Genomic DNA, 86471 nt, shown 5'->3' on the forward strand with positions numbered 1-86471 from the left:
AGAAATCGTAATCGAAGCTGCGAACAATACGGCGGACCACAAATATGTATCGGGTGTTCAACTGAACGGCGAATCCGTCTCGAAGCTCTATCTTACGCATGAAGAGCTCGCGAATGGCGGCGTAATCGCCTTCGAGATGAGCAACCAAGCACCTGCGGAAGTTAGCGATCTAGATAAGCTTCCTTATGCCATGTCGAAAAAATAAGAATATCACTGTCCTGGAATAGGACGATGATGCTGAATAAGCCCTGCGTACCCATTTGTCATGGTACGAGGGCTTATTTCGATTCAAGCGGCTGATGACGCTGCGTGTACCATCTCCGAATGCTGCTGACGATGACGAGCATCAAAGGCTGCCCCACCCCCATCAGCACAGCCAGAATAGGCCACACACGCAAGTCAAACGACTCGCGGAAGAACAGGTTCGGATAAATGACCAAAGATAACGGAAGAATGATGGATACCAATGGATAGGTAAGCATCCCCGCATGTTTGATTCGCAAGAGCTGTGCAAGCCCGATCATCCCGGCATAGAAATACATCATCAGCTTGAAATAGACTGCGATGAGCCAAATGGCGGCCATCAGCACCTCAATGCGAGTGATGACACGTCCCACATTAATATGCTTCGCCAGCGTATAGCTGGGGAACAACTGCCTGGCGATCAATTCGGGATCGAGCACCAGTACGCTCGCCATAATGATGCCGAACAGAATCAAGCCACCGATGATGTTACCCATCCACAGACCTAACCGATTCGATGATCCGTCCGAACGTTTCATTGAAGCCGGATACAGCATTAAGACGAATACGACGGGACACGTAGAATAACACACATTGAATACCGCGCCCTGCACCAAAGTCCTGCCTCCCGTATCGATAATCGGGAGGATCCGTTCGATCTCCATGCTGGGCGTCGAGAATAAGATAAGCACCACGAAGAAGAGGATGAACAACGGGAACAGCACTTCTGCCGTATAGCTGAACGTTCGAAGGCCCAGCCTCCCTCCCATCGCAATGACGACGCTCAGCAGCAGATTAATCGCATACGGCGGTGTCCCTACAAGAATTTCTCGGGTGAGAAAATCACTCGCATAATACATCAAGCCGGTCACGCCAATCAGCAATGCATTGAGGACATAGGCCCAAGAGAAGATCGAGCCAAGCCACGGGCCAAGCAGCTTCTGGTTCATCTGAATGAAGTTCAGATTCGGATAGCGTCTGCCGAGCATGCTGTACAGATACATGATCCCAAAGCTAAAGAGCAGCCCCATCAGCGAAGCAATCCATGCATCATGCCCAGCAATGGCGGTCAGCGGGCTAGGAACGACCAGAATGGCGCTGCCTACCGTAAAGAACACCATAAGGATCATCAATTGTCGATCGTTAATGCTGTTCGCTCGATGATCGCGACTCATCACTTCTCTCCTTTCCACTCCACTTGTGAACCCAAGATACGATCCACAGCAGCAAGGGCACGATTAAGCCTATGATCGCAATGAAAACAGGCCATACCCGCATATCCAGTATCATTAACTTATGGGATGTTGCCGTTGTTGCATACGATAGAGGGATCATGAGGGACAAGATCGGATACGTTAATATTTTCGGATTTCTAATACGCAGTAATTGAGCGATTTCCTGCATGCCTACATAGACATACAGTACCAGCTTGTAGAACAATGCAATCAACCAGATGGCAGCCATGAACACTTCAATGCGAGTTAAGAAATGCCCCACCGATATTTTACGAGCAAGGAAGTAGCTGGGATAGTTCTTTCGTGCCGTAACATCCGGACCCAAGACGAGCAGACAAGTTGCAATCAATAGAATGAGAAGAAGACTCCCCAGGATGCAGCCTGTCACATATGCTCGATACCCCTTAGGAGATTCTATGGCCGACGGGAATAATATCAGCAGGAATATGCGCGGCAGCGCGGAGAAGCTTAAATAAATAAACGTGCTCCGCAAAATCGAACTCATGTCGGATTCGAAGATCGGCAGAATATACTCCAGTTCCATATTCGGAATCGAAAGGCCAACCATGATGACATAAATAAAGATCACGATGGGGAACAGCACCTCCGTCGAATAGGCAATGGTCCGTAATCCGTGCCTCAACGCCATCGCTACGATCAATATGAACAGCAGCTGAACAACCGACTTAGGCGTCCCTACCAGCACCGATGTGGCGATGAACTCACCTAGGAAGCTGAGGAGCAGCACGGCACCTCCGCCTAGCGCCGTAATGACATAGACCCAAGATACGATGGAGCCGGCCCACTTGCCAAGCAGCTTCCGATTAAGTTCAACCCAAGTTAGATTCGTACAGTTTCTTACTGCCGCAAGATGTACCATGTTAATCAGGTAGCCTAGAAATAAACCTAACAGAGCAGATATCCAAGCATCCTGTCTTGACAGCATCGCAATCCCCGATGGGATGACGAGTGTACCGCTTCCCACGGTGAAGAAGGTTACCATGATCATCCATTGGTACGGTTGAAGCTTCACTCTTGTCTCCATAAGCGTCCTTCCATTCAAGTTGCTGGGCCAAATATGATATCGCTAAGCGGACGGAACATCCATTCCAATACGGTATACGGGTTCGGATAATTGATTTTGAGCACCGTCATGACGCTTAAACCCACGCCAACGCCCAATACGATGCCGTAAATCCACGCTTCCCGCCTCATGTTCCTGCGCAGCAAGGGCAGAATCTCCAGGATTCCCAAACCGGATCCCGCCGCTACGATCAAGATTGCAGTCAGCCACCTCATACACCGTCACTCCTTTTTCATGTCCCAAATAAATGTATTGTTTTCTGTCTCGGTGCCTTTAATCTTCAGTGTCGTCTTGACCTCAACGCCAACCGTCGGAAAGATGGTTACCCAATCCTTCTTCACGCGATTCCAATAGTGCTGCTGCTGACGGTGGAAGACTTGACCAAAGCCGAATATATCGGATTTATATTTTTTCTGCACATTCCGCACACTGTCCAGGAGTAACTCATTCACACCCCGCTCGGCTTCGTCTTCGATCTTCTGAATCTCCGACACGCGCAGCAGATTAATCCCGCACTGCACTTCACCAATGGTGCCCTCCAGATCCAGATGAATGGTGATATGCGGCTTACCTTGAATGAGCTTCGCCCGCATCTTCACGCGGTTATAATCCGTCTTGATGGAGACAACACCGTCGCCTTCCGGTCCGCACTTCACTTGGCCAAGGGAATGCTTCACGCGTTTGCGGAGATAGTTGGCGGCTCGGCTCTCATCCTCATTGAGCCATCCGATCAGCTTGTCGCCCTGGAATACGCCGAGCCCTGAATATTTCAGGGACTGTGCGGCAAGATTCGCTTCATTCGCAAGTCCTGCCTTCAACGGCAAATTCGGAGATACTTCAATGCCTGGAAGAACAGCATTGTACGAGCCATGGCTCGTCAGATTCGAGACCAGCTCATCGAGGTGAATTCCCTCCGCAGGAGACCATTGCTTCCCAGAGTTCTCCAGGGAATTGTACAACTTATTCGCAGGAATCCGCTCCAGCTGCGTTGGATATTGCAGAATATCGCTTGCCTCATCATTCTTCGCCACAATGACATAGAAATCAGGCCGCAGATCATTGTCGCGCATGAAGAAATCGAGCACATTCGAGATGCCCTCCCTAGCCAGCTCTTCCCCAATGACCATGATGCGCAAATGTGCCATGTACAGATAGCGCGGAACCCGTGTCGTCAGCCTGCGCAGACATTCGAGAATCGACCTCCCCTCTTCCCGGTAAATACCAACAGCGGAACCGGTACTTCCTTTCTGCGCCATCGCTTCCGGATTAATGACTTCGACGGATAAGGTGTATCGATTGCCTCTCTTATCGAGACCAATCCCCATCGTTAGCGATAATTCATTCAGTTCCCTGCGGCTCCAACACCCCGTCATGGAACTGCATAACAGCAGCAGACACAATACCAGAGCGACCCGCCGGATCATCCACCTTCACCTCCATTTCCTTCTGGATTAGGCTTCAGCTTCGACTCTACGAACCATGGGCGATCCATCACCTGCTGACGTTTCTTATTCCGCAGCGGGAATAGATTCGCTCGTGTCAGCATGGCCCACCATGGTACACGGACGAACGTATCTCGCTGATCCCCAGCGTTGAATGGCGCGATCGGGGACATGTACGGGATGTTGAAGGAACTTAAGTGACAGAGGTGAAGCACCAGACCAATAAAACCGACCAACATGCCGAAGATCCCGAAAGTCGCGGCTAACGCCATAAAAATGAAGCGAATCAACCGGATCGAATAGCTGAACTCGATGCTCGGGGAGATAAAGCCGCTAATGGCGGTAATCGCCACGATAATGACCATCGCCGGCGAGATAATGCCCGCATCGACCGCCGCTTGTCCTAGGACGAGCGCGCCCACGATAGAAATCGCCGATCCGATGGCTCTCGGCATGCGGATTCCCGCTTCACGCAGCAGTTCGAAGGTTAGCTCCATCATTGTCGCTTCGACAAAGGCCGGAAACGGAACGCCTTCACGTTGCGCGGCAATGCTGATCAGCAGCACCGTCGGGATCATTTCCTGATGATAGGTCGTTAACGCGATATAGAATGCCGGAGCCAGCAGCGAGATGAATACAGCGACGAAGCGCAGCATCCGCACGAAGCCGAAGTCCGTGCTATGATAATAATCTTCAGGTGACTGCAGGAACTGGGTGAACAGCGCCGGGACGAGCAGCACGAACGGTGTACCGTCGACCAGAATTGCGATCCGGCCTTCCAGCAGCGCAGCTGCCACGATATCTGGACGCTCCGTATTGTTCACCATCGGGAATACCGTCCAAGTCGTATCCTGAATGAACTCTTCAATATAGTTACCTTCCAGCACACCGTCGATATCGATCTGGTCTATCCGATGACGAACCTCATCGACGATCTCTTCCGGCGCTAACCCCTTTATGAACATAATAGCAACGTCGGTCTTCGTCATCCGGCCGATTTCTTTCGTCTCGAGCCATAGGTTCGGATTCTTCACCCGACGGCGAATGAGTGCCGTATTCGTCCGAATCACTTCGGTGAAGGCGTCCTGCGGTCCCCGAATAACCGACTGGGACACCGGCTCACTGACATTCCGATGTTCCCAGCCTATCGTACTGACCGACAGCGCATGTTGATATCCGTCAATCATGACCACCGTGTTCCCGGACAGCATTTGAGAGATCATTTTCGACCAATCCGACTCCGTGCTAACCCCACCAACGGTAATGGCAAAAGAATTCCGCAGCTCTTCCACACTTGCTCCTTCGAAGCGGATATTGATCGCTACCCGTTGGTTCACATGGTCAACGATCGAATCTAGCAGCTGATGAACTGCGAGTGAATCGACAAGACCGTCCAAATATACGATGGCGACAAGGACATCATGATTCGGTCCAAGCCCCATTTCGCGGATGACCAAATCGGTGCTGCTGCCGAATGTACGCTTCATCCGTTCGACGTTCTGCGATAAGGATGATGTAATCAGATCTTCGGTTTGCGATTTCGACTGTTCGTTATCCGTTGGTTCTTGCTGATCGCTCATCTGCACCATTCTCCTCCAACGCTTCATGTCGCTTTTGTCATAGCTTGTTAGGTTATTTTGTTCCATCATTTCCAGTCTTATACTTTCATACTTTTCAACAGATTTCATGATATACAGCAAGAAGCCCTGGTGCTCAAGGCTCCAGGGCTTCTTAGGATTGGATTTTCGCTCAGGTTAGCAAATGTATTTAACAACCATTTCATGCGCTCGCGGTTGCTGCACAGGACGAATAACATATTAATGGTCGGTTTTGGTAAATAAAAACGCTTGCATAAACACAAATTAAGGGTATACTTGTATACAAGTATACTTGATAGTAAAAAGAAGGTGAAATTATGACGGATTCTAAGGAATTTATCTATCCCGAAAAATGGCTTTCAAAAGCTTCGACGGGCGATCGTGTTGCAAGCGAACTTCGGATGCGCATTATTTCAGGTAAGATCGAAAGCGGTACCATTTTGTCCGAAAATAAATTGGCCGCCGACTTCTCCGTAAGCCGATCTCCTGTTCGCGATGCCTTAAAAGTACTGGCTTCTGAAAATATTATTCGCTTGGAAAGAATGGGTGCCGTTGTCATTGGCTTAACCGAAAAAGAAATCAAAGAAATATATGATGTCCGATTACTCATAGAAACGTTTGTCTTTGAGCGGCTCGCGAACCTGGATACGAATGAGTTGGTCAAAGAATTGAATAAAATTATGGAAATGATGAAAATCGCCATTAAATATGAAGACGCGGATGAGTTTTCTTATCAAGATGTTTTATTCCATGAGACGATTATCCGTTCTATTCACCATTCCTACGTCCTCATGATTTGGCATAATTTAAAGCCTGTCATGGAAAGCTTCATTCTATTATCGATGCGTACACGCTTTAAGGAAAAGTACGAAGACTTGGCGCGGATTATCAATAATCATGAACTTTATATCCAAGCCATCGAAGCCAAAGATCGGGCGCTCATGATTAAGTCCCTACATCAGAACTTTGATGATGTCCAAGGAAAAGTCGATGACCTCTGGATGTCGCAGCAAATGTTATCTAAAGGAGTAGAACCAGACCATGAGTAGCTATATGTTAGGCGTAGATATCGGCACAACAAGTACCAAAGCGGTATTATTCACCGATCAAGGCGAAGTCATTCAAACGGAGAATATCGGTTATCCGCTTCACACACCGGATATCTCCACAGCGGAACAAGATCCGGAACAGATTTTTCAAGCCGTATTGCAAACGATTTCAAATATTACAACACATCAACCCGATAAACAACCGTCGTTTATTTCATTTAGCAGCGCCATGCACAGCGTCATTGCCATGGATGAGAATGATCATCCGCTGACACCATGCATCACCTGGGCGGATAACCGCAGTGAAGCATGGGCGCATTACATTAAAAATAAACGGAATGGCCATGAAGTGTATAGACGGACAGGAACGCCCATTCACCCCATGTCGCCGTTAAGCAAAATCACATGGATCGTGAATGACCGTCCTGAGATTGCTGCGAAAGCCACAAAGTATATCGGAATCAAAGAATATATCTTCAAAAAATTGTTCGATCAGTATGTCGTCGATCATTCCCTCGCTTCATCGATGGGGATGATGAATCTGAATTCACTGGAATGGGATGCGGAAGCTCTAGAGATCGCTGGCATAACCGCTGCTCAATTATCTAAGCTCGTACCAACCACCCAAATCTATCGCGGCTGCAATCCAGCTCTAGCTCAACAGATGGGGATCGATCCACAAACCCCCTTTGTCATTGGGGCGAGTGACGGCGTGCTCTCTAATCTAGGCGTAAATGCCATCGGAAAAGGCGAGATTGCAGTCACCATTGGGACAAGCGGGGCCATTCGCACCGTCATCGACAAGCCGCAAACGGATAAAAAAGGAAGAATATTCTGTTATGCATTAACGGATAAGCATTGGGTTATTGGCGGACCGGTCAACAATGGAGGGATGGTCCTTCGCTGGATTCGCGATGAACTTGCCTCCTCCGAAGTTGAGACGGCAAAAAGACTAGGAATTGATCCCTACGATGTATTAACGAAAATCGCTGAACGTGTGAGACCAGGGGCAGACGGATTGCTGTTCCACCCCTATCTCGCAGGAGAACGTGCCCCACTATGGAATCCGAACGTACGCGGCTCCTTCTTCGGCTTAACCTTATCACATAAAAAAGAGCATATGATTCGGGCTGCCTTAGAAGGCGTTATTTATAATCTATATACCGTGTTCCTTGCATTAACAGAATGCATGGACGGTCCTGTGACTCGGATTCAAGCAACGGGAGGCTTCGCAAGATCTGATGTGTGGCGGCAAATGATGTCCGATATTTTCGAATCTGAAGTCGTAGTTCCCAAAAGTTATGAAAGCTCTTGTCTAGGGGCATGTATATTAGGACTCTATGCCACAGGGAAAATCGACTCTTTTGATATCGTTAATAAAATGATTGGCAGTACCTACAAACACACACCAAAAGAAGCAGCAGCAAAAGAGTATAGACAATTACTGCCGATTTTTATCAGCCTATCCAGAGTATTAGAAGACGATTACACGCGAATCACCAATTATCAAAGAAACTTAATCAAAGACAACTAAGAATAAACAATAAGGGGATATAACGATGCCATTAGTCATTGTAGCAATTGGGATTCTAGCATTACTTGGATTAATCATGGTCTTGAAATTAAATACCTTCATTTCTTTAATCATTGTATCGTTCGGAGTCGCTCTAGCCCTTGGCATGCCGATGGGAGATATCGTTAAGACCATTGAAGCGGGCTTAGGTGGAACACTGGGCCATTTAGCACTCATATTCGGTCTTGGGGCCATGTTAGGCAAGCTGCTCTCCGATTCCGGGGGCGCACAGCGTATTGCTATGACGCTTGTGAACAAATTCGGTGAGAAGAACATTCAGTGGGCTGTCGTGACTGCCTCGTTTATTATCGGTGTTGCCTTATTTTTTGAAGTTGGATTAGTATTATTAATCCCAATTATATTCGCCATTTCAAGAGAATTGAAGGTTTCGATCTTGTATCTCGGGATTCCAATGGCCGCAGCTTTATCCGTAACGCACGGATTTTTACCTCCTCATCCGGGACCGACCGCGATTGCTGGTGAACTTGGCGCAAACCTTGGCCACGTACTGCTGTATGGCTTTATTATTGCCATCCCAACGGTCATTTTGGCCGGACCTGTATTTACGAAGATTTCCAAAAAGCTCATGCCGAACGCATTCACAAAAACCGGGAATATTAGCTCGTTAGGCGAACAGAAAGAATTTAAACTTGAGGACACACCTGGTTTTGGCATCAGTGTATTTACCGCTCTACTGCCTGTTATCTTAATGTCAATCGCTACGATCATTACTTTGCTGCAAAAAACAATAGGATTTAACGATAACGGATTACTCGCAGCGATCCGGTTCATCGGGGATGCGGATGTGGCCATGCTGATTTCGTTATTAGTGGCCATTTATACGATGGGATTGGCAAGAAAGATTCCAATCAAAACCGTCATGGAGTCATGTACAACAGCGATTTCTCATATCGGTATGATGCTCTTAATCATCGGTGGAGGCGGAGCCTTCAAACAAGTGTTGATTAATGGCGGCGTTGGCGACTATGTAGCCCAAATCTTCCAAGGTACTTCCTTATCGCCGATTTTGTTGGCTTGGATCATCGCTGCCATCTTACGTATTTCCTTAGGTTCTGCTACGGTTGCTGCGTTAACAACGACCGGTTTAGTACTTCCAATGTTAGGGGCATCTGACGTTAATCTAGCTCTCGTCGTCCTTGCAACCGGAGCTGGCAGTCTCATTGCTTCACACGTAAACGATGCCGGTTTCTGGATGTTCAAAGAATATTTCGGGTTAAGCATGAAAGAGACATTTGCGACATGGACTTTGCTTGAGACAATTATTTCCGTATCCGGACTAGGATTTATTTTATTGCTAAGCTTATTTGTATAACTCTCTCCAGGCAGTAGAAATTCAGCTTCGGCCAAGTTTCTACTGCCCATTATTTTAAGAAATAAGGTGCAAACATATGTTGAACACAATTGGCGTCATTGGTTTGGGAGTCATGGGCAGTAATATCGCTTTGAACATGGCGAGTAAAGGGGAATACGTTGCTGTCTATAACTACACAAGAGATTTAACCGATAAACTGGTCGAAAAAATGGATGCTTTAACGATCAATCCCTATTACGAAATACAAGATTTTGTACAATCCCTAGAAAAGCCAAGAAAAATCTTTCTTATGGTGACGGCTGGCAAGCCAATCGATTCCATCATTGCTTCATTATTACCTTTTCTCGAGTCCGGCGACATCATTATGGACGGCGGCAATTCCCATTATCAAGATACGGAACGCAGATACGATGAATTACGCCCCAAGGGAATCGGTTATTTGGGGATCGGCATATCCGGTGGAGAAGTTGGTGCTCTTCTAGGGCCTTCGATTATGCCAGGCGGGGATCGAGACGTATACGATAAAGTCGCGCCCATTCTTACAAAAATAGCGGCTCAAGTGAATGGCGATCCTTGCTGCGTTTATATCGGTCCGAGAGGAGCAGGACATTTTGTAAAAATGGTCCACAATGGGATCGAATACGCGGATATGCAGTTAATCGCTGAAGCTTACGCCTTTTTAAGAGAAAGGTTAGGGCTGTCGGTGAGTGAAGTCGCTGATATTTTCGAAACATGGAATCAAGGGGAACTCAAAAGCTATTTAATCGAAATTACAGCAGAAATTCTAAGAAAACAGGATGCCTTAACGGGCTTGCCGCTAATCGATGTGATTCTGGATAAAGCAGGTCAAAAAGGCACGGGCAAATGGACGAGTATCCAAGCGATTGATAATGGGATCCCGACTTCTATTATTACAGAATCTTTGTATGCACGGTATATCTCATCATTAAAAGAAGAACGTGTGATTGCGGAGAGTATCTTAGCAAGTCCTAACATGGATCAGATGCATTTAGATAAAACCTTGTGGATTAACTACGTTAAACAAGCATTATATATGGGTAAAGTTTGTGCGTACGCGCAAGGGTTTACGCAATACAAAATGACTTCTGAACTTTACGGGTGGGATTTGCCTTTGAAGGATATTGCGCTCATTTTCCGCGGCGGATGCATCATTCGTGCAGAATTTTTAAATGTTATCAGTGAAGCTTATGAGGCACAAACAGATCTTGCCAATTTATTAATTTCGCCATACTTCGCCGAGAAGGTAACGGCATACCAAGAAGCATTGCGTGAAATCGTCTGCGAGGGGATGCGTTCCGGCGTTGCGCTGCCATGTTTAAGCGCATCACTAACTTATTTCGATAGTTATCGAACCGGCATGTCGAATGCGAACCTTCTGCAAGCGCAGCGTGATTATTTCGGTGCTCATACGTATGAACGAAACGATCAGCCAGGCGTCTATCACACAGACTGGCAATGATTCTCTCATTGCAGCCAAAAAATGCGGCCTCCGTCCTTTGGAATTTAGGACGAAGGCCGCTTTTTCTTGTCTTCTTATTCGTTAACCAAGCGTTTTCTGAACTTCGGTTGTCGCCTCCTGCACAATAACCGATCCGTCTTCGAGGCGCATCCATGTCTTGAATTCGCGACTGCCTTCCTCAAGCTGGATCACGCGCGCACCTTTCAAGAACCCTTCCCGGCTGTAGCTGTTATATCCTGTCTTACGGCCGTAGCAGAGCTGAATCCGGTGCAATGTGCTAATATAATCATTCGTATGATCATGGCCGACGAAGGTGCCCATGACATCCCCCATCTCTACCATCGCAGCGAACAATCCGGTATTGATTCGAGGGCAGCAGACCTGTTCGAACCGATCACCCACCGTGTCGCCTTGCTCCCATGCCGTAACGTATTCTTGCAGCGGAATGTGGAAGAATGCAAGGGCTGGTAGTGGCGTACCCCCGTTCTTTGCGGTATAGGCCCGGGATTCCTGCTCATACCAAGCAATCTGGCTCCGATCGATCCAGCCGTATCCATCGACATGAGCGACGGTCGATACGCTCCCGGAATCCAAATGGTAGAGCAGCGCTGCAGGAGTACCTTGCGCATTCAAGACTTCCAGACAATAATTGCCGACGCCGGCGATCGATGCAGGACCTGGAACAGCGAGGCAGTTCGGATTCTTCATGGCATGCGCCATCAGTTGTTCCCGTGTAATGTTGACTTCGGTATCATGATTCCCGAACACGACTGTCCATGGCACTTGACGCTCTTCGACGACTTGGACAGCCATCTGGAACGATTCTAGCTGGTGATCTCCACAGTGGTGCGCTTCAATGACATCGCCTGTAAAGACGACCAGATCTGGCTGCTCCGCATCGACGATTTGGCCGATCAACGCACAGGTCTGCTCATCCTTTGCGTCACGCCGCTGAATATGAATGTCTGTAAATTGAACGATTTTGAATGTACGATCCTCACGAAATTGTAATGTTGTCATTTCCCCATATCTCCTCTGTCCTCATATTGTGATCATGCGTCTAAGCGCTTGTCCATTCCACCAAAAGACTTGTGAGCCGTATTAGATCGTTCAAAAAGTCGGCATTTCAGCTTTTTGAACAACCTCTATTAGAGGGAATCTCCTACGGTCTCAAGTCCATATATACCTTCCATCCCTGCAAGAGTCACAACCACCTCCTCATATCGATTCTCGCGCTTAAGCTTCAGATGAAGTCTGACGATCAGTACACCCTCGTGCTCCGCTGCTTCCCCTTCTTCTTTCTCTACGACCAGCTTATTCATCTGAATTCCCCGATCACTCAAGTAATCCACAACTTGATTCAGACTCGACGAGCCGCGAGCCATTTTCAAGACCAATTGCCTTGTCGCCTTGGCCCGCGAGAAACGCTTCTCCATCTTATTCAAGAAGAACAAGCTGACGACGACGAGCAGCGTTAGAATCCCTGCTCCGTAATAGAACCCCGCGCCAGCTGACAACCCGATTGCTGCCACCACCCATAGCGAAGCTGCTGTTGTAAGTCCCGAGATCGTCAGCCCCGTCCGTAATATTGTCCCTGCACCAAGAAATCCGATCCCGCTGATGACTTGGGCAGCCAGTCGTGCGGGATCGAGACGAACATTCGGATCGACCGAGAATGCTGCGAAGCCATACATCGACAATAATGCGATTGCAGCAGAACCGAGACAGACTAGAATATGCGTTCGAAAACCCGCCGAATGGCCGCCAAGCTCCCGTTCCAATCCGATCAAGCCGCCAAGTAATAAGGCCAGCAATAATCGTATGGTCATCTCTAGATTGCTAATGTGCCAAATCATTGGATCATATGTTGTGTTCACCCGGCATCTCCCTCTTAACCATCATCATGCTAACGCATTCAACACACGGCAATCCTCCGCAGGCATGAAAAGCTCTACATTCGCACCTTCCCCAAATCGCCGCGTGTCATGATCATGCAGTCGATCCACAATCACTTGCATGGCCTGCACACGAATAAAATACCGCATCACATTGCCAAGAATCATACTTCGTTCAACCTTTCCTTCACCAAGCCGTATCCATGATCCGTCGAAGGGAATGTCTTCTTCCTTCGGTGCAGACATGATACGAATCGATTCTGGACGCACTGCATACAGCTCCCCGGATGGCATCCGCTCGAGCAGATCCTTCCTGAGCTCCTCCTTGCGCCATACGTTATAGCTGCCAATGAACTTCGCGACGAACTCCGTCGCCGGCGCCGTATAGATCTCAGCTGGACTGCCCTGCTGCTCCATCACGCCGTTATTCATAACGACGATGCGATCTGAGATGGTCAGCGCCTCTTCTTGGTCATGCGTCACGAAGATCGTCGTCATCTTCAGCTTGCGCTGGATATCGCGAATTTGGTGCCTCAGATGCCTGCGGATCTTGGCATCGAGCGCGCTCAGCGGCTCATCCAGCAGCAGCACCTTCGGTCGTTTCACAAGTGCGCGAGCGAGGGCAACCCGCTGCTGCTGACCGCCGGATAATTGCGCGGGGTATTGATTTTCTTTGCCGCGCAAATCGATTAATTCAATCATCTCTTCCACGAGAGGGGTATAGTCACGCTTCGTCATCTTCTCCATTTTGAGCCCAAAGGCAATGTTCTCGAAGACGGACATATTCGGAAATAACGCATACGATTGGAATACCATCCCGACCTGTCGCTCCTTTGGCGATAACGGGGTAATATTGCGTCCGCCCACCATGATCGCGCCCGAGTCGATCGGGATCAGACCCGCAATGGCGCGGAGCAGCGTACTTTTACCGCAGCCGGAAGGACCCAGCATCGTGAGGAACTCGCCCTCCTCAATCGTAAAATCAATATCCTTCAGTACGATCTGCCCTTCATACGTCTTACGCACCGCTTCAATATGAATATAGCTCATTGATCCTCTCCCCCCGGTTTCGGATGTGCGAGATAACCTTTTGGCTTCCGCTTGCCCAGCTTGAGCACGATGCCTGAGATCAAGAAAATAAACAAGAAATACGTCACGACAACCGCACTCGCCGAAGGACCGGACACCTTCATCGCGTTATACAAATATTGCTGAACGGTCTCGAACTCGCCGCCGACGAGCATCCGCCCCATGACGAACTCCCCGAATACCATCGAGAAGGATAAGAGGCAGGCAACGAGCGTCCCCGACCATATATTTGGAAGAATAATCCGCAGGAACGCATTCATCCTCCCTGATCCTAGCACTTCTGCCGCCTCCATCAAATCCTTCGCATGAATCGTCCGCAGGCTGCTTCGCACGCTCTGATAGATGAACGGCTGAATGAGAATAAAATAGACCGCGATCAGAATCCATATCGTACCGGTTAACGGGACCGGACCGCCGGAATAGAGCTTGATCAGTCCAATCGCTGCCACAACGGGCGGAAAAGCAAACGGCAGCAGCACGGAAATCTGAAGCAGTTTCTCCCACTTCGGAAAATACACGGCAAGGACGAAAATCACCGGCACCATTACCGCAAGACCTAAGGTAACGGTCAGCACGCCAACGAGCAGCGTTCGCAATACAGCGAACAGAAATCTCGGATCGCTGAAGATCTGCCCATACCACGACAGCGTATAACTCGTCGGCAAAATGCTAGATTGCCAATCCTTCGCAATAGAGAAGAGAAACGTCGCCACGATCGGCAGAAATAGATAGAGTAAAAGTACAGCAATGATGATCGTAGGTCCTGCTTCCTTCCTGCGAACCGCCGGCTTCGAAGAGTCTCTCATAAGCCTCTCCTCCTCGAATACCGTGTCATCCACTCATTGAGGAACATCGCGAGCAGCATGATGATCGCGAGAATAACCGCCAGCGCACTGCCGAGCTGAAAGTTCGGGAAGATATCACCCGATACAAGAGCAGCGATTCGAATCGACAGCAGATTGAAATTACTGCCGGTCAAGGCATACGCCGTCGCATACGCGCCTAACGCATTCGCAATCAGAATACTGAATGTCCCTAGAATGCTAGGAAGCATCATCGGGATCCCGATGTGCCGCCAGAACCGCCATGCGGATGCGCCGAGCAGCGCCGACGCTTCCTTCCACTCCTCGCGAATGCCGTGGAAGATCGGATAGACGAGCAGAATCGCGAGCGGGATTTGGTAGTAGATGTATAGCAAGAGAAGCCCGTTCTCAGTATAGAGATCGAACTTCGAGAGTGATTCCAATCCCAGCTTCTGAAATAGCAGGGTAAATGCCCCGTTATTGCCAAGCATGATCATATAAGCGAAGGCAAGCGGCACCCCGACGAAGTTCGTTATCATGTTGGATACCATGAGCATCCGATCGCGAAACCCTTCAGAGAGTCGGGTAATAGCATACCCGCACACCAAAGCAATGATGATCCCGACAACGCTCGAGATGAGCGCCACCTTCAAGCTATTCCATATCGCCTGCAAATAGATATCGCTCGTGAAGGTTCTTATGTATTGGCCAAGGGAGAACCCTTGGCCGCTATCATCTTGGAAACTCATCACGAGCATGCCGGCAATCGGCAGCAATTCGAACGCGGCAATCCAAATCAATAACGGAAGACAGACGAGCAGCATTATTTTATTTTGGATTGGACCTGTTCTAGCCATAATTGCGGCAGCTCCTTAATCGATTTCTCCCAAGCCTTGAAATCGCTGATCGGTTTGGCGTTCGCATATTCATCGCTGCTAATCAATTTGGAGGCGACGTCATCCGGCAGCTTCACGCTGGAACGGATCGGACGCGCATAGCCTTTGGCTAGATTAATCTGACCTTCATCGCTAAAAATATATGCCCGCGCCAGCATCGCCGCATTCGGATTTTTCGCATTTTTATTAATGACGGAGGCATAACCGCTCGTGACGCTGCCCTCTTTTGGAATATGAATCTCAAATTTGCTCGGGTCGATCTGGTCTCGATACCCCAAAGAGTTGAAATCCCATAACGTAACCACTTGGATCTCGCCCTTCTGAATGTTCGGCACGGTTGCATCCACCTTGGAGATACGATCCTTCGATGCCAGATCCGCAAAGTAATCGAGCCCTGGCTTCAAGTTGGTCACATCTCCGCCGAACGCCATCGCTGCGGCGAGCACGACATGCTGTGCTTGCGCTGCTTTGCCCACATCACCGAGCGCAACCTTGTAATTGCCTTCCTTCAGATCGGCCCAGCTCGTCGGGCATTTATCGACCAATGTCTTGTTGCAGAGGAAGGAGATGGTCCCGGTATACCCCACCATCCAGTCTCCGTCATCATCCTTCGCCCATGCCGGGACTTCATCCCAGAATTCCGTTTTGTATTTGAGCGTCAGTCCTTTTTCTTCCGCGACCGGACCAAAGGCAATGCCAACGTCGCCAATATCGGGTGGATTTCCTTTCTCCGTCTCGAATTTGGCTAACTCTTCCGCGCTGGACATGTCGGTATCCGTGTGCTCAATTTTGTATTTGCTGAGCAAGTCGTCCCATGTCCCTTTCCAGTTCGCCCAAGAGTCCGGCATCCCTACGCTGGCTAACTTCCCTTCCTTCTGCGCGAGCGGTACCAGCTCTTGCAGCGTTAGCGTCTTGCCTTCGTTTCCGTTCGAACCCGAATCATCCCCCGTCTTCGTACCTGATGAACAAGCTGCGAGTAAAGTCATGCTCGTTAGCGCCGCTGCAAGTGCAAGAATACTGAAGAACCTGATGCCTCTCCAAGACTTCATACGTCCACCTCTCCCCATATCGCTAGGATTACATCTATACAACCCAATTCCGTGAATCCCGGAATCAGAGCGGTAACTAGATCAGGTGCTGCGACTCTCGTATGCAAAGACATACTTCACTATAAGCGTGCTTGTTCTTCAATATTCATGAATTTCATATAAAACAGGTATTATTATTTATTTATGTTGTTTCTTGTTGTTTATGTTTGTTTCTTTATGATGTTATCGTAAATTTGCGCTAGGATCAACAACATTTCTATCACTTCGGTCAAAAAAAAGAGAAGTGAAGGATCACCTTCACCTCTTTTTCCCGCTGCAGCAGTGAGATTATGCCTTGGACGACAGCAGCAAACCTAATTCATAACCTTTAACCACCGCGCCAATGCGCGTCTTGACGCCGAATTTTCCCGTAATCGATGCAATGTGGTATTCCACGGTTCGCTTGCTCATCGCAAGCCGATTCGCGATTTCCTGATTATTCATTTCTTGCGCAATGAGCTCAAGCACTTCCCGTTCCGTAGCGGTCAGTTGATCTTGCCTTATGCCTGTTCGCATTTTTTCAGATATCATAATATACCCTAATACACTTTGCCGGATCGCGTTGATAATCTCTGGGTAAGTCGCTTGCTTGGACAAATAAGCATGAACGCCAACATCGTATGCTTTCTGATAAAATTCCTCATAAGTGTAGCCGGACAACATAATAATTTTTAGCGATATGCCGAACCTCTCCTTACACCGCTTAGCGACTTCAAATCCATCCATATGCGGCATCGAAATATCCATGACGATGACACTTGGCTCAAGCTTCTCTACCTCATGCATGATCTCTCGAGGGTCCGTGAACGCCCCTATGACAAGCAGATCTTCTTCCTCGTTGATCCTGTTTTTTAACCCTTCCATCACTAAGGGATGGTCATCGAGCAAGATCACTTTAATTTTATCCAACATGGTCATGCGCCTCCATCAATAAGGGTACACCAATATGAACTGATACGCCTGCTCCAATCTCGGAATGAATATCCAAGTCTCCACCCAAATACGCGACTTGATGATGGATCGATACCAACCCGAAGTGATGCTGACCCTTGTTATGCCTGCCTAATTCTGCAACGTCAAAGCCTGTACCGTCATCCTCCACCCGGACATGAAGTACATTTCTAAAGGTCCATATATCGAGCGTCAATGTTGTGGCATGGGCATGCTTCACGGTATTGTTAATCAATTCGCGAATGATTCGAAATACATTGGTTTTCACGATAGTTGGCAGCACCAGATCAGGAGAAAGCTTGTATTGAAATTTGATGTCGAGCTCGGCTCGATCTCGCATGGATCGAATCAACCACTGCACGGCTTCCTTCAAATCGGTCTTATCCACGATATGCGGATGAAGTTGATCGCAGAGGAGGCGAATTTCGCGCTGTGAATCATACACGCATTGCAGCCACAACTTCACCTTTGGCCGATGAACTACACTCGATTCATGCAGCTCCTCCAGATCCCGAGATAGAAATATAAGATTCTGCAAGATGTGGTCGTGCAAAAAGTAAGAAGTCTGGATCCGTTCAGATTGATGCGCTTCTAAGAGTACATAATCCGTCTTCAGGTTCTCTGTACTCGATCGATAATGCTGCTGCAAATCGGAGAGAACTTGCGCATTCCGTAACAACTGGGACACATCCCGAGTTACTTTCTCTAGAAACTGAAGCTCTTCTGCAGAGATCGACGTATGATTACTCTTCTGCCCAAGACATACATAGTCTCCTTCCGCGATACGCAGCACCTTGCTGAATGAATATCTCTGCTGCAGCCTATCCTCGCTCCCATCCTCGGCTTGGAGGACTTCTTCCGTCCCCTGATAGACTCCCGTGCAATAGGCCAGCCTGTGATGACCATCGCTCCACATGATGCACAAGCCATCTACGTTGATCACGTCTTGAATCATCTCCGCAAATGCCACCATCAGCTCTCGATTATTCTGCTTCTCGGTTAGTTGAATGGAGAGTTTAAGCTTCTCCTTCTCCAGCCATTCTTGCCTGCCATGGATCTTATGGTGAGCCCACTTCAGCGCCCACTGATAACCTCCCGTGTAGACGAGTATGAAGCTAATAAAGACAAGAGGCGACCATCCAAAGGCTGTAGCGCATAAATAAACAACGAACACGCCTGCAATAAATAAGGTGTGGATATAAATCCGCGGAATATACAACCTCATATCCGCCATTCGCTGCTTGATTAAGATATACATCATCGTCGCAGAGAATGGAACCAACCCAATCAGCCCATATTCGGGTGCCAGCAGGTAACGTAATGCCAGCAGGTCAGGGATTGCGTACAAGAACAGAAACGGTAAGAAGCTGATAAAAATGCCCGTAATCAAGATCAACAAATAATTCTGGCGAGTTCGATCCAAGCGTTTCCAATGAACTCTTCCAACGACGAGTATAACTCCAATGCTTAGCAGCAATTGGACGAGAACGACATCCCGAATCCAACCAGGAATCTGACCCCGTAAGATCATCGATAACGTATACAGTGTAAAGCATGCCAGCATGACCCTAGACGTTGCAAAAAGCTTGTGAACTACTGGACTTATCGTAAATATGAGTTGAACAAACAGCTCAAGGAGCAGATAAGAAATCCAGATCGAACATGCGGCCAAGAAGACATTCGATAGGAGAAGTTCCGTCGAATAGATCGTTAGAATAATCCAAGCAAGCACCATATTCAGAGTAAAAAACTTGCGGATCAGATGCGACTCAGGCTTCCTAAAATACGCAAAACATCCGATACCAACAAGCAGCAACTCAACGCCGATGGCGAAGTACTGTTTATACCGATCTTGCGAATCGATCTTCCCGCTGACCTCTTGCCCCTGATGCAGGAACGTAAAGGTCCTCACCTGATTCAAATCGGCTATCATTGCCGCTGACCTACTCTTTAATGACTTCCCATCCAAGGCAACCAGCTCGTCGCCCAAGATGATCCCTAGTTCCTCGGCTTTTCCGCCGGGCTCGATCCTTGACACTCGCCACTTGTCCTCTTCATGCTCCAGACCAACGCCAATATAAGGATAATGGAACGATTGCCAATGTACATAGCACGCGGCGAATAAAAAGAAAAGAAGCGCGAGAAATACGAAAATATGATGTTTTATGTTTACCTTTTTCATTCAGATCACCTGCGTATAGATTACTATGTTTTCCCACCTAAAGAAAACTGTGGATTATACGCCGACGAGTTTGAACGTAATGATGCCCCAAACGACATTAACGAAAATATGGAATAATATCGCACCATAAATATTTTTGCGGAGCTTCACCAGAATTTCCTCTGGAATAAAGATCGAGAATGGAATGAATGCCCAATTCTGTGGCGCTTGCCACATATGATAAATCTGGAACAATACCGCAATGATGAGCCAATCGAATTTAAGAGATCCTACTTTTCGCAAAAGATAACCTCGGAAATAGATTTCTTCGCCCACAAAATTCCCGAATAACCCGATCACCAGCAAGTACCAAGGAAAATCATAATAACCCTGCTTCCAAATATGCCACTCTCCCATGTGAAAGAACGGGAGACCGTTTAGAAACTCATGCAAGGGCGGAAAAATAAATTTCATATACGGCAGGGAGATCAACGTAAAGACGATGGTGATAATGGGGAACACAATCAGTAGCCCGCGTAAATCAAGCCTCGTAAAGCCGAGATACCGCAGAGATTCCTTAAAGGTGAGTTTGTCGACAAACTTCAGCATCGCGAACGGGAAAAAGGTATGCCATACCGCCGCCATAATCGCCAATATGACAAATTGCGTGTAATGGCTGGATAGACCCGTAAGCGCCATGAACGGCTCTCTGAGGAAGTAAACAAAAAAGTAGGTTAGAACTCCCGGCAGTAGAGCAAGCATTAAATAAAAGGAAATCTGCTTCTTCCCTTTGGCTTCGTATTTCCGTAGAAAGGCTACATACTCGGGATCCTGTAGATTAAAAAAGTTCTTAGCCTTCTGGTAAAATGCATGCATAGATTATTCGCTCCAATCTATTAAAGTAAGTCATTGCACATCAAAAATAACATACGCAGTAGATTGGTGAATCTGTATGTTTCGCATGATTTCGGTGGAACGACGCAGCATCTTTTGCGTGATCCCGCAAAAGATAACATGCTTCTAAATAAAAAAGAGCATCGACCTCTTCGGTCGATGCTCCTCCATGTCTTACTTCGATAGTATGTTCTTCACGCGACCCACTTGTCCACTGGTAAGCCGTACCTTAATCCCATGCGGATGCTGTGGGGAATTGGTTAGTATGTCCTTCACCGTGCCTGCTGTCAAAGCACCTGTCCGCTGATCTTGTTTCAACACGATTTCCACTTCGAGACCCGGGCGAATATTCGCGCGTAGCTGTCCACTCACTGCTGTCACTTCCTTCTTAAACGCTTGGCTTGATGATAGCAATCACTTGCTTGCCGCTGACTTGAATCCCGCGCTCGAGCTGGCCAGAATCGGACAAATCGCGAACCATGTCCTCCGCAACCCGCTTCGCCGGGTCTGTCTGCTTGCGATCCACGAGCACGGTTAACTGTACACTGTTTCCTGCACGGAGCAGCCGTTCTGCTTGACGTTTCTTCGTATCGTAGTCATGCTCCTCGATCGCCGCCGTCACGCGAATTTCTTTGACTTTGACAGGGGCTGACGCCTTACGCTCTTGCTGCTTCGCCTTATTCTTCTCCTGCTTATGTACGTTCTTCGCCACGAGCTTGCATGGCGGCGGGCTCGACATGAGCGAGAGACAGACGAGATCAACCTTCAAGTCTCTTGCCATCCGAAGCGCTTCGGCGGTTGCCACGATGCCAAGATCCTCGCCATTAACACCCGTGAGCTGCACTTCCGATGCTTTGATTTGCTCATTTGTAATCATGTTCTATCCTCCCAACTCCTCATTCTGTTATAGCATACCCTGTGGCAATAAATATACGATTGGAATGACAATGACCGCAACCAGCAAAATCAAACAGAATACACTCTCGCCAAAAGACCCCGTATCGATCGCCATAAACCTCGGCAGAATCCGGAATTTCTTCTTCCACGGCCATAGCAGCGCCACACCCTGTTCATTCAATAAGTCGATAAGGGGGTGAGAGGCATACGCTAAGAGACAGGTCCAATAGAAAAAGTCTGGCAGCGGCGATAAAAGAAATCCGAGCGCAATGAGCATTAAGATCGAATGCGTCAATGTGCGATGCTTCACGCCAAGGAATTGCAGCAAGTAAGATAAGGGCAAGAAGACTTTGGCCATTGTCGATCCTTTCTTGTCGATGTCCGCAAGCGGCCCGGCAAGGCAGCCAATTAGCAGCGCGACACCTGACTCCCACGAGACGAGGGGCTGCCCAAAATAAATCATAACCCCTTCAGCGGCCAGCACGCCGGCAAGGCTGTGTGTTTTCTGAAGCATAAATCGATCCTCCGCTTTTTCTACTATGATGTATTGTATTCTCCTGACGGAGTACTTCATTATAGCAAACATATGATCGCACGGCGAGACTATATTGGAAAAAGTGATGCAAGTCGAATAATTCATAGAAATGATTAACATCAAATGGTAAAATATGACGGAGAGAGGTGAGGATATGCGGTACCTAACATGTGTTCTTATCTTGATGCTTATATTAACAGGCTGTGCATCAGACCCCGGTAAGCGTACACCTGTTAACAAGGAGGCGCTCGCCACCATCACATTAACACCTGTCGACTTGTTCAGCGGCAGCGCAGCGAAATTCAAGCCATTCCTAGGCAACATGTCCGGCGCATTCAAATTACGCTACGATGGGAAAAGACCAAAAGCAAGCCTGGATATCGATGTATGGAAAGACGGTAAGAAAGCGGCTTCCTCCGGGTCTATCGGGGATTTGTTCTTTAGTCCGAGTAATGAAGAAAACCGTGAAGTGGACATTATCATCTCAATTGACACAGATACGAGTTTTGATGCGTCACAAAAAAGCGTGAATAAAATTAAAGTCAGTATCCAGCATGACGCGGGATATACCGCCACGACATTTACAACGCCGTGGGATAGTAAGTTATCTGCTCGTGGATTGATCGATTATGCCGAACCACGGACATTTTCTACTAATGGGCCCATTCATGTATGGGGGATGCAAGCTACGAGCAACAATATGATACGAACGGCAGATTTCTCGCCTGAATCTTTACAACGACTCGAAGCAGCACTCATCTTCACATTGCGGTTCGAGGATCAATAGCAGCAAGGGGAACATGAACGGACACAATGTCCGCGATGTTCCCCTTGTTGCGTCTTATGAGCGTTAAGCCGTCATCCGGCGCTTCAATGCTTCGATCTCATTCTCCGTCACACCAATCGTACGCAGGTATGCTTCCGTCCCATCGTATTTCGAATCCAGATGGTTTAGCGTATCGAACATCGCTTGCGGCTCAATGCCGATTAGCACCTCATATTGCTCTACGGTTAGCGCGGCTGGGCGATGTGCCCGCAGCGCTGGCATGATAGACTCTAGCCGAGCTGCAGTCAAGGCGTAGTCTGCGGCGATGATATCCTTCGGTACGCCGACAAGTGCTAGAAGCAGCGCAGAAATGACCCCTGTACGGTCCTTACCTGCCGTGCAATGATAGAGTACGGCACCTCCATCTACCGAGGCGATGATCTGTATGACCCTACGTATCGCTTCCTGGGATTCGTCGATCATCCCGATATACATCTCGGCTAGACTCTTCGGCAGATGCTCGATGCTGATCCCCATATTCCCTGTGACGAGCGATACACTGTCGTATTTGATTTCGCTGCCGTCCGCGAAGACGTTCGGCGCCTGAGCCAACTCTTGCTCAAACCGAAGATCAATGATATGGCGTACATCGAGTTCTCGAAGCGTCTGCTTATCCTCGGCCGTTAGTTGATGCAAGCTGTCCGCCCGCAGCACACGATGCCAAGCCGTCTCTTGTCCATTCTGCGTCCTGTAGCCACCAATGTCGCGAACATTCGCCGCACCGCTTAACTCAATATATCGTTGCTTCTCTGTCACGTGTTGCATAACATTCATCTCCGTTTCCACATACGATTATTTAGATGTATTATACATCATTTTGCAGGTCGAACCAAAAAAGCGGCCATGCGCCGAAGTTCCCCTCGAGAGCATGACCGCTTATTTTATTGGTCGTTGAATTATTGCGCGTTGAATGTGTCTGTCAATACAGGTACGATCTGCGACTTACGGGATACAACACCTTTAAGGACAGCCTTGTTATCCGACAATGTGACATTGTAGGCTTTCTCAACAATATGAGCCGAGGAGCCGAGCGCAAGACCAACGGAATCATTGTTCAAGATATCTGTTACCACAAGTAGGAATAAATCCAATCCTTTATCCGCGATGATTGTGTTCAGTGCTGCTTCCAGCTCGACTTGGCGGCTAAGAACATCGTTCACGTCTACCGCGTTCACTTGTGCGATTTCAACCTTCGCACTACCCATTTGGAATTCTTTCGCATCCAGAGAGATCAGTTGCGCGATCGTCTTGTCGCTAAGGTCTGCACCGGCTTTCAACATCTCAAGACCGTAGCTGTCTGCGTCTACACCAGCGATTTCAGCAAGCTCGCGCGCTGCTGCCACGTCTTGCGCCGTGCACGTTGGAGATTTGAACAGCAAAGAGTCCGAAATAATCGCGGACAACATCAATCCAGCGATTTTCTTGTCGATGGCAATACCGTTCTCTTTGTACATTTTATTGAGAATCGTCGCTGTGCAGCCTACTGGCTCAGCACGGTAGTAGAGCGGACCGCTTGTCTCGAAGTTCGCGATACGGTGATGGTCGATGACCTCGATCACGCGCACTTTCTCGATGTCGTTCGCACTTTGTTGGCGTTCGTTATGGTCGACGAGAATAACTTCCTTCGCTTCATCCGCCACATTTTCCACTAGACGAGGAGCTTCCACTCCGAAATGCTTCAGTGCATATGCTGTCTCGCCATTCACTTCGCCAAGACGTACAGGCTCAACGTTCGCGCCTAGCTTCGTCTTAAGGTCAGCATAAGCAATTGCAGAGCAAATCGTATCCGTATCAGGATTTTTGTGTCCGAAAATCAATACTTTTTCCATCATCGTACTCCTTATTGATCGAATTTTATTATGTTCAAAGTATAACGTACCACTTCCATTACAATCAAGATTATAACGTGAATCATCTTATATTCCAATCCCTTTAATAGGAATAATTTGTGAGATTGATAGGATTGAGGTAATCATGCAAAAGAGCCGATTGGCTCGGCTCTTTTGTTGTGATTATTATTATGATTGCGGTGGATTCACCGGATCAGGAATAGGAGTCGAGTTCGGATTAGTTGGCATCACGAACTTAAAACCATTGGAAGAAGTGGATAAGTTGTTTATTGACACGACTTTTCCGTTCGCAACCGACAACACGTAAGCCTGGTACTCGACGCCATAGACAAGTTTGTTGCCAAAAGCATCGTTATCCGCCATCGTTAGTGTAGCGGAGTTGCCTCCAGGATTGACGATTTTATAGTTGGCTGGACTGACTTGGTTCGCCACGGATAAGTTCCAGTTGCTGTTCACTGGTACCAGCATCACTTCATAGTACGCAATGTTGCTCTCGTTGGCTGCGCGATCATAGGTTACTCGAACCGATTGTCCGTCTGCTTCAACGTTGCTGTATACTTTGCCTACTGCCGGAACCGACTGATCAACTAGCGTGAAATCTTTGGAAGAAGCAGACAGCACGTTAATCGCGCCAATTCTACTATCCGCCGTCGTAAGCACGTATACGCGGTAAGGTACCCCTTTGATCAATTGGTTGCCTCTCACATCTCGCGTTTGATCCGATATCAATTGTCTGATGTTCGAGTTCTGCTTCGTAACTCTTGTATAATTCGATGCATTCACATCATTGGCTGCCGATAAGTTGAAGCTGCTGGCCAAATCTACCGGCACGAACATGATGCGATATTCCGCCACGTTCGTCTCATTGGACGATTTCGTGAAGGTCACTTCAATGTCGCTGCCACCGCTTTGATTGTTCACGACATTGCCTGTCACGTTCGATGCGCCGTCAATCGTTACGTTCGTTGCAAGCGTAATTTCCGAAGAGAACGGAGATAATGCATAGCTACCAGTATAACTGCCTCGCCCTACAGCCAGCACGAAGATCCGATATGAAACGCCGTTACGAATGGCTGCGCCATCTACATCACGCGCATTACGATCAAGCGTCAAGCTATAGTTGCCGCCTGTCTTGCTTACGTACGTATAGTTTGAACTCGAAATAGAGCTTGCGCGAGACAGTGTGAAGTTCGACGCACTGCCGGACTTCACAACCATCACGCGATAGTGATCAATGTTGGATTCATCGTTCGAACGGTTGAATACCACCTGCAGATCGCGTCCATCGTTGTAGTCCGCTACGTCAGCACCTACGACATACGTTGGCGCGGTAATATTGTAATTATCCGCTAGGCGAATCGTCGAAGATGCATTCGATAATGTGTTATCGCCGTAGTTCCCTACAGCTAATACGAACACTTGGTAATTGACGCCGTTGCGGATCAACGCGCCGTCCACGTCACGCGCATTGGAAGCCAGGTTCGTACTGATGTTGCGTCCTGTTTTGCTAACGGACGTGTAATAGGAGCTCGATACTCGATTCGCATCGGATAAGCTGAATCGGCTTGCATCCGAAGATTTGACGACCATGATCCGGTAGTGGTTGATATTGGATTCGTCTGTCGCACGCGTGAACGATACAGACATGTCGCGGCCATCGTTATAGTCGCTAACGTCGCTCGCACTAACATTTGTTGCGCCCGCTCCGACGTTATTCGATAGGCGAATCGTCGATGATGACGAAGATAATGCATTGTTATAAGCGTTCTTATCGCTCGAGATTGCCATGACGTAGACGCGGTAGTCTTCGCCATTGCCGATGTAAGAACCGTTCACTTCTTTTGCGTTGGACGGCAGCGTCGTGACGATATTGTAGCCTGTCTTCGCAACGTCATAGTATCTGCCGGAAGCGACGGCATTCGCCTCGGATTGCGTGAAGTTCAGCCCATCGCGAACACGTACGACGAAAATGCGGTAATGGCTGATTTTTGACTCGTTCGCCGATTTGTTGAAGCTTACTTGCAGGTCGCGACCGTCATTATAGTTGTTCACGTCGGCAACGCTTGTAATGACTGGTGAACCCACGGTGCTGCCCAGCGTAATCGATGTCGATGCTGTCGACAAGCGATTCGCAGTCTTCGAATTGCTGCCTTCCGCTAGTACGTACACGGTGTACGGCACGCCGTCTTTAATATATTCGCCGGATGTATCGCGCGCATTGGAGCTGAGTGTCGTCGATACGTTCTTCCCGGATTTATCTACCAAGGTAGAATTTTGCGAGGATACGGCATTCGCAGCGGTCAGATCAAATTTGTATGCGTCTTTGGTCTTCACCACGAGAACGCGATAGTTCGCAATGTTTGCCTCGTTGTCCGGCTTCGTGAAGCTAACATAGAGATCGCGTCCATCGCCATAATCGCTCACATCGCTTGCTTTCACGTTCGTCACGGACGATACCGGCGTACTTGCCGTTACCGTAACCTTCTGAGAGCCGCTGGAGAGCGCGTATTGATTGCTCTTGCTCACCGTGAGCACATAAGCAACATACGATTGATTCGCACGGATTAAATCACCATCCACATCTAGCGTCTGCGAAGTGAGAGAGATATATTGGTCCCCGCCAGTACCCAGCACTGTCGTATAATTTCTCGAGGATACGGATTGTGCCGTCGATGTCGTGAAATAGTTGGATTTCTCCGACTTCACGAGCATTACGCGGTAATGATCCACGTTCGACTCTTTGGAAACCTTGGAGAAGCTCACTTCGATATCGCGTCCGTCCCCATTCTGTCCATTAATACGTGCAGAGACATACGGCACTGCGCTTACGCCGCCGGTTGATGTCTTAATATTTACCGCTTTGGACGATGGATTCCAATCCACCTCTTCGCCCATCGCTTCACTCACGAATCGAACCGGAACCATCGTACGGTTCTTAACGCTCTGCGCCGGAACATCTAATGCAACCGTCTGTCCATTGACAGTCGCCGTCTTTGATCCTAACTTCAGCACGACAGTCGTGTCGTCGCGTTTGGCCGTTACGACTTTCGTTCGCTCATTCCATTCGACGCTCGCACTCAATCCTTCGAAAATCGCCCGCAGCGGCAGCAGCGTTCTGCCCCCGATCGTGACAGGCGGTTGATCTGTATACAACTGATTCCCATCGATATAAATGCTAATAGAGTTCGAAGGCGCTGCTAAGACGTTCGCTCCTGGCGTGAACGAAGCAACCAACGCACCTGCTAGTACTACAGACAATAACTTTCTCACTTTCTCATCCTCCCAATCCCATTTCAAAACGACATGTCGAAACATGGTCTAAGATGTTTGACGCAGAACCCCCTGTAAAAGTTCCACTATTTTCATGAAAATTATTTGTCATTTTTATAAAGATTACCATTAGGCGGGAACCAGATCATGGTAAATTCGGACATAAATCATTTTGTTCCTGTGCTCTCCAACTTCCCGAATTAGCATGTTTTAAATGGGGGAGCCTCTTTTTACAGTACCAACGAAATAACAAGAAAAAGCCAAGAGGTGCACACGTGATGCATCCTACTTGGCTACAATTTTTATTTGAGATAAATTTTTGCTCATCCACTCGCAAGCTATCCTGGATTATCGCAACAACTTGCACCTCTATGTCCGCCATTCACGAGCTATCCTGGATATTTGTAGTAACTTTGCGTAGTTCGACTCAAAAAGCGAGGATTCTAGCCTACTATCCTGCATAAATCCACTTTCGTGCGCCGAATGTCCGATATTAAACCTGCTATCTTGGATGAAATCCAACATAGACGCGAACGCGAACTACAACCCATCCCCCGATCCTCACCGTAAGCGACACCCCCAGCCACTACGCGCCCACTATCGAATCTCGAACGCCACCATCACCGCCGCATGATCCGATGGATAACGAACCTCATGCGTATTGATCTTCTGCGCCGCTTGCGGCTGCAGCTTCGTGCCATGCGCATAGATGTAGTCGATGCGGTCGCCGATGCATCCGCCCTGTTCTTCCGCCGGCCAAGTGACGCATGGGTCGGCCATCGGATCCGGGTGCACCTTGCGATAGGTATCGCGATATCCCGCTTCCGCCAGCGCAATCGACTGTGGGAACGGGAATACATACCCGTTGTGCAGCGAGCGCGTTGCTTCGATCCAGTCCAAATGCGAGCCGCTGTTAAAGTCCCCGCATAAGAGCAGCGGTTCCTGTTCCGATTTCGCAGCGAGCGGGGCCAACGCCTTCATGATCTCCGCGAGCTCCTTCATCCGTTCCTGCTCACCCTCGAACAATTGCGATTGCGACCGCCCGGCATCGCGGTATAGCTCACCCCAATAATCCGCGAGGTAGTGAAGCCAGATCGAGAACACATTGACATGCAGATCCTCGCTCAGCTGAAGCCGGGCGCCTCCACAATGGAACGCTTGATAGTAAGGATAGGTGTCTCCAATAGGATACCGGCTCATGATCGATAGATTCGAGCTGCGCAAGTAGAAATAATACCCCAGCGCGTCAGCGATGATCGGTCCGGAACCGTACGTCTCCTGCATCGTGATGACATCAGCACCGCTATCGCGAATGACATCAATCACGCGCTGCACGCCAATCTGTGCGCCCATCTCGCGGCCGCCATTCCAGATGTTGAAAGTCATGACCTTCAATGAAGATACATCCTCGGCCAACGCCAATGCCGGTTCCACAGCCCCGCACTTCCGATAACGCTCTCTGATCTCATCCGCCGTCAATGCCCGATCGTCCATCCACACCTCATCAATCCAACCTGGGAACGTCTCTCGATCGCAATCGTTCTGAGGCTCGCCCCCGATCCACAGCGTATCCGCCCGATTCCACGCCCCAGTCGGCGGCAGTGATACACTGTAAATCCCCACATTCAATCCATCATAATACAGCCGAATCTCCGGCTGCCGTGACGAGTAAGTAAATACGAGCAAATGCCATGCGCCATCCCGAATCGATTGCCTCGCCGCCGTTGGTTCATAGACATGGGATTCCTCACCTAATATTCGCCAACTCCAGGCGCCGCTCGGCTGAACACTAAGCTTCCAACCTATTTCCCTGACATCCTCCGTATACGTCGCCGATACAATATCATAGGATCGATGCCCGAACTCAAGCAGCGGATCGCCTTTCACCCATACGCTGACGGTAAAGTCTCCCGCGTGCGCTCTCAATGGGTTCTGCCGTGCAATTGATCGACGAATCGCAGCATTCATACTGAAGTCGAGCGCCTGCCCATGTATCCCTTCGCCTCGCGCGGCCTCAGCGTGCTCATAAGTCACTTGCCAACGAGGATTTTCATTCCCGATTACTTCATCATCCCAATGGACCATATATATCTGCCGCCCTTCTCGTTCACAACGATTGTCACCGCTATTTTAACACATGAATCCTATCCTTCAACCGTTGTAAATATAGAGAACAACCCTTGTAATTACAGGTCATTTCATCCATGACAAATCTTCTAAAACCAATCTTTTCTAACCAGAAGATCCGGTCTATAATAGGGGCAAATACGACATCTGGAGGCTACCGACGTGCTCAATGTACTGCTCGTTGATGATGAACCTGGCGCGATCAAAGCATTGAAATATGCCATAGACTGGGAACGCGAAGGCTACCGCATTGCAGGGGAAGCCAGCGATGGCGACCAGGCGCTGGAAATGATCAAGCAACACAACTATGCTGTCGTCCTCAGTGACATTCGGATGCCGGGTATGGACGGTCTAACGCTTCTACAAGAGCTGCGCGCCTATCCCCATACGCAGACCGTCGCCGTTAGCGGTTATGATGAATTTGAGTACGTGAAGCAATGCCTCAAGTTCGGCGTCAAAGATTATTTGCTCAAACCCGTCAAAGAAGAAGACCTGCTAACCCTCGTCCGTAAATTAAAAACCGAAATCGAATCCGATCGGATGCTGGACAAGCAGCGTATCCTCGGCATTCAAGCCATCCGGAACGACGCGATAAAGCAGTGGGCGCAAGGGCGGATTCCTTTTGCAGAGACAGATCGAATGCTCCGTTCCTGTGGCATCACCCTGCCGTCCAGCTCGACATGGACCGCCGTAGCTGTTGAGATGGATGCACTTGATCTTGATGATTCAAGCTGGACGGCAAGGGAATGGCAGACCGCTACCTTTGCCATACGCAACGTGCTGGAGGAACTCGTCATGCCGGCAGGCGGCGTCTTCGAAGATGAGCAGGGCCGCATCGGTCTCGTGCTCGCCTCTGGTCACGCATCGCTTACCCAAATTGCCGAACTCGTGCGCTCTTACCACGATACCTCACTGAAATATACGAAGATCCCGCTCACCTTCGGCATAGGCACTCTCGTTCATCATCCGACAGAGGTACACGTGTCCTATCAAAGTGCGTTGGCAACGCTGGAGCGCAAATTCTTGCTCGGAGCTCAATCTGTCATTATCCCCACGACGCTGCAGATGGATAATGACGATATCAGCGATGCGAATCGACAATTCGTCGCGGATATGTTGGAGGCCATTAAGAACGGGAAGAATGAATACGCGACGCAGCGTCTTCATGATCAAGCGGAAATCTGGAAACGCAACGGGATGTCCAAGTCTGATGTCCAGTCTGTCATCGTCGAATGGATGGTCGGTCTCTACCATAATGCAAGCCAATACGGCGAACAAGGGGAGCTATTCTTCCGCAACAGAGCCGCTGTATACTACCGAAGCATCCTCACATGCCGCAATTTCGATCAGCTCATTCGAATTGCCCGTCAGACTGGTGAAGAGTGGGTAGATTTCTTGGAGGCAGCCAAATGGAAGCAGCCTTCGAATCCCATCTTTGAACTGAAGCAAATCGTGGAAGCGCATTATTCCGAACAGATCAGCTTGAAGAGCATCGCCGAGCAAATTCATATGAACGCCGCCTATCTAGGCCAATTGTTCAAGTCGTCCGAAGGGATCACCTTCAACGACTATCTCCTGCAGCTTCGGATGAACAAAGCCCGTAATCTACTCGCGAGCACGGACATGAAAGTCTATGAGGTCGCCTTATCCGTCGGGTACAAGCAGCTCGACTGGTTCTACAAGAAGTTCAAGGAAACGTATGGCGTCAGCGCCAATGAATATCGCAATCAAGCCAAATGAACGTAAACACGCCTCCAACGTCCTATAGGGACGGGAGGCGTTCTTCTTTATTCATCTTTCATATGTTCTTGAACCGGATATTTCCGAAGTCGAAGCGTTACCTTCGTTCCCAGTCCCAGCTCACTGTTCACCATCACGCCATAATCCTCGCCATAAATTGAGAGCAACCGCTGATGGGTATTCCGAATGCCAAGATGCATCGCCTCGGAATCGCTGCGCTCCTCGATATGGAGGCGTACTTCCGCCAACCGCTCTGCCGTCATCCCTGGACCATTGTCCATGACCGTTAATCGATAGCTCTCCTCATCTTCTTCATGAGCTTCCAGCTGGATGCGTATCGGGGTCTTACTGCGATCCACGGCATGAATAACAGCATTCTCGACGATCGTCTGCAGCGCGAGCCTTGGGATCAACACTTCCTGCAGCGCGTCCGGCATCTCAATTTCATATTGCATTCGCTCCCCATAACGAAACCGCTGAATCTCCAGGTAAGTCTCTACAATGTTTCGTTCTTCCTTGAGCGGAATCAGATGTCCCGCTTGCCGCAGCACATTGCGGAACGAATCCGCGAGCAGCATGACGATACGGGCGTTATCCCGATCCCCGCGTTCGAGCAGATTGCCGCGAATCGCATTGAGTGTGTTGAACAAGTAATGCGGGTTCACCTGCGTCTGCAGCGCGTACATCTCCGCTTCTTTGCGCCTGAGCTCGAGCTCCTTCTGGTTCAGCTCCGCTACATAGACATCGGAAATCAGATTCTCGATGCGCCCCATCATGTTATTGAACTTGGTCCCCAGCACACTAATTTCGTCCCGTCCATCGGTATCCGCCATCCGTTCCGTCAATCGACCGTCATCCACCTTTTGCATATGCTTAGCGAGCGTCATCAGCCGTTTCGTCAGCCGCGACGTGCTCGAATAGATGAGCAGCGCAGATAACCCGATCGCAATGACGCACAACACAATGGCGAAACGCTCCATCTCATGCACATTCGCTGACAACTCTTCCAGCGGCGTCATGACGAGAATGCGCATGCCTTTGACACTGCCGCGGGAATGCAACGTACGCTGCGACAGCCAGTAGCGATCCCCACTAGCTGGATCTGTATATTCAAAGCTGTCGCCCTGATTCTTCAGCGCCTGCTCCAGCTCCGGTTCATCCGAGAGCGTCCTGATATGATGATCTTGATCGAAGTTATCGACCGCAATCTGCCCATTCGGCAGCACCATCATGAAGCGTTTGTTCTGATTCTCCCAATTGGTGAGATTGTACAGCTCCTTCTCGCTTAAATCGATCGCAACGAACAAGTTATGGTCCGATTCCACCTTGATGCGTTTAATCAAACGGAACGTCTTCAGCTTGAAAAAGGTGTCATAGCCGTTATAAATCCATTCACTATAGATGTCCATGTCACTCTTCAGGCTTCGGTCATACCATTCGCTCTTCATCATTTCCGGATCTAATAGCTTCACGTCCGCGAATTGAAAGGTCGGGTTGTCCGTATAGACAGTTAACCGGATCAAGTTATGGTTCGCTTTGATCCATTTCGTAAAGGGAACAAAATAATTGAAATACGCCTCCTGCGCCGCGAGCTGCGACGGGTATTGGATGAAGAAGCGATGCTGAAGCTCCACATTCGAATACAAGGAGTCGACCAGCTGTTCATACGACAGTAGCATATTATCCACGTTCTGCGCCAGCTGCGAGACGGAGAAATGCACATCCTGTACGGTTTTATTATAAAAAGCCCTGCTCGTATAGACACTGAGTCCGTAGGTTAAGGATCCGAGCAGAAGTGTTGCGATCAGCGCGTTCACCATGACTAATTTCGTTCGTATCCGCATATTCTCACCCTGTATTCTCATCGATAGTAGTTCCTGATGACTCCGTGTCACGCATCCGTTCATCATACCACATGAAGTAGTACTTAATAGTTCTATATCTGCACCAAACCCCTGGCAATAGCGCAATTTACGCCTATACCAGGGGCCTATGATTAGTGATTATTCTTTGACCGCACCTACCGTAATCCCTTGAATGAAATATTTCTGCAAGAACGGATAGACGAACAGAATTGGGAACGTGACGATAATCGTCATCGTCGCACGAATCGATTGCGGCGAAGTCTGACGCAGCGTCTCATGATTGAGCGCAGCCTGAGCGTTGCTCGTCACTTCACTCGTCGACTTCGTCATAATTTTCATCAGCTCATATTGAAGCAAGCTAAGGTTATCTTTACTATTGTACAGATAGTTATCGAACCACGAATTCCAATGACCTACCGCTACGAATAACGTAACCGTCGCGAGCACCGGCAAACTGCATGGAATAATAATGCGGAACAATACGCCGATATCACTCGCGCCATCAATCCGTGCGGACTCCACGAGCGCCTCCGGCAGCTGGTCAAAGTAAGAGCGCATAATGATCACGTTAAACACACCGATAAGCCCAGGAATGATATAGACGGCGAACGTATTCGTTAAGCCAAGATCCTTAATCAGCATATAGATCGGAATGAGACCGCCGTTCACATACATACTCACCACCAAAATCACATTGATCGGCTTGCGAAGCAAATATTCCCGACGTGATAACGTATACGCGAGCATCGTTGTACATCCGACGGATAACGCCGTTCCAATCACCGTACGGGCAATCGAGCGGAATGCTGCGCCGAGCAAGGAGTCATTTTGAAATATGATCGCGTAATTATTGAGCGTGAACTGATTGGGCCAGAAGTAGACCTGTCCCCGCATCGTATCCAGCGAATCATTGAATGAGATCGCGAGCAAATTCCAGAACGGATACAGCGTTGCAAAGCCCAGGATGAACAGCAATACATAGTTGAGTAGTTGAAAGGTGACATCAGGTACACTTCGTCTTGGATTCATCGCGGTATCCCTCCTAGAACAGTCTCGTATCACTCAATTTGCGAGCGATAAAATTCACCATGACGACGAGCACGATACTTACAAAGCCCTTGAACATACTAAGCGCGACCCCGACGGAATAATCTCCGCCGCCGAACGAGACCGACAACGCATACAGATCCAACACTTCCGAATAGTCGATAACGAGCGGGTTGCCAAGGAGCATCTGCGATTCGTAGCCGGTATTGATTAAGGATCCTACCGACATAATGAGCAGAAGCGTCGCTGTTGGCATTAGCCCTGGAATGGAGATGTGAAGCATCTTGCGCAGACGACTCGCCCCATCGACCGCGGCCGCTTCATACAGTTCGGAATTAATGCCCGCGAGGACAGCCAGGTAGATGATTGTGCTCCAACCGAGCTCTTTCCAGAGGCCGGTTATTGTATGGATAACCCAGAACCATTCCCCTTTGCCCATAAAATAAATCGGCTTATCAATCCACCCCAGATTCATCAGCAAATTATTAATAAATCCGCCGTCGGGCGAGAGAAACATCAGTACGATATTCGCGATAACGACCATGGAGACGAAATGCGGAATATACGTGACCGTCTGCACGATCCGTTTGAACCAGCGAACCTGGACTTCATTAAGGAGTAACGCCAGCGTGATGGCTCCGACGAAGCCGGTAATCAGGCTCATCCCGCTCATTACGAGCGTGTTGCGCAGCACCACGAGGAAATGCGGATCAGCGAACAACACTTTGAAATTAGACAGCCCTACGAACTCACTGCCCGTAACCCCTTTGAACGGCTTATAATCTTGAAACGCGGCGAGCCATCCCCAGAGCGGAACATAGTTGAACAGAATGACGAGCAGGACAAAAGGTATCGATAGAAATACGAGCTGATATTGGCTCCCTAATCGGCGAATCCAAGATCTACGCTGGGTCTGTGTTTTCTTTACGGTATGAGGCGGATTTTGTACGGTTTGCTGCATCCTCAGCCCTCCCTTGATTGAACTTCGTGCCTATCATAGACAAGAGTCCGCCTGTCGATATTTCGATCAGGCAGACTCTCCCATTCCTGCTATTTCGATTCGACTGCCTTGTTGTAAGTCTCAAGATAGTTCTTCCATGTCTTCGTCCACAGTTCTTCGGCTTTCTTCTGTCCCGCTTGATCCAGCTGCGTCACAAGCTCATTCCAGGACGATTCGAACTGAGCATCATTTTCCGCCAAAATCACGCGTGGTGCGCCGCGGTACAGCACTTGCTCGAGCTTCTTCCAGAGCCCTTTATATTCGCTCGGCGCATTCAGCTGCCACGTATAGGCTGGGATATATTCTGGCGCTGGCAGGAAATCTGCCCATACTTGCTTGCCGTACTTCGCTAATACTTCTTTGGTTGCCGGCGCATAAGACGATTCGACGGTATCCGAATTCGTCGGCGTACCCCAATCGCCATCTTCCAGTTTAGAACCGTTACCGAACGTGAACCACGAATATGAACCGTAACCTTCTTGCGCGTCCACCGTCGGGTTCTCTGCGCGTTGTTTTGCGTAGTCCGCCGTTACGGCGCGTTTGCCGTCTTTCTTCTCGAAATGTTTGCCTTCGATTCCCCATGCAGTTAACTCTTGGCCTTCATCCGTGAACAGATAATCGATGAATTGAATGATTTTCTCCGGATTTTTCACTTTATTCGTAATGGACCAGTTGTTCGTGGAGTTCGTCGGCGTAATCGTATTCGTATGGTCTTCAATGCCATCATGGATATGCATCGGGAACTTCGCGTATAATTGATCGAACTTGCCTGCTGCCGTCAAGGAATTCTCGATGCCCCCCATAATCCATTGCGGCACGAACCCTGCTAGTATACGGCCTTGCGCTGCTTTTGCAGAGAAGCTCTCCCACGTCAGGCTGAATAGCTCTTTATCGAGCATGCCTTCTTTATTTAATGTGTTTAAGAATTTATAGTAATCTTTCGTGAGCGGATCCGTGACCGCCAGATGTACGTTCTGATCCTTGTCGATGATGAATTCGCCATGGTCCGGTTGGCCAGCAGCCGCAATCGGCGCATTCATATACGTTCTTGTCGGGTCTGGACTCGAGAACGGAATGACGTCTTGTCCGTCCATTTTCGGATGCTTCTTCACATAATCCTTCAAAATGGTATATAGCTGATCAAGCGTTTTGATCTCGGGATATCCAGCTTCCTTCAACACCGCGTATTGAACGACGAAGCTGGCTTGCACGTTCGGCACCTTCTCGATCAGATTAGGAGCGAAGATCGAGTAGATATGTCCGTCCGGATCGCGCAGCAGATCATAGAACTTGCCGAATTTCTTCTTAATGTTCGGACCGTATTGGTCGATCAAATCCTCAAGCGGAATAATGGCCCCAGCATCGCGGTATTTGGCCATGGAAGCCGGACTGAATGCGAGGACGTCCGGGAAGTCGCCGGATGCGAGCCATACGTCATACTTTTGAGTCGCTTCATCCGAACCGCCCACAACCGTCATATAGTCGAATTTCACACCCGTCTTCTCTGTAATGATTTTTCCGATAGGTGTATCAAATGTGGCGTTAGGTGTCGTCGAGTTCATCGTAAATGTCGTAACCTCACCGGATGAAGCGGATTCTCCATCTTTCTTTGAACCGCCGCATCCCGACAGTAATACGAGCACCATCACGAGGGATACAAGCATTGCAGCATATTTTTTCATTTGATCTAGCTCCCCTTTCGATTGTTCAGGTAAGCGATTTCACAATGATGACTTCAGGCATCGCCTCATTCGTCTATCGCTACTATTTATTGTAAAGGAGTCGGAAATTCATCCAACCCTCCGATGTATGGAAGAAGACCGTCTAAATTATGGAATCCCCACACAAGCCCCTTATGAGCAGAAAAAAAAGCACGAGCCGAAAGAGTTCCCTCTCTCGGCCCGTGCACGCTGCACGTTCATGGCGTTTACGGTATAAGTAATATTTTCCCCGTACTCCTACGGCTCTCCAATAATCGATGGGCTTCCGCACCTTCGGATAAAGCGAATCGCTTCGGCTCTTCGAGATGCAATCGGCCCTTGCGAATTTCTTCGAACAAGGCGTTGGCACGCCGGATCCGATCTGCCCGCGACGTCACATGATTCCACAAATCGCCGCCGGTTAACGACTTCGACGAATCCATCAGCATCCGAGGGTCAACTGGTGACGGATCACCACCGGCCATACCGTAGAACACAACATGTCCCTTGATCTGTACCGCCGCGAAGCTATCCATTAAGGTCGAACCGACGGAGTCATAGGCGACTCGAACGCCTTTCCCCCCTTGCGACCAACGGACGGCTTCCTCTACCCAGTCCGTCTCATACAGCAGAACTTCATGCGCCCCTGCTTGCAGCGCGATCTCGCGTTTGGCAGCTGAGGAGGTCAGCCCCAAGACACGAGCTCCTTTGCTGGTCCCCAATTGGATGAGGAGCTGCCCAACACCACCTGCGGCTGCGTGGACGAGCATGTCATCGCTAGGCTGTACCGCATAGCTGTCATTCACCAGGTAATGGGCCGTCATCCCTTGCAGCAGCACGGATGCCGCTTGATCGAAGGTGATATCAGGTGGGATCGGAATTGCTCGATCCATAGGAACTTGAACCAGCTCCGCATTGGCATATGGCACATCGGCGAACGCCATTCGATCCCCGGGCCGAATCCCCTGCACATCATCCGAGACGCGCTCCACGATTCCAGCTCCCTCGTATCCGAGAATATAGGGCGGCTGCCCTGCCAGATGGTAATTCCCTCGTCTGCGATAGACATCTGCGAAGTTCAGTCCAATCGCTTGCATTCGCACAACCACTGTGCCCGGATCGAGGGCCGGATCTGGAATCTCTGTATAATGAAGGACTTCTGGTCCGCCAAATTGTTCGAATACCAATGCTCTCATACTAGCTTCCCTCCTGCACACATACCCTTTATCGGATCATGTATTCTTGATACCGCTCATAATCCATGCTGCGGCATTCCAGTATCAGCTTCGTGCCTTCATTCTCATAGCTGGTCTCCAGAATGTTCGCATGCTCATTGAAGTAGGACACCAGATTTCCTTTATCATATGGAATGATCATTTCGCACTTGATGTAATCCTTGAAAATATGCTGACGAATCACCTGTACCAGCTCGTCGATTCCGATCCGCGGTTTGGCAGCGAGATACACACGATCCTCTTGAACGCTTGGAATCGGGAAATCGATCAGATCGGATTTGTTATAAGCATAAATAGTCGTAATGTCTTTCACACCGATATCTTTGAGTGTGTTATTCGTAATCTCGATATGCTGCTCATGATTCGGATTAGAGTTATCTACGACGTGAATGAGCAGATCGGCTTCAGCCACTTCCTCCAAGGTCGAACGGAACGCCTTCACGAGATGATGCGGCAGTTTGCTGACGAATCCGACCGTATCCGTAAGCAGGAACGATTTGTTATCAGGCAGCGGAATACTCCGAATCGATGTCTCCAGCGTCGCGAACAGCATATCCTTCTCGAAGACCTGCTTCATGGCCGTAGGGTTGAATCGCTCTACAAGCGCATTCATGATCGTGGATTTTCCCGCATTCGTATACCCGACGAGCGAGACGACAGGCACATCATTCTTCTTCCGCTGCTTGCGCTGCGTCTGACGGTGAGCGACGAGCGACTCCAGCTCTTTGTTAAGCACATGAATCTTCTCTTCGATTCGGCGGCGATCCAGCTCCAGCTTCGTCTCCCCGACCCCTTTGTTCTTCGTGCCAACGCCACCGCCGCCTTGACGGCCTAGCGACTCGCGCAGACCGACCAAGCGCGGCAGCATGTATTGCAATTGTGCGACCTCAACCTGCAGCTGCGCTTCCTTCGTCTTCGCCCGCTGCGCGAAAATATCCAGAATGAGGATCGTCCGGTCAATGACCTTGCACTGCAGATCTGCTTCCAGATTCCGAATTTGCGAAGGCGATAGTTCATCATTGAAAATCACCAGATTGGCCCCATGCGCTTCCATCTGCGCGATGACTTCTTGGATTTTGCCCGTCCCAATGTAATGCGAAGACGTGACCTTCTGCAAATTCTGCGTGACGGATCCGACCACCTCGACATCACATGCCTCGGCCAAATTTCCAAGCTCCTCCATGGAATATTCAAAATCGGCTTGTTGATTCAAATTGACGCCAACCAAAATCGCTTTTTGAATGAGTTGTTCCATCTATTTATTCCTCCATTATTTACACAATTTGAGAAAACCCCTATCGAGGCCTAATTCGAAGATGAGCGACCGCGTTCAGAAGTAGGTTTTATCGCCAATAAGAAAGCTGTTTTCAAATGTAGAAAAACACTCCTATATGTGGAAAAAAAACACAGACTCATCGCCTGTGTTCATCGCTAACGGGAGGGGTTCGGCAAAAAAACCGGCGCGAATCGCAGAAAATGCACAAAAAAAAGCACATCCCTGGATTACGTCCAGTACATTTGCTCCTCGGGTAAGAAATATTGATTTGTCCATGTTACTACCATTGATTTCCTGTTACAAGGCAGACCAATCCCGTTCGCTCTGCAACACACACAGAGTCTTTGAGCACTATTCAGTTAGCGGCACAAAGCATTGAAACGTAATCTGACTGCGTAAATATTAATCACAGGAAACCCTCCGTTCATTATTCGTTATTTTCGATTGTAGCATACACCTCTGACAGACACAAATAAAATCTGAAACCCTTGTCCAGCAAGCCTTTCACGAGACATCTAGTAGAACTCGTTATTCCTAGTAATATCGTAGGAATTTTCGAGATACGTTTGCCCAAAGAGATGGATATTTGGGCACATTTACAGCGGACAAGCATGCTCTCTATACTTAAATAGAGGCGGAGGTTTTCGTAAAATTTGGGATCTTCATCCAATTTCATTGTTCATAAGTTCGGAGGTGAGTTGTCCGTTATAACCGGTAACAAGATGAATTGCACGCCATGTATCACCACATTCAAGGAGGTAATTTAATGACAAACATCCCTTTATCAAGCCGTATGAAAAGTTCGAAATTCGTTGCTGCGCTTGGATTCATGCTCGTAGGACTAGCCTGTACGCTGGCCTTCTCTAGCAGCAGCGCATCTGCACACGGATATATCGAAGCGCCAACAAGCCGCGCCGTTTTGTGTCAGCAAGGCGTGAACAAGGATTGCGGAGCGATCCAATACGAACCGCAAAGTCTTGAAGCGAAGGGCAACTTCCCGACAGCCGGTCCAGCCGATGGCGATATCGCAGGGGCGGGGAAATTCCCCGCAATGAATGAGCAATCCGCGGATCGCTGGAGTAAGGTGACGCTCAAGGGCGGCAAGAACACGTTCAGCTGGCACCTGACAGCAAGGCACAGCACAGCGGAATGGAAATACTATATTACGAAAAAAGATTGGGATGTGAACAAGCCGCTTAAGCGCGCTGATCTTGAGCTTCTTGCAACATTCAACGACGGCGGTAAAATCCCGAATCAGAAAGTATCCCATGAAGTCAATCTGCCTACAGACCGCAGCGGCTATTATCTTGTGCTAGGAGTCTGGGAAATTGCGGATACGGGCAATGCCTTCTATCAAGTCATCGATGTGAATCTCGTCAATGATGGGACAGGCCCCATCGTTCAATTGCCAACCGTACCAGGCAACGTTGCTTCAACGAAGCAAACACCGTCCAGTATTACGGTGCAATGGTCAGCATCCGTCGCATCCGCTGGCATCAAGAACTACGAAGTGTACCGTAACGGCGTCCTCGTCGGCACAACAGCGCAGACATCCTATACAGATAATGGACTAACAGCGAACACATCGTACACGTATACGATCCAAGCCATCGACAATGCCGGGAACAAGTCTCAAGCATCTAGTGCGATCACTGCGAAGACACTAGCAGAAGATGCGGTGATCCTTGATGCACCAACAGGACTTCATGCCCATACGCAGACCACAACAAGCATCAGCATCATGTGGACTGCGCCTGCTTCCTCGAACGGGATCAGCCAATATGAAATCTATCGCAATGGCGTACTCGTAGGCACGACGAGCGCTACGATGTATGAAGATAAAGGCTTAACGCCGAACACGTCGTATACCTACGCCGTTCGCGCGGTTGATGCCAAAGGCAACAAGTCCGCAGCATCTGCTGCGCTGACTGCAGCAACACAGAACGATTCGACCCCAGGCGAAGGCAGCAATCTTCCGAAATGGGATGCAGCGAAGGTCTATGTCGGCGGCGACAAGGTTCAATATAACGGCTTGGAATACGAAGCATTATATTGGACGCAGAACAATCGCCCTGATCAGTCCGATGCATGGAAATTACTAAGCAACGTGATTCTCGCATGGGATAGCAACAAAGCTTATACGGGCGGGACGAAAATCACTTATGACGGCAAAACCTATCAAGCTAGCTGGTGGACCAGAGGTGAGACGCCAGGCAAGGCTAGCGTCTGGAAGCTCGTGAACTAACATACGATGACATAACAAAGGCTGCCGCCGTTCATTGTAGAATGAACCTGCGACAGCCTTTGTTCCTGCTTCAGCCTCTCTCGACCCTTCGTAATCCGATCTTATAGAGGGATGTGCTCATCACCGTAATCACCGCCATAACGGTAAACAACGTTCCACCCCCGAAATACAGGAGCAGCATACCGCCTACCCATGGCCCCAAGAAGAATCCCAAGCTGTTAAATGATTGCGCCCCATAATAAACCCCGCGCATCTCGTCCGGCGCCAATTCGTCGACGAGCAAGTTCGAAGACGGGAAATTCAATACTTCGCCGAGTGTAAATACAGCCATCGATAGTAAAAACGTGATGGCATTCCACGAGAAGGCGAACCCGAGATCGCCAAGCGCGAATAGGATATTGCCTACCGAGATGGCAACCAGGGGAGCGCGTTTCTCCGCCCACTTCGTCAGCGGAATCTGGAAGGCAACCACCACGATCGCATTCACCGTCATGAGCCACGCGAACAAGGCGACGCCGTCCGTGACGCTGTTATTCACGTACTGCGACAATGTGACGGTCATCTGAGAATACCCAATTGCGCCGATAATTCCACCAATCAAATAATAGCGCAGCGTAACGTCCTGCCTAACGACACGCCATGTCGCCGCGATCGTAACCTTCGGCTTCTTGTCCCCTTCAATTTGCTTAATGCCAAAAGATAGGAGCAATCCGTATAATACAACCGCATAGATGAAATAAATAATTCCTGTAATGAGAAATGGCGTTGTTCCGCTACGCATCCCAAAGTATGCTCCTAACAGAGGCCCAATCGCCACGCCGATATTTATCGCTAAATAGCGTAGTGAGAACATCTGGAACCGTCGTTCTTTCGGCGTCAAATCGGCCATCAAGGCCTGAGAGACAGGTTCGTAGAAGGAGCGGCACAGTCCGTTCACCATATTTAACAGCATAATAATGAGCGGTGTCTTAAAGACGGAGAACCCGATGAAAGCTAAGACCCAACCAAATAGTGCGGTCATCATAATGATCCGTCTGCCGAAGCGATCCGATAGAGCACCGCCGATGAAACCGCCGAACATCCCAGCCAAGGACCCCGCACCAATGACAAACCCGATCATCACCGCACTCATGGACGTCGTTTTCGATAAGTAAATGGCCAGAAACGGCATGCTCATGGATGAAGCAGCTCGCGCCAGGACCGTTCCAAGCAGCAATGAATTGACGATGGGATGCTGCGAACGAAGCGTGTTATAACTGTTGGTCAATAAATGAATAAATCGTTTCACACAATCCCTCCTAGTCATTGTAAGAATCTATTGAAATGTGGCACACTATGATTTCCACAAATTGTTATCATAATTTATCAGAATTGGTTGAAGCATTCAAGGGATTTTAGGCATGTTTTTAATAATAGTTTCATTAAATGAAACTAAGTTTCAAATAGTAAACCCATTTTATAGCAACGTTTATGAAAAATCCAGTGATATTTTTGCTCCCTTCCAGTAACATGGTGGGATAGCGCCTAACGGAAAGAAGCGATGAGAATGGCATTTGGAATCAAACGAAATGAGTTAGAAGCGTGGAAAGCTGCTGTCTCGCGTGGCGAGATTTCCTATATTACCCACTATTGGGTCGAGCCGCGGTTCCCCGGGATTACGACGATCACGAAGGTGGGCTGTGCGAATCTCGATCGGTTGCGGGCTTGGTGCAATAAGCATAGGCTGCCGCCAGAGCGCATCCATATGCGGGACGCCTACCCGCATTTCGACTTGATCGGTCCTAGGCAATACGAGATTCTGAAACAGGAGCAGCTGTGGGATCAGATCGAACGATTCAAGCTGCAGGAATGGTATGAACGGAATAAGTCGTTTTAAGTGAAGACGATGCCTTAATGGCTAACGAATCGTAGAGTGCTTATTTCACGAAAATAGAGCTCTTTTTCGAGCTAACGGATCCTCAAGTTGCTATTTGCCATCATGGAGCGGTTTATGCTGCTTATTCAAGGGAATAACGAAATCAGGGTTCGTTAGAACCGTAAAGACATCGATTCTAGCCAAATAAGCATACGACGATTCGTTAGCGAAGCCGTGTCCGATCTAACCGAGACATACCCTGTGCATGATCTGCAAACCCGAACGGTACCTACCAACTGGTATTCCAACGATCTCCTCGATCAATCTGACATCTCCCGCTAAAACCATGCGCTGATCAGTATCCTATCCCTATTCATTGAAAATGAGTGATTACTCACTTTATATTCCCGCCAAAGTAGCATATAATGAGGTTGCATAACTAAATGAGTGATTACTCACTTGTACGAGGAGCGTGAATGCCGTGTCCAGTATCGTAGAAATTCGCGATATATCCCGTTCTTTCAACGGTCGATCTGTCTTGCAATCGATTCATCTTCAAGTTGAACGCGGGGAACTCTTCGGCTTGCTCGGGCCCTCCGGCTCAGGCAAGACCACTTTAATCAAGTTAATCACCGGCATGGACCGTTCAGACAGCGGGGATATCCAAGTCCTTGGCGAGAAAATACCGAAGCTCTCTCTCTTGAAGCGCATCGGCTATATGGCGCAATCGGATGCGCTGTACAATGAGTTAACCGCGCGCGAGAACCTGCAGTTCTTCGCTTCGCTCTTCGGACTGAGTGGAGCGAGACGGAATGAACGGATCGATGCGGTACTGCGTATTGTTGATTTGCTCGAACACAAAGATAAGACCGTCGCTGCCTATTCCGGCGGCATGAAGCGCCGGCTGTCACTTGCGATCTCCCTTCTGCATGAGCCGGAATTGCTCATTCTGGACGAGCCGACCGTTGGGATCGACCCGGTACTTCGGCAATCCATCTGGCAGGAGCTGCTCACTCTGCGCGATCAGGGGACGACGATCATCCTGACCACTCACGTGATGGACGAAGCGGATAAATGCGACCGTATCGGACTCATTCGCGACGGTCACTTAACCGCTGTCGATTCACCGGCTGCACTCAAAGAAAAAAGCGGTACAACGACGCTCGAAGATGCGTTCATCGTCTTAGGCGGAGGTGTCCGCGCATGAGAACACGTGCCTTAGCCTTACGGATCATTCGCCAGTTCTTGCGCGACAAGCGAACGCTTGCGCTGATCTTCCTCGCGCCGCTACTTATCTTGACGCTGCTGAACTTCATCTTCAACGGTCAAGCGATTACCCCGACGATTGGCACCGTTCAGCTTCCCGCACCCATCACCCAGCGATTGACTGCGGCGGAGGCGAACGTGACAACCTATACGAATCAAGCGGATGCGATGCATGCACTGGAATCCGGCGATCTTGATGCCGTTCTATCGCTTGTGGACGGCAAACCTGACCTGATGCTCGAAGGCAGCGATCCTTCCATGAATCAAGCGATACTCTTGCGGCTGCAGAAGGTGATGCAAGCCAATACGCCGACGATTCAACCGAATATTACGTATCTTCACGGGAAAGAAGGAATGACTTCCTTCGACTACTTCGGACCTGTCTTGATCGGATTTTTCTCGTTCTTCTTCGTCTTCATGATCGCGGGCGTCTCCTTCCTGCGTGAACGTACGACTGGAACGCTGGAACGCTTGCTCGCCACGCCGATCCGGCGCTCCGAGGTCGTCGGTGGCTACCTGCTCGGGTTCGGCCTCTTCACCTTACTGCAAGCCACATTAATTACGTGGTTCGCCATTCAGGTGCTCGGCATGTATATGGTCGGCAATTTCGGGCTTGTCCTGCTGATTAACCTACTACTGACGCTGACGGCCTTGACGCTCGGGACCTTGCTCTCATCGTTCGCGAGCAGCGAGTTCCAGATTATTCAGTTCATCCCGCTCGTCATCGTCCCGCAGGTCTTCTTCTCGGGCCTGTTCAATCTGGACGCGATGGCGCCTTGGCTGCAGAAGCTTAGCTTCATCATGCCGCTTTACTACGGCGCAGACGCGATGCGTGGTATTATGATTCGAGGAGAGAGTATCGGCGATATTCAGCTCGATATCTATATCCTGCTCGGATTCTCGATCGTCTTCGCACTACTCAATATCGTCGCGCTGAAGAAGCAGCGCGCGATCTAATCTAGCAAGGAGTTGACGTCTATGACCAAATCGCTGGAGCCATGGATGGAAGAGCTCCTGCAAGGCGATCCTTCAACACCGCGAACTGCCAAGCAAGCTCGAATCTTCGAAGCAGCGATTGAAATATTCGCGGAGAAAGGCTATGCAGCCTCATCGACGAGCGAGATCGCGCAGCGGGCCGGCGTCGCGGAGGGCACGATCTTCCGTCACTATAAGACGAAGAAGGATCTGCTGCTCTCCATCGTAACCCCCGCCATGGTGAAGCTGCTCGCGCCGTTTCTGCTTCGAGAGTTCAAAGATGTGCTCTCGAAGGATTATGACAGCTTCGATGAGCTCCTCCGAGCGCTTATCGATAACCGAATCACCTTCCTGCAGCAGAATCGCAGCCTATTCAAGATTGTGGTGCAGGAGCTGCCGTTCCATCCCGATCTTCAGAAGCAGCTTCAGCAGCTCGTCTTCAACGAGATGAAGGGGAGGTTCGAGAAAATCATTCACAAGCTGCAAGCCGAGGGCAAGCTGATTGATCTGCCTTCCCTGACGATTATGCGGCTTAGCGCCTCCGCCGTCATGGGCTATGTTCTGTTCCGCTCCATCTTAGAACCTCAAGAAGGGTCGGGCTGGGATGATACGCTCGAACGCGAAGCTACGATCCAATTCATTATGAAAGGGTTAGCCCCTTAACAGGAAACAGCAGGCTTCTGGGGACTCACCTTCCCGATTGCCTGCTGTTTTGCTATAACGGAGCCAACGCGCTCCACGCCTGAATTGAGGGTAGTTGAAATATATCAGTTTGTGTATAATTTGATAGGTTCGACACCGCATTCAAGGAGTGAAGCTGTTTTGTTCGTTCAATATTTAAAAAACGCATGGTTCTTCAACACGCGAAAAGACATATTATCCGGGATCACGGTCGCATTCCCGAAGCGATAGCCTTCTCGATTCTCGCCGGCGTCGATCCGATGGTCGGTTTATACGCATCGTTCATCATTGCTGTCACCATCTCGATCTTCGGAGGACGGATGGGCATGATCTCGGCGGCAACCGGCGCCATGGCTTCCCTGATGGGGCCGATTATCGCCAAATACGGCATCGAGTATTTGTTCGCGGCCTCGATTCAAACCGGTATCATTCAGTATCTTATGGGCGTATTACGGTTCGGCAAGTTCATTACCTTCATCCCGCATTCCGTCGTAACCGGGTTCGTCAATGCACTCGCCATCATTGTCTTCATGGCACAATTCCCGAATTTCAAAGGGGCGAACTGGCAGATGTTCGCCATGATTGCAGGTACGCTCGTGTTGATCTATCTGCTGCCGTTCGTGACGAGAGCCGTCCCCCCGGCGCTCGTGGCGATCATCGTGATGACAGTTATCTCGGTCACGATGCACCTCGATTGCGAACCGTCGGCGACATGGGCGACATTAAGCAGTCGCTCCCATTCTTCCACCTTCCCGATATCCGCTTGACGCTTGAAGCGTTCTGGTACATCTTGCCTCAGTCATGATTGTCACGGTAACCGTCGTCATCTTGACCTCTAACTTAGCGATCGGGGTCATGTCCGGCGTTGCGATTAGCGCGTTGATCTTCGGCTGGAAACTTGCCCGGATTGATGCCAGTACCTCTACAGACGCGCAAGGCAGCAAGGTGTATCGCATTAAGGGGCAGCTCTTCTTCGGCACGATGTCCCACTTCGTCGATCTCTTCGATGTGCACCACGATCCGGCGCACGTCATTATCGATCTTCATGCTTCCCATGTCTGGGATCATTCGGCCGTTACCGCCATCGCGAAGATCATTGCCAGATATGATCAGCAAGGCAAGCGCGTCACCTTGTCCGGACTGAATCTAGAGAGTGAGCAGCTCGTCGAACAAGCCGGCTTGCCAACACGGGCCGCTTCCTAAATTACCACAAACAAAAAGGGCAGCCGCTCAGCCATACGCTGAGCAGCTGCCCTTTCGTGCTATTCATTCCTAGATTGGTTCACTTCACAGTCATCACTCGCTGCTAGGATACGCCGGATGTCGGGATACACTGGCTGCGCGGCTTCCCTTCTGCGGGAACTGCGGCAGTTCATTCACCGAGACGACGGCGTCCGTCTTCTTCTTCGGCTTCTGCCAATACGCTTCATTTCCCGGCAGGTCATCGAACCAGGATGCATCTTTCGGACAAGGAAGCACCATGAACTTGCCGTAATGGTCATCTCGCGACTGATGGTACTTCAAGTAAGCTTTCCCGTCTTCGATCGCGAGAATTTCAATTTTCCCAGAGGTATGGCTCATCGACAAGCGAATTCTTTTGCCAAGACCGGATGTCTTCGCTTTAGCTTCTTCAACGAGGCGATACACCTGTTCGAGCGGCAGGACGAAATCCCGGTTGCCTGCAACAGGGCGATTAATGAAGAAGTAATAGGGCGTGACGCCGGCCCAAGACAGCTTATCGAGCAATTCCGCCAGCACATCGGCGTTATCATTGATGCCCCGCAGAATCGGGGTCTGATTCACGACAATCGCTCCAGCTTGATGCAACGCCTCAAACCCTCGTCTTGCTTCAGGCGTTATTTCACGCGGATGATTAATATGGGCCATCACATAAATCCGGCGATCGCTGTTCGAGAACGTTCGAATCGTCTCTAACAGTTCCTCGTCTTCATAAATCCGCATCGGATTGAATACTGGGATTTTGGAGCCAAGGCGAATAATCTTCACATGCTCAATCTCACGCAGTTGCTCCAGAATCAGCTTCAACTTCGGCGTGGCCAGGATCAAGCTGTCTCCCCCGGTCAGGAGCACATTATTAATCTCGGGATGCTGACGGATGTATTCGATGCCCGGACTCACATCCGACATCGCTTCCTTCACATCGTTGCGGAACAGCCGCTTGCGGAAGCAGTACCTGCAGTACGCGCCGCATACCTCAGAGACGATGAGCAGCGCCGTCGTCTTGTACTTGTGCTGGCAGCCCGGCACCACATAATTCGTGTCCTCATCGGAGGCATCCCATCTGCCGTATTCGGACAGTTCTCCCTCGTTCGGGATCACTAATTTCTTAATCGGGTCATTCGGATCGTTCCAGTCAATCAGCTTCAAGTAATAATCGTTCACGCGAAACACGAACTTCTCTGTAATTGGTCTGAGCTTCGCCCGCTCTTGCTCCGGGATCTCAACAATTTTATCGATATTCGTGATATATTTCGGCTGTGCCATTGTATTTCCTCCTTGAGAGTCAGATTTATGGTAACGCGTTGTCCCTCCTTCATTGGTCAAATGGTGCAAAAAAGACCCGTTGTCCGCAGAGCATGAAGCATGTGCTTCGTCCTTGCAGGCATCCGGGCCTCTCCCAATAGACGCAAAAAGACCCGGTTCAACGGGTCAGGGGGTGCGGCTAAGTTGTCAATCATTGACCCATCCACTGCTGACGAGGTTAGCTGTCGGGCTCGGGAAAGATGGTTCCCTACAACTCGTTCTTGATTCGCCCCTAATAATTGGTTCCCCCGCTTTCCGAACTTATCACCGGAAATTAAGCGTATTTCCATTTTACTACAATTTATCTTAGATAGTCAAATATTATATTATTGTATATTTCACAAAGTCACATTTCAACCGAGTTGGCGGCGGAAATGCTGCGGCGTCGCATGGTAGACCTTCTTGAACATTTTCGCAAAATAAGAGAAGTTGCTGTACCCGAGTGATTTAGCGATATCCGAGATCGGCAGCGATGAGGTCGCAATCAATTCTTTCGCCAATTTCATGCGCTCGTTCAGAATATAATCTGTCATCGACTCGCCCACCTCACGCTTGAATAATCGCGACAGATAGGCAGGATTCAGGTGCACGTACTCTGCCAACTGCTCTCTCGTAATCACTTCGCTCAGATGATCCGCAATGTAACGCTGCACCTGTTCAATCACCGAATCGTTCTGATGTAAGGAATGGGATACCCGTCCGATCAGCCGCAGCGCCCACTCATGCATCTGATCCAGTGTTCGGGGAGCCGTCCCGCTCAGTTGACTTTGCCCTTCATGCAGGAGTTCGTGAGCTGACAATCCGTTCTTGTGCAGAATGTAATGAATCATCTGGAGGAATCCATGGTTGAATGCCTGCATTGCGCTCGCAGATAATTTCGGGTCCGCTCGGAATGCAGCTATACACCGTGCAAGCTCCTTCTCAATCTCTGCCCGCTTCCCCTGCTCGATCAGAATCGTCCATGCCGAGAAAAGCGGCAGCTTCATCATGCCGGGCTTCTCCCGGTTCCGCAAGAAATACACTTGATTGGACTTATGCAAGTTGTTGTACTCGAGCTCCAGCAGCTCCTGATACATCTCGCCGATGTTGAACAGCGAAGTATTTTCCCCGATATAACAAGAAATCTGGCAATTGAAATACTGACTGCATGAGCGGATATAGTCCTGACACACCTCATATAGGTCTGCTCCAACCTTCTGCCCCTCGTCCAGATAACGAATCACCACATTCACGCCTTGGCGCGTCTGGATCACCACCCCATTCGCCTCCTGCAGCAGCAGTTCAGAAGCCGCCTTGCGGATCGCGTATTCCATCATCTCTTCATCCCTAGTGCAGAATTCACGCTTCCACGCCTCCACACTAATGAGAATTGGCAACATCTGAATATCAGGCGAAATCGTCAGATCATGCTCCTCTAACAGGTTCTGCACATTGGTCGGCGTACACGTAATACGATTCGTTAGCACGTCATTCCAGAATTTCTCGGCAATGAGCGGCTTCTTCTTCGTCCAGAGCTCATAGTACGGCTTATATTGTTCACGCAGCTGCAGCAATTCCTTCTCCTGCACAACGGATTGCAGCATTTTCGCCAACGTCGATTGCAGTACCTCATACTCCACAGGCTTAAGCAAGTAGTCGAAGCTATCGAGCTGGACCGCCCGCTTCACGAAGCTGAAGTCAGAGTGGGCCGTCAAGAACACCGTCTCCGTCGCAGGAGAGTGGGTATTCACCCATTCCAGCAGTTCGATGCCCGTCCCCTTCGGCATTTCGATATCGCAGATGAGAAGATCGATGTGCGTGCGTTCGAATACCTTCATCGCTTCCCGCATGTTGTATGCTTCATAGACTTCCGATACGTGCAGCTCCTCCCAATTCACGCCGCTCTTGATCCCGAGCACGGCATAAATCTCATCATCCACGATCAGCGCTCTATACATCTTTACCCCTCCCAAGGTCTACCATCGTACGTACTGAATTGCTCCAATGTGCGGTAAGGAAGCACAAGTCTAACCTTCGCCCCCGCACCCGGCTCATTTGAGAACGCAAGCACGGCATCTTGCCCGAAAATATGCTTCAACCGATGATGCACATTCCAGATGCCCAGATGCTCATCCTGCGGCTGCGTGAAATAACTCCCGTTCTGAAGCGCTTCAAGCACATCTTCCGGGAACCCGCTCCCATTGTCTACAATCACGACCTCATAGAAATCCGGCTCAGAGATGGGAGCAATGCGAATCTCCATATGAAATGGACGATCCATAAAGTCAAATCCGTATTTAATAGAATTCTCGATAAAAGGTTGAATGAGCAGCGGCGGAATACAGGCTCTCTCCAGCCCCTCCGCAATACGATAGGAATACGTCACACGCTCCGGAAAACGCAGCTGCTGAATCCGAATATAGCTCTCCATATGCTCCATTTCCTCGGCGATCGTTACGACGATCTGATTCGTCTTCGTCGCGAACCGGAAATATTTCACCAAGTTTACGCACATCACCTGAATCAGTTTATAGTTCTTAATCTCGACCAAGTTATAGACGATATTGATAGAATTCAGCAGGAAATGCGGATTGATCTGGAGCTGCAGATGCTTCAATTCGGCCTTGTGCGCCTTAATTTGTTCTTCATAGACGTTAATTTTCAATGTCTGAATTTCGGACGCCATCTCGTTATACGCCTCATTGATAATCGTGAACTCCCTTGTCTTTGGATTATGCAGACGGAAGGACCATTCGCCTTGCTTAATCTTGCGCATCCCGCGGATCAGGTTGTTCATCGGCTTCAGCATGATGTCATTAAGATAAATCAAATAAAAAATTAATAGGATGCCTGCTAGGATCGGGATGATGAAAATAAAACTGCGGAACTTCGTTAATTTCTGCAAGAGCTTCTCTTCCGGAATAAAGGCGCTTAGCATCAATTCTGTGTCCTTGATCGGATTGCTGACGACGATATAGTCCTCTTGCTGCAGCTGGAACCTTTGATAGGTATCGTTCACCCCAGCCATGAACGAGGCATCAAGCTTCGCTTGCTGAATCCCCTCTTTATTCGTCATGATATCGCCCTGTTCCGTCACGAATGCCGAGAACCCCTCTTGTCCAAGACCAATGAAATCGAGCGGAATCATTAGGTTCCGTAATCGGACGCAAGCCCCAAGATAGACACCCGATCCCGTATCGACGAATCGCACCAGCGCATATTCATCGAGCACCGGGATCACTTTCCACTCGCGAAAATAAGAACTATTGGGCTCCGCCTCATGCAGCAGCCGCGTCAATGTCGATTGCAGCGCTTCCATTTCTTCATAACTGGTCGTCTTCATCAAGGTATTGAAGAAATCCCGATTGCGAACCGTATAGATGAACTGGAAGTCAACGCCGCTATTGAACCGATGGTCACGATTCAAAAGGTTCAGAATACGCCCTTTATTGAGGTAATATTCATCCGGATCGTGAATCGACCGCGGCAGCGCGATAATATTCGGATCTTCAATCGCGAGGTTATAGAGCAGATTCACCTCCCGGTTCAATGCCGTTTGAATCTGGTTCGAATAGAGAATAATCATATTCTTATTCGATTCGGCAACCTGCTCCCTTACCGTATTGGATGCATAGAAGTTGTTGTAGAGCAACAGCACCATCAGCGGGATCGCGAGGGTCACAAAGCCGATAATCAACTTAAATCGAAGCGAATGGCGCATACGCATAACATTCCTCCATCAACGGTGATGAGAATTACATTCCTGATGACAAGCCAACGGTTATAATCTGATGATAGCACATAAGGAATCCCTCTTGGGCACACTTAATCAGCGTACCAAGAAGGATTCCCTGTATGGTTATTGCATGTCGTTATTTTTGCGCAGCAGCCCATTCCTGCAACTGCTTGTCGACCTCGGCTTTGACTTTGTCAAATCCAGCCGCATTGCGTTTTTCTTTCCATTTCGCAATCGTCTTCTCCGCATCCACCGCACCCGTTCCTAACGATGCCTCGAACTCCTTGTTGACGTTCTCGATCGCGGCCATCTCAGCTTTGACAGGCTCTTGATTGAACGCAAAGCCTAGAATAACGGAACGCTCGGAGCTGTCATTGAACTTCTGGAATTGCTCCCATTTCTGCGGATCTTCGTTCGCCCAGAGATACGAGTTGAATTGGTTCCCGAACATCCAGCCGCCTGGGCTTGGGTATGTTTGTGTATCAGCCGTGACGCCTTCTGGGAAATCGATGACATCCTCAGACTTCTTCACATAGTGCTTGCCTTCCACACCCCAATCGAGCATGTTCAGGAGCTTCTTATCGGTATAGAGCAGGTTCAGGAACATCATCGCGCGAGCCGGATCCTCCGACGTACGGGAAATTCCTAACATTGCGCCCTGCGCATCCCCAGTCGTCGTGAATGGAACTGCCGTCTCCATTTGCACCACTTCTACGCCAGACGTCAAACTCATCTCTTTATCTTTACCTGGTTTGAGCGAGGATGCCGTGGCAAAACCTTTGCCCGCTTTAATCATGTTCATCGCTTGATCCGTATCGGAAGTCAGAATATCCTTGTCGAACCAACCATTTTTAGACCATGTGTTCATCCGTTTGTAGAACTCGATAAATTTTGGATCTTCCAACTTGTCAATCGCTTTGATCTCCTTGCTGCCGCGTGCTACAGCGAGGTTCGCAATAATATTGTCGTAGTTCGCCGCTTCCCAGATGTTCGTGAACTTCCGGCTGATGATCGGCGTTACCCCTGGCTCATTCGCTTTGATCGTGCCCAGCATCTTCTCGACTTCTTCGATCGATTTAATGCCGCTCACATCGAACTTATATTTGTCGACCAGTTTCTTACTGAGCAAGAGTCCGAAGCCTTGTCCAAATTCTTTCTTCGTTGGCAATGCGAACAATTTACCGCCAATACGTGATCCTTTGATGAAATCCTCGCCGAGTACGCCTGGAATATCTTTGCCGTATTGATTCATCAGATCATCCAGCTCTAGATATTGGCCTTTCGCGGCATCCCGCGGATAGTAGTACCAGCTTGCCGTAAACATCAAGTCGAACGGCTCATTGGAGATTTTCATCAGGTTCGTCTTGTCGTCCCATGAACCCCATTCAATCGGCTTCAGCTCGATCGTTGCATTAATTTTCTCAGTCAAATATTTGCTCATTTCCTCTTGTACCACCGCCAGATCCTTCTGAGCCGTACCTGGGTACACGAGCGTAATTTTATAAGGTTTTAGCTTCCCGTCTTCCGTAGTGCCTCCCGATGCTGCCTTCTCATCAGACCCTTTGGCACCGCAGCCTGCAAGAGCAACCATACTCGCTAACATGACTAACATCGCGATTTTAAAAGATTTCTTCATAGCTTATGAATCCCCTCTCATCTGATCATTTCCATAGCACATCTCGAAACCTGTTCGCATTTCCTATTGTCGTATCAAGCCCCTAGCGCATGATCTACGCTACGCACCCTCCCCTCCTTTCAGCGCATGACGCATACGATATGCCTGTCTCTTATCCTTTGACAGCACCACTCGTTATGCCGCTGATATAGTATTTCTGGAAGAACGGGTACGCAAATAGTAAGGGGGCAATCCCCACGATCGCAAGTGCCATTCGAACGGTTTCCCGCGGCATCTTGGCGAGTAAGTCTCCTGCTTGGGCCGAACTGCTCGACTTCATAATCAGATACTGAATGTTCGTGAGCGTCTTCGTCATGAGATATTGAATATTGTAGAGCTCCGCCTTATCGATGAAGAGCATACAATTATACCAATCGTTCCAATACGACAGCGTATTGAACAATCCAATCGTCGCCATAATCGGCAGCGAGAGCGGTACGACGATTTTGAAGAAAATCTTGATCTCGCTCGCCCCATCGATGGTTGCGGACTCAATGACCGATTCCGGGATCGAATTGGCGAAGAAGCTTCGCATGAGCAGCACGTTGAAGGCACTGAGCAAGAGATTCGGCACGATCATCGATATCAATGTGTTTTTCATGTCGAACATATTCACATAAGTCATATACCAAGGTACCATACCGCCGCTGAATAACATCGTGAAGAAAATGTAAAAGGACAATGTCCGGCGGAACGGAAGTCCCTGTCTAGACAACGGATAGGCAAATAGTGCTGTAATCAGCAAGCTTACGGTTGTTCCAACCACTGTTGCGATAATCGTAACCCCGTACGCCCGCGCAATCTCCGAGAAATCGTTGAAAAGGAACGAATAGGCGGCAAAGCTTATTTTGTTCGGAAATAGCGAGTAGCCATTCGCCGCGATGGAATCTTCATCTGTAATGGACACCATGAATATTAAGGCAAAAGGAACTAACGACACAATCGTAAAGATCCAGAAGAACAGATGAATCATTGAAGTGTTCAGTATATTTTTCCGCTGCATGATTGATCTCGTCCCTTCTTCTAGAATAATGCATCCTGTTTATTGATCCGCCGAACTGCCCAATTCGCTACTAGGATTAAGACGAAGCAGGCTGCCGATTGATAGAATCCGGCTGCAGCCGACATGCCGATGTCGCCCGAGCTGACCATCGCCCGGTACACGAACGTATCGATCGTATTCGTCGTCGGAATCAGTGCGCCCGTATTCATCGGCACTTGGTAGAAGAGCCCGAAGTCGGAACGTAAGATCCCGCTGACGGAGAGCAATGTCATCGTCGTAATAATCGGTGCGATCAGCGGCAGCGTGATGCGTGTCATCTGCTTCCATTTGCTCGCGCCGTCAATCGTCGCGGCTTCATAGAATTCCTTGTCGATCCCGATGATCGAAGCGAAATAAATAATCGAAAGATAGCCTACATTTTTCCACGCATTCACAATGATGAGGATGTACGGCCAGTAGCCTGCCTCGCTATACCAAGATATAGGATCAACATGGAACCACTTGGCAAGTAATCTGTTCACAAGGCCGCTCTCTGCGTTCAAGAAGCTGTAGACCAAGTAGGCAACCACAACCATCGAGATGATATGCGGCAGCAGGAACGTACTCTGATAGAACCGGGAGATGACTTTATCCTTAATCTCGTTAATCGTCAACGCCACGAATAATGCGAGGACCAAATTCAAGATGATAAAGGCAAAGTTGTACAGGAATGTATTCCTCGTAATGACATAAGCCGTATCCGAATTGAATAAAAATTTGAAGTTATCGAGTCCTACCCAATCACTCCCCCAAATACCCTTCGCATAATTCAAGTCCTTGAATGCGAGGATGACGCCATACATCGGAATATAGTTATTGATGAATAAATACACAACTCCTGGGAGCGTCATTAGCAACAGCAATTTGTATTTCTTGAGGCTTCTGATGAATTGACTTTGCTTCTTAGCCACCGCTTGGTGTGCTGACTTGTTCAGTAACGGAGCCGTCTCTGCAGCTTTCATGACCTCACCCTTTCGCTCGTCTCAATCGTTTACATCGTCATTGTAATCCTGAGGCGGACCTGCTCACCACTAGAATGGTGACTTCCTTTTGCAACAATGGTGACATCTTGTCACCATCGTCGATTGTTCGGTTGACAGCGATTACATGACTCATTATGCTATAGGCGAAATAGGATATATCCATATAAAGGTAATGCACGACAACGTACAAGGAGGATGTGAACGATGCAATCATGTCTAGTGAATCGCATGTTCTTGAACAAAATGGTAACTGGTGAAGGAGGCCGATAGCGATGGTCAGCAACGTTAATTATCAAGTAGTAAGTGCAAACGAATGGTTATTCTCGGATAGCGAAGTATCCGGCGACGGTGCGTGCATTATCTCCCTGATTGCCGCGCGTGGAAGTCGTATCGGCTGCCAGATTCTCGTGAATCACGTGCCAAATCCGTCCGAGATCCGTTGGAGCTATCGCTCCAAGACTGCTACGAGCGATCTGCAAGCAGAAGTCTATCAAATGATCGATGTCCTCGTGAACGAGAACACCGGTCCCGATGTCTCAACCGTGCCGCTAGGCACACCGGCGGATTACGCGACTCGGCTTGCGCCTTTCCGCGTCTATGATGCGTTGCAGCCCGTCGGACCGGCTTACCCCTCCCGTTCAACGACGGAAGCACTGTATGTAAGCTGGGACATCCCTATCGCCATGACGCCTGGGGATTATGCAGGCGTATTCGAGCTGTGGGTTGGTGAGACATCGTTCACGATACCGGTATCGATCCAGGTCGTTCATGCTACCGTGCCGGAACAAGCCGCCCTCGCGACGACGAATTGGATGTCGATCCAGAATGTCGCAAAGCGGCATCAGCTTGAGATGTGGTCCGAGCCATTCTGGGCGATGGTCCGCAAGTATGGCGAAGCGATGCGCAGAGCGAAGCAGACCCACTTCCTCGTGGGCCTTGAATTCATTCAGGTTCAGGCGGGTGCGGATGGACAATATACGTTCGACTTCTCGCGGGCGGAGCGGCTGATTCGGATGTTCCTAGCGCTTGGATTCACGGGCATCGAAGGCGGTCATGTCGCGGGTCGTACGGACTGGAACGCACCGAACTTCGTCTTATCCTATGATAACAAGATCGATGCGACGGGCACCGAAGGGTTCGCTTTCCTAGCTCAGTTCCTCCCGGCATGGCATCAGTTCTTAAGCATGAATGGCTGGCTGACGATCACCATCCAACATATCGCGGATGAGCCAATCGAAGAGTCCGCTGCGGACTTCCGCATTCTATCAGGCATCGTACGTAAATTCATGCCGGGCGTGCCGCTGATCGAAGCGATGATCTATCCAGCAATCGAAGGCTCGATGGATATCTGGGTCCCGACGAACGAAGGGTTCGATAAGCACCGTGAGCACTTCGAACGGATGCAGCAGCTTGGCGATACCGTCTGGTTCTATACTTGCTGGAATCCCGGCGGCAACTATCTGAATCGCTTCATGGATTTGCATCTCCTGAAGACGCGCTATCTGCACTGGGGCAATTACAAATATGGTCTCACGGGTTATCTTCATTGGGGCTTCAATCAATATTTGGGCGAGCAGGATCCTTATGAATTAACGTGCCCATTCCTCGCCCCGAGCGTCCATTCGCGGCGTGTTCCAGCCGGCGATACGCATATCGTCTATCCAGGCGCCGACGGCCCGCTGCTCAGCATGCGGCTTGAAGCGATGCGGGCGGGGATCGAAGACTATGAATTGTTCCAGCAGCTCGCGGCTTACGACCGCGACGCGGCGGATGAGATTCTGAGCACCTGCATGACCAGCTTCACGAACGTGAATACGGATATGAACGTATTTGACGAAGCCTACCGCAGACTTCTGATGAGCTTGTCAGCTTATGCGCAGCAAACTTCGATCGTGGAGGAATCGATCTAATGCGTAAACAACTTCATTTCCGTGAAGATGGGTCGTTCAAAATCGTACAGTTCACCGATACCGAATTCTGCAACGGTGGAGACGACGAGATCAAGATGGAAGCAATGATGCGGCGGGTGCTGGCGGATGAGAAGCCGGATCTCGTCGTCTATACCGGGGATGTGATTGCAAGCGGCGGATGCCGCGATGTTGCTGAGGCTTTCCGCAGCGCAGCCGCCATCCCCGAAGCGATGGAGATCCCGTGGGCGGCCGTGTTCGGCAACCACGACTCCGAAGCCGCGAACGTGACGCGGGAGCAGCTCCATGCGCTCCAGTTAACATATCCGCATTGTTACGCCAAGCCGGATCCGACGAACGTGCACGGCGTCGGCAATTACGTCCTGACAATACACGACGCTTCGCACCAGCCTTCGGCGGCGCTCTACTTCCTCGATTCTGGCAGCTATTCGCCGCTCGAGTACTCGCGTCTCGGCTTCTACGATTGGATTCGCCGCAGTCAGATCGAATGGTATACGCGCGAATCGTATCGCTTAACAGCGCAGAACGGAGGCGAGCCGCTGCCGTCGCTCGGCTTCTTCCATATCCCGCTCCCGGAGTACAATGATGTGTGGGATTTCACGGTATGCTACGGCCAGAAGCTCGACAATCATATCTGCGCACCATGGATCAATACAGGCTTCTTCGCCGCGATGATCGAGATGGGCGATATCATGGGCACATTCGTCGGCCATGATCATGCCAATGATTTCTGGGGGACGCTGCACGGTATCCGACTCTGCTATGGCCGGACTTCACGTAACGCCTACCTGGATCAACCGTTCCTGACGGGGGCTCGGGTGATCCAACTGACGGTCAGCGAGCGTACATTCGATACGTGGCTGCATCTCGAGGACAGTTCGATCGTTCGCGAACAGCCGGCGCACCAGCCGGAAGGCCGAAAGGCACCGGTGGGACGGCAGCCCGGCTAAGGGGCCAGATCCATGCACAAGACCGAATCAAGGGGCGATCGAGATCGCCCCTTTTTTGATGAATCCATGGCTTGACAATTCCATCCAGCCGCTCTATGATCTGTTTATGAATGAAAAATAAAATTATTCACAGAATCATAAATTGAGGAGCGAACACCCCCCCATGCCTAAGAAATTCAATGACCAAGAGAAAGAACAAATCCGCCAGAAGCTGCTTGCAGCAGCAAGGAACAGCTTCCAGACTTTCGGCCTTCGGAAGACGAGCGTCGAGGACTTAACGAAAGCCGCCGGCATCGCACAAGGCTCCTTCTACCTATTCTACGCATCCAAGGAAGAGCTCTGCTACGAGATCCTGCTGCAGGAGGAAGCTACCATCCGGGAGCAGCTGCTTCGCTCGAATGACGATTCAGCCGTGACCAAGACGAGTATCGCAGGTTTCATATTAGACGGCTTCCACTTGATGAGCGAGAACCCGCTCATTCGCCAAATGTACCTCGAAGGGGAGTTCGAGTACCTGATCCGAAAGCTGCCCCCGGCCCTGCTCGAGCAGAACTATCGCGATGACCAAGATGCGATGATGCCGGTTGTGCGGCAATGGCAGGAGAACGGGATTCTTGCGGACGTGAAACCGGAGCTGATCGTGAGCATGTTCCGCGCGATCGTCCTGCTATCGCTGCATAAAAAAGAGATCGGCGAGGACAACTACGCCCCGACGATCGAGCTGCTCGTCAATGTATTAGCGGAAGGCATGGTCGCGAGAAGCGCGAAGTAACGCTGAATAGCTCAGCCATATTTGGCGGCTCAGAAAGGACGGATTAGAACATGATTGACGTTGAACGATTAGCCTATGTTTACCCCGGGACCTCGAGACGAACGCTGCAAGGCATTGATTTCTCAATTGCCCGCGGCGAAATTTTCGGGTTCCTGGGCCCATCCGGCGCCGGCAAGAGCACCACGCAGAAAATTTTGATCGGCGCGCTTCGCAACTATACCGGGAGCGTTCGCATCGAAGGGCAGGAAATACGCGATCTCGGACCGGACTACTATGAACGGATCGGCGTCGCGTTCGAGTTCCCGAATTTCTATAGCAAATTCACAGCGCTGGAGAATTTGAAGCTGTTCCAATCGTTATACCGCAAACCCAAAGATAACCCGATGGATCTGCTGCGCCAAGTCGGGCTCGATCAGGCCGCCCAGATGAAAGTGTCGCAATTCTCGAAAGGCATGAAAATGCGGCTAAACTTCTGCCGCGCTATTCTTCACCGTCCAGATATCCTCTTCCTCGATGAACCGACTTCGGGGCTTGATCCGCTCAATGCGAAGATTATGAAGGACCTGATCTTAGCGCAAAAAGCAGCAGGAACGACGGTATTGATCACCACGCATAACATGCATGCGGCGGAGGAGCTCTGCGACCGGGTCGCCTTTCTCGTAGACGGTCAGATTCCACTCATCGACTCCCCTAGAGCCTTGAAGCTTCATTATGGGCAGCAGCGCGTGAGGCTCGAATATACGCGATCGGATGAGAAGCTGGTGGAGGAATTCCCTACCCATCATCTCGGGCAGAATGAACGATTCCTACAGCTCATCCAGCAGCATCCGATTGAGACGCTGCATTCGATGGAAGCGACGCTAGATCAGATTTTCATTGACGTGACAGGGAGGACGCTCGTATGAGATGGGGCAGCGCATTCGCACATGATCTTCGATTCCAATGGCGGCACGGCTTCTATGGCGTCTACCTCCTCGTCTGCCTGCTCTATCTCCTACTGCTGCATTTCGTCCCTACGGATGTTCAAGCATCGATTGCCATCCTGCTCACCTTCTCGGATCCGAGCGCAGTCGGCTTGATTCTGGCTGGGGGTATCATTCTGCTGGAGAAAGATCAGGCTGTGCACGATCAGCTCTTCGCTACCCCGCTGCGGGTTCCGGAATATTTGCTCGCGAAGGCAATGTCCATCGGGGTCTTATCGACCTGTGCGGCATGGGTCATCCACGGCTTCTCCCTCGGTGTGCCGGCGTCGCCGATCCTATTCTCGCTCAGCGTGATGCTCTCATCCAGCTTCTTCACTTTCCTGTCCATCGGCGTCGTCACGCGGGCGCGATCCATTAACGGATTCGTCTTGCTCTCACAGGTCTATGCGCTCCCGTTCGCCTTGCCGCTGCTCTACTTCTTCGGGATCGGACGAGAGAGCTTATACCTGATCTTTCCGACGCACGGCTCGCTGCTGCTCCTGGAGTCCGCGATCAGAACGCTGTCATGGCGGGAGATCATCTACGCCGTGGCCATTTTGACCTTGTGGAATGGGATTGCCTTTCTCTTCGCGCAGCGATCTTTTGAACGCCGAATATTAGGCAGAATCGACGTGGATCGGAGGGATCGGCGATGAGGAACTATGTTCCGCTGCTTGCACAAGATACACGGCAGACGTTCAAAGACCCGATGCTGTTGGCCAGCTTGTTCGGTCCCCTCTTCGTGATTATCTTCGCACGACTCGGATTTTTCCCGTTATCGGCGTGGATCGAGCAGCAGTATGGATTTCGGCTTGCGGACTATACCCCTTTCATCGCAACATTCCTGGTCATCGCGATCCCGCTCTTGCCTGGGACGATGGCCGGCCTGCTGATGCTCGATGAACGGGACAAGAACATGATCAGTTACTATGCCGTGACGCCGCTCGCCCGCCAAGGCTACTTCATCTATCGCTTAGTTCTGCCGTGTCTATTAGCCTTCGCGCTGACAGCATCCTTCTACTTGTTCGCCGGGCTCGCAAGCTTTGGATGGGGCAGTTTATTCGCCTTGATCCTGCTGACGCTGGAAGCGCCGTGCATCACGCTGTTCCTCGCCGCCTTCGCTTCGAACAAGGTGGAGGGCCTTGCGCTCTCCAAGCTATGCGGCTTGTTATTCGCTGGACCAGTCATCGCGAGCTTCGTCCCGCTCCCTTGGCAGTACGCAGCAGCATGGCTGCCGACCTTCTGGCCCGCCAAGGCGTTTCTTGCCGACCTGAACGGCGAGCCGGTTCGCGCCGCCATCCTATTCGCGATTGGGCTTGGGCTGCATCTGATTCTTCTACGCAGCTTAGTACGCGTCTTCCTGCGAAGAATCGATTAGCTTAACACCGAAAACGACCGCTCCTGTCACCTCAGGAGCGGTCGTCTGTCTAGTTATCCCATTGCACGCGTAGCAATAATCGGTATCTCATCATCGCCAAGATAAACTCCTCATAGAAGTCCTGCCGCACAATGAATTGGTACTCGTGATTTTTGTACACGTAAGAATACACATCGCTTAATATCGCATTTTGCTCGAAACGCTGTTGAACCCGCCGGACCGCCGCATCGATCGCTTCGCCTCCCAAGGCGCGTATGCGGAATTCCGTGTCCTGCTCATTGGCGCTCTCGTGAATCTCGATGATCGCCCGATCGTACGTGTAAGTTAACATATCGAACCCATCCTTTCGACTACATAAGATACCTAACATAAATGTAAATGCTCGACAGCACGATAGAGATAAGCATCAGCGGAAAGCCGATCTTCAAATATTTCATGAAGGAGATCGGATAACCTTCCTTGCCTGCGAGCCCCGCGACGATCAGGTTGGCGCTGGCCCCGATCAATGTTCCGTTGCCGCCGAGACACGCTCCAAGCGCAAGGCTCCACCACAACGGCTCCAAGTTCGCCATCCCCATCGCGCTCATCTCTTGAATCAACGGAATCATCGTGGCGACGAACGGGATATTGTCGAGGAACGCCGACGCAATGGCGCTAAGCCATAAGATCAACATCGAGGTCAGCAGCGGATCTCCGCCCGTCAGCTCAATCGCTTGCTCTGCGAGCTTCGCGATCACACCCGTCTCGACCAGCCCTGATACGAGCACGAACAGACCGATGAAGAAAAAGAGCGTCGTCCATTCCACATGTTGCAAGGCTTCTTCGAGCATATGCTCGCCCGTCAGCAGCAGGAGCAGGAAAGCCCCAGCGAGCGCAACCGTCGCCGACTCCAGATGAATGAGCTGGTGCAGGAAGAATCCGATAATCGTCAGCCCGAGCACCGTCAGACATTTGTAGAGCAGCTTCCGATCCGTAATCATCGTATGCTCATCCATCTCCATAATGCGCTGCTGCAGCTCCGGCGTCGATTGAATTTTCTTCCCGAACATCCAGAGGAATAGCGGCAAGTATGCGATTAGAATAATGATGGCAATCGGAGCCAAATTACTGATAAAGGAGACGAAGGTTAACTCCTTCACCGCACTCCCGATCATGATGTTCGGCGGATCCCCGATCAGCGTGGCTGTACCGCCCACGTTCGATGCAATAATCTGTGTAATAAGGAACGGGATCGGATTAATCCGAAGCTGTCTCGTTATGCTAAGCGTCACCGGCACCATGAGCAATACGGTCGTGACATTATCGAGAAATGCCGAGCTCACAGCCGTAATCACGACGAGCGCGATCATGATACGTCTCGGCTTCCCTTTGGCAATCTTGGCCGCCTTGAGCGCAATGTACTTGAATAATCCCGTCTTCGCCGTAATCCCTACAATGATCATCATCCCGACGAGCAATCCAAGCGTGTTAAAATCAATATGATGGATCGCCGTGTCTTGATCCACAATTCCGAGCGCGACCATGAGTACAGCCCCGATCATCGCAAGAATCGTTCGATGAATTTTCTCCGAAATGATGAGTCCGTAAATGACTAGAAAGATCCCAATCGCCCAAATCGCTTGTTGTTCCATATCTCCTTTTTCCCCCTATCCACGCTTATAGTTTACATAATTTACCAATTTATGCAAACAAAAAGAGCCTGTTGATGACAGGCTCCTCCGAACATGCGTGTATGCAATTTAAGTCTTTAGATACATTAAATATACAGGGTTTCCTCATCCGTGTAAAGAAAATCCAGCGATTTTCCTTCTATGTCATTCACGGAATGAACCATACACCCCGTTAATCTTCGCTTGCATCTTGCCGCTTGGGTCGGTCATCAGCGGCACATCCGCCGCCGCCCGTTTCGCCGGTCGATTCACCAAATAAATGCCAACGCCGGTACAGAGCCCACCCGCAATCACATACCCATGAATCGTCTCGCCTAAGATGAACGCACCCGACAAGACACCGAACAACGGTACGAGAAACATGAACGTGCTGGCCTTCGAAGCACTGTAATGCTTCAGCACATAGAACCAAGGCAAGAATTGAAAGATCGAGCTGAAGCAGACCATCCAGATAAGCACGGCCAAGACGAGTCCGAGTGAATTGCCGCTGCTGCTCGCTAAGTGAAGATAAGGCTGCTCCAAGGTTATACTCGCCAGCAGGAGCACGATCCCTGCGAATAGCATCTGATAAGCCGTTAACACCCACGTATCCATCGCCCGGCTCCAACGGGACGCGACTAGCGTGCCGAAGCCCCAGAACATTCCGGCGAGCAGCGCATAGATTGTCCCTTCATTCATCTGCATATTGAAGTTCTGCGTGACGACCACGCCCATAAATCCGATGACGACGCCCGCCCACTGCACTGCGCGATAACGCGATCGAAAGAAAAGAAACGCGAATAAAATCGTCCAGATCGGATTGGTCGACGATAGGATCGCCGACGTGCTCGCGGAAATCGTATGCAGACTCAAATAAATGAACGTCATGACCAAAATTGTCTGAAAGAGACTGACCCCGGCGACTTGCAGCCATTGCTTCGCGCTCTGCGGATGTTTTCGACGAATGACAAAGGGCATCAGGAGCAGACCTGAACCCAAGAACCGGATCGCGAGCAGAAGGAAGGGAGAAGCGACATGCAGACCCAACTTCGCCATCGTATAATTCAACCCGCCGACCACTGTTGTCAGTAGAATACAACATGCTATCATTCCTTTATTCATCAACGCTCCTCATTTCTGTTCCATCATTTTTCTTGATTTTACAAGCGAATAATCATCATGTAAAATGAAAATAAAAGATGTTAAAAATCACTTTTTCTGATGGATAAGGAGCGATGAAGCCCATGGAAAGCGGAGATTTGCGAATATTTCAAGCGGTGGCGCGCGAAGGCACGATCACGAAAGCCGCGAGTGCGCTCGGGTATGTGCAGTCGAACGTGACAGCCCGCATCCAACAGCTGGAGCAGGAGTTGAACACATCCCTCTTCCATCGGAGCAAACGCGGCATGATCTTGACGGCGGCGGGCCAGACGCTGCTGGGCCATGCGGACAAGATTCTCTCGCTGCTCGATACAGCACACAAGCAGATGCTGGATAACGATATCCCGAACGGCGCCTTGAAGTTAGGCTCCATCACGACGACAGCCGCGGTCCATCTGCCTTCGATCATGTTGAATTACCGCAGGCAATATCCCGATGTGAAGCTGTCGCTGCTCAGCTCTATCACGAATGAGTTGGTCGAGAAGGTGCTCCGCTATGAGCTGGACGGCGCCTTCGTGAACGGGCCTTTGCCTAATGCCGAGCTCGAACAGATCCCTGTCTTCTCGGAAGAGCTCGTGCTCATCTCCGAACCCGGCGCTAGCCACCTCAGCGAAGTATTGTCCGAGCCGATGCTGTTCTTCAACGACCGATGTTATCACCGCGGCACGATGGAGAGCTGGCTGCGCGAAGAAGGGCTACCCATTCCCGAAGTCATGGAATTCGGCACCTTGGAAGCGATTCTTGGCGGCGTCGCCGCCGGGCTCGGCACGACGATCGTCCCTCAGTCCGTCATCCGGCGCTATGAGATGGAAGGCACGCTGCAAGCTCATCAGCTTCCGGAACATTACCGCCATTTGACGGTACAATTCGTGTATCGGCGGGACCATTTCAAGACGAGCGCCTTTAACAAATTCATAGCATTGTTACAGCCAAAAGAGCCAAAAGCCTGAAGCTGCGCGAGATGCGCTCCTTCAGGCTTTTGCTTCATGATCAGGCACGGTTATAATCACGCGGGCGCCGCCTTCGGCGCGGTTGCCGGCTTCGATCTGTCCACCGTGCTTCTCCACCAGCAGCTTCGCCGTATACAACCCAAGTCCGGAATGGCCTTGGGGCTGAGAGCGTGATGAATCGCCGGAATAGAATTTATCGAACATACGCCGCAGATCTTGCGGACGGAAGCCTGGCCCCGTATCCTTCAGCTCGAGGATCACCTGCTTCTCCTCGATGTCAATCGACCATGAGATACTCCCCTCCGCTGGCGTAAAGCGCAAACTGTTCGTGAGCACATTATCAAGCACTTGCTCTAACCGCGCTGTATCCAGCTGCAATAGCGTTTCTTGATCTTGCCTTCGGTTCATGTAGGAGAAATAAAATGCAATGCCTTTCTCCTGACATAACAGCTCATATTCTTCTTTCTTCCTTTCACAGAAGGCCCGTACATCCGTCAGCCGATAATGCAGTGTAAAATCCGGCGTATCGATTTTGTTCAGGAACAACAGTTCCGTAAGCATCTTGTCTGCGCGCTGCGTACTGTTCTGAATCGTCACCAAGTACTTCGCCAATCGTTCCGGATGCCGCGTCCCGCTCTCAATCAGATTGTCCACATGACCTTGGATGATCGTGAGCGGCGTACGCAGATCATGGGCAATCGCAGAGATCATATCTCTCCGCTCCTGCTCCAGCTTCCATTCCCGCTTCAAGGATTGTTCCAGTGCGATCCGCATCTCTTCAAAAGCATCCGATAGCTCGACCAGTTCCTTCGAACCGCCCGCACCCGCGACAGAGAAATCCAGATCATTCTGCTGAATGCGCCGTGCTCCCCCGATAATACGTGCAATCGATGGCTCGAGCCGTCGCCCTAATCTTCGCGCGAATAGGAAGGAGAACAACACGATGAAGAAAAACGGCGCGATCAAGCTGCTTAGAACAAGCGCAATGACCAACCCGTTGCCCGGGTTGTTATCGGACATGCTGAGACTGTATCGAAGCACGAGCATTCCCTTCAACTGCTTATCTCGACCAAGTATCGGGTAGTAATGGATATACTTGCCCCCGCTCTTTTCATTTCGATTCAGCTTGCTCACGAGATCTGCCGGGCCGTTCACGAAGGACTGCCCTTTCCAGCCGTAAACGATGTTCCCGCTCAGATTCACGACCTGATACTGCATCCCTTTCACCGGAATGATACGTTCCAGCGCCTCCTGCATCTGCGGAGACAACAACGCGTCCTGGTGCTGGTCAACGTAGCTTAGAATCTCAGGAATCTTCTGCTCATAATAATTGGCTGGGAGAATGCGATGGCCTGTCTGCTGGATCAGTACAAACAGCGTTACACCCCATACCAGCATCGAACCGATGAAGCTATAGAGCAGGACAAGGGTAAATGCGCCCATGAACTGTCTGCGCAAGGGTCTACGATTTGCCTTTACTTCTTCCTGTCGAATTTGTATCCTACCCCCCATACCGTTGTCACGAAGGTCTCCTCTGGTGCCGCATGCACGAGCTTCGCGCGAATATTTTTGATATGTTCCGTGACCGTTGCGGCGTCTCCTTCGGCGTCAACCCCCCAGATTCTCTCATAAATTTGCTCTCGTGAGAAGACTTGATTCGGGTGCATGAAGAGCAGCTTGAACAACTCGAATTCCCGACTCGTCAGCGGAATCGGAAGGTTCCGATAGAATAGCTGCAGGCTGTCCAAATCCAGCGTCAGGTCTCCTTGATGCAGCAGCTTCGGCTGATGGTCAAGGTGGCTCCGCTGCTCCCGTCGCAGATGCGCCTGAATTCTTGCCTTGAGCTCCTGCATGCTGAATGGTTTCACGATATAATCATCGCCGCCGACGGCGAGACCTTGAATCCGATCGGCTTCGCTCGAGCGTGCGCTTAAGAACAGAATTGGGCAGGAGACCCGGTCGCGTATCGCTTGACATACCTCCAGCCCATCCAGATGCGGCATCATCACGTCCAGAATGATCAGATCAGGTATCTCCCGCAGTTGATCGAACACCTCTTGGCCATCATACGCGACAGATACCTCATACCCTTCGTCCTGCAACGCATCGCACATGAATGCGACGATATCCCGCTCATCATCGGCGATTAATATTTTCCCCTTCATTTCACGTTATCCTTTCTTGAACGATCAATCTCGTGTGATCCTCCCATTGTACCTGCTTGCGTGCCAAAAATCCCCCAGCCGTAACACGCGCAGTGTTCACGACAGGGGGAGTGATCAATTTTCCACGGAACCGAATTAGAATTTCGTTGTTGGTTCCTTTACTTTATCGAAGACGATGATACCGTCGAATTGCTCTTTCGGGACGAATCGCATCGACATCGGCATAATGATCTCGGACGTCATGCCATCCTCAGCTGCATAGATCGGTTTGAACATCCATGCGTTGTTCTGGTTCGGAGACTTGTGCTTCGACAGATCCGCAAAGGCAATCTTATAGCCGCTTCGCATCATCAGCTCCTCCAGACTTCCCTTCGGCATCGGCTTAATATCGAAGACTTTCTGCGTCGTAATCGTGCTGGCCTTGCCGCTGTTCATATACAAACCAACCACATAAGCTTGATCTTTCAGCTTCTTATGAAGCAGTTCACCCATGCTGGTAAAGCTGCCGATCCATTTCCCCTGCTCTTTCGTCTGAATTTTGGACGTATTTTTCGCTAAATGATCGTTATGCGCCCATAAAATCACTTTTTTGCCGGGATACATCACTTTCATTAGCCACTCGACGTTGTCCGCCATGATCCGGTCGCGGAATTCATAGCTTTCCTTCGTATCGTACGTCCCCATCTCGATGAACTTAACGCGATCTTCGAGCGTCTTGACCGCGATATCCACCATATGTGGGTTGGCTGGGTAAGCCGCCGCGAGCTCATCTTTATGTTCCTGAATGAACTGGATCAATGCTTTGTATTTCGGTTCGTAGGCGTCCTTGACCTTCTTGATCTCTACCTTCGCCTCCGGATGGCTGTCATCCATGCCGTATTGGTTGAGCACCTTATAGAAATCCGTCATCGCTTGCATTTCGAAGTTGAAATAGCTCTCGCCTTGCTCCTTGTCCACTTTGGCAATCCAACCGGCAATGAACTGCGTTAGATAACCCGAAGTGAATTGCATGTCATAGCCTGCGAGATACAGCGGATCTTTAGTGCCCTGCTGCTTCTTAATGTAATCGAATAAGTTCAACGTCTCCTTGGAATGCCAGATTGGGAAAATCGAACGCTGCATCATCTCCGCCGAGGTCCATGTGCCTGCATTCTCGTTTGTCATGAAGGCATCTCCAAGACCCGATTCAAATGCGATCACGTCAAAATCCAGCTCTTCGTGCAAATATTTGATCAGTCTTGTCTTCATGCTGCTATATTCCGCGACACGATGAAAATTCTCGCCGAGACTAACGACGGTCTTATCCTTCAAAATCGGTTTAAGGAACGCCAAGTCTTTGTAATCCGACGACGTTAACGATGTAATCTCCCTTATATTTTCCTTCATCCCCGCATTTTTCTGGGGAGCTGCCGATGCGGATGCGCCTACGGGAGATAGGACGAGCGAAAATGCCAGGCTCAGAACCATAAGTCCTGTTAATCGTTTGGTTGCTTGCATGTTGAATATTCTCCTCCTTGAAGTCCACTTTCGTTACTCTCTTACCTGCAGAGACATCGTAACAGGAACTTCTAAGGAATCTATAAAGACAACGAATTTCTTCAATGTGCGTGACAGACCCGCTTCTTTACGAACCGTACCGCCATATAGATGACGAGCAGGATCATTCCGATATTGATTGCGTAATCGGCTAGATTTAGAATGCCTTTCCCCGAGCGGGATACGATAAAGTCCGTGACCTGGCCGAAGACGAGTCGGTCAATGCCGTTGCCGATCGCCCCACCGACCAAGAAGCCTGCGATCATATCCGGGAATCGCCCGTGCCAAGCCCCTATACGCCGATAGATCAACACCCCGATTACGAACAAGACGGCGATCAGCCCGAATAACCAGGCGTAGCCTTGGAAAAGACTGAAGGCCATCCCGCTATTCTCATAATGCGTAATCTCCCATCGCCCGAGAAATACGCTATCTCCAATATCTACATGCATTCGAATCCAAATCTTCGAGAGTTGATCGATCAATGTGACGACGATCGCGACGATATAGAACCACATGATGTCACCTGCTTTCTAGACTCTAATGTGAACAGGCTTAATCATAGCCATGTGCTCATCATACTACAAATTGGTTGGTACCGAAAAATAGAGGCACTCCCGATGTAGTGCCTCAGGCTGTCGATACTTTACATATAACTCATTACGACACCATGTTAGTAGTTACAATAAGAATAAATGATGGTGACAATATATTGCGTTCCAGTCAAGTTTTAGTTAAACAAAACCATATATATCGTCTGCTCGCCTTCATTTTTTTGTAAAATAATGAAAGAAAACGCAGATTTCTTGTGTCTAATGGCTGAGAGGAGGATGGGGGAATGATTTCTATGACGGCACCTGATCGAAATGAAGAGCCAGACCTGCAAAGATTGATATCGGATTATGGGAATTCCCTGCTTCGTATGTGTTTCCTGTATCTCAAGGATATTCGCTTAGCAGAGGATGCCGTTCAGGATACTTTTGTAAAGGTCTATACAAGTTACTCTCAATTTGAAGGGAAATCTAGTGAAAAGACATGGATTATGCGTATAGCAATCAATATCTGTAAAAATTATCTGCGCAGTTCATGGTGGAGACGAATTGATGGATCGGTCATTCTTGAGAATATACCTGCAGAAGTGCATGACGTTGAAGATGACACACTTCTATACCAGATCATCAAGCTGTCTTCGAAATATAAGGAAGTGCTTCTTCTGTATTACTATCAAGATATGAAAATTCGTGAGATCGCAGAGGTGTTACAAATACCAGAATCCACAGTCGCCGTAAGATTGAAGCGAGCAAGGGAATCGTTAAAAGGGAAATTGAAGGGCTGGTGCGAAGATGCGTAGTGATAGCAATCTTAAGAATATCATTGATGCTAGATTAGCCGAATTGACCGTCAGTCATGATCTGGAAGATAGAATACGATGTGCTTCTTTACATAAGAAAAGATATCTTCAAAAACCATGGACTGTTGTCATTATTGTATGTATCTGTATCATGATTTCGATACCTGCGATGGCGTCCAAAATCCCTGTATTCCAGGATCTTGTTCAGATGATTGACCCAGCACTGGCTCGATTTCTTCAACCTATAGAATTGGTTTCTGAGGATAAGGGAATCCAAATGGAAGTTGTCGCTGCCATGAGCGATGGTGAGACTGCTATCGTTTATATAACACTGCAAGACTTAACGGGTGATCGAGTAGATCGAACCGTAGACTTGTACAATTACTCGATTGACGATGCCAACATATTCTCGCATGAGCTTGTCGATTATAACGAGAAGACAAAAAAGGCAACGATACGAATGATTGCGAATGGCGGACATCAATTGAATGGGAAAAAAGTGACGATTCGTATAAGTTCATTTCTGAGCGGTAAAGATGATTACGGGCAAATTGCTACGGACATTAAACTTACCGATGTCGTACATGAAACCCCAAAAACGATGAAACTTGATATGAGCAATATCCCTGGAGGCGGTGGTGAGTTATACTCTGAATTCGAGAAAAGGGGTACCGTTGATATCTTGAAAGTTGACGAGAAAACAGTTGCCTTACCTCCTATAGATTTTGCGCAGATATCTAATATTGGCTTTGTTCAAGGGAGACTTCATATTCAGTTAAAATGGAAAGAAAGTATCGATGATCATGGATCTTTATATCTTTTGAACGCAAATGGTGATCGTATTGATCCTAGCAACCTATACTTTGGCGTCGATGAGCAAGGAAACATAGGGTATGGACGGCAATATATCGAGTATATTTTTGATGTAAATCCATCCCAGATTTCCAATTATTCTTTACATGGCTCTTTCATCAGAAATAAAAAATACACGGAGGGGAAATGGGCAGTAACTTTCCAAATCGAAGCAGAAGATCCCTCGAAAAAAATCGCTCGGAATATTGACCTTGGGCATTTGAAGTTAGATCATATTATCATTCAACCGACGGGAATCCGCATGAATGGGAATATGACAACCCCAGATCAGGTCGTAGTTGAAATGACGATGAAGGATGGCAAGAAAGTCTCATACAATCATGCTGTAGCTCAGGGGGCTAAAGGGAGTTTGAGTGTGAAATACTTCCCAACCTCTCCGGTTGATTTGCAAAATATGAAAGAAGTCCGTGTGAATGGGGAATTGATCACATTTGAATGATGTTGAATAAAGGCACTCCCGAAGGAGTACCTTTTTCCTTTTGTGTATTATTCATCTTCCTTAAAAATCGGACGAATGACGAACTCGCAGGCAAATGCCTTCTCATCGAGACGGTACTGCTGCTGCAGCTCCGGACCGCAGGATCGCGATCCGACGCCGCTCACTTTGTAATCCAGATGAACGATCGTCTCTTCACGGCGAACCAAATCGTACGTATGGCGCGCAGCCGTCAGATCTGCTGGCGTGTAGTGGGAGGCATTGAAGGAGAACGGCTCGCTTGAGGCCAGATGTAGACCCATACCCAGCTCATTCGAGACGCGCGCCCATTCGGTACCATACCGTGATCCATGCTCCTGCGGCATGACGTACGCCTCATACATATCGTCCACCGTTAACAGATATTTTCCTCTACGCACGCTCTGCCGCTTGTCGATGTAGCTCTCATGCGGTCCAAAGCCGAAGTATTCAACTTCTTCCGTCCCAGCAGGCATCGTGAGTTCAAGCCCGAACCGCGGCAGGAATGGTAACTCCTCACGCACCTTCACTTGAACCTCGACCTTCACCTCACCAGCCCCGTCGATCGTCCATACCGCATCCCCATGCAGGAATGGCGTCCGAATATAGGCGCCTAACGAGAAGGATACGCGCACCGTGACTTGCGTCGGATCCGGTTGTTCCCATGTGCTGCCATACACCTTCATCTGCACCTTATCGTAGCCTTCACGGGACCATTCATGACGTGGATCATTATCGACTGGCGCTCGCCAGATATTATACTGAACAGGCTTCGATAACAGCTTCACGCCATGCTTGCTCATCGATTGTATCACGCCGCCTTGCAAGTCGAAGGCATGCTGGAAATGAAGACCGCGGATGGTCAAATATCCTTCCTCCTCGGTTACCGCAACAGCTCCGGATTGATGTGGCAGCAGAGCCGCAGCTGGAGCAGGTGTCTCGCTGAATGAGAACGATCCGAACGTCACCTCATGGCCCATCGGCGCCCATACATTCTCCTGCGTCTGCCAGATGGACACAGAGAGGTACGTGCCGCGGTCTTCTGCATGCTGAGACAGTGCATAGGGCAGCTGTACCTCGACGGCCGTCTGCGGCGCAGCCTCCAACTGCCAGATCTGACCTTGCTCCAGCACGCGGCCTTCTTGCTCGACCTTCCAATGCAGCGCAAGATGCGATAAGTTCGTGAAATCGTATCGGTTCGTGATTTGGAGCAATCCTCGGGATACATCTACAGCTTCCAGCGTCACAGGCGCGATGACCTGCTTCAGCTCGAGCAGACCGGTGTGCGGCTTCCGATCCGGCGTAACTAAGCCGTCAATGCAGAAGTTGCCGTCATTCGGTTGATCGCCGAAATCACCGCCGTAGGCATAATAATGCTGCCCGTCCGGCGTGACCGCAGCGATCCCATGGTCGCACCATTCCCAGACACAGCCGCCCATCAGCTTCGGATATTGATAGATTAAGTTCCAGTAATCCTTCAAGTCACCCGGTCCGTTCCCCATCGCATGCGAGTATTCGCAGAGGAAGAACGGCTTGGTCTTCGTCTCATCGAGCGCATACGCTTCCGTATCCTGAATCGAAGGGTACATGACGCTCTTCACGTCCAAGCATTCAACGCTTGTGTTGTGGTCGCCGAACGGCGCCTCTCCCTCATAATGCACGAGGCGGGAATCATCCCTGCGCTTCGTCCATTCCGCCATGGCGACGTGGTTCACGCCATAACCCGACTCGTTACCGAGAGACCAGATGATGATCGACGGATGGTTCTTATCCCGCTCCACCATACGAACCATACGATCCACGTAAGCTTCCCGCCAGGCAGGGTCAGCCGACAACCAGTGCGGTTTGCCTACGGCGCCAACGCCATGGGCTTCGAGGTCCGCCTCATCTACAACGTAGAATCCAAATTGATCGCAAAGCTCGAGGAACCGCGGATCATTCGGATAATGCGAGGTCCGAATCGTGTTCACATTGTGCTGCTTCATCAGCTTCAAATCTTGGATCATGTGATTGATCGGGATCGTCTGTCCCAGCTTTGGATGCGAATCGTGGCGATTCACCCCTTTGAGCTTGATCGCCTTGCCGTTGACCATGAACACGCCGTCACGAATTTCAACCTTGCGGAAGCCAACGCGAACGAGCATCGTCTCTGTTCCGTCATGCAGATAGAGCTCATAGAGGTAAGGTTGCTCCGCGTTCCACAGCGTTGGATGCGCGACTTCCAGTGCGAGCATCCCTTGACCGTCGATATTCGTCGTGCCGGAAGCGACGAGCGTGCCGCTTGCATCCAACAACTGCGCGGTCACCGATACGCCCCCAGTCGTCTCTACATCAATGCGCAAGGTCGCATGGGCGAAGTCGGACGCGAGATCCGTCTTCACGAATACGTCGCGAATGTGAGCCTTCTCGCGAGAGAGTAAATAGACATCCCGATAAATGCCCGAATAGCGCCATGCATCCTGGTCTTCCAGGTATGTACCGTCGCACCATTTCAAGACGAGCAAGGTCATGCGGTTCTGACCCGGTCTAACGTATGCGGACAAATCGAACTCCGCCGGTATGCGGCTGCCTTGGCTGTATCCGACGAACGCCCCGTTCACCCATAAGTAGAAGCAAGAGTTCACGCCCTCGAATACGACGTACGTCTCCTTCTGGTCCCACTGCGCCGGCAGTTGGAAATCCCTGACGTAGACCCCGGCCGGGTTCTGATCCGGAACGAAAGGAGGATCGCATGGAATCGGATAATTGACATTCGTATAATGCATCTGATCATAGCCATTCGTCTGCCAACAAGATGGCACGATGAGATCATCCATCCCGAGCACATCCGCATCCGCCGCAAAGAATTCACCCTGAACGTCTTGTACACTAGCATAATATTGAAATTTCCAGCTTCCGTTCAGCGTCTGATAGGAAGGGGAATGTCCTCGTTTCCCTTGCTTGGCGCTTGCCGCATCCGAGTAAGGAATATAGTGCGCCCGAGCAGGCATCCGATTGATTTGCAGCACATCGAGATTTTCCCAGTATTTTGTAAGCGATGTCATAAGAGCACTCCTTCGATTCGATTTGCTCTTATTATAGAGTTGAGGTACCATCAATTCATAGGAACCAAAACGGACAAAACATCGTACAAAATGGACATAAGAAGATAAGCCTAAGGAGGAACTACATGCGAACACTGCCCTTGCGTAGCAATATGCGTCGAGATATCGAATTCGATATTCCATTCTCTGTCTATACAGTCGGTACGGACGTTCAAATTCCGATTACGCGGCTAAGCGGATTCTCCGCCAAGCAAATGCTATTCACCTTCTCCGGCACGGGGCGATTCCGTAAGCTCGGACAGGACAAATGGGACATTCTAGACCCCGGCACCTGCGTATACATTCCGGAAGGCATGCCGCATGAGTATGTATCCTTAAAAGGGGAAGCTTGGCACGTGGGGTATGTCACTTTCGTGGAGAGACGCGAGGGGATGCTCGCAAGCTGGGGCTACGGCTCGTCGCTAACCTATACCCGCCTATCAGATATCGATAATATTTTCCCACTCCTGGAGCGAATCTGGGTTAACTCCGGTGCGCATGAAAATCCGTGGTTAACCACGGAGGTATTATTCACGCTCTTCCTTGAGATTAAGCGGCAGCATCAATTGTTCCAAGTCGGCGACACGCCGATGTTCCACAGCAGGCTGAATCGCTATCGAGAATCTGCCGTTGAGAGCGCCGTCCGATTCCTGCACGATCATTTGAACCGTCCGATTACAATGACACAAGTTGCAACCCATGTCGGCTATTCACAAAAACAGCTCACACGCTTATTTCGCGAGGAGCTAGGTCAGACGCCTTTGCAATATTTGCAGCAGATTCGGATGCAGACGGCATTAACATTATTAAATGAACATACGGATATGACAATTCGCCAAGCAGCGGCTTATGTCGGGATGGAGCCTACTTATTTCACAAGGCTCCATCGCCGCATGTATGGCTGCGTTCCGTCAGAGCGCTGAACTCATTTCGGAAGCCATACCCGGAATGTCGTGCGTTCGGCATCGCTGCTGACATGAATCTCGCCTTCGTGGAGATCCATGATGCTCTTCGCAATCGCAAGTCCTAGACCAGAGCCGCCCGAATACTCAGACCGGGATTTCTCCACCCGATAGAAGCGGTCGAAAATATTCGGAAGATCAATGGCCGGAATCCCTCCCCCATAATTCGTTATCTCAACGATGGCTGCTCGTTCTGTATCCCACAGGTGGATATCCACGTATTTGCCCTCCTGACCATAGTTCAGCGCATTAGAGATCAAATTCTCGAATACGCGAACGAGCTTCCTGCCATCGGCCGGGACGATTGGATGCGCGGCTTCATAGTGCTGTCTAGATTCCATCTCGGCCTGTTTGAGCTGCGGCGCGAACTGAACGACCAACTGATCGAGCATTTCGGCCAAATTGATAGGCTCTTTCTGCAGACTCATCCCCTTGTTCTGCATGCGCGTAAACTCGAACAAATCATTGATTAACTCATGCAGCCGTTTCGCTTTATCATGGACAATTTGAGTGTAGTAGCGAAGCTCCACTTCATCCCGATATTTATCGCCGTTAATCAAATTAAGATAGCCGAGAATCGAGGTCAACGGCGTACGTAAATCATGGGAGACGTTGGTGACCAGATCATTCTTGATCTTCTCCGCCATCCGTTCCTCCTCCATCGATTTCTGTGCTTGAAAGACAATATTGTTAATACTCATGGCCAGATTGCCAAGTTCATACGAATCAACAACTTCCACCTGCTTGTGGAAATTGCCCTCGGCGATATGGCGTACCTCTCCAATCATATGGTGAATTCGCATCGTGAAATATCGTTTTTTTTCATGGCGATAACAGAGAAACAAGCACCCTCCGAAAAGGATGATTAACATCGCAAGAAAGATAACTTTCCGCGGAATAAATCGCAGAACCACGTCCGCAACCCCGCGGAACACGCCTAGTTGATCATACAAGTTGTATATATATTCAGGGATCAGGTAGCTCGCGGCCATCACCACGAATATCGAACCCACGAAATATACTAAAATTCTCATCACGGACAGATTGCGCAGCACAGCCATTGGACTACTTCTCAATTTTATAACCTACTCCCCATACGGTCTGGATGAACGTCTCTCCCGGTGCAGCCGCTTCAAGCTTATCGCGAAGGTTGCTGATATGTACCATCACGGTCTTGTTCGACCCTGCCCCTAATTCATTCCATACGCGCTCGAATATTTCTTCGGAACTAAACACACGGCCCGGGTTACTCGCCAGCAAATACAAAATATCGAACTCGAGCGACGTGAGCTTCACGACCGTTCCATCCACGCTGACCGTATGGCTATCTTTATTAATTTCTAAGGATTGAATCCGAATCGAGCTGCCCTCCGCTTGTGCGGATTGTTGATAATTCGCTCGCCGCAGCAGTGCTTTCACGCGAGCCGTTAATTCGAGCGGATTAAACGGTTTAATCATATAATCGTCCGCGCCGGTCATCAGACCAAGGATCTTATCCATGTCCTCCACCTTCGCACTCAGCATCAGAATGGGAATGTTGCTCTTCTTGCGCACCTGCCTGCACACTTCCATTCCATCCATTTTTGGCATCATAATATCGAGGATCAAGAGGTGGAACGCTACACTCTCCATCTTCTTCATGGCTTCTTCGCCATCATGCGCTTTATGGATGGTGTACCCTTCATTGCGAAGGTACACCTCGATTAGCTCAGCAATCTCTTTATCGTCATCGACGATTAACACCGTTGTGCTCACACCCATTGCTCCTTTATCTCTTTTGCTTTTACTATTATGGAACGAAACGTGGGGATGTAGACCGAGTCAAACCCCATCGCGAATAGCTTCTGCGTCTCGATGAACCGGGTATCGGAATCCTGCGCACCCATAACGACCGAGATCAACCGGCGGCCATCTCTCGCCGCGGTACCGGTGAAGCAGTAGCCCGCTTTATTCGTGAAGCCTGTCTTCAATCCGTCTAATCCTTCAGCAGCTAATTCAGGGTCCTGCAGCATATGGTTCGTGCTGCGTACCCGCTCGCTGCTGAATTTCATCGTATACTCCGGCAAGCTCGTCGTCTTGAGCACTTCCGGGAAATCCTTCAGCAGCGCCTTAGCCAGCTTACCGAGGTCCTTCGCCGTCATCTGCGTCGCCTGATCACCATCCGTTAATCCGGACGCGTTAATGAAATAAGAGTTTTTCAACCCGAGTTCCAGTCCCTTTTGATTCATCTCGGCGGCAAAACGTTCCTCGTCCCCCGCGATATATTCCGCCAGCGCCACCGCCGCGTTATTCGCCGAAGGAATCAGCATCGCGACATACAGGTCACGTACGGTTACACGATCACCGGATCGCAAATCGATGCGCGCACCTTCAACGTTTGCTGCATGCTCGGTAATCGGTACTTCGTCATTCCAACTGATCTTCCCTTCATGCAGCTGCTCGAGGACCAAATACTCCGTCATCATCTTCGACATGCTTGCCGCCGGCAGCGGCGTGTCCGCATTTTTCTCGAAGATAACCTCACCTGACTTCGCATCGATGAGTAAAGCGGCTTGTGCTTCTATAGTAGGTTCAGTGATATGTTTAAGAAATAATACGGTACAAATCGCGGAAACGACGGATAATCCGGTCATTAGTCTAATCTTCATCATGTTCATGCACTCCTATCTAACAGATTACTGCTAGTATAAAGAGCGGAGTCTAAGAGAACAGAAAGAAAAGATTAAGAATTTATAAGGATTTGCATAAAGTTCTTTTTTATGGACCCTGACTTGCACACACCTCCTTATTTTAACATTTCCACGAATGGCGTATTGGGAGAATAACTGCTTTTTTGCAGTTATTTTGCGAGTACGACTACTTTCTCACCAGATTAACTGCCTTTTTGCAGTTAATTCGTATGCTCGAGCTACTTTTTCTCCACATTAACTGCCTTTTTGCAGTTATTTCGCAAGCACGCCCACTTTCTCTCCGATTTAACTGCTTTTTTGCAGTTATTTTGCGAGCGCGCCTACTTTCTCTCCGATTTAACTGCCTTTTTGCAGTTATTTCGCAAGCACGTCCACTTTCTCTCCTCATTAACTGCTTTTTTGCAGTTATTTTGCGAGCGCGCCTACTTTCCCTCCGATTTAACTGCCTTTTTGCAGTTATTTTGTTCCACATCCTTATTCCAACAAGAACAAACCCACCTTGTGGAAGGTGGGTTGCACGCATCTATGCTTGATACAACTTCTTATACAGTTGATAAATCGCAGAAGATTCCCCCCAATATGCTGAGAGGCAGCAGGAAAGAAATGAGATAAGAGGCGATTAATTTGGGCCTCAGATTCAAATCCTGAAACCGCCTAGCCAATAATGGCACGACTCCCCATGCCCTTGCTTCCTTTTTCAATCGATCACACCTTGCCTCTTTGGGAATGGTGATGCAACAGCATGTTCATCGTCGATCGGAATGACCGCTTACATTTTACACTATTATACTGATGCATCTCCTAGGGGACAAGATGATTCGGACATTTATCACGTAGGTATATCGGACTGAATGCATGACAAAAAGAGCCGACTCGAGGAGTCAGCTCTAACCATTCGAAACCATCTTCAATCGTGGATGTGACTCCTCCTGCTGAACATATACGCGAGGAACGCGAGCCGAGATGCGGCATATCAGTTCATTTGTAATCGTGCCTGCGCGCGCTGCTAGCGAGGCCAGCGTGATCGATTGACCCTGGTCTTCGCCGACGAGCACGACCGTGTCGCCAGCGGATACGCCGTCGATCTCCGTCACGTCCACCATCAGCTGATCCATGCAAATCTTGCCTACGACCGGTGCATATTGCCCGCGGATCAACACTTCTGCGCCTTGGCCGGACAAGCTGCGCGGATAGCCGTCGGCATACCCGATCGGGATCGTCGCGATACACATCTCGCGCTTTGCGGTGTAGTCTCTGCCATAGCCGATCTCCGCTCCCTTCGGCACGGATTTAACCATGGCGATAGTCGACTTCAATTGCATCGCCGGCTTCAACTGCAGATCCTGCCGGATGTCCCCTGATGGTATCCCGAACATTAGCACGCCCGGACGCACCAGATCATATTGCATGTCCGGGTAATTGACGATTCCGGCGCTATTCTGCGCATGCGTTAGCCCGATGGAATAATCCTGGAGCTCATGCAAACATGTATCGAATCGATCTACTTGCATTTGCGTATAGGCTTCATCCTCAGGGTTCAATTCATCCGCGACTGAGAAGTGGGTGAACACCCCTTGGACATGCAGGCTCGCATATGCAAATATGGCTTTTATCGCATCCATCTCGTCATACGCTAGTCCAATTCGATACATCCCTGTATCGATCTTCACATGGACGGGAAAGCGGATATTGCGTCTCTCACCGTAGCTGTTCAGTTCCGCAGCATATTCTGGCGAGAACACCGTCTGCGTGATCTGATAGGAGGCGAGTTGTTCGAATCCCTCTGGCGGCGTAGCTCCAAGAATCAAGATCTCGCCTCGGATGCCGGATTGCCGAAGGCGAATGGCTTCATCCAGATTGGATACCGCGAATCGGACCACGCCAAGTTCCGTTAACCATTGAGCCGTCCGCACTGCGCCATGCCCATATGCATTGGCTTTGACGACCGCCATGATCTTCGTCTTCTCCGGAAGAATAGAGCGAATTCGCTCCAAATTATGTGTGATGTGGTCGAGATTGATTTCGGCCCAAGCCCGCCTTTGCAGCATAGGTTTTCCTCCTTACCCAGAAATGGGATACCGTAAACGACAATAAGAAAATGACAGTAAAATAAATAAGGCTGTTCGCCTTCAGAATCGGCAACTGACTAGAGAGCACTCGAACGCCGAGGATCATAGCCGGATGAATCAGATACAAAACCATACTGATGTCGGAAGCATAGGCATGAATCGGTTTGCCGGGTACGCGCAGCCTTAGCAGCACAATGAATCCGAACACGACCGTCGGGACGAGCATGACGTACATACTATCGTGTATCGGCCAGCCGAGAATACGCAGCAGCGCTGCTTCGAAAACCATCCAACCGAAGGAGAATAAGAGCCCGAACTCGCAGATAGCATCGGATAGTTTCCACTCCGGCAATTCCTTCGCCATGAGCGCACCGAGCGCCACGAACGGAAGTCCGAAGAAGAGCCCGTTGCGGCTGTATTCGAATACAGCCAAATACCCATCCACCATCTCATGCAGCACTGGAACCTGCGCCGTTAACCGATAGTAGGAATCAGCGAGCAATCCGATCAGATAGAGGACAAGCGAGACCGCGGCGATCTGCCGTAGCGACATGCGCTTCTGGGCATAATAGACGATCGCAATCGCGAACATCAATGCTGGCAAGAACCATAGATGATAGTACGTCCCCACGAAGAACACCTGCTGGATATATTGCTGAAGCCACTCCTTCGTGAACCCCTCATTCATCCAGACATAAATATTCACCGGTAAATAAATGACACTCCAGAGAAGATAGGTCGTACCGAGCTTCTTCATGTAATGCATGAACTGTACCTTTGATCTTGATTTCACGAAAAAATAATACCCTGCCGTAATGAAGAAGAAAGGGACCGCGATCCGCGCGATCACCCTTATCAGAATAAAGTTGCCGGTATCGGAATACGATTCGAGCGGGTCCGTATGGATACAGATCACCAGGATCGCCATGATCAGCTTGGTCACATCGAGTGCATGATCTCGCTCTTTCGTCATCTTCCTAAGACTCCCTTGCCAACTCGATTAACTGGTCGATCAATTCGCTATAGGATAAGCCTGCAGCCGCGATCATGGCCGGGTAACGACTAGATGCGGTGAAGCCAGGCATCGTATTAATCTCATTAAAAATAATCTCGCCTCCCGGTGTGATGAAGAAATCAACACGTGCTAGACCTCTGCAGCCTAGGACGCGGTATACTTCCATACCACGCTGCTTGACCGCTTCTAGCAACTCGGGCTGCACTCTGGCAGGCACATGCTGTTTGATCTCTCCGAGCAGATATTTATCGTCATAGTCGAGAAAATCGCGGCTCGGCTCAATCTCCCCGATCACGCCGGTGAACAATTCACCATTGCCGTAGACTGCGCAGCCGACCTCGATCCCTCGGACTTCCTTCTCCACGATCACTTTGTGATCGAACGTAAAAGCGTATTGAACCGCACGATCCAAGGCTTCCGCATCGAGCACCTTCGTAATGCCGACCGAGGAACCGGAGTTTGAAGGCTTCACGAATACTGGATAACCAAAGTGCTGCTCTACATACTGATCGATTCGCTCTGCTTCATAGGTTGTCTGCGTGACATAGAGATAGTCGGTCGTCCGAATGCCCGCACACTTCACGAGGTCTTGCGTGAAGGCCTTGTCCATGGAGACGGCGGAAGATGCCGTATCGCACCCGACGTACGGAATGCCTGACAATTGCAGCAAACCTTGGACGGTCCCATCTTCGCCATTCTTGCCATGCAGGACCGGGAACACGCAGTCCAACTGGACGTACTCATACTGCCCGTCATTATCCAGTAACAGAATACCCGGCCGTGTCGGGTCCGTTAGAATACCTGCCGGACGGCAGGAAGCATGGTGATGCCAGCTTCCATCCCGAATACGATCAATCCCGCCGATATAATGGAGCCATTTGCCTTCCTCTGTGATCCCGATGCACATCACTTCGTATTTGTCATGCGGTATATGTTCTATTACTGCCGCAGCCGATTGCAGCGACACCTGATGTTCTGTGGATTTGCCGCCAAAAAGGACAGCAACCTTCAATCGATTCATTTCTCATCTCTCCCATTCTTAACTCTTTGGTAACGACAGTATAAAGAATGGAATCTAAGAGAAAAGAAAGAAAAAGTAAAGTTTTTCATAAGATTACGGATCAGGATAACAAAAAAAGCTTGTCGTCATCTCTGTGGTAGAGAGGAACTGCAAGCTTAGTTGGAAATTGGATGATTTAGTCGGTCAGGAGAGGTGGAAGTTTAGCCACTAGGTGTGATGCTTTGACAGCTAACGAACCCGGGAAAGCATATTGGCCTTAAAAACTATATTTTTTCATTGTAACGAATCCAGGTAACCTTATTGGTGGGAATGGTGCGCCAACTTAAGCGATCATCATCAAATAGCGGGTTTAAGATTCGTTAGTCGCGGAAAAATCCAATTTGAACGCATATAAGTGTCCTACGATTCGTTAGCCGTAACAACAAAAAAAGCTTTAACGACATTTCATGTCATTAAAGCTTTATCTTATAAATAAATGGTCGGGATGACACGATTTGAACATGCGACCCCCTGGTCCCAAACCAGGTGCTCTACCAAGCTGAGCTACATCCCGAGAAAATGGCGCGCCCTAAGAGATTCGAACTCCTGACCTTTTGATTCGTAGTCAAACACTCTATCCAGCTGAGCTAAGGGCGCATATGAAGTTAAAATGGAGCGGACGACGGGAATCGAACCCGCGACCCTCGCCTTGGCAAGGCGATGCTCTACCGCTGAGCCACGTCCGCATATGAAGATGATCAAGCAAGTAAAATGGCGGAGCTGACGGGATTCGAACCCGCGGTCTCCTGCGTGACAGGCAGGCATGTTAGGCCTCTACACCACAGCTCCACAGTAAAAGAAAGATTCGCTTATTGTAGTGATATTGCGGGGACAGGATTTGAACCTGTGACCTTCGGGTTATGAGCCCGACGAGCTACCGAACTGCTCCACCCCGCGATAAGTTTCATGGTGACCCGTAGGGGATTCGAACCCCTGTTACCTCCGTGAAAGGGAGGTGTCTTAACCCCTTGACCAACGGGCCTTGCCTAACTCGCCCATATGTGAAGCATCGAATGGGCAAAAAAAAACCACAAAAGTGGTATCCGCTTGGCATCGTCCTACTCTCCCAGGACCCTGCGGTCCAAGTACCATCGGCGCTAGAGGGCTTAACGGTCGTGTTCGGGATGGGTACGCGTGGAACCCCTCCGCCATCGACACCAAACGGAATATCTTCAGAGTTTGATCTCTGAAAACTAGATACGAGATAATTTGCGTTATTAGAACCCTTACTCAGTACCGGGGTCCCCGAAAAGTAATCGGAATTACCTTCGAAGCCTCGCGTCACTTTTTGGGGTGTTTTTAGGATAAGCCCTCGACCGATTAGTATTGGTCAGCTCCACACATTGCTGCGCTTCCACCTCCAACCTATCAACCTCGTCGTCTTCAAGGGGTCTTACTAATTGGGAAATCTCATCTTGAGGGGGGCTTCACGCTTAGATGCTTTCAGCGCTTATCCCGTCCGTACTTGGCTACCCAGCGGTGCTCCTGGCGGAACAACTGGTACACCAGCGGTACGTCCATCCCGGTCCTCTCGTACTAAGGACAGCTCCTCTCAAATTTCCTACGCCCACGACAGATAGGGACCGAACTGTCTCACGACGTTCTGAACCCAGCTCGCGTACCGCTTTAATGGGCGAACAGCCCAACCCTTGGGACCTACTTCAGCCCCAGGATGCGATGAGCCGACATCGAGGTGCCAAACCTCCCCGTCGATGTGGACTCTTGGGGGAGATAAGCCTGTTATCCCCAGGGTAGCTTTTATCCGTTGAGCGATGGCCCTTCCATGCGGTACCACCGGATCACTAAGCCCGACTTTCGTCCCTGCTCGACCTGTATGTCTCGCAGTCAAGCTCCCTTATGCCTTTGCACTCTTCGAATGATTTCCAACCATTCTGAGGGAACCTTGGGGCGCCTCCGTTACTCTTTAGGAGGCGACCGCCCCAGTCAAACTGCCCACCTGACACTGTCCCCGAACCGGATCACGGTCCTAGGTTAGAACTCCGATACGATCAGGGTGGTATCCCAACGGCGCCTCCACCTAAGCTGGCGCTCAGGCTTCTAAGGCTCCCACCTATCCTGTACAGATCGTACCAAAGTCCAATATCAAGCTGCAGTAAAGCTCCATGGGGTCTTTCCGTCTTGTCGCGGGTAACCTGCATCTTCACAGGTATTAAAATTTCACCGGATCTCTCGTTGAGACAGCGCCCAAGTCGTTACGCCATTCGTGCGGGTCAGAATTTACCTGACAAGGAATTTCGCTACCTTAGGACCGTTATAGTTACGGCCGCCGTTTACTGGGG

General features: G+C 49.8%; 70 protein-coding genes, 6 tRNA genes, 2 rRNA genes, 1 pseudogene and 1 riboswitch (2 of these 80 running past the window's edge). Of the genes and pseudogenes, 23 read left to right on the forward strand and 56 right to left on the reverse strand.

What is annotated here, in order from left to right:
* On the forward strand, positions 1–205 hold the end of the coding sequence (locus tag GCU39_RS20820; RefSeq protein ID WP_152395275.1) for a GH92 family glycosyl hydrolase. Its footprint begins 2006 nt before the window's first position; 205 of the gene's 2211 nt are visible here — the last part of the coding sequence; its start codon lies beyond the left edge, outside the window; it ends in the stop codon at positions 203–205.
* A 73-nt stretch (positions 206–278) separates the two neighbouring features.
* On the opposite strand, the gene GCU39_RS20825 is transcribed toward GCU39_RS20820, so the two are convergent.
* From GCU39_RS20825 to GCU39_RS20845, 5 genes are read right to left on the reverse strand one after another with little or no spacing between them, the layout of a single operon-like run.
* Positions 279–1418: a GerAB/ArcD/ProY family transporter gene (locus tag GCU39_RS20825; RefSeq protein WP_152395276.1), complete on the reverse strand. Its 1140-nt coding sequence runs from the start codon at positions 1416–1418 to the stop codon at positions 279–281.
* Positions 1387–2523 carry a GerAB/ArcD/ProY family transporter gene (locus tag GCU39_RS20830; RefSeq protein ID WP_152395277.1) on the reverse strand — a complete coding sequence of 379 codons (1137 nt, stop codon included), beginning with the start codon at positions 2521–2523 and terminating at the stop codon, positions 1387–1389. Before GCU39_RS20830 ends, GCU39_RS20825 begins: the two co-directional genes overlap by 32 nt.
* A 14-nt stretch (positions 2524–2537) precedes the next feature.
* Complete coding sequence (locus GCU39_RS20835) at positions 2538–2777, reverse strand: hypothetical protein (protein ID WP_152395278.1); 240 nt, start codon at positions 2775–2777, stop codon at positions 2538–2540.
* Positions 2778–2783: 6 nt separating this feature from the next.
* Positions 2784–3986, reverse strand: a complete 1203-nt coding sequence (locus GCU39_RS20840) for a Ger(x)C family spore germination protein (protein ID WP_152395279.1) — start codon at positions 3984–3986, stop codon at positions 2784–2786.
* Positions 3983–5584 carry a spore germination protein gene (locus GCU39_RS20845; protein WP_227793286.1) on the reverse strand — a complete coding sequence of 534 codons (1602 nt, stop codon included), beginning with the start codon at positions 5582–5584 and terminating at the stop codon, positions 3983–3985. Before GCU39_RS20845 ends, GCU39_RS20840 begins: the two co-directional genes overlap by 4 nt.
* Before the next feature lie 335 nt (positions 5585–5919).
* On the opposite strand from GCU39_RS20845, the gene GCU39_RS20850 reads away from it, so the two are divergent.
* The 4 genes from GCU39_RS20850 (at position 5920) to gnd (ending at position 11037) form a co-directional block, all read left to right on the forward strand.
* A complete protein-coding gene (locus GCU39_RS20850) occupies positions 5920–6651 on the forward strand; it encodes a GntR family transcriptional regulator (protein ID WP_152395280.1) in 732 nt (243 codons plus the stop codon).
* Positions 6644–8185 (forward strand): gluconokinase, encoded by a 1542-nt coding sequence (gene gntK, locus GCU39_RS20855; protein ID WP_152395281.1) that lies wholly within the window; start codon positions 6644–6646, stop codon positions 8183–8185. Before GCU39_RS20850 ends, gntK begins: the two co-directional genes overlap by 8 nt.
* A 25-nt stretch (positions 8186–8210) precedes the next feature.
* The gene (locus tag GCU39_RS20860) at positions 8211–9557 is read left to right on the forward strand and encodes a GntP family permease (RefSeq protein ID WP_152395282.1); all 1347 of its coding nucleotides are present in this window, start codon (positions 8211–8213) and stop codon (positions 9555–9557) included.
* 76 nt (positions 9558–9633) lie between these two features.
* The gene (gene gnd / locus GCU39_RS20865; RefSeq protein ID WP_152395283.1) at positions 9634–11037 is read left to right on the forward strand and encodes a decarboxylating NADP(+)-dependent phosphogluconate dehydrogenase; all 1404 of its coding nucleotides are present in this window, start codon (positions 9634–9636) and stop codon (positions 11035–11037) included.
* An 81-nt stretch (positions 11038–11118) separates the two neighbouring features.
* On the opposite strand, the gene GCU39_RS20870 is transcribed toward gnd, so the two are convergent.
* The 12 genes from GCU39_RS20870 to GCU39_RS20925 form a co-directional block, all read right to left on the reverse strand.
* Positions 11119–12057, reverse strand: coding sequence for a metallophosphoesterase family protein (locus GCU39_RS20870; RefSeq protein ID WP_152395284.1), 939 nt, complete (start codon positions 12055–12057; stop codon positions 11119–11121).
* A gap of 128 nt (positions 12058–12185) precedes the next feature.
* On the reverse strand, positions 12186–12914 hold the full coding sequence (locus GCU39_RS20875; RefSeq protein WP_152395285.1) for an MgtC/SapB family protein: 729 nt from the start codon (positions 12912–12914) through the stop codon (positions 12186–12188).
* A 24-nt stretch (positions 12915–12938) separates the two neighbouring features.
* Positions 12939–13982, reverse strand: coding sequence for an ABC transporter ATP-binding protein (locus GCU39_RS20880; protein ID WP_152395286.1), 1044 nt, complete (start codon positions 13980–13982; stop codon positions 12939–12941).
* Positions 13979–14827 (reverse strand): ABC transporter permease, encoded by an 849-nt coding sequence (locus GCU39_RS20885; RefSeq protein ID WP_152395287.1) that lies wholly within the window; start codon positions 14825–14827, stop codon positions 13979–13981. Before GCU39_RS20885 ends, GCU39_RS20880 begins: the two co-directional genes overlap by 4 nt.
* Positions 14824–15681 (reverse strand): ABC transporter permease, encoded by an 858-nt coding sequence (locus GCU39_RS20890; RefSeq protein ID WP_227793287.1) that lies wholly within the window; start codon positions 15679–15681, stop codon positions 14824–14826. The genes GCU39_RS20885 and GCU39_RS20890 overlap by 4 nt, the downstream gene beginning before the upstream one ends.
* On the reverse strand, positions 15648–16769 hold the full coding sequence (locus tag GCU39_RS20895; protein WP_152395288.1) for an ABC transporter substrate-binding protein: 1122 nt from the start codon (positions 16767–16769) through the stop codon (positions 15648–15650). The genes GCU39_RS20890 and GCU39_RS20895 overlap by 34 nt, the downstream gene beginning before the upstream one ends.
* 327 nt (positions 16770–17096) lie before the next feature.
* On the reverse strand, positions 17097–17720 hold the full coding sequence (locus tag GCU39_RS20900) for a response regulator transcription factor (protein WP_152395289.1): 624 nt from the start codon (positions 17718–17720) through the stop codon (positions 17097–17099).
* The gene (locus tag GCU39_RS20905; protein ID WP_152395290.1) at positions 17710–19941 is read right to left on the reverse strand and encodes an ATP-binding protein; all 2232 of its coding nucleotides are present in this window, start codon (positions 19939–19941) and stop codon (positions 17710–17712) included. The genes GCU39_RS20900 and GCU39_RS20905 overlap by 11 nt, the downstream gene beginning before the upstream one ends.
* A 54-nt stretch (positions 19942–19995) precedes the next feature.
* Positions 19996–20796 carry a CPBP family intramembrane glutamic endopeptidase gene (locus tag GCU39_RS20910; RefSeq protein WP_152395291.1) on the reverse strand — a complete coding sequence of 267 codons (801 nt, stop codon included), beginning with the start codon at positions 20794–20796 and terminating at the stop codon, positions 19996–19998.
* A 192-nt stretch (positions 20797–20988) separates the two neighbouring features.
* Positions 20989–21186, reverse strand: a complete 198-nt coding sequence (locus GCU39_RS20915) for a YwbE family protein (protein ID WP_152395292.1) — start codon at positions 21184–21186, stop codon at positions 20989–20991.
* A gap of 16 nt (positions 21187–21202) precedes the next feature.
* Entirely contained in the window at positions 21203–21691 is a 489-nt protein-coding gene (gene infC / locus GCU39_RS20920; protein ID WP_152395293.1) for a translation initiation factor IF-3, read from the reverse strand.
* 27 nt (positions 21692–21718) lie between these two features.
* Positions 21719–22225: a metal-dependent hydrolase gene (locus GCU39_RS20925; RefSeq protein WP_152395294.1), complete on the reverse strand. Its 507-nt coding sequence runs from the start codon at positions 22223–22225 to the stop codon at positions 21719–21721.
* A gap of 202 nt (positions 22226–22427) precedes the next feature.
* Between GCU39_RS20925 and GCU39_RS20930 the strand changes: the two genes are divergently transcribed.
* Positions 22428–23033, forward strand: coding sequence for a hypothetical protein (locus GCU39_RS20930; protein WP_193726572.1), 606 nt, complete (start codon positions 22428–22430; stop codon positions 23031–23033).
* A 63-nt stretch (positions 23034–23096) separates the two neighbouring features.
* Here GCU39_RS20930 and GCU39_RS20935 read toward each other — a convergent pair whose 3' ends face one another.
* The 4 genes from GCU39_RS20935 to GCU39_RS20950 all read right to left on the reverse strand — a co-directional run bounded on the left by GCU39_RS20935 (position 23097) and on the right by GCU39_RS20950 (position 30277).
* Positions 23097–23837 carry a tyrosine-protein phosphatase gene (locus GCU39_RS20935; protein WP_193726573.1) on the reverse strand — a complete coding sequence of 247 codons (741 nt, stop codon included), beginning with the start codon at positions 23835–23837 and terminating at the stop codon, positions 23097–23099.
* Positions 23838–23968: 131 nt separating this feature from the next.
* Entirely contained in the window at positions 23969–24901 is a 933-nt protein-coding gene (locus GCU39_RS20940; protein ID WP_152397360.1) for a manganese-dependent inorganic pyrophosphatase, read from the reverse strand.
* A 189-nt stretch (positions 24902–25090) separates the two neighbouring features.
* Entirely contained in the window at positions 25091–28192 is a 3102-nt protein-coding gene (locus GCU39_RS20945; RefSeq protein ID WP_152395297.1) for a copper amine oxidase N-terminal domain-containing protein, read from the reverse strand.
* A 597-nt stretch (positions 28193–28789) separates the two neighbouring features.
* Positions 28790–30277, reverse strand: a complete 1488-nt coding sequence (locus GCU39_RS20950; RefSeq protein WP_152395298.1) for a LamG-like jellyroll fold domain-containing protein — start codon at positions 30275–30277, stop codon at positions 28790–28792.
* A gap of 204 nt (positions 30278–30481) precedes the next feature.
* On the opposite strand from GCU39_RS20950, the gene GCU39_RS20955 reads away from it, so the two are divergent.
* A complete protein-coding gene (locus GCU39_RS20955) occupies positions 30482–32059 on the forward strand; it encodes a response regulator (protein WP_152395299.1) in 1578 nt (525 codons plus the stop codon).
* A 47-nt stretch (positions 32060–32106) separates the two neighbouring features.
* On the opposite strand, the gene GCU39_RS20960 is transcribed toward GCU39_RS20955, so the two are convergent.
* From GCU39_RS20960 to hflX, 6 genes are all read right to left on the reverse strand, one after another.
* The gene (locus GCU39_RS20960) at positions 32107–33924 is read right to left on the reverse strand and encodes a sensor histidine kinase (protein WP_193726574.1); all 1818 of its coding nucleotides are present in this window, start codon (positions 33922–33924) and stop codon (positions 32107–32109) included.
* Positions 33925–34062: 138 nt separating this feature from the next.
* Positions 34063–34953 carry a carbohydrate ABC transporter permease gene (locus GCU39_RS20965; protein WP_152395301.1) on the reverse strand — a complete coding sequence of 297 codons (891 nt, stop codon included), beginning with the start codon at positions 34951–34953 and terminating at the stop codon, positions 34063–34065.
* Between the two features lie 13 nt (positions 34954–34966).
* Entirely contained in the window at positions 34967–35932 is a 966-nt protein-coding gene (locus tag GCU39_RS20970) for an ABC transporter permease (RefSeq protein WP_152395302.1), read from the reverse strand.
* Positions 35933–36021: 89 nt separating this feature from the next.
* Positions 36022–37653: an extracellular solute-binding protein gene (locus GCU39_RS20975; protein ID WP_152395303.1), complete on the reverse strand. Its 1632-nt coding sequence runs from the start codon at positions 37651–37653 to the stop codon at positions 36022–36024.
* Positions 37654–37898: 245 nt separating this feature from the next.
* Positions 37899–38867: a quinone oxidoreductase family protein gene (locus GCU39_RS20980; protein ID WP_152395304.1), complete on the reverse strand. Its 969-nt coding sequence runs from the start codon at positions 38865–38867 to the stop codon at positions 37899–37901.
* Positions 38868–38895: 28 nt separating this feature from the next.
* Positions 38896–40161 (reverse strand): GTPase HflX, encoded by a 1266-nt coding sequence (gene hflX / locus GCU39_RS20985; RefSeq protein WP_152395305.1) that lies wholly within the window; start codon positions 40159–40161, stop codon positions 38896–38898.
* A gap of 787 nt (positions 40162–40948) precedes the next feature.
* On the opposite strand from hflX, the gene GCU39_RS20990 reads away from it, so the two are divergent.
* Positions 40949–42427 carry a lytic polysaccharide monooxygenase gene (locus GCU39_RS20990; protein ID WP_227793288.1) on the forward strand — a complete coding sequence of 493 codons (1479 nt, stop codon included), beginning with the start codon at positions 40949–40951 and terminating at the stop codon, positions 42425–42427.
* A gap of 70 nt (positions 42428–42497) precedes the next feature.
* Here GCU39_RS20990 and GCU39_RS20995 read toward each other — a convergent pair whose 3' ends face one another.
* Positions 42498–43715: an MDR family MFS transporter gene (locus GCU39_RS20995; protein ID WP_152395306.1), complete on the reverse strand. Its 1218-nt coding sequence runs from the start codon at positions 43713–43715 to the stop codon at positions 42498–42500.
* Positions 43716–43973: 258 nt separating this feature from the next.
* On the opposite strand from GCU39_RS20995, the gene GCU39_RS21000 reads away from it, so the two are divergent.
* From GCU39_RS21000 to GCU39_RS32055, 5 genes and pseudogenes are all read left to right on the forward strand, one after another.
* On the forward strand, positions 43974–44303 hold the full coding sequence (locus GCU39_RS21000; RefSeq protein WP_152397362.1) for a hypothetical protein: 330 nt from the start codon (positions 43974–43976) through the stop codon (positions 44301–44303).
* 460 nt (positions 44304–44763) lie between these two features.
* Positions 44764–45489, forward strand: a complete 726-nt coding sequence (locus tag GCU39_RS21005; protein WP_152395307.1) for an ABC transporter ATP-binding protein — start codon at positions 44764–44766, stop codon at positions 45487–45489.
* A complete protein-coding gene (locus GCU39_RS21010; RefSeq protein WP_152395308.1) occupies positions 45486–46505 on the forward strand; it encodes an ABC transporter permease in 1020 nt (339 codons plus the stop codon). Before GCU39_RS21005 ends, GCU39_RS21010 begins: the two co-directional genes overlap by 4 nt.
* Positions 46506–46526: 21 nt before the next feature.
* Positions 46527–47186: a TetR/AcrR family transcriptional regulator gene (locus GCU39_RS21015; RefSeq protein ID WP_152395309.1), complete on the forward strand. Its 660-nt coding sequence runs from the start codon at positions 46527–46529 to the stop codon at positions 47184–47186.
* Positions 47187–47345: 159 nt separating this feature from the next.
* Positions 47346–48407, forward strand: a pseudogene (locus GCU39_RS32055) (SulP family inorganic anion transporter).
* Positions 48408–48500: 93 nt separating this feature from the next.
* On the opposite strand, the gene GCU39_RS21030 reads toward GCU39_RS32055, so the two are convergent.
* From GCU39_RS21030 to GCU39_RS21055, 6 genes are all read right to left on the reverse strand, one after another.
* Positions 48501–49709, reverse strand: coding sequence for a KamA family radical SAM protein (locus GCU39_RS21030; RefSeq protein WP_152395311.1), 1209 nt, complete (start codon positions 49707–49709; stop codon positions 48501–48503).
* A 190-nt stretch (positions 49710–49899) separates the two neighbouring features.
* Positions 49900–50039, reverse strand: a riboswitch (cyclic di-AMP (ydaO/yuaA leader).
* A 62-nt stretch (positions 50040–50101) separates the two neighbouring features.
* Positions 50102–51685: a response regulator transcription factor gene (locus GCU39_RS21035; RefSeq protein ID WP_152395312.1), complete on the reverse strand. Its 1584-nt coding sequence runs from the start codon at positions 51683–51685 to the stop codon at positions 50102–50104.
* Between the two features lie 2 nt (positions 51686–51687).
* Entirely contained in the window at positions 51688–53454 is a 1767-nt protein-coding gene (locus GCU39_RS21040; protein WP_152395313.1) for a cache domain-containing sensor histidine kinase, read from the reverse strand.
* A 145-nt stretch (positions 53455–53599) separates the two neighbouring features.
* On the reverse strand, positions 53600–55099 hold the full coding sequence (locus GCU39_RS21045) for an ABC transporter substrate-binding protein (protein WP_152395314.1): 1500 nt from the start codon (positions 55097–55099) through the stop codon (positions 53600–53602).
* 151 nt (positions 55100–55250) lie between these two features.
* Positions 55251–56141, reverse strand: coding sequence for a carbohydrate ABC transporter permease (locus GCU39_RS21050; protein WP_152395315.1), 891 nt, complete (start codon positions 56139–56141; stop codon positions 55251–55253).
* 20 nt (positions 56142–56161) lie between these two features.
* Positions 56162–57142, reverse strand: coding sequence for an ABC transporter permease (locus tag GCU39_RS21055; protein WP_152395316.1), 981 nt, complete (start codon positions 57140–57142; stop codon positions 56162–56164).
* A 293-nt stretch (positions 57143–57435) separates the two neighbouring features.
* Between GCU39_RS21055 and GCU39_RS21060 the strand changes: the two genes are divergently transcribed.
* The 6 genes from GCU39_RS21060 to GCU39_RS21085 all read left to right on the forward strand — a co-directional run bounded on the left by GCU39_RS21060 (position 57436) and on the right by GCU39_RS21085 (position 63153).
* Entirely contained in the window at positions 57436–59073 is a 1638-nt protein-coding gene (locus GCU39_RS21060; RefSeq protein ID WP_152395317.1) for a DUF4091 domain-containing protein, read from the forward strand.
* On the forward strand, positions 59073–60041 hold the full coding sequence (locus tag GCU39_RS21065; protein ID WP_152395318.1) for a metallophosphoesterase family protein: 969 nt from the start codon (positions 59073–59075) through the stop codon (positions 60039–60041). Before GCU39_RS21060 ends, GCU39_RS21065 begins: the two co-directional genes overlap by 1 nt.
* Positions 60042–60204: 163 nt before the next feature.
* Positions 60205–60813 carry a TetR/AcrR family transcriptional regulator gene (locus GCU39_RS21070; protein WP_152395319.1) on the forward strand — a complete coding sequence of 203 codons (609 nt, stop codon included), beginning with the start codon at positions 60205–60207 and terminating at the stop codon, positions 60811–60813.
* A gap of 50 nt (positions 60814–60863) precedes the next feature.
* Positions 60864–61718, forward strand: a complete 855-nt coding sequence (locus GCU39_RS21075) for an ABC transporter ATP-binding protein (RefSeq protein WP_152395320.1) — start codon at positions 60864–60866, stop codon at positions 61716–61718.
* Entirely contained in the window at positions 61715–62431 is a 717-nt protein-coding gene (locus GCU39_RS21080; RefSeq protein WP_152395321.1) for a fluoroquinolone export ABC transporter permease subunit, read from the forward strand. The genes GCU39_RS21075 and GCU39_RS21080 overlap by 4 nt, the downstream gene beginning before the upstream one ends.
* Positions 62428–63153: a hypothetical protein gene (locus GCU39_RS21085; protein WP_152395322.1), complete on the forward strand. Its 726-nt coding sequence runs from the start codon at positions 62428–62430 to the stop codon at positions 63151–63153. The genes GCU39_RS21080 and GCU39_RS21085 overlap by 4 nt, the downstream gene beginning before the upstream one ends.
* Positions 63154–63202: 49 nt before the next feature.
* Here GCU39_RS21085 and GCU39_RS21090 read toward each other — a convergent pair whose 3' ends face one another.
* The 3 genes from GCU39_RS21090 to GCU39_RS21100 all read right to left on the reverse strand — a co-directional run bounded on the left by GCU39_RS21090 (position 63203) and on the right by GCU39_RS21100 (position 65924).
* The gene (locus GCU39_RS21090; RefSeq protein WP_152395323.1) at positions 63203–63484 is read right to left on the reverse strand and encodes a hypothetical protein; all 282 of its coding nucleotides are present in this window, start codon (positions 63482–63484) and stop codon (positions 63203–63205) included.
* Positions 63485–63503: 19 nt separating this feature from the next.
* Entirely contained in the window at positions 63504–64784 is a 1281-nt protein-coding gene (locus GCU39_RS21095; protein WP_152395324.1) for an ArsB/NhaD family transporter, read from the reverse strand.
* A 183-nt stretch (positions 64785–64967) separates the two neighbouring features.
* Positions 64968–65924 carry a DMT family transporter gene (locus tag GCU39_RS21100; RefSeq protein WP_152395325.1) on the reverse strand — a complete coding sequence of 319 codons (957 nt, stop codon included), beginning with the start codon at positions 65922–65924 and terminating at the stop codon, positions 64968–64970.
* Between the two features lie 122 nt (positions 65925–66046).
* Between GCU39_RS21100 and GCU39_RS21105 the strand changes: the two genes are divergently transcribed.
* Positions 66047–66913, forward strand: coding sequence for a LysR family transcriptional regulator (locus tag GCU39_RS21105; protein WP_152397363.1), 867 nt, complete (start codon positions 66047–66049; stop codon positions 66911–66913).
* 21 nt (positions 66914–66934) lie between these two features.
* Here GCU39_RS21105 and GCU39_RS21110 read toward each other — a convergent pair whose 3' ends face one another.
* The 4 genes from GCU39_RS21110 to lspA all read right to left on the reverse strand — a co-directional run bounded on the left by GCU39_RS21110 (position 66935) and on the right by lspA (position 71132).
* Positions 66935–68425, reverse strand: a complete 1491-nt coding sequence (locus GCU39_RS21110) for a sensor histidine kinase (protein ID WP_227793289.1) — start codon at positions 68423–68425, stop codon at positions 66935–66937.
* Positions 68389–69078 (reverse strand): response regulator transcription factor, encoded by a 690-nt coding sequence (locus GCU39_RS21115; RefSeq protein WP_152395327.1) that lies wholly within the window; start codon positions 69076–69078, stop codon positions 68389–68391. Before GCU39_RS21115 ends, GCU39_RS21110 begins: the two co-directional genes overlap by 37 nt.
* 135 nt (positions 69079–69213) lie before the next feature.
* Positions 69214–70575, reverse strand: a complete 1362-nt coding sequence (locus GCU39_RS21120; protein WP_152395328.1) for an erythromycin esterase family protein — start codon at positions 70573–70575, stop codon at positions 69214–69216.
* Positions 70576–70676: 101 nt separating this feature from the next.
* Positions 70677–71132, reverse strand: a complete 456-nt coding sequence (lspA, locus tag GCU39_RS21125; RefSeq protein ID WP_152395329.1) for a signal peptidase II — start codon at positions 71130–71132, stop codon at positions 70677–70679.
* A gap of 320 nt (positions 71133–71452) precedes the next feature.
* Here lspA and GCU39_RS21130 point away from each other — a divergent pair, with 320 nt between their 5' ends.
* Together GCU39_RS21130 and GCU39_RS21135 are read left to right on the forward strand one after the other, a co-directional pair.
* Entirely contained in the window at positions 71453–71965 is a 513-nt protein-coding gene (locus tag GCU39_RS21130; RefSeq protein ID WP_152395330.1) for a sigma-70 family RNA polymerase sigma factor, read from the forward strand.
* On the forward strand, positions 71958–73277 hold the full coding sequence (locus GCU39_RS21135) for a DUF4179 domain-containing protein (RefSeq protein ID WP_152395331.1): 1320 nt from the start codon (positions 71958–71960) through the stop codon (positions 73275–73277). Before GCU39_RS21130 ends, GCU39_RS21135 begins: the two co-directional genes overlap by 8 nt.
* 47 nt (positions 73278–73324) lie before the next feature.
* On the opposite strand, the gene GCU39_RS21140 is transcribed toward GCU39_RS21135, so the two are convergent.
* Entirely contained in the window at positions 73325–76336 is a 3012-nt protein-coding gene (locus GCU39_RS21140; protein WP_152395332.1) for a glycoside hydrolase family 2 TIM barrel-domain containing protein, read from the reverse strand.
* Positions 76337–76461: 125 nt separating this feature from the next.
* On the opposite strand from GCU39_RS21140, the gene GCU39_RS21145 reads away from it, so the two are divergent.
* A complete protein-coding gene (locus tag GCU39_RS21145) occupies positions 76462–77298 on the forward strand; it encodes a helix-turn-helix domain-containing protein (protein WP_152395333.1) in 837 nt (278 codons plus the stop codon).
* A gap of 2 nt (positions 77299–77300) precedes the next feature.
* On the opposite strand, the gene GCU39_RS21150 is transcribed toward GCU39_RS21145, so the two are convergent.
* The 14 genes from GCU39_RS21150 to GCU39_RS21220 all read right to left on the reverse strand — a co-directional run.
* Entirely contained in the window at positions 77301–78371 is a 1071-nt protein-coding gene (locus GCU39_RS21150) for a sensor histidine kinase (RefSeq protein WP_227793290.1), read from the reverse strand.
* A 31-nt stretch (positions 78372–78402) separates the two neighbouring features.
* Positions 78403–79092 carry a response regulator transcription factor gene (locus tag GCU39_RS21155; RefSeq protein ID WP_152395334.1) on the reverse strand — a complete coding sequence of 230 codons (690 nt, stop codon included), beginning with the start codon at positions 79090–79092 and terminating at the stop codon, positions 78403–78405.
* The gene (locus GCU39_RS21160) at positions 79089–79988 is read right to left on the reverse strand and encodes a D-alanyl-D-alanine carboxypeptidase family protein (protein ID WP_152395335.1); all 900 of its coding nucleotides are present in this window, start codon (positions 79986–79988) and stop codon (positions 79089–79091) included. Before GCU39_RS21160 ends, GCU39_RS21155 begins: the two co-directional genes overlap by 4 nt.
* Positions 79989–80914: 926 nt before the next feature.
* On the reverse strand, positions 80915–82075 hold the full coding sequence (gene vanT, locus GCU39_RS21170; RefSeq protein ID WP_152395337.1) for a serine racemase VanT catalytic subunit: 1161 nt from the start codon (positions 82073–82075) through the stop codon (positions 80915–80917).
* Positions 82023–83069 (reverse strand): acyltransferase family protein, encoded by a 1047-nt coding sequence (locus GCU39_RS21175; RefSeq protein ID WP_152395338.1) that lies wholly within the window; start codon positions 83067–83069, stop codon positions 82023–82025. Before GCU39_RS21175 ends, vanT begins: the two co-directional genes overlap by 53 nt.
* A gap of 4 nt (positions 83070–83073) precedes the next feature.
* Positions 83074–84132, reverse strand: coding sequence for a D-alanine--D-alanine ligase family protein (locus GCU39_RS21180; protein ID WP_152395339.1), 1059 nt, complete (start codon positions 84130–84132; stop codon positions 83074–83076).
* A gap of 476 nt (positions 84133–84608) precedes the next feature.
* A tRNA-Pro gene (locus tag GCU39_RS21185) sits at positions 84609–84685 on the reverse strand.
* A gap of 6 nt (positions 84686–84691) precedes the next feature.
* Positions 84692–84768: transfer RNA gene (locus tag GCU39_RS21190), tRNA-Arg, on the reverse strand.
* A 14-nt stretch (positions 84769–84782) separates the two neighbouring features.
* Positions 84783–84857, reverse strand: a tRNA-Gly gene (locus GCU39_RS21195).
* A 26-nt stretch (positions 84858–84883) separates the two neighbouring features.
* Positions 84884–84960: transfer RNA gene (locus GCU39_RS21200), tRNA-Asp, on the reverse strand.
* 34 nt (positions 84961–84994) lie between these two features.
* Positions 84995–85068: transfer RNA gene (locus tag GCU39_RS21205), tRNA-Met, on the reverse strand.
* A gap of 10 nt (positions 85069–85078) precedes the next feature.
* A tRNA-Glu gene (locus GCU39_RS21210) sits at positions 85079–85153 on the reverse strand.
* Between the two features lie 63 nt (positions 85154–85216).
* A 5S ribosomal RNA gene (gene rrf / locus GCU39_RS21215) occupies positions 85217–85333 on the reverse strand.
* Positions 85334–85471: 138 nt separating this feature from the next.
* Positions 85472–86471, reverse strand: a 23S ribosomal RNA gene (locus GCU39_RS21220) (it continues 1931 nt past the right edge of the window).

It is taken from the genome of Paenibacillus guangzhouensis (genome assembly GCF_009363075.1).
GTDB classification, from domain to species: domain Bacteria; phylum Bacillota; class Bacilli; order Paenibacillales; family Paenibacillaceae; genus Paenibacillus_K; species Paenibacillus_K guangzhouensis.

Coding starts and splice junctions, on each gene's coding strand:
- GCU39_RS20825 (WP_152395276.1), bottom strand. CDS start 1,418: ATGAGTCGCGATCATCGAGCGAACAGCATTAACGATCGACAATTGATG.
- GCU39_RS20830 (WP_152395277.1), bottom strand. CDS start 2,523: ATGGAGACAAGAGTGAAGCTTCAACCGTACCAATGGATGATCATGGTA.
- GCU39_RS20835 (WP_152395278.1), bottom strand. CDS start 2,777: ATGAGGTGGCTGACTGCAATCTTGATCGTAGCGGCGGGATCCGGTTTG.
- GCU39_RS20840 (WP_152395279.1), bottom strand. CDS start 3,986: ATGATCCGGCGGGTCGCTCTGGTATTGTGTCTGCTGCTGTTATGCAGT.
- GCU39_RS20845 (WP_227793286.1), bottom strand. CDS start 5,584: ATGAGCGATCAGCAAGAACCAACGGATAACGAACAGTCGAAATCGCAA.
- GCU39_RS20850 (WP_152395280.1), top strand. CDS start 5,920: ATGACGGATTCTAAGGAATTTATCTATCCCGAAAAATGGCTTTCAAAA.
- gntK (WP_152395281.1), top strand. CDS start 6,644: ATGAGTAGCTATATGTTAGGCGTAGATATCGGCACAACAAGTACCAAA.
- GCU39_RS20860 (WP_152395282.1), top strand. CDS start 8,211: ATGCCATTAGTCATTGTAGCAATTGGGATTCTAGCATTACTTGGATTA.
- gnd (WP_152395283.1), top strand. CDS start 9,634: ATGTTGAACACAATTGGCGTCATTGGTTTGGGAGTCATGGGCAGTAAT.
- GCU39_RS20870 (WP_152395284.1), bottom strand. CDS start 12,057: ATGACAACATTACAATTTCGTGAGGATCGTACATTCAAAATCGTTCAA.
- GCU39_RS20880 (WP_152395286.1), bottom strand. CDS start 13,982: ATGAGCTATATTCATATTGAAGCGGTGCGTAAGACGTATGAAGGGCAG.
- GCU39_RS20885 (WP_152395287.1), bottom strand. CDS start 14,827: ATGAGAGACTCTTCGAAGCCGGCGGTTCGCAGGAAGGAAGCAGGACCT.
- GCU39_RS20890 (WP_227793287.1), bottom strand. CDS start 15,681: ATGGCTAGAACAGGTCCAATCCAAAATAAAATAATGCTGCTCGTCTGT.
- GCU39_RS20895 (WP_152395288.1), bottom strand. CDS start 16,769: ATGAAGTCTTGGAGAGGCATCAGGTTCTTCAGTATTCTTGCACTTGCA.
- GCU39_RS20900 (WP_152395289.1), bottom strand. CDS start 17,720: ATGTTGGATAAAATTAAAGTGATCTTGCTCGATGACCATCCCTTAGTG.
- GCU39_RS20905 (WP_152395290.1), bottom strand. CDS start 19,941: ATGAAAAAGGTAAACATAAAACATCATATTTTCGTATTTCTCGCGCTT.
- GCU39_RS20910 (WP_152395291.1), bottom strand. CDS start 20,796: ATGCATGCATTTTACCAGAAGGCTAAGAACTTTTTTAATCTACAGGAT.
- infC (WP_152395293.1), bottom strand. CDS start 21,691: ATGATTACAAATGAGCAAATCAAAGCATCGGAAGTGCAGCTCACGGGT.
- GCU39_RS20925 (WP_152395294.1), bottom strand. CDS start 22,225: ATGCTTCAGAAAACACACAGCCTTGCCGGCGTGCTGGCCGCTGAAGGG.
- GCU39_RS20935 (WP_193726573.1), bottom strand. CDS start 23,837: ATGCAACACGTGACAGAGAAGCAACGATATATTGAGTTAAGCGGTGCG.
- GCU39_RS20940 (WP_152397360.1), bottom strand. CDS start 24,901: ATGGAAAAAGTATTGATTTTCGGACACAAAAATCCTGATACGGATACG.
- GCU39_RS20950 (WP_152395298.1), bottom strand. CDS start 30,277: ATGGTCCATTGGGATGATGAAGTAATCGGGAATGAAAATCCTCGTTGG.
- GCU39_RS20960 (WP_193726574.1), bottom strand. CDS start 33,924: ATGAGAATACAGGGTGAGAATATGCGGATACGAACGAAATTAGTCATG.
- GCU39_RS20965 (WP_152395301.1), bottom strand. CDS start 34,953: ATGAATCCAAGACGAAGTGTACCTGATGTCACCTTTCAACTACTCAAC.
- GCU39_RS20970 (WP_152395302.1), bottom strand. CDS start 35,932: ATGCAGCAAACCGTACAAAATCCGCCTCATACCGTAAAGAAAACACAG.
- GCU39_RS20975 (WP_152395303.1), bottom strand. CDS start 37,653: ATGAAAAAATATGCTGCAATGCTTGTATCCCTCGTGATGGTGCTCGTA.
- GCU39_RS20980 (WP_152395304.1), bottom strand. CDS start 38,867: ATGAGAGCATTGGTATTCGAACAATTTGGCGGACCAGAAGTCCTTCAT.
- hflX (WP_152395305.1), bottom strand. CDS start 40,161: ATGGAACAACTCATTCAAAAAGCGATTTTGGTTGGCGTCAATTTGAAT.
- GCU39_RS20990 (WP_227793288.1), top strand. CDS start 40,949: ATGACAAACATCCCTTTATCAAGCCGTATGAAAAGTTCGAAATTCGTT.
- GCU39_RS21000 (WP_152397362.1), top strand. CDS start 43,974: ATGGCATTTGGAATCAAACGAAATGAGTTAGAAGCGTGGAAAGCTGCT.
- GCU39_RS21010 (WP_152395308.1), top strand. CDS start 45,486: ATGAGAACACGTGCCTTAGCCTTACGGATCATTCGCCAGTTCTTGCGC.
- GCU39_RS21015 (WP_152395309.1), top strand. CDS start 46,527: ATGACCAAATCGCTGGAGCCATGGATGGAAGAGCTCCTGCAAGGCGAT.
- GCU39_RS21030 (WP_152395311.1), bottom strand. CDS start 49,709: ATGGCACAGCCGAAATATATCACGAATATCGATAAAATTGTTGAGATC.
- GCU39_RS21035 (WP_152395312.1), bottom strand. CDS start 51,685: ATGTATAGAGCGCTGATCGTGGATGATGAGATTTATGCCGTGCTCGGG.
- GCU39_RS21040 (WP_152395313.1), bottom strand. CDS start 53,454: ATGCGTATGCGCCATTCGCTTCGATTTAAGTTGATTATCGGCTTTGTG.
- GCU39_RS21045 (WP_152395314.1), bottom strand. CDS start 55,099: ATGAAGAAATCTTTTAAAATCGCGATGTTAGTCATGTTAGCGAGTATG.
- GCU39_RS21050 (WP_152395315.1), bottom strand. CDS start 56,141: ATGCAGCGGAAAAATATACTGAACACTTCAATGATTCATCTGTTCTTC.
- GCU39_RS21055 (WP_152395316.1), bottom strand. CDS start 57,142: ATGAAAGCTGCAGAGACGGCTCCGTTACTGAACAAGTCAGCACACCAA.
- GCU39_RS21060 (WP_152395317.1), top strand. CDS start 57,436: ATGGTCAGCAACGTTAATTATCAAGTAGTAAGTGCAAACGAATGGTTA.
- GCU39_RS21065 (WP_152395318.1), top strand. CDS start 59,073: ATGCGTAAACAACTTCATTTCCGTGAAGATGGGTCGTTCAAAATCGTA.
- GCU39_RS21070 (WP_152395319.1), top strand. CDS start 60,205: ATGCCTAAGAAATTCAATGACCAAGAGAAAGAACAAATCCGCCAGAAG.
- GCU39_RS21075 (WP_152395320.1), top strand. CDS start 60,864: ATGATTGACGTTGAACGATTAGCCTATGTTTACCCCGGGACCTCGAGA.
- GCU39_RS21080 (WP_152395321.1), top strand. CDS start 61,715: ATGAGATGGGGCAGCGCATTCGCACATGATCTTCGATTCCAATGGCGG.
- GCU39_RS21085 (WP_152395322.1), top strand. CDS start 62,428: ATGAGGAACTATGTTCCGCTGCTTGCACAAGATACACGGCAGACGTTC.
- GCU39_RS21090 (WP_152395323.1), bottom strand. CDS start 63,484: ATGTTAACTTACACGTACGATCGGGCGATCATCGAGATTCACGAGAGC.
- GCU39_RS21095 (WP_152395324.1), bottom strand. CDS start 64,784: ATGGAACAACAAGCGATTTGGGCGATTGGGATCTTTCTAGTCATTTAC.
- GCU39_RS21100 (WP_152395325.1), bottom strand. CDS start 65,924: ATGAATAAAGGAATGATAGCATGTTGTATTCTACTGACAACAGTGGTC.
- GCU39_RS21105 (WP_152397363.1), top strand. CDS start 66,047: ATGGAAAGCGGAGATTTGCGAATATTTCAAGCGGTGGCGCGCGAAGGC.
- GCU39_RS21110 (WP_227793289.1), bottom strand. CDS start 68,425: ATGGGGGGTAGGATACAAATTCGACAGGAAGAAGTAAAGGCAAATCGT.
- GCU39_RS21115 (WP_152395327.1), bottom strand. CDS start 69,078: ATGAAGGGGAAAATATTAATCGCCGATGATGAGCGGGATATCGTCGCA.
- GCU39_RS21120 (WP_152395328.1), bottom strand. CDS start 70,575: ATGCAAGCAACCAAACGATTAACAGGACTTATGGTTCTGAGCCTGGCA.
- lspA (WP_152395329.1), bottom strand. CDS start 71,132: ATGTGGTTCTATATCGTCGCGATCGTCGTCACATTGATCGATCAACTC.
- GCU39_RS21130 (WP_152395330.1), top strand. CDS start 71,453: ATGATTTCTATGACGGCACCTGATCGAAATGAAGAGCCAGACCTGCAA.
- GCU39_RS21135 (WP_152395331.1), top strand. CDS start 71,958: ATGCGTAGTGATAGCAATCTTAAGAATATCATTGATGCTAGATTAGCC.
- GCU39_RS21140 (WP_152395332.1), bottom strand. CDS start 76,336: ATGACATCGCTTACAAAATACTGGGAAAATCTCGATGTGCTGCAAATC.
- GCU39_RS21145 (WP_152395333.1), top strand. CDS start 76,462: ATGCGAACACTGCCCTTGCGTAGCAATATGCGTCGAGATATCGAATTC.
- GCU39_RS21150 (WP_227793290.1), bottom strand. CDS start 78,371: ATGAGAATTTTAGTATATTTCGTGGGTTCGATATTCGTGGTGATGGCC.
- GCU39_RS21160 (WP_152395335.1), bottom strand. CDS start 79,988: ATGATGAAGATTAGACTAATGACCGGATTATCCGTCGTTTCCGCGATT.
- vanT (WP_152395337.1), bottom strand. CDS start 82,075: ATGCTGCAAAGGCGGGCTTGGGCCGAAATCAATCTCGACCACATCACA.
- GCU39_RS21175 (WP_152395338.1), bottom strand. CDS start 83,069: ATGACGAAAGAGCGAGATCATGCACTCGATGTGACCAAGCTGATCATG.
- GCU39_RS21180 (WP_152395339.1), bottom strand. CDS start 84,132: ATGAATCGATTGAAGGTTGCTGTCCTTTTTGGCGGCAAATCCACAGAA.